Here is a 101,002-nt window from a genome sequence, read left to right as displayed (position 1 = left end):
CAGTGCGGACTATGCGCTCACGCGCGATCTGAAGTCAGCGCTGGCGCTGGTGGAGGTGCGGGTGCTCGATCACGTGATCACCAGTGATCTGGGGGCGCTTTCTATGGCGGAGCGGGGGGTGGTGTGAAAAGAGTCGAGGGGGAAGCAGCATCAACCTATTTCCCCTCGGTCAACTCTTCCAGCAGGAGCAGGACCTGTTTGCGCTGCTTGATGCCCAACTTATGAAAAAGCCGGATCAGATCGGCCTCGTCATCGCCAACAGCCCAGAAATACGCCAACGGAATGTCCAGGACTTTCGCCAGGTTCGTCGCAGTTAGCACGTCCGGCGTGTGCTTGCCACGCTCGTACTGATTGATGCGGGCGCTGGCGGAGAACTCGTCCACCCCGGCCTCAACCCCCAAATTCTCTTGCGAAATCCCACTGCGAAGCCGTGCGGCCTTGAGCCTGCGTGCAAACAAAGGCAGCGCCGGATCAATCGGGGAATCGGGTTTTGCACGGGGCATCCTCAGATAGTCTGAGGATTGATACACTCATACACTAAGGAATCCTTAGTATTGTAATGAAATCAATCACCACTCAGCGTTCAAATTCCGGCCGACTCGTCCCCAGGGAAGCCTCTTGCTTCGAAAGGGATCGTCGCCTTGTTCGGCCTGGCTTTTCTCGGGCGTCTATGTCGTCCCGCAAAAACAGCAGCAAATCAGTACTTCGATCTGTCCTGCCCAAGTTGGACTCAGTACAAGCCACCGGTCATCCCCTAGCCAGGGCGGCGGCGGCATACAGATCCAGTCATCTGGCCTCATCGTCACGGCCCCTCAACCGGTCTCCAGACGAGCCATATCAGAGCAGAGCGTCATCTCGATCGGCTTTGACTCGCCTTAACACCGAACTAGTCACCACCTCTTACTCATTCACCACCGAAGGAAAAAGAAAATGGCTTTCTGCCGTGGCTGCGCCAAGGAACTGCACGACTCCGCCCAGAGCTGTCCGCAGTGCGGCGCTGTTCAATATCCGGGAATGAGTTCCTCGCCGCATTGGTCGGCGATCGTGACGCTGATCCTCAGCGTCCTGCTCTTCCTGTCCGTTCTTTCCGTCGACCTATGGGACACCGACTCCAGAGTCGGCATCGTCCTGTTCTCGATGTTCCCGATCTCGTTCGGCATTTACTCCCTCACCGAGGAAAAGCTCAGGAACGAGAAGTGGATGAGCATCGTCGGCATCGTGCTGTCGGCGCTTTCCGTTCTCTGCGCATTTTGACCCCCCATCACTTTTCAAAGGAAACCTCATGAACAACACTGAGTCTGCCCAAGACAGGCCCACTCTCTCCGAGACCTGGAAAAAGCGCTTTGCCTTGATCGACAAGGCCGGAGGCCCCGATTGGGGACATGTCAGCACGCTTCCATTCCAGGAAAGAGTCACGGTCTGCTTCAACCTGTGGGCCTGCCTGTTCGGTCCGTTCTACTACCTGGCAAAGGGCCTGTGGAAGAAGGCGATTGCCTACGCCGGCCTTTGTTTCGTGCTCGGCCTGGCCAATGACTATGTTGAGGCCGAGTTTGGCGCCGGCAACTTCATCTTCGGCAATGGCGCGGTCCTGCTGTTTCCCATCTTCGCCAACATGGATTACTTCAAGAAGGTCCGCCTGGGCGACAACGGCTGGTGGTAGGGCTCCTGGCGGCATGCCCTGTGCCGGTGCCTGGCGCCGATCTCAGGGCCGGGTCTGTCGCCATGGCCACCTTTTATTCATCACCGCACCGCCTGGGCCGGGTTCACGGAGCCCGGGGGGTGCTTTCTCAATCACACATTCACGAGTTCGGAGGGTAAGCATGAAAGGATTTCTTCGTTCGGTCCTGGCCGCTGCGGTGGCCGTGGGGCTGGCAGGGTGTGGGGCGTCCGGCAAGCCATCGGAGTCCGATGCCAAGCAGCAGATCAAGCGGGGGTTTGAGAACTGCGATGTGATTTCTGTTGGCAGCTTCGAGAAGACCAATGGGGTGGCCCAGCGCGACGGCAGCTACACGCTGTATGTCAAGTTCACGCTGAAGGGGTCCCCCATCCGCAAGAACCAGAACCTCATCAAGGAGCTGGCGCAGCGCCACGAGGAGCTCAAGGCGTTCAAGGCGGACTACAACGCCCAGATCATGAAGATGAAGAACGAGTATGACGCGCTCAACAAGCAACGGGACGACAAGCAACGGGCAAGCACCGAGGAGGTCGATGTGGCGTACGAGTCGCGGCGCACCGTCGAGCTCGCCAGGGCCATGGAGGAGCTGTTCTACAAGAACCAGTCGACCATTTACGAGTACGAGCGGTACGCGAACTTCTTCGCCGCGGAGTCCAGGGGGAGTTTCCGGGACGAGTATGAGGCGAACGTGTGGGAGGTGTGCAAGCTGCCTCAGGTGCGCTCCATGTTCTTCATGAATCTCGCGAACAAGATGTTCGGGCAGACCGAGATGTTCACAAAGAAGGCCGAAGCCGAGTTCACGGCGACGCTCAACATGATCAGGACGGACAACGGCTGGGTGTTGCCGGAGTTCATCAAGCGATAGCCGGGGCGCCAGTTGGGGCCGGCCGTTGTCTGTGGGCCGCGCGTGCGGCAGGCTTTCTTGTACCTCAAGAGGCTCCGTGCGGCGTCGACTCCGGCAAGAAGCTTTGGCCGAGCCTATGGGATCAGGCCTGCGCTGGGTTCACGCGTTGCGCGGTGTCCACCCTCCCGTTCAAAGCCGCCTGGAAAGCCGGTTGATCGGAACTACCCCCCGGCGATTTCATTCATCGAGTTTCAACATTTCAAGAAAGAGCATATGGAAGAGCACATGCAAGAGCATATCGAAGACAACCAGGCCAGCCCGGAGGACACCTGGTTCTATGAAGAAAACGGCCAGAGAAAGGGGCCGGTCTCCGAGGCCGGGATCGTTCAGCTGATCAAGACCTCGGTCCTGTCCAAGGGCTCGTCGGTCTGGAAGCAGGGATCTCCCGACTGGTCCAGGGTCGAGGACACGGCGTTGCGGGTTCATTTCGATGACAGCACTCCGCCGCCGCTGTCGGGCGAGCATATTGACAACACGGTGGTCTGGGTGCTGGCGTTCGCGCCGCTGATCGGGGCGGTGCTGGAGTACGTGGTTGCGGGGATTGTGCACCGGGGCAATCAGTATGCCGCCCAGAGTGCCATGGACAGCAACAAGTACTGGTTCGTGACGGTGGGCTTGAATATCGCGCTGGCCTATTTCGATGAGAAGCGCCTGGTGGCGGCGGGGCACAACACGGACAAGTTCAAGGGCTGGACCTGGCTGGTGCCGGTGTATCTGTACCAGCGCTCGAAAGCCACCAAGCAGAATCTGGCGTATTTCATTGTCTGGATCGCCTGTTTCGTTCTCATGCTCCTGGGTTGACGGCAGTCATGATGAAGATCTTGATCATCCTGCTGGCCCTGACAGTGGGCGTGGTTCCCGAGTTCTGGCCCAAGTTGCAGGAGTGGCGTCTTCAGCGGCTTTTCCTGTCCGATGAGATCACCCAGGCCGCCCGGTGCGTGGTGGCGCTGGAGCATGTGTTCCCCGGCTCGGGCGCCGATGAGGGTTGGGGCCAGGAGGCGCGGCTGCTGCACCGGTCGGCCCTGGACCGGGCTTTCGAGCAGTATGGCGATGAGTTGCAGGGGGCCAGCGGCGATCTGAGCATTGCCCGCTATCTGCGGTTTTCTTCCAACAGGATCTGGTTGTACCAGATGCTGGCCATGAATCAGGCCCGGCAGGAGCTGGGGCTGGGTACGGGACGCCTCAACGGTGCGTTGGCCAAGTCCTGGCTGTTGTCGCCGACCTGCCAGGTGGCGCGGCGCAACGCTCTGAGCAAGGGCCGAGGGCCTGCGGCTGGCCTGGACGTGCGGCCGGAGTCAAAGGCGTCGGCGGGGGACGGACAGGCGGTGGGGGACGTTGTGGTGCCTGCGCCGCAGGGCTGTGACTATGAGTATGGCCAGAAGCTTCAGGCGGTGGGGCTGGTGCCGCGAAAGGTTTCTGTCCATGGGCCGGACGACGGGGATTTTGCGGGCTGGGGGTGCGCTTATCGCATTCAGCCGGCACCGGGAACGGCGGTGAAGCCGAACTCGGTGGTTACGTTCAGGAGTGCTTGGGAGACGGGTTAAGCCGATGTTGGCTCAGGCCAGTACAGGGCCCACATCAGCGCTTCGGGACGGTCACTAGGTAGTTGTACGCATCAGTACTCCTGCATGCGGGGCTTAGATTGTCCTTTGGGGTTCATCTCCCCCCGCGCTATCCTCCCTGGCGCGGCTGCTTTACGCAGTTGGCCTGGCTCCTTCGGGGGGCCGGGCCTTTCTTTTTTTCTGTGCAGCGCGCTGCTCTATGGCTAAGTCGAGGACTCTGGCGTTGTGGCTGATGGGTGAGAGATCGGGGAGCCGCGAAGGATGAACTGCGCGCTCAGTGGAGGGACTGCTCGGGGGCGCGACATCGGGCTGAGGGATTCTGGAGTCGTGCATTGCTTTCGGCACAATGAAGTCCCTAGGATGTCCGAAAGGTTTCAACGCTTGTTTGACTTAAACAAGCGTGCGAACGGAGGACGGCGTTGTGATCGGCGTCGTAAGTGATACTCAGCAACTCGGTCGGTGTTCTGAGCGGATCATGCGCGAGCCTCGGACTCTGCGTTAGGCCTGACGCCCAAGATCGCTGATATCTCGACGCACGCATTCCTGGGGAACTGGATCCCGCCGACTGCGGTCCTGGCGTGTATCCCTCTATCTCCGAAGAGTCGGATGAAAACCTGGGAGGCAGTGTCCGCAACTGCACTTGGCTCAGCAAACCCTTCCTCGCTGTTGACATAAACACACAGGTTCACGACGCGCTCGACACGAGACGAATTATGCGGAGGGGCCGTTGTCGTTGTCGATATCGACAACCGCCTTCCACTGTCCGTCAATCAACCGCCAGACCACCACATACTTGCCCACGAAGGTCACTGGCTGGCCATCCTTCTTCATGCTGATCTCGTAGTGACCGATGTCGAAAGCCATGTCGCCCGACTGGGACACTTGGATGGTAGGGGTGTAGTTCGCGACGAAACTATCGCGCTGCAGATATGCAGCCCAGTTCTGGCGTACAGCAGCCTTTCCGACGATGGGCTTGCGACCTGGTGGCATGTAGGTCGCGTCATCGGCGTACATGTCCATAACTGTGTCTAGGTCCTTGTTCCGAATGGCCTCCATCCAGGCCTTGTAGCGTGCTTTGATGACATCGGCAGCGTTCTGCTGGGTCATATATCCTCCTCCGGAGAGTGTTCAGAGTTGCACCGTACTGGGATCACTTGGCAGCGGCGACAGCCTTGATCTCGATAAGCAGGTTCGGCCGGGCCAGCGAGGCCATGCCCAGGATGGTCCACGCCGGAAAGTCGCGCGTGATGTAGCGCTCCTTGATTTCTCGGAACTGCGTCAACTGCTCATCGATGCGCACGTGGTAGGACACCAACTCGACCAGATCCTCGAAGCCCAGGCCTTCGTGTGCCAGGATCGCGCCCAAGCGCTTGAAGGCCAGATCGATCTGTTCCTCGGCGCTTTCCGGCACGGTGCCGTCGGGGCGGATGCCGACCTGGCCGGCAATGAAGACCAGGCCCCCGGCCTTCACGGCGGGCGAGTACTGGAACAGGTCGAAGACCTTGTTGCTGCCAAAGGTCGGATCGTTCTCGGGCAGGCGCAGACGTTGGATGTTGTTATTGGACATGTTGACTCTGATATGTGACAAGTAAAGATGGTCTGACTCTCGACTGGGAAAGCCGTTGACCTGGAGATGCCGGGAAGACCCCGCATCACGAAGCCCCTCCCGTCAAGTCATGCACGTCGATCAGCCGTGAGCTGCATCCATTGTGCCGCGCTTGACCTGGTCGGCTTCCTGGCTCTCGAACAATGCTTTGAAGTTACCGTCTCCAAAGCCGTCTTCACCACGGCGTTCGATGATCTCGAAGAACACCGGGCCGACCTGACGCCCCGTAAAACGCTGCAGCAGGATGCGGTCACCGCCCTTGCCATCGACCAGGATGCCGCGCTTTTTCATGGCAGCGATGTCCAGGCCATGCTCAGGCACACGGGAGCCGATGCCGTTGTAGTAGGCATCAGCCGGTGCATCCATGAATTCGATACCCCCCTGCTGCAGGAAGCTGATGGTCTGCTCGATGTTCGAGGACAGCAGCGCAATGTGCTGGATGCCCTCGCCCTTATAGTCGCGGATGAACTCGTCGTTCTGGTTCAGGACGCCGGGCGCGTCATGCGCAGCGGCGGCGATCGGAATCGACACCTTCCCACAGGGGCTGACCATAGAACGTGCCCGCATGCCGGTTTTCTTGCCCTTGACGTCCAGGTACTGCTTCTGCGTGAACGCGAACGTGTCCTTGTAGAAATCCGCCCACAGGTCGAGGTTCTCGGGGCGCACGATATTGGAGGTGTGGTCGATCGCGATGATTGCGGCGTCATGATTCGATAGCGTGGCGGCATAAGGCTTGGAGAACTCGGCGTAGACGTCGCCGTCCACGAAGTACACCAGGCTATCGCCGATACCAACAATGGCTGGACTCTGGACGACATAGGTGCCGAACTCTTCCGGGCTGGCCTCGCGGGCGCCACCACCGAGCGCCTGTGCCACCGCGTTCTTCGCACTATCAACATTGATGCCGATCGCGCGCACCGAGGCGCCATGCACATCGCGGAAAGGATTCGGCGCCGGATTAACGATCACCGTTGCTTCGCCCTGCCGCATCAGGACGGCGTTGGTTCGCTCGGATTGCCCAATCGGCTTGAAGCCGAGCCGCTCGAAAAGGGGAACAAGATCCTCAGGCTTTGCCGACACGAACTCGACGAACGAAAAGCCTGCGGTAATGACTTGTGTCATGGCAGCTCCTTAAAAGATACTTGATATAGCTCAATTCTGTTTATCAAAGGCCGGCACACTACCTTTATTTCCAAGGTGTGACCGAGCTCTAAATTTTTTCTTCTCGGCTTTGAAGCCGAAAAACTTGTTCATGGAGGAAGGACGTTTCCCCATGCCGAGCATCGTTGGCTCACCCCAGCGCAGCGGCCACACCACGCGCCACGCGATCGACATTGCCACTGTTGAGGCCGGACATGCAGATCCGGCCGCTGCGCACCAGGTAGATGCCAAACTCAGCTCGCAGGAAATCAACCTGCTCGCCCGTCAAACCTGTGTAGCTGAACATGCCGCGTTGATCGAGCAGGTAGTCGAAGTTGCGCTCCGGTAGAGCGCTCTTCAGCGCAGCGACTATCCGAGCTCGCATGTCGATGATGCGCTTGCGCATCACTTCCACCTCATCGACCCAGGACGCCTTGAGATCCGTATTCCCTAGAACGAGCGACACCAGCGCGGCACCGCTCGTCGGCGGATTGGAGTAGTTGCGCCGCACCGTGGCCTTGAGTTGGCCGAGTACACGGCTGGCGGCCTCAGGACTCTCGCACACGACAGACAGGCCACCCACGCGTTCGCCGTAGAGCGAGAAGATTTTGGAAAAGGAGTTGCTGACCAGGAAGGTCTGCCCGGCATTTGCCAACGCGCGAACGACGTAGGCATCCTGTTCCATGCCTGCCCCGAAGCCCTGGTAGGCAATGTCCAGGAAGGCGATCAGACCACGTTCGCGAACCACGACGACCACCTCGTCCCACTGGGCATCGGTGAGATCGGCTCCTGTGGGGTTGTGGCAGCACGGGTGCAGGAGCACGACGGCATCCTTGGGCAATTGCCGCAACGTCCCGAGCATGCCTGCGAAATCGACCCCCCGCGTTGCCGGATCGAAGTATGGATAGGTATGCGACTTGAAGCCGGCGCCCTCGAAGATCGCCGCGTGGTTGTCCCATGTGGGATTGCTGACCCAGACATCCGAGCTCGGAAAGTACCGGCGCAGGAAGTCGGCGCCGACCTTCAAGGCGCCTGAACCACCCAGTGTCTGGATGGTGGCGATCCGGCCTTCTTGCCTCGCGTCACCATCCGCTCCGAAAAGTAGTTCCTGGACAGCCGCACGATAGGACGGCATACCCTCCATCGGCAGATAGAGCTTGGCCGCGGAAGGTTGCTGGCTCAAACGCCGCTGGGCCTCTTGCAGCGCCGCCGTAAGGGCACCCTACCCTCGTCGTCATAGTACAGGCCGATGCTCAGGTTCACCTTGTCGGTGCGCGGGTCAGCCTGGAAGGCCTCCATCAGCGAAAGAATGGGATCGCCTGGATAGGTTTCGACGTGTTGGAACATGTATTGCTCGTAAACAGAAGGATGGATTCAGGAAGGCTCGGCCTGTCTGCTTCACACGACATTGCCTCACGGTCTCTCTTTGTTTTCATTTTTTATCTTCAATTATTCGATAAGAATTTTCACCAATCGCTTTAGAATCAAAAGCTCAGATGGCCTCATCGGAGTTTCTTTGTGACTCAGCCCAAGCGAAACTTTCTCGACTCGATTGACCGCAAGCTGGTCAAGCTGCTACTGAAGGATGGCCGGGCGTCGTTCAAAACCCTGGCGGCAGAGGTGGGCCTGACTGCGCCCGCCTGTGCCGAGCGCGTGCGGCGACTGCGCGAGGAAGGCGTGATCAAGGGGTACAGGGCCGACGTCGACTGGAACCTGCTGGGCCTGCCCATCAATGCGCTCATCCGGATCGGTGCAGCCGCGGAGCATGGCAAGGGCCTGCTCAAGGCCTTCCGCGATACACCCAACGTCATCGAAGTCCTGCGCGTCACAGGTTCCGACAGCTATGTGGTGCACATCCTGGCCCGATCCAGCGAAGAGCTGGAAACCGTGATCGACAAGATTGGAAGCTTTGGCGTCGTCAATACGTCGCTGGTGCTTTCCACGCCGCTTCCTGCCTCGGAACGAGTGGCGAACACCCTAGGTTCGACAGACTAGCAGGCCTTCACCGGGCCAACTCCCCGCAACCTCCAGAAAACTGCCCATAGCCGCCAGCCAAAACAGCGACGGCACGGCCGCAACCGCGGCCAGATGCCGCTGCAACGCGGCCCATCGAGGGCTCCGTTTTCTATCGAGCGACCTGCTCCGCGATATTGCCCTGCGTTCAAGTCAGTCAGACATGTCAATAAGTGAACAGTCAGCGGCAGTGGACTTTCGGACACTGCACGACGGTTCCTCTTTCCTCGTTGAAGAGATACCCCATGGCATTTCTTCCATCAGCTGGCCATGGTGACGTCTGCATGCAGGCCAAGTCGTCGGCTCTCTTGCAGTGGTGCAGCACTCAAGACAAGGAGAAGAGTGAATGTCGAGACAGTTTCGTATTCGCGTTCTGGGGCCGCTGGCGGCTCTTGCGGTGGGCATTTCGACCATGGTGGCTGCCTCGATGGTTCAGGCGAACGTGCTGGCTCCCGGCGCGATCACGCTGGTCGTTCCCTATACGCCGGGCGGGACCACCGACCTGTTGGCGCGCAGGATAGCCCAAGGCATGTCCGAGCAGTTGAAACGGCCCGTTGTGGTGGACAACCGGCCGGGCGGTGGCACGGCGATTGCGGCGAGCACTGTGGCCCGCGCAGCGCCAGACGGCCGAACGCTTCTGATCGCCAGCAATGCCACCCTTGCCGTCAACCAGCATCTTGGCATCAAGCTCGGCTACGCTCCCGATAGCTCGTTCGACTACATTTCCCTGCTGGCCACCGTTCCGAATGTTGTCGTCACCCGTCCCGACGCGCGCTGGCGCAGCCTGGCGGATGTCATGGCGTCATCGAAGACGGGCCAGCCGGCCAGCTATGGCTCGATGGGCACCGGAACTTCGACTCACATCGCGATGGAAGTGCTCAATCAGGCTTTGAGCGCGCAGCTCACGCACGTTCCCTACAAAGGGAGTGCTCCGGCCCTGGTCGATTTGATGGGCGGGCACGTCGATGTGGTGATCGACACCCTGGTGGCGACGCTGCCGCACTTGCGGGAGGGGAAGTTGCGTGCGCTTGCGGTGCTCAGTGCCCAACGCTCCAGCAGCGCGCCAGACATCCCGACGGCCAAGGAAGCATTGGGCCGCGACATCAATATCTACTCCTGGTTCGGCCTCGTGGCTCCCAAGGGGACTCCGCCCAATGTCATGGCAGCGTTGCATGATGCCGCCGTCTCGGTACTGAAGGCACCGGCTCTGCAGAAGGAACTTGGTCCTCAAGGCGTCGATCTGGTCGGCTCCGATCCTCGCGCGTTCGGAGAGTTCGTAAAGGACCAGCAACGCATGTACAGCGAGATCATTTCCACCAACAAACTCAAACTGAACTGATTCAACGGAGCCCATTCAATGTCCGATCTGATCCAATACCTCAATCCTCCCACGCTGGCGCGCCCAAATGGGTTCTCGCATCTGACGGAGGCTGCCGTCGACCGGCTCGTTTTCATCTCGGGACAAGTTTCCTACGACCCAGACGGGAATATCGTCGGTGCGGGTGATCTCGCAGCTCAGACTCGCCAGGTGTTCATCAATCTGGGCCTGGCCCTCGAAGCCGCGGGCACTGCTTTCGACCATGTGGTGAAGCTCAACTTCTTCGTGCGTAGCATCTCCGAGTCCGCGGTCGCAACGATCCGGCAGGTGCGCAAGGACTTCCTGATCGATACGGCGCTGCCCGCCAGCACCATGGTCGGCGTGGCAGGGCTTGCCAAGGAGGCTCTCCTGCTCGAAGTTGAGGCCTATGCCTTGAAGAAGCGCGCCGCCTGATTCGGTCGCGATCAGTACCTCGCTATGCTGATGGGTTGGAGGTATCGATCCTCCACGCATCACAAGGAGGCGCAATGGAAACCTCAGCCGACATCAACTGGAGCAGCGCACTCAGGGGTCTCAGTGAAAGTGAAATACGGCGTATCGAAGGGTGCCTCACCCGTCGGGAAGTGGCGGCGCGGTCGCCCATATTCCACCAGGGAGAGTCCGCCGATGCGCTGTACATCGTCCAGGCGGGGCGTGTGCGCTTGATCCGACGCACGGAGGGCGGCGAGGAATTCACCACGGGAATCTGGTCCGAGGGATATCTCATTGGCCTCATCAGTGCATTCCTCGGTGAGAAGCGCTTCCTGGCGGCCGAGACTGTCGAGTCCGCCACGTTGAGAGTTTTCCAAAGAAGTGCCCTGCATGGCTGCATGGAGGCCATTCCCCGCTTCGCCCTCAACATCGCCAACCTATTGGCTTTACTCGCTAGCGAAAGCATCCAGCGCGCCGCCCCATTAGCACTGGAATCGGTGGGGGCAAAGCTGGGGCGGGTCCTCGTGAAACTCGCCGTGCCGGACGACTCTGGAAGAGGCCATGTCGTGCGAGGGATCACGCAAGATGAGCTGGGCAGCATGGTGGGCGCCAGCCGCCCATGGGTGAATCGCGCCTTGGCTGCCTTTGAAAAGCGCGGGCTAATCCAGCGCCACAAGCAGTTGATTTCGATACTCGACATCGCTGCCTGTCGTCGATTGTGGATGGACTGAAGCTCGCAAGCAGCCGTTGCCGCGCGCTGGGTCAGCATGCTCTGGAGCGCGCTCGTCTTCGACCACTCATCCAGCCAGCGGCTCAAAGCTTCCAGGATTTCATCGGCCTTATGATTTGCAAGATGCCTTACTTGGCCTGAGCCACGGACTGCGCAAGGCGAATTGGCTGGCGATCCTCAAACCACGCGGCCAGCCGGAGCAGTTGATCTTCACGCGCGAACGGCGCCACCCATTGAATGCCGATCGGTAGCGAACCGCCCCTGGGAAGGAACGGGAATGACAGGGCTGGATTCTTTGTCGCGTTGAACGCAGGTGTGAACGGATTCCAGGACATCCAATCCTCGTCGGGCCACCCAGCGGGAGTATTGCGTCCTGCCTCGAATGCAAGCACCGGCATGGTGGGCAGCATCAGAACGTCGATGTCATCGAAGCAGCGACTCAGTTCGCCGGCATGAATCTCCCGCCGCTGCAGCATCTCGAGAATCTGAGAGGTGCTCGCATTGGCCACGGAGTGCGCGAATTCAATCATGCCCTGGTCGATGCGGCGAAGATCCGCCTCGGACAGCGCGCGTAAGCCCGACAGGCAGCCTTGTTTGTACAGGAATGCCCCGACGGCGGATGCCCCGCGAACGTCGAAATCAATCTCCTCGATCCGGAACCCGGCCTCTCGCAGGAGAGCCACGGCCTCCTGCATGCCCTCCACGACTGCCGGGGCGCTCTCGCTCCAGTGCTTGGCGGCCAGCAAACCGATCCGCAACCCGGTGGCCGGTTGGTCGGTCTGCCGATCGCTCAGCCCCATGGACGTCCAGTCATACACCGAGGGGCCGCTTACCACTCTCATCATGGACGACAGGTCGGACACGCTGGCCGCGATCGGGCCGACATGCGGCAGATGATGAAAAGCGGAAGGAAACGGGGTCAGCGGAATCCGCCCGAAGGTCGGCTTGAGCGCCAACGTCCCGGTGAAGGCAGCCGGAATCCGAACGGAGCCTCCGGCGTCGCTTCCCATGGATACCCTGACCACGCCCGCGGTCACAGCCGCAGCACAGCCTCCGCTGCTGCCACCAGGCGTCAGCGAGCGATCCCATGGATTGCGGGTCACGCCGTAGCCAGGGCTGTCGGTGACGCCTTTCCAGTTGAACTCAGGAGCACGCGTCTTGCCGATGAGAACGCCACCGGCATCTTCGATTCGCTGAACGAAAACAGCACTCTCCCCCAACGGCTCTTCGCTCGTCACCATCGACCCTCGCCGGCTCGGCCAGCCTCGCACCGCCGCAAACTCCTTGATGGAGACAGGCATGCCATCAATGTCGCTCAATGGCTTGCCGCAACGCCAGCGCGCTTCGGACTCGCGGGCTGCATGGATGGCGCGCTCTTGGTCCAGCAGCGCGAATATATTGAGATCGCCGTCAACCTGCCTGGCATGAGCCAGGGTCGACTCCGCAACGGCCACTGGAGACAGATCTCCAGTGCGAAATGCCTCGCGAAGCTGGGCGTATGTTTGCCGATGGGTCATCGTCACAGCCTCTGCTGGTGACCTCGCCCCTCGGCTGCAGCCCGAGCAGGGTGGAACCCACGCCAGCATTCTAGGTAAGCGCCGTCCAGTTCTGGCAGATCAAGCACCGCCTTGTTGAGCATGAGAGGCAACTTGGTCTCGAACATGAACGCCATGGTGCCGGACAGCTTGTTCGGGACCACGGGCTCCTCGACTCCCCGGACATAGGTGGCCTGATCCGGGCCATGGGGCGCCATCGAACTGTGAAGGCTGAAGCCGCCGGGACGGAATCCCTCCCGTTTTCCTTCGTACTCGCCGTAGATCAGCCCCATGAACTCCGTCATCACATTGCGGTGAAAGTAGGGAGGCCGGAAGGTTCCCTCCGCCACCTGCCATCGCGGCGGGAAGACGACGAAGTCTACGTAGGCGGTGCCTGGCTGCGGACTCGGTGAAGTGAGGACCGTTGAGATGGATGGGTCCGGGCTGTCGTAGCTCACGGATCCGAAAGCGTTGAAGCGTTCGAGGTCATATTTGAACGGAACCAGATTCCCATGCCAGGAGACAACATTGAAGGGGCTGCTCGCGAGACGCCGAACCCAGAACTGACCGCAGTACTTGTGGATGACGGCATAGCTTTTCCCGATGTTGTCGAAGGCCGCCACGGGGCAATGAAAGTCGCGGGGATTCGCCAGCCCATTGGCGCCGATCGGGCCGAGTTCGGGCAACCGCAGCGCCGGGCCATAGTTCTCCAGCACATAGCCACGGGCCAGCGCCCCCGTCAACTCAACGCGGAAACACAGCCCCCGGGGGATGACGACGATTTCACCAGGCCGAACCGCAAGCCAGCCGAGTTCAGTCTGCACTTCGATCCCGCCTTCCTGGGGCACGATAAGCAACTCCCCATCACAGTTGCACAGGGCTTCGTCAGTCATGGACCGCGAAGCGGCATACACGTGGATCGCGCAGCCAACCTGCTCCGCCGCGTTGCCATTGGCCCCGATGGTCAGTAGTCCAGCACGAAAATCCGTGTCCCCGTCGCACGAAAGCGGCCGCCAGCGCATCGGCCGAAAATCAAATGCCCCCTCCTGCATTGGCGCAGTGAGCCATCCTCCTGCCTGAGCCGGTTCATAGGGCGCATCACTCGCAGACGGCAGCATGCGATAGGTCCATGTCCTGCGCCCCTCGGCACGCACACTCGTGAATGCCGTTCCAGACAACTGTTCAGCGTAGAGCCCGTAGGGCACATGCTGCGGGCTGTTCATCGATACCGGCAACGCGCCGGCAATCGCCTCGCTCTCGAATTGATTGCCAAAGCCTCGTAGATATTGCCGGGCACTGCCGCCATCTTGAATGGTCTGGTTCATTGCAGTGCTCGGTACTCAGTACTCAAGGGAGATGTTCAGGTGCTTGACCACAGTGCTCCATCGTTGGCTGTCCGTCTTGGCCATGGAAAGAACCTCGGCCGGGGTGCCGAAGAACGGCTCGACGCCAAAATCCATCAGCCGCCGCTGCGTGTCAGGTTGCCCCAGCGCCGCCTTCAGCTCCTGCGTCAGCCGGGCAATCACCGGTGCCGGAGTGCCCTTCGGTGCAACCAATGCTGACCAGCTGTTGGTGTCGATGCCACTGACGCCAGCCTCCTCGAACGTGGGGACGTCCGGCAGCAGAGGTGACCGCCCGGGAGACGCAACGGCGATTGGCCTGAGCTTGCCCGCCTTGACCATCTGCAGGCAGGTCGCGATATCGCACATCATCAGCGGCACGGTGCCCGCCATCACGTCCTGCAGCGCAGGCGCGGCGCCCTTGTATGGCGTATGGACCATCTCGATGCGAGCTCGTTGTGCAAACATCTCCATGGTGAGGTGGTGTGTCGAGCCCACACCCGGGGATGCGTAGTCGAGCTTCCGGCCGGCACCTTTCGCCTGGGCGATGACCTCATTCAGGTTTTTCGCCGGAAATGCGGGGTTGCACACCAGGCAGAACTGATACCTCACGGTGAAGCCGATGAAGGCGAAGTCACCGATCGGGTCATAGGGCAGCTTTTTGTAGAGCAGCGGGTTGTAGACCAGCGTTCCCAGATCCGCGGAGAAGATCGTGTATCCGTCGGCGGGAGCCGCCTTGGCCGCGCTGGCCGCAACGATGGTGGCAGCCCCAGCCCTGTTGTCGATCACAAGAGGCTGCTTCAGGCTCTCGCCAAGAGGTACCGCCAATGAGCGAGCGACGAAGTCGCTGCCGCCGCCCGCCGGATAGCCTACGATCCATCGAATGGGCCTGTCGGGAAAGGCGCTCGTTTGTGCGCCCGCGAGGCGAGTTGCGGCCAGTACCCCCAGGGCAATCAAAGATCGGCGCTGCATGTTTGTCTCCTGTGTATTGCGGTCAAGTAAGCGAAAGCTAGGACTCCATCTATCGCGAGCAGGAAATCCGGGGACCGCAAAGTCCAGCCGACTCAGCACTCGCGATTGCAGTAGTCTGTCGAACGCGTTGAACGGCGACTGTTCACTTCTTTACATCTGTCCGGCTTTCACTTGCTTGGGAGGCGCAAACGCCCGGGGCAATGCCCGCACGCCCCTCACAGGCAAAGAGCAGCCAGGACAAGGAAAGCGAAGGCTGAAATCGCCAGCATCAAGAGCGTGCCCCGGCGAAAGCCCTCATCGAAGTTGTCGCCCAGGTCGGCTTCGATCACATAGCTTCCGTAGCAGGAGCAAGCTGCCAGTACCCGCATGTTCGCCTTCGCGCCGGCCTGAGCATTGCCGGACCCCAGCAGGTCAAGCGAGGGTTCCATGTCGACTCTCCTTCGTGACACGCGTTGCGCCGCCATACCTTGAAATACACCACAAACCGCTGGCCACCTCAGTCGTGCTGTTGGCCACCTGCAGGCACCGGACTAATCGGCATCGAAAGCAATGCGATAGTCACCCGGCCAGCAAAAGGCCTTGGTCAAGTTCAACCCCGAGCCCGGGCACATCCGTAAGCCGAATGGATCCGTCTGCCTGAAGAGTCGGAGGATCACGAAATATCGCCATTCCATGTCGATAGTCGGCTATGGGCGGCTCGTGGATGACTTCGATTCGATTGTGGTCGCACCACGCAGCATTGAGATGCCACGTGCAAAGGGAGCCAAGGCCTCCATGCCCCACGTGACCTACGCAGCGCAAGCCATGAAAACGCGCAATTGCCCCCACCTGCAGAAACAAGGAAGGGCCGATCAGGGTGACCTCAGGGTTGAGGACATCCAAACTTCCACTCTCAGCAAGGGTTCGAAACTCTTCAATACCTGAGTGATTCTCTCCCCCGGCGATAGGTAGCGCAGCCGTTCTCCGCAATTGAGCCATACCTGCGTAGTCGTGCCTCGGCAAAGGCTCCTCAAGCCAACCCACACCCAGATCGGCAAACGCCTTGGCGGTCTCCTTGGCCCGAGTCAAATCCCACGGATAACGCGGCTCGGCGGCGCCAGCCAATCCCGCCTGGTATGGACCAGCCTTGTTGCCATCCGCCAGAATCGTGACGTTGGGTCCCACGGCTTTGCGCACTGCTGAAACTACCTGAATATCTTCCTCAATCGTCGGGAAACTGGTCCGAAGCTTCAACGCACGCCAGCCATGCGCGACCAAGGCACTGGCAAGTTCGGCCCGTTCCAAGGGCGTACCTCGTGTCATTTGTGACGCATACGGACTCAAGACTGGACTGCCCCCCTCCCATAAGCGGTACAAAGGCAACCCAGCACGCTTTCCCAGCGCATCCCAGATTGCGATCTCAACGCCTCCAGTTTTATGTGGCGGGCGACGCAGATGCACAGCTAGCTCGTGCACGCAGGTAGGATCGCACCCCACCACAACCTCCCGCAGCAATGGGAGGATAGCCGGATCCACCAGGGGACCGTAACCGAGAAATCCCGAAGCCAACGTAATGCGCGATACGGCGCCCCCGCCGATTCGGTACGTTGGAGAAAAGGAACCGGTCATGTAATCGGCGCAGGACAGTGAGCCGACCTCCCTAACCAGGCGTAACGGTATGGAGTCCAACGCCGTGATCACATCTCCACGCAGAGCGGATAGGACACTACTCCCAGGAAGCGAAGAAAAATCCTCGGCAGCCCACGCCTCGTATGGAATATGCCCACTCGCCGCGCGGGTGCCAGTTCCTACTGCTGGGGTTGACATCTATGTGCTCCACTCTAGTGATATTAGGTCCGACGACCGGAATACCGACGCATACACGATTTCGGTCGGAGGTACGAGTCGGCAGCGACGAGGGCGCCGCTCTCTCGAAATTCGCCCATCTAAATCCGGGGAACCGCTACTCCGGCCTCAAAGCCGCTATCTGCGCCAAAGCCTTCCAGCGCGCCTCGTCTTCAAGGAAGAGCTTTCGGAACTGGGCAGGCGTCCCGCCAGTGGCTGCATAACCCTGCTTCGCATAGAGTGCGGCGACTGCCGGATCTTTCAGCACCTTCTGCATGTCGCTCGATATCTTTTGCGTCAATGCTGGAGGAACTGCAGCGGGCGCAAACGCACCGATCCATCCAATGACCTCGAGGCCAGGAACCCCCTGCTCCTTGAAGGTCGGAACGTCCGGCATGAACGGAAACCGATCTGTTCCTGTCACCGCTAGCAGCTTAAGCTTGCCGGCCTCAGCTTGCGCTTTCGCCGTCGCATGAGTCAAAAAGACAACCGAGAGATTTCCACCCAGCAAATCAGTGATTTCGGCAGCCTCCCCCCGATAAGGAACATGAACCAGATCAATCTTCGCATGGGCGCGTAGCCCTTCGCCAATGAGATGGCCGCCGCTTCCATTTCCCCAGGTGCCATAGGGAAGTCGAACTCCGGCGCGACGACCGTGCTCAATGAGTTCGGCGACCGAATTGAAAGGTGCGTTCTTCGCTGCAGCCAAAGCAACGGTACCAACCCCAATCACCGTGAGTGGCGCGAAGTCACGCCACACTTCGATTGGAACATCCTTCTGTACAAACTTCACCTGAATGAATGGCGTGCTGGTCGCAACCAACAGCGTGTACCCGTCAGGCTTTGCTTTCGCAACAGCACTGGCCGCGATCAGTTGGGAGGCCCCGGGCCTGTTATCAACGATAACCGCTTGCCGCCATTGAGCGGCTAGCGGATCGCTCATCAGCCGAACCAAGACGTCGACGCCGCCACCGGCAGAGGCGCCGGTAACGATTCGCACAGGACGTACGGGAAAGGCGGTCTCCTCGGCTTCGACAGGCCGCATCCCCGTCAGAGCGGCAGATAAACCCACAACAAACTGACGACGATTGGCTGGATGCACTGCATTTCTCCTTGAAGTCCTGTTGCTTCTGGTCAAGTATCCAATCATTTAATTGATTCGTCAACAATTATCATGGAAAAATCCTATCACTGAAAGCGTAGCAGCATTTAATCTCACTCACTTCCTCTCGGTCGAACATTTTGATTTTTGTTGACCAGTCAATCATATTGAAGTATCGTTCGCAAAATCTCTTCCCCATTCGTCGCGCGTACGTAGCGCTCACTCATGAAGTACAGGAATAGTTGAAATGAAGATTGTTCGTGTTGAAGATCTGCACGCAGACGGTGGCCTCAAGCCGTTCTCTTTCGTCAAGATAACGACCGACGAAGGCTTGATCGGATGGTCCGAGTTCAGCGAATTTCTCGGTTCGCAAGGTCTCTCGGCAGTGATTCGACGTTTGTCCGAGCACGTCATCGGGCTCGATCCTCTTCAGAGCAGTCGCCTTTCAACAATGCTGCGCGCACGAGTTCGAGTCGCGGATGGAGGGCTCAACGCGCAAGCGGTCGCTGCGATTGAGAATGCCTGCTTGGATATCGAGGCGAAAGCGCTTGGCGTGCCCGTGCATCGCCTCTTTGGGGGGGCAGTTCGCGACCGTCTCCGCGTCTATTGGTCGCATTGTGGATCGTATAGAGCTCGTGGCGCCAAGACGCTTGACCGACCGCCAGTGCGTAGCCTCGACGATCTTGTCGAACTCGGCCGGGAGGTCAAGGAGCGGGGTTTCAGCGCGCTGAAGACCAATTTACTGATGTTCGAGGGAGACAAACCTCACGCATTTCTGAGAGAGTCGCCTGGTTTTGGCTATGGAAAGGGACACCCTGAACTCAATCTCGAACCCGAGGTACTGGACGCAATGGTGGCGCAGATGCACGCTTTTCGGCAGGGCGCGGGTCCCAGCATCGGGATCGCTCTGGACGTCAATTTCAACTATCGGCCAGCTGGACTCAAGCGTCTAGCCAAGGCGCTGGAGCCGCTTGGGCTGGCCTGGCTCGAGATGGACGTGTACGACGCCCGCACCCTTGCAGATTTGCGTCGCTCGACGTCGACCCCCATCGGTTCCATGGAAGCCGTCTACGGGAGGCGACATGCCATCCCTTTCTTTGTTGAGCGTGCTGTGGACTACGCGATCATTGACGCGATGTGGAACGGCTTCTCCGAAGCGGTCAAGATGGCGACGCTCGCCGAGGGTTTTGAGGTAAACATCAATTCGCATGCGTTCAGCAGTCCGTTGGGGCTGTTGATTGGGGCGCAGCTGTGTGCCTTGTCTCCCAATTTCAACTATGTGGAGATGGACGTTGATCAGCCACCGGTATCCGCAGAGCTCTTTCACTCACAACTCAAAGTGGAGAATGGTGAGCTAATTCTCCCCGAGCGCCCTGGCTGGGGCCTCGAAGTGAATGAGGAGGCTCTTGCTCGGCATGCTCCGGATGCGCGCGCCGCGGAGCGATGGCTACGGAAAAGAAGCATCGATGATCCCTCCTAGACTCCGAGCTACCACTTTGCCGGAGCATCAACGATACGGAGTTCAGAATAGCTTCTTCGAGGGCTGAGATGGATTCAAGCAAACCACTAGAGGTTCAATCGATGACAGAGGTTCTCCTCGTTTCTGATGCGGTTGCCCATCAGCACAGGGACGCTATGCTGAAAATTGTCGGCGCGACCGGCAAGAAACTGCGCATTCTCGAAATGTCTAAGGTCTCCATCGACCGAACGGATTTGACCGATGTCACCTGTGCATGGTACTCAAGAGACATTTTCGCTGGCGGAACACCATCCCGCGACAGCGCTGCGACCCAGTTGTTCTTTTCGCTCGTTAACGAGTCCCCTCGTTTGCAATGGCTGCACGTCATTTCGGCGGCGGTTGACGTTCTGCATTACCAGCCCTCGCGCGCTCGAGGAGTTCGGCTGTCGACCTCATCGGGCATTGCGGCACTCCCTATCGCACAATGCGTCGTGGGTGCTGTACTCGCCCAGTCTCGTGGTTTTGGAGGTTGGTTTGCCTCTCAGCAGCGCCGCGAATGGGCCCCCATTCTTAGCGCCGACGCCCCCAGGGACTTGGCGGGTCAGCATGCTGTCATTGTCGGCCTAGGCCCCATCGGTCAGGAGATAGCGAGACTTCTATCTGCGGTTGGACTTCGAACGACCGGAGTCCGCAAGCGCGCTGTGCCATGCAGTGTCGTCGATTCGACTCTGACGTTCGACGAGATCGACGCGGCGCTTGCCGACTGCGACTGGCTCATTCTCTGCTGCCCGTTGACACTTCAAACGCGCGGTCTGATCAACAGGGAGAGGATCGATCGCTTGCCCCACGGTGCTCGAATCGCCAACGTCGGGCGTGGTGCACTCCTCGATGAAGTTGCCTTGATCGCTGCGCTCGAAACAGGCCGACTGGCAGGCGCTTACTTGGATGTATTTGAGCAGGAGCCATTGCCAGCAGAGTCACCGCTGTGGTCGGCTCCGGGCGCTTGGTTAAGCCCTCACAATTCTGCCCTCTCCAGCGGCAATGGTCAACGAGATGCGGAACTCTTCCTGTCTAATCTCAGGTGCTACATGCTGCGGACACCACTCAGGAATGAGGCCGACAGCGAATGATTGGTGGAGGAATAAGGAAAGGCCCGCCTAGTCCAGCCGCTCATCCTTTTCACCCAACGTTTGAACCATTGCCTCGAGCTTGAAGAGAGCGCTCCATAGCGCACGCCGTTCATCGTACGACAACGTCGCCAGCAGCGCTTCTTGGCGCTGTCTGGCGATGGGCATGAGATCCTCATGGATTTCAGTGCCTCGGCTTGTCAATCGCAAAAGAGAAGTTCGACGATCGTCTGCGTTGGTCCATGTACTGATAAGTCGCTTGTCTGCTAATTTCTTTATCGCGCGACTGATAAGTGCCTTGTCCATGGAGACCTCATCCATGATCTCGCGAGCCGTACAGCCCCCTCTCATCGCCACTATCGAAAGGATTCGGGACTCGGGTAGTGTTAGATCGAATTGCGCCAAATACAGGCGAGCCGCTGATCGACTAAGCGCCTTTGCCACATGGTTGATCCTAGCCGTGATGAAATTCTCCACTCGAAGCGGAGCATCGGATGAACCTGGACCGATCCATGGGCACTCCTCGGAGGAAATTTCCTGCACGGTCGACGACGGCGATGCCGCCCGTTTCCGTTGAACAATCTTTGGGGTGTTAGTACGACGGCGTTGCTCCATCTCCGCACTATAGCGGCTCACATTAGTGGTTGCCGGTCAGCCGCACCCAGCAAGCTAGATCGAAGCGATTGCATCGCCTCAACTCGCATATCAACCCCCTTACATGCGCATGCGATCCTGTGTTGACTCTCTGTTATGAACGTTCTCTCATCGCGCTTCCATCACCACTCTCAATACCTTCTTGAAGGTCTCAATGTCCTCGGGGCTGACGCCAGCGAACACTCCATCCTGCTGACGCTGGGCAATATCCCATAGCGCCTCCGTCTGCGCGCGGCCAGCTGAGGTTAATTCGTGGCCAGCGCCCGTCTCGCTGACCAGTCCCTTCTGCCGGAGATTGGTTAGAACCTCGGCGATCTCGTCAGTAGGCATTGCCGCCTCGCGCTGCAGGGCGGCGAGATCCGGCTGAGGGCGATCCTCCAGCATCATCAGCATACGCGCCTCGCTTGTGCGCAGGCCAGTGGACAGTTGCTTGGGCACATAGCTCGCCTGATAGGCATTGAACGCCTGGAACATCAGGTAGTACAGATTGTTGTTTGTCAGCCGACCACGTGCAGCAGCCGATGGCGTTGTCGCCAGATCGCCTCGGCGCGATGCGCGCGGGTGCGGCAGGACCATCGAGTAAGCGCCCTGGTGATAGAGCAATGGCGAACGCCCGAAATCATCAAAGGCAACCACCTTGCCGATCAAGATCCAGTGGTCGCCGCCATCTACCTGCTGGTAACGTTCGCACTGAAAGCGCGCGGCGCAGTCGGGCAGAAGTGGTGCGCCGCCGATGCCACGCTCACATGCAACGCTAGTAAATTTGTCTTCCTGCGGCCGACCAAAGTGATTCGACAGTTCGATCTGGTCCGATGCCAGGATGTTTACGGCGAAGTGGCTGGCGGACTCGAACACCGCATGGCTGTTGGAGCGTTTGTCGATGCTCCAGAGAATCAGCGGTGGCTCCAGCGACACGGAATTGAAGCTGTTGGCGGTGACGCCAACCTGTTCGCCGCTGGGACTGCGGGCGGTGACGATGGTGACGCCGGTGGCAAAGTTGCCCAATCCGCGACGAAACGCGCGAGGGTCAAAGCCGGTTTCGGGGCTTGTCATGGCAAATATCTCCATTCTTCGGGGCGTAGATACGGCCGACCGACGGCAGCCGCGGCCGTGTAGCAGGCGCACTGCAGGTCGCCAAAGCGCGATCGGCGAGAGCTGCATGACGGCCTTCGCCAGCAACGGTTCGAATAGAACTCTAGAGGCGCACCGGGGATTCACCGGTATCGCCCGATACACCGGTGCGAAGAATTTGAGAACACGGTGATGCTCGGACGAGTGGACGGCCCGAAAGCCACAATGGCCCAGAGGCCACGATGCGAACGCAGGGAACGCCTATGGGAGGTACCCGGGTCCCATGGCGAGCCGCCTCAGTCCGCGGTCATCTTTGCCTCACGGGCGACTTTCCCAAGTCGCTCGTATTCGCGCGCCGACAGACTCTCCAGTTCCGCCGACGTAGACGAGCGCGGTGAAAACCCTGCCGCCAACAGCTTGTCCTTGACCGCCGGATCGTTGAGCGCCCCCTGCAGCGCTGTCTGCAGGCGCTGCACCACCGGCGCAGGCAGGCCCGCTGGTCCATAGACGCCGAACCACGGTTCCACCGCATATCCGGGCAGGCCTGCTTCCGCAAGGGTCGGAACGTCGGGCAAGGAAGGCGATCGCTGAGAGCCCGCCACAGCCAGGGCGCGCAGCTTGCCGGCCTGAATATGCGGCAAGGAAGCCGGCAGATTATCGAATGCAGCAGGCACCTGGCCCGCGATCAGATCCGTGATCAGCGGCGCGCTCCCCTTGTACGGCACATGCACCCATTCGGTTTGGCTCAGTTGCGCGAACAGCACGCCAGCAAGATTCATCGAGGTGCCAGCGCCTGCGGTGGCATAGGGCACGCCCGGGTGCTTCTTCGCGTAGGCGAGCAACTCGGCGACGCTCTTGGCCTGCAGGGCCGGCCCCACCTCCAGCACGATGGTGGAATTGCCCAGCATGCCAATCGCGGTGAAGTCGTTGCGCGGGTCGAAGGGCATCTTCTTGTAGAGGTGCGGATTCAGCGCATTGGTCGAGATGGCGCCCATGCCGACCGTATAGCCGTCAGGCGCAGCCTTCGCCACAACATCCATGCCAATGTTGCCGCCCGCGCCGCCTCGGTTGTCGATCACGATAGGCTGGCCCAAGGTCTGGGCCATGTGGGCGCCCACTGTACGCGCCACGAGGTCCGTCGTGCCACCTGCCGCATAGGGAACGATGAACCGGATGGGTCGAGCGGGAAATGCCTGCTGCGCCATCAGGGGCGCCGCCCCTGCGGCTGCCCAGGCGGCAATCGCACCGATGGCGGCCCGTCGGGACCAAGTGGACGTGGCACGGTGGCTGCTCATGTTGTCTCCTGTGGTGATGATCTGCGTGCCCTATGCAGTGGCGTCGGGCTGGGCTTCGGGTTTTGCTCGATCGAAGGCCGGCAAGGCGGCGCATTGCTGCTCGATGCACCGAATTCGTGGGAAGACGTCCATCGACACGCCGAATCGGCGGGCATTGTAGACCTGGGGAACCAGGCACACGTCGGCTAGCGAAGGGGTGTCACCATGGCAGAACCCAGAATCGCCCACCAGTCCCTCGATAGTGTGAAATCCTTCTTCGATCCAACGGGCGATCCAGGACTGCACGGCCACCTCGTCCTGCCCTTGCGCACGTAGCACGCGCAGGGTGCGAACGTTGTTGAGCGGGTGGATGTCGCAGGCCACGATGGCGCAAAGCGCCCGCACGTGCGCCCGCTCTTCCAGGTTCGTGGGCAACAGCGGCGGCGCCGGGTAGCGCTCCTCCAGATACTCGAGGATGGCCGGCGACTGGAGCAGGATGCGCTGGTCGTCCAGCGCCAGCGCCGGCACCCGCCCCTGCGGATTGATGGCGAGGTACTCGGGTTTGAGGTTTTCACCGCCCTCCTTGACGAGGCTCACGCTCTGCACCTCGTAGGGCACGCCTTTGAGCTCCAGGGCGATGCGCACGCGGTAGGCGGTCGATGACCTCCAGTAGTTGAACAGCTTCATTCGCTGGCTCACACGCTTGGCAAAATGGTGCCCGCGCAGGGGCCAAAGCCGATGCGGCGTGCGCCGGGCCGTTCGCAGTAGCCGGAGAGCGACAGCGTGTCGCCGTCCTGCAGGAAGGTTCGCCGCTCGCCATTGGGCAACACGAGAGGCTCCTTGCCGCCAAGCGTCGCCTCCAGCAGCGAACCCGCCTGCTCCCGCGCGGGGCCGCTCAAGGTGCCCGAGCCCAAGAGGTCTCCCGGCTGCAGGTTGCAGCCGTTGACGGTGTGATGGGCGATCAGTTGCGCGGGGGTCCAGTAGGAGGCCTGCGCAGCGTTGCTGCGAGAGATCGTCACCGGCGCCAGGCCAGCTTCGCGCATAGCCGCGGTCTGCAGCAGAACCTCTAGCTGGATGTCCAGACTCCCTTGCTCCCGGTTTGCGGCTGCGTCGAGATAGGGCAAAGGCTGCGGGTCCGACGCCGGGTGCGCGAACGGCGCGCGGAACGGCGCCAGGGCTTCCATCGTCACGATCCAGGGTGAGATCGTGCTGCCGAAGTTCTTGGCAAGGAACGGACCGAGCGGCTGGTATTCCCAGGCCTGGATATCGCGAGCCGACCAGTCGTTGAACAGGGTCACGCCAAAGAGATGCTCCTCGGCCTCGGTGATCGCGACCGACGTGCCCAGTGCGTTGCCCTTCCCCACCAGAAAGCCCAGCTCCAGTTCGAGATCCAGCCGCTGGCTAGGGCCAAAGCCAGGTTGCTTCGCCCCGGCCGTCTGCCCCTTGGGCCTGCGGATCGACGTGCCGTGCGGCACGATCGAGGACGCGCGGCCGTGGTAGCCGATCGGCACCCACTTGTAGTTGGGCAGGAGCGGGTTGTCCGGGCGGAAGAGCTTGCCGACAGCGGTGGCGTGGTGGATGCCGACATAGAAGTCGGTGTAGTCGCCAATGCGGCACGGCACACCCAGTTCACATGCCGACTGCGGCACCAGAGCTTTCTCCCAGGCTGCTTGCTGACTGCTTCCGGCGCTCAGACCATCGGACAGTTTCCTGCGCAATGCGCGGCGCTCGACAGTCGGCGCAGCCATCAGCGCATTCATGTCGTCGGTGAAGATCAGCCCTGCCGTGCGCAGGTCCAGGATCTGGTCGCCGATGGCTACCCCGATCTGCAAGGCGTCCGCACTGCCCGCGGTGCGAAACCGTCCGAAAGGCAAGTTCTGGATCGGAAAGTCCGTATCGCTGGCATTGGCGGTCTCGACCCAGCTCGTGCGCTCGGGGTCGTGCGTGGTATCGATTGCATACATGGTTAGAAGCTCCTCAAGATACTTTGAATTGATCCTTCAGACCTGCCCAGCAGTTCGCGTAGTCATGATCCAGAGGCGCTTTGTTCAATGCGAAGGAGGTCGGGATGAAGCGGTATCGGCTCTCGAACATGAAGGCCAGGGTGTTGTCCAGCTTCTGGGGCTTGAGGTCGGCGTGGCTGGCCTTGTCGAAAGCTTCCTCGTCCGGTCCATGCGGCACCATGGCGTTGTGTAGGCTGGCACCGCCAGGCTTGAAGCCGCCGGGCTTGGCGTCGTATTCGCCGTACACCAGGCCCATGAACTCACTCATCAGGTTGCGGTGGTACCAGGGCGGGCGGAAGGTGTCTTCCATCACCAGCCAGCGCGGCGGGAAGATGACGAAGTCGCAGTTGGCGGTGCCGGGCGTGTCGCTGGGCGAGGTGAGCACGGTGAGGATGGACGGATCGGGGTGGTCGAAGCTGATCGAGCCGATGGTCATGAAGTGGGTCGTGTCGTACTTCATCGGCGACAGGTTGCCGTGCCAGGCGACCACGTTGAAGGGCGTGCCCTTGGTCGGCGCGCGCCAGAAGCGGCCACCGAATTTCTTCACTAGTTCGTAGGGCGCACTGTGGTCCTCGTAGGCAGCCACCGGCGCGAGGAAGTCGCGCGCATTGGCCAGGCCGTTGGAGCCGATAGGCCCCAGATCGGGCAGGCGGAACTGGGCGCCGTAGTTCTCGCAGACATAGCCGCGCGACGGGCCATCGGGCACGGCCACCTTGAAGACCAGGCCTCGCGGCAGCACGGCGATTTCGCCGGGTGCCACCTCCAGCACGCCCAACTCCGTGGTGATGAGCAGGCGGCCCTGCTGCGGCACCACCAGCAGTTCGCCATCCGCGTTGACGAAGGCGCGCTTGTCCATCGACTTGGTCGCGAGATAGACCAGCGATCCGACGCCGCACTGCGCGTCGGCATCACCGTTGGCAGCCAGGGTGCGCATGCCATCGACGAAGTCGGTTTCCGAATTGGGCTCGAAGGGAATGGGATGCCAGCGCATCGGCTCGGGGGCCAGCGCGGTCTCGCGGTCGCCACCGGTGGTCCACAAGGGATGGGTATAGCTCTCGTAGCGGCCGGCCACCACCGAAGGCCGGCGCCGGTACATCCAGGTGCGGCGGTTCTCATGCCGCGGCGCCGTGAAGGCGGTGCCGGAAATGAGTTCCGGGTAGAGGTCGAATGGCGCGCGCTGCGGGCTGTTGCGGCCCTGAGGCAACGCACCGGGCACGGCCTCGGTGGCGTATTCGTTGCCAAAGCCGGAAAGGTAGGTAAGGCTCATTTGAATCGTCTCCTGAATTTCACTTCGACTGTGCATGCTGCTTTCCCAGCCGATCCCCTTGCCGCGGTGCTCGCAGGAGACATCGGGGAAATCGACGCTCCTTGGGCCAATTCTTGAGGCCGTAAGTTTGGCCCTGGGGACAGCGACTGACTGTTCACTACTTAACTTCAGACCCCATGGCAAACCTCAAGGGGCGGAGAGCAGCCAGCGTGCGTACAACTGCGACAGAACACCGTGCATGCGTGATGCACGCGTGGCCAGATCCTGGTGGTACCCCGTGGGCTCAAAGGCTTCCGGTATCTCCGTGCGTCTGCCTGCGACAGCCATGCGGGCAATGATCTCTGGCGTGGCCTCCAGATGCGACTGGATCAAGAGGTGCCGTCCCGCGACGATGAAGGCTTGATTGCGGCAAAGGGGGCTGGATGCGAGAAGCTGCGATCCGCTTGGCGGCTCGAATGTGTCGTAGTGCCATTGGAAGGTTTCAATGGCCTCCAGCGCATACGGCCCCCACCACGCATCCGCGAGATGGCTAGCTACCGGCTCCAGGCGGCTCCACCCGATCTCTGGATGGGTGTGCGTACATACCCTGCCCCCCAGTGCCAACGCCACGAGCTGGCTGCCCAGGCAATGTCCCGCGACGGGAATGCCGCGCCGGTCGGCATTTCGAATCAGCGCCAGTTCGTCCGCGATCCAGGGCAGGGGATCATGCACATTCATCGAGCCGCCCAACGACACCAGCCCGCCATATGGAGCGACGTCCTTGGGTACCGGTTCTCCACGGTCCACACGAAAAACGCGCACTTCGCGCGCATGTTCGGCAAGGATGGGGCCGATGGCCCCGGGGGCACTGATCTCCGTGTGCTGGATGACCGCTATCGGCTTCATGACGCAACTGCAGCGACCAAGCACCTCTCAAGCAGTCCGCTACGGGCACCGGATGAATAAGCTCTGGTGCCCCACACGAATTAGCCCTCGAGCGTTTCCCACATTTGGCGATCGCGCTCCGCAGTCCAGATGCGCGGATCGCGGTGCTGCGTCGCTTCGTCGTAGCAGCGGGTCACGTCAAACGGCATGCAGTGGTCGAAGATAACCCAGTGCCCGTATTTGGGCTTGAGCGCCGCGTAGGTCTCGCGGTAGACGGTCTTGAGATCACGGCCGGCGTCGGCGCCTGCCTTCACCTGCGTCCAAACGTCACGGATGAAGTCACCCGTAACCTGCAGGCCCTGCTGCACCTGCGCATCGCCCTTGAGGGCCGGGCCACGGCCGGGCACCAGCGCCAGCGGCTTCAGCGCGGCGATGTTCTCCAGCGTCTGGGGCCAGTCCTTGAAGTAAGCATCGCCGGCGTAGGGAGTGGCGTCGAACTCCACCAGGTCGCCCGACAGCATCGTCTTCTCGCCCGGCAGCCAGATCACGGTGTCGCCCTTGGTGTGGCCGCGGCCGAGCTGCAGCAGTTGTACTTCCAGCTTGCCCAGCCACAGGGTCATCTTGCCGGTGAAGGTCATCGTCGGCCAGGTCATGCCGGCGGGCACGGTTTCGACGTTCTGGAACAGGCGCGGGAAGCGGCCGATCTCGCTGGCCTTGTCCTGCTCCCCGCGCTCCACGATCAGGTCGTAGGTGTCCTGGCTGGCCAGGATCTGTTGCGCACCGTAGGCGCTGGCGCCCAGCACGCGCACCGCGTGGTAGTGGGTGAGCACAACGTACTTGATCGGCTTGTCGGTGACTTCGCGGATGCGGCGGATCACGTCGGCTGCCATCGCGGGCGTGGCCTGGGTGTCGGCCACCAGCACAGCGTCGTCGCCAATGATGATGCCCGTGTTGGGGTCACCTTCGGCGGTGTACGCCCAGCCGTGTTCGGACAGCTGCTCAAAGCTGACCTTCTTGATTTCAGTGTCGGCGTGGCTGGCAAAGGCCTTGGTGTTCATGCGTGATTCCTTGTTTGCGATAGACAAATGCGTTTGCATTTTATCCATGCGTTTGCCAGATGCAAACGCTTTTGTCAAAATTGCAACATGAATCCAATAGAAGAAGAAAGCCTCAAGTCGCAGCGCGCCGTTCAGTCGGTGGAGGTAGGCGGCCGGTTGCTGCTGGCTCTGGCGGCCAGCCCCGAACCCATGCTGCTAAAGGAATTGGCGGCCAAAGCCGGCCTACCCTCGTCCCGGGCACACCCTTATCTGGTGAGTTTCGGCCGGCTCGGCTTTGTGCGGCAGGATGGTGATGGGAGCGGGCGGTATGCGTTGGGGTCTGCAGCACTCCAAATGGGCCTAACAGCGCTGCATCAGCTAGAACCCCTTCAGGTTGCTCGCCCCATTGCGGAAGTTCTGGCGGCCGAAACAGCCCAGGCGGTCGCAGTAGCTGTCTGGGGAAATCTTGGGCCTACGGTCATACGCATGATTGATGCCGTCCACCCCCTGCACGTGGCCATGCGCGCCGGAACCGTCATGTCTCCCTTTGGAACCGCAACGGGGCGGGCATTTGCAGGCGTCGTAGGCTCGGAGCAGATCGCAGATGCCATGGCCGGCATGGCCTTGGGCTTCGAGGATGCCCCCCGCACCTTCGACGTGCGGGCCTACGACGGGCAGATCCAAGAAGCACGTGACGAGTTGCGCCAGCACGGCTGCACGCGCGCTGTTGGCAAGCCTATCCCGGGCGTGAATGCCTTCTCCGCCCCAATATTCGACCACGAGCGCCGGCCAGTGTTGGTTCTGACACTGCTTGGACGCGAGGATCTTGTTTCCGCATCGTGGGAGTCTCCCATGGCCCAAGCCGTCAAAGACTCGGCGCAAGAAGCATCGAGGCAGTTGGGACACCGCCCCTGATCAGCGCTGCCGGCAATCGGCAATCCCTGCAGACAGTCGCCGCGGGCCGCCCCCCTGGCCCCAAAGGCCTGCCTCCTGCGAGCCGATCGTTACGCGACCTAGCCACCCCAATGGGGCTGGCTCCCACAACCATCGAGCAGCACCGATCAAGAACTGGCCTACGGTGTCTCGGTCACGGACGCCTGCCTCAGCTTTCCACAGACTGTTCCAGTCCTAAAGGAACTCGCCGCAGCAGTTCGTGCCCGCCGGTCGGGAAGCTAACTTGACGCCCGCTTCCGGCGACGTGTGCACGTCAGGGAAACCTAGGGTTCACTTGGAACGGATTTTGCGATACATATGTGTGATATTTGTTAATTACAAATGCATTTGCACAATTTCAGGGCAGCTTGGCGCTGCAACCGGGAATGCATCAAGGCATTTGCACTTCAAAGGTGCCACGCATGGAAACCCGCAATGAGCTCGTAACAGAAACTTGGTACATGGACGCCCAAGCCGCCGGTGTGTTCGTGGCAGCAGAACATCTGGGGTGTCGACGGGAGACCCCAGAGGGAACAACGCTATATCGCCAAGGCGATGCGGGATCAACTTTCTACTTCGTCGTCAGTGGACGCGTACAGGTCGAAATCTTCCAGTATGACGGCGCTGAGTTCATCCTGGAATTGATGGGCTCTGGTGCCTTGATCGGGGAAGGATCAGCCATGGCCGGGCAGCGACGCATGTCCACCGCGACGACCCTGGAGCCGTGCGTGCTCATCGAGTTCGACTACCCCGACGTGAAGAAGGCATTCCCGCAAAACATAGAGTTCGCCACTGCCCTCATGGAGGTCGTGGCGGTCAAGCAATGGGTGCTGGGTATGCGCATCCAGTTCCTGGCGACGCCTCGCCCGGATCTACGCATTGTGGAACTGTTGAGCCGGCTCGCAGAGCTTTACGGTGTCGAAGACAGCGATGGCATCCGGATCCGTACCCCCCTTACCCACGGACAAGTGGCCGCACTGACGGGCACAAGCCGCGTCACCGTCACTCGAACGATCACGAGGTTGAAATCTGAAGGCGTGCTGCTGAACGAGGGACGCCATTTCTGGATGTGCCACCAAGGCCGGCGCGCGCGGGAGCATCGGCACGCCGCCTGAGCGGCATCCCTGGTCGTGCAGCCCTTGCCGCTCGCACGCGAGCCTCACTTCCGAGGGTAGGAGCCCAGGATTCGAATGTCGCCGTGAGCCTGCAGGAACTGCAACAGCTTCCCCTGCTTGGCATGGCCAGCGACCTCGATCAGGTAGCGATGTGTATCGAGGGTTTTCTTGCTGGGACGTTCATAGACTGTCAGCACCTGCACACCAGCCTGGTTGAACGAACCAAGGACGGCACCGAAGTTGTCGTCCGACGCATTGACCAGCAGCGACGTCTTGTCATTGCCCGTCGGCGCAGGCATGTTGCGCCCCAGTACCCACCACCGCGTCACGTTGTGCGGGCCTTCCTCGATGCCATCGACCAGCGAGATCAGCTGGTATACCGACGCACCCACCTTGGGACCGAATGACGCTTTGTCGAGCGCTGGGCTATTCGCCACAGCCTGGGCTGCCGCGCCACCGCTTGCAGCATCCGTGCGGCGCACTCTTGGCATCTCGCGATTAAGCCATGGCTTGACCTCCTCGAATGCCACCGGGTGAGCCAGCACCTCCGTGACATCTTCGCGCTTGGTACCGGGCCGGGCCAGCAGGCTGTAGCCAAGCATCTTGGGATACTCCGCCACGATCATCGCGTCCGGAAGGTCAAGAACCGCATCCATGTACGGGGTAACGCCGACCACTGAGGTTGTCACGGGGATGCAGGCCCGCTCTACCTTGCCCTTCTGGTACTCGCTGAACAGCTCCTCACGCGAAAGCGGCACAAGATCCTTTTCACCGAAAAGATCGAGGCATGCCTGATGTGTCCACGAACCCGCAGGCCCGAGGTATGCGATAGAACCAGCTAAGGCGCTGCTCATGACCATTGTTCCAACAAAGATGCCAGAGGCCGCACGTCCAAGCACACGGTTCATTTGAGTGCCCTCATATCGGGACTAGGTAGGACTTTTGGGGACTGCTTGCACAGCGCGAACGGGAATCAACTCCGCGAGCCCAACGTGATCGGCCGCAGCTGCTCCAGCCAGGCAGTCATCGCCAGAACGATCTCGTCGTTCCCTCTGGCCCCCACGAGTTGCACGCCCATAGGCAGTGCAGCCCCTTGCGGCCAGATCGGGTACGACACCGCAGGCGCCTGGGTCAGGTTGAATGCCGGTGTGAACGGATTCCAGGTCATCCAGTCATCGCTGTGCCATTCACGGGGCGAATTTCGACCTGCCTCAAACGGCAGGATAGGCAGGGTCGGTAGCATTAGCACGTCGATGTGGTTGAAGAGCCCATGCAGCTCGCCTGCCAGCACATCCCGAGCTTGTTGCATCTTCAGGACATCGTCGACACATGCGTCCTTCAGCGGATCAACGAACCGCAGCAGCGCCTGATCAAGCTGGCTGCGCAGCGCGTCGGGAACAGCCTGCACAGCGGCGCAACAGCCTAGCGAATAGAAAAATGCCCCCACCTGCGACGCCCGCTGAACGTTGAAGTCCACGGTCTTGAGCGAAAAGCCCGCCGCCGCAATCAGGGCCGCTACTTCCTCCATGCCTTGCAAGACTACCGGGTCACTGCCTTCCCACCGGGCCTCCGAGAGCAGCCCAATGCGCAGTCCGGCCGCGCGAGGAATTGCATTGAACGCGACCTCACGCAGGCCGATCGAAGACCAGTCCCCGGCGTGAGGGCCGCTCACGACCTGCATCACGTCCGCGAGATCCGCAACGCTGGCCCCAATCGGCCCCGTATGGACCACGCTGAAGAAGGCGCTTGGCGGCGGCGTCAAGGGAATGCGACCAAAGGTCGGCTTTAATGCCACCGTCCCGGTGAACGCGGCCGGGATGCGAACCGAGCCGCCCGCGTCACTGCCAAGCGATACGCGAACCACACCAGCGCCCACCGCGGCCGAGCATCCGCCACTGCTGCCTCCGGGGGTCAAATTCGGATTCAACGGATTGCGCGTGATGCCATAACCGGGGCTGTCCGTGACACCTTTCCAGTTGAACTCGGGGGCGCGCGTCTTGCCCAGAAGTACTGCGCCCGAGCTCAACAACCGTTCCACAAACACAGCGCTCAGGGCCACCGGATCAGCTGACGTGACCAGCGAGCCGCGACGCGTGGCCCAGCCTTTTACCGCCGCAAACTCCTTCACTGTAATCGGCATGCCATCCAGGGGGCTCAGAGGACTTCCGCTCATCCATCGCCGCTCCGAAGCCGATGCTAAAGACAGCGCGCGCTCATGGTCGATCAACGCGAAGGCGTTCAAACGCTCCTGTACCTGCTCGGCATGCGCCAATGCAGACACGGCCACACCCACGGGTGACAGCGAGCCTGCTCTATAAGCTGCTCGCAACTCGCTATACGGCTGTCTATGCATTTGCGGCCTCCTTTTTCCGGCTGCCCGACCCAAGGTAGATCTCCGACAGCTGCTGGTCGTTGGCAAGCTCGTTGCCGGTGCCCTCCTTGATGACCTTGCCGATCTCGATCAGGTAAGCACGATCGGCTGCGCGAAGTGCCAGCCGCGCGTTCTGCTCGACCAACACGACCGTCAAGCCCTCCTGGCGCTTGTGCTCCACGATGACATCCATGATCTGCTGCACCACCAGGGGCGCGAGGCCGATTGACGGCTCGTCGAGCAGCAGAACCTTGGGCCGTGCGATCAGTGCACGACCAATCGCCACCATCTGCTGCTGGCCGCCCGACAATGTTCCGGCCAGCTGCGCCTTACGCTCGTCCAGAATGGGGAAGAGCTTGTAGATGCGCTTGAGTTCTTCGGCGAAGTGGAGCCCCTTGCGATTGGCATAAGTCCCCAGCTCCAGGTTGTCCTGAACAGTCATCGAGTTGAAAAGAGAGCGCTTTTCCGGCACCAGGTACATGCCGCGACGCACCCGCTCCTCCACGGGTGCACGGCCCAGCGCAACACCCGCCAAGGACACGTCCCCAGAGTCAGCCACCAACGCGCCCATCACCGCTTTGAGCAGCGTCGTCTTGCCTGCACCGTTCGCACCGATGAGCGAGACCAGATCGCCTTCTTTCACGCTGAAAGAAATTCCATTGACCGCACATACCTGTCCATATGAAACAGACAGAGCATCCACTTTCAGCATCGTCATACCTCAGTCCCCAGATAGGCGTTGATCACGTCGGGATTGCACTGAACTTCCGTGGGACTGCCCTGCGCCAGCAACGTGCCGAAGTTCAGGACAAAGAGATAGTCCGCGCAGCCCATGACCAACTCCATATCGTGCTCAACGATGAGCACTGTCATGCCATCTTCGTCGCGCAGCGACTGCAGCAGTCGGCTCAAGCGTTCTTTCTCCGGAGCACGTAGGCCTGCCGCCGGCTCGTCGAGCAGTAGCAATGAAGGCCGAGCCATAAGCGCGCGAGCCACCTCAACTAGACGCTGACTCCCCAACGGAAGCTCCGACACCTTGGTGTGTGCAACATCAAGCAGGCCAACCCGTTTCAGTGCGATCAGCGCTTCACGCGTCAACGTTGCTTCCTCCGCTTTGTCGAGTCCGAAAGCCGCAGAGAACAGTCCCGACTTGCCGTTGATATACCCACCGATCAGCACGTTTTGCAGCACGTCCAGTTCCTGCACTAGCTGCACGTGCTGGAAGGTACGCGCGATACCTTGGCGAACTACCTCCTGGCTGGTCAGCGGCAATGGCTTGCCATTGAGGGTGACGGATCCGCTGGTGGCCGGGAAGACATGGGTCAGCACATTGAAAAGTGTCGACTTCCCCGCGCCGTTGGGGCCGATCAAGCCCGTGATGGCACCGCTCGGGATGGCAGCGCTCACCTCGGAGAGGGCAGTGAGACCGCCAAATTTCTTGGTGACGTTGTCGGCCTCCAAAGAAGCCGCCGGCCGCTTCTGATGGCTCGCGCTGGCCGCATGACCGGGGTCAGCCTCCAGGGGGGGGCGTTCACCGATGCGCGCCCACGACAACAAGCCATTGGGCCACTTCAGCAGCATGATGATAAGTATGGCGCCGAACAGCATGGTCTCGACTTGACCGGGAAGTTCCAAGACATTCGCGATCACATACTGCGCGCTCAGTTCGATGACCGTGAAGAAGGCAGCGCCCAAAATGGCCCCCAATGGCCCCGCGACCCCACCGAGTACCGCCATGATCAGAACATTGATGGAGGCGTTGAGCGAGAACGTCGATGGGCTCAGGAATTGCATGTAGCAAGCGTAGAGAGTTCCGGCCAGGCCAGCCAGCGCGGCGGACAACACAAATATCCGGGTTCTCGTGGCCGGCACGTCGACCCCGAAGGCGCTGACCATGACACGGTTGCTCTTGAGTGCCCGGGCCGCGCGCCCAACGCGGCCGCGATAGACGCGCGTATAGCCGATCACCAGCAACGCCACGACGATCCAGATCAGCACGGCCGTAGTTCGGGTATCGAACGCAAAGCCGAAGATGGACAAGGGTTTTACGCCAGTCAATCCAGAGGCGCCTCCAGTGAGGTCGATTGCGCCAACGAAGCAGACCGAAATGGCCATGCCATAGGCGAGCGTCGCCAGCGGCAGGTAGTGGCCCTTCAGTTGGAGCGTCAGTTTGGCGAGTACGTATCCCACCGATGCGCACAAGAGGGTCGCCATGGGGATGGCCAGCACGACTGGAATACCCAAGCGAATGGTCAGCAGTGCCGAGCTATAGGCACCAAGCCCGACGAAGGCAGCATGGCCAAGGGACATCTGACCCGTGGCCATCAGGAATGCGAGGCCGATCACAACGATGGCATTGACCCCCACCACGGCAACCAGGCCAACGTAGTAGGTGGACGCGGTCGAGAGGAGCAGGACCGCCAGTGCGCTGATTGCAACAAGGATGACTCGCTCCCGATTCATTCGACTTGGTGCCGCAAGGCGAGTGGCGGCGTTGTCAGTGTTCATCGAGGTCGTCTCCGTGGCTGGCGTTTCGCCAGAGAAGAATCGGAATGACCAGCGCAAAGACCCATGCGTCACGGAATGCACTGCTGAAGAAAGCGGAGAAGGATTCGAATACGCCCACCACGAAAACACCGGCAAGGGAAAGCGGGTACGTCACCAGCCCTCCCAGCACTGCCCCGACGAATCCCTTGAGACCAACGGCGAAGCCCATCTCGTAGTTGGCAGTAACCAGCGGCGCGAGCAGCATGCCGCTCAGGGCGGACATGCCGGCCGCGATGAAATAGCTGAGGCGGCCGACAGTACCAACGGGTACGCCGCAGTACAGCGCGCCGTCTCGATTGATAGACGCTGCTCGCAACGCCTTCCCGTGCAGCGAATAGCGAAAAAAGGCGAACAGCGCGACGGTCATGACGAGCGCGGCTCCTACGATGAGAACGGATTGCATGGCCAAATCGACCCCACCCAAGCTGAGCCGTAGATCGCTGATGGGGTTGACCGTCCTCGAATCAGACCCCCACAGAAGAAGCCCCAGGGGATGGAGAATCAGAGTGACCCCGACGCTGCAGGTCAACAACACAATCGGTGGATTACCCGGGTTCGGCTCAACGGTCAACTGGTAAATGACCGGCCCCATGGATGACACCAGAAGCAGAGCTGCTACCATTTGCAAGAACATGGACTGGGAACGGCTGGCCAACAGTGTCAGACCAACAAGCACAATGCCGGCGACCAGATACTTGGCCAACGGCGCCAGAGGATTGCGCTTGTAGGTAATCGCTCGCCGCATGTCGATGGCCATCGCCACGACACCCGCTCCGAGCACCAGATAGACAAGGGGCGTGAGCGACCCAGCTGCAAGGCTGGCAAACGACAAGGCTCCAAACGTGAGGTAGTCACCCTGCGCGACGTTAACCACGCGCGTGGTTGTGTACACCAGCACGAGAGACAGCGCCACCAGAGCGTAGACCGCTCCGTTCGTGACGCCGTCCACCCCCAAAAAGACGGCGGTTGAACTATCCATTCCCAGCCTCCATTCAGTCTTTGATCATGCGGAACTGGCCATCCTTGACTTGCACTAGGAACAGGGTTCGCTTGTCGAGGCCGACGTGATCGGTCGGCGTGTAGTTGAAGATGCCGACGCTGCCGGCGTACTCATGGGTTTTCTCCAACTCGTCACGCAGGTCCTTGCGCATTTGCGCCAGATCGCCCTTCTTGCCCGAAGTCACGTAGCGCTTGACGGTGTCAACCGCCAAGCCAACGGCGTCGTAACCTTGCGTCGCGAAGATCTCGGCCTTGCCTGCCCCATACTTGCCGTCGAATGCTTTGACGAACTCACCGATCGACTTGCTCAGGGGATTGTCTGCACGGAGATCCTTGTAGACCGTGATCGGCGTCGCGCCCACGATCGCACCTTCCACGGCCGATTTGCCGATAGTGATGAAGGCGGCTGTCGGGGCTCCTGCGCCGTGGTAGATGGGGCCACGGTAGCCAACGCGCTTGAGCGCCTCGTGCACCAGGGATGCGGACGGCGGGATAGCGTGGATATAGACTGCATCGGCTTTCGCCTGAACCGTCTTCAGTGCTTGGGGCGTGAAGTTGGTGTCTTGCCGCGCGAATCGTTCGGACGACACGATCTTGATACCCTTCTTTTCCGCCAACGCCTTGAGTTCGATCCAGCCGCCTTCACCGTACGCGTCTTCGAGGCCCAGGAAGGACAGCGTCTTCACCCCCTGCTTGACCATGTAGTCGAGCGTATGGTTGATCATGAGACGCTCCGTGATGGGCGTCTTGAACATGTACCGCTTTTCCGACGCCGGCTCGACAACGGCGGCAGATGCGGCCATGGCGATAGTGGCTGTCTGCGCGTCCTCCGCCACCTTGGCGACCGCCAGTGATGACGGCGTGGTGGTGCAGCAGACGACCATTGCGGCGCCATCCTCCTGGATCAGCTTGCGAACGAGGTTGACGGACTTGGTCGGGTCCGAAGCGTCGTCGTACTGGATGAACTCCACCTTGAACGGAAGGTTCTTCAGCGCAGCGAGCTGCTCGCGGTACAGCTCGATCGCCTGATTGGCGGGCGCTGCAATTGTCGCGGCCGCTCCAGTGGCGGCAGTCACGACACCAATCTTGAATACAGGAAGACTTTGGGCCTGGCTGGCGGCGGCCCCCGCCAACAAAAACGCCCCGGAAATCAGCTTTGAGATTCTCATACATGCTCCGCTAAAGATTAGAAAACGGCTATACGCGGCAGCGCCCAACCCAGGCCTGCAGAGAAAATTCTGAGGGAGACACCCTCTGGCGCTCCGTATCTGGTGATACATGCGGACCGAAACGCGCCGGTCTGTTGCACTCGTGGGGCCTGCGCGCTTGTGGTTTTTCACACACCACTGCTGACGGTGTCGGTGGCAGCAGCTCCCGCACATGTCGCGCGTCCGCGACAGGCGAGCGTCGTCCCTTCGTGCGGCCTCGAGAGCTTCAAGGGACGTTCCGCGGCTGGTGAGTGCAGATTCTTCCTCTTTGTGTATCCACTGATACACGGCCTTTCGGCCCCAGCCTCCTAAAGTTTCGACACGCCCGACAGCTGTAGGAGTTCCCCATGCTCAAGATCGCCGATCCTCACAGATTCCGCTCCCTCATGGGTCGCTTTGTGACAGGCGTGTCGGTCATTGCTGTTTCCCACGCTGCGCAGCCGGGGCAGGTCGTAGCCATGACAGCCAATTCCCTCACCTCCGTCAGTCTGGATCCATTGCTCCTGCTCTTCTGCGTTCGCAACGAGAGCCGGCTGCTGCCCCATCTTCAGGCGTCGAGAGCGTTCTCAGTCAACGTGCTCGCATCGCACCAAGACTCGATCTCGCGCTACTACGCCGGCCAGCCCTCACAGGGCTCCGAGGGTATCTGGGAGTTCACCACTAGCGCGGCACCTGCGCTGGTCGATGCCAACGCCAGTTTTTTCTGCAGTACCCAAGCGTGGCACGCGCACGGCGACCACCAGGTGGTTATTGGCGAAGTTACCGACATGGTGTCCTCTGATCCGCCGGCGCCCGCACTGATCTATGCCAGCGGCAAATACATGGGCGTGAACCTTCATCACGCCTAAACCTCAATCACCAAAAACCCAAGGAGTTAATCCATGCAGCAAAAGTCGCATTCCTTATTTCCCACGACCGAAGACCTGGTGCAGCGTGCCCAGGCGATGATTCCCCGACTCCGGGAAGTTGGCCCTGGCCACGACAGCAGCAAGCGCATCTCGGAAGATGTGGCGGCCAGCCTCCGCGAGGCAGGCTTCTTTCGAATCTGCCAGTCCGTGGAAAACGGAGGCTACGGCATGCGCCCGTCAACGCTGTGGCGCGTATCGCGCGAGGTTGCGCGCGGCGACAGCGCCACGGCATGGATTCTTTCGCTCGCGGGTTTGCATCCGTGGATGGCGGGCATGTTCTCGGTGCAGGCTCAAGATGAGGTCTTTGCCGGCGGGAAAGACGCTGTTGTGATTGCGCTCACCGGCAATGTCGGCCGAGGCGTCGACGCGAAGCTGGTGGATGGTTACTACGTTCTCAGCGGCAAGTGGACTTATGCGTCGGGCATCGACAACGCCGATTGGGCTGCGGTGCTGGTGGAAGTACCGACCGGGGACGGGGGTAAGGAACTACGCCTGATGCTCGTTCCACAGGCTAGCTTCCGCATCGACCACGAGAGTTGGAATGTGTTCGGCATGAAGGGAACCGGCAGCAAGGACGTGTACTTGACCGAGGAGCGAGTCCCGCTCTACCGGACGATCAAGTGGACTGATGTGCAAAGCAATCAGGTTCCCGGCTTGGAACGCAATAAGGGCTCGATGTACAAGATTCCTCACACCAGCCTGTTTGTGATGTCTGTAGCGGCAGCAGCCACCGCGGTCGCCACCGGAATCCTCGACATCTACATCGAAACAATCCGCAAGCGGACCCCCGTGGGCCTCAACGCGCCGCAGACTGAAGATCGCTTCTCCTTGGCTGAGTTGGGAAAAGCGGGTGCAAAGATCGAGGGTGCATTCAACCTGCTGATGCACGATGTGGATGAAATGTGGGACCAGGCCGCTGCCGGCACACCGTTTACGGTTGCACAGCGAACCCGCTACAGGACGGACGGCGCCGTCATTTGCGACATGGCCCTGGATGCGGCGGATGCCCTCGTTCGCAACCTCGGCGGTAGTCTCGTACCGATCGGCCCGCTGGAGCGCTATTTCCGCGATCTGCACGCCATGGCGTCGCACTTTCTCATGCAGGTAACGCCTTCCGCGGAACTTCATGGCCGCGCCCTGCTGGGTATTCCGCTCCCCGCGAACGCCCGTATCTGAAAGCGGGGAATACACGCGAAGCTGTGTCCTGGCCGCTGTGGTGGCGCCTACTCTGGTTCTTTTTGCTCCTGGCTGCATTGGCCGTGTGGCGCTGGGGTGCCGGCGGAAGCGATTCCCCCTCAGCAAGTCATGCCATCAAGCGGGCAGTCGGGCATTAGTGGTTTCCTCGCCGAATGGTTCATCGAAGAGGAGATGGAGGCTGGAGCGCTGCTTCCTGTGCTGGCGCCATGGTGCCCGTCGTTTGGCGGCCTGAGACTACATTACTCAGGCCGCCGTTTCGTTCCGACGCGGCCACGTGCGCCGGTTGATCTGGTTCATGAATTGAATTTGGCTCAAGCGCCGCTGCGAGGCGTTTGAGTTCTGGATTTCCAGAACTCGCGCGCAATTCACACATACCTACAAATGATCTGTGCCAGCCGTTGGCACGCTACTTCCTGCTGGGTTTCCACAGCGGATGCGACTCCGAGAAGCAGGCCGGACCGCTGCGTACCAGTTGCACCGTACCAGATCGACAGCGGCGCTGGAGCAAGGCCATAGGCGTAGGCTTCGCGCGCAATGGCCTTGTCGTCGCAGCCGCCCGGGAACTGGACCACCACGGCCAGACCGGCGGGATATCCATGGAGGCCCTGGGCATCCAGGTTGGCGAGCAGCGCATTGCTGCGTGCGGCATAGACACGCTTCATGCGCCGCAGGTGCCGGAGATAGTGGCCGTCCCGCATGAACTCCAGCGTCGCGGTCTGGACGGCTGGGCCAGGTGCAGGTGCTAGGCAAGCCATGGCCTCGTCGAATGCGGGCACCAGTGCAGGCGGTGCAACGACAAACCCCAGGCGCAGCGCGGGACTGATGGTCTTGGCGAAGGAGCCTATATGGATGACTCGGCCAGACCGGTCTTGGGCCGCCAGTGCTGGTGCAGCACGTCGCCTGAGTTGCAGTTCCCCTAGGTAGTCGTCCTCGATGATCCAGGCTTGGGAACGTTCCGCCCAAGCAAGCAGTTGAAGTCTGCGCTCCAGCGACAAGGTGGGCCCCAATGGCGCTTGTTGCCCCGGTGTGACCAGCGCGACAGCCGCATCCGGCGCATGTCTTTCTCCGAAAGCAATATTCATTCCGTCGGCATCCACCGGAACATGGATGGTGGAGAGACCGGCGATTTCCAGGGCGCGGCGGCTCAGAAGAAATCCGGGATTTTCAACCCATGCAGTCTTGCCCGCAGCCTGGATGACCTGGAGGGTGGCACCCAGACCACCCGAGAATCCCGCCGTGATGAAAACCTGTGAAGACAGGCATTCGATGCCTCGAGACAGTGCCAGATGGGCTGCAATCTCGCGTCGGAATTCGAACTCTCCGCGGGGATCGTGATAGCAGGCGATGGCCTCTGCCTCGTCCCGCGCGGTACGTGCTCGAATGCGCGCGAGCAGCGTGGAGGGGAAGCAGTCGGAAGCAGGAACTCCCATCTGAAACACGGCAGGCCCGGGCAGGAAATGCTGGTACATGGCGGATTGAAGGTCCGTCCGGGCGGCATGCCGCTCGACTGCGGCGCGTTCGCTCCGAGTCCCTGTGACCCTCGTGCCGCTGGAACGTGAAGCGACCTCTACCAGTTGGGCATCCGCCAGCCGTTCGTATGCCGCCTTGACTGTTCCACGCGCTACGCCCAGCTGCGCTGCGAGATCGACCCAGGACGGCAGCCTTGCCCCAGATTCGAGCACACCGCTCTCGATCGCACTGGTAATTCCGGCGCATATCTGTTCGGCAAAGGAAGTCTTGGCCGATCGATCCAGGGGGATGTGCAATGGACTGCTCATCGATCCATAGTACAGCCACATTTCATATTTTCAGGTCTTTTGGATAAACCATCCCAGAAGCATCATTGCGGCTATCAGGAGATGGATATGAAACTTCAACACGTTCTTTTCCCGTTGACCTTCGCGGTGGGATTGAGTTTTATCGGGGTCGCATCGGCGCATGGCGCAGGTGACTCGGTGAAGCCGAATTTTTCTCAACCAATCACGAATATTCCTGGCAAGTCGCTGATTGCTGTGGAGGTGCTCTATCCACCAGGCGGGGCCTCGCTGCCACACACGCATGCGAAGTCTTCGTTCATCTACGCCTATGTCGTCTCGGGCCGCATTGCCAGCAAGGTCAACGATGGCCCCGAGCGGATCTACAAGGCCGGGGAGAGCTTCTACGAAGAGCCCGGCTCACGGCATCCCGTCAGCCGCAATGCGAGCAAGACCCAGCCTGCCAAGCTGCTCGCCGTGTTTGTCGTGGACAGCAACGACACCCCACTGACCACCAACGAATGAGGAGTTGAAGATGAGATTGGATTACACAAAGGCCGCTCCCGGCGGCGTCAAGGCCTTCGGAGGCGTGTATGGCTATATCCTGCAATCGGGCCTTGAAGACGTGCTGGTCGAACTGGTCTATCTGCGCGTCAGCCAGATCAATGGCTGTGCCTACTGCCTGGACATGCATACTCGTGACTTGACGAAGAAAGGCGTGTCCGTGCAGAAGCTGGCCCTGGTGCAAGCCTGGAGCGAGGCGGGCAGTATCTTCAGCGCACGGGAGCAAGCCGCGCTGGCATGGGCTGAAACGGTGACCCTGGTGGCGCAGACGCATGTACCGGATGCTGCCTTCGAGGCAGCCGCGGCCGTGTTCAGTGAAAAGGAACTGGCCGACCTGACCATGGCCATCAGCTTGATGAACGCCTACAACCGCCTGGCCATCAGCTTTCGCCGCGAGCCGGATGGCCTCCAAGCCGACAAAAGCTGAGCGCAAGCTGCTCCCCTTCAAAGAAAGAATGGATCATGAAGATCTTTATTGCAGGCGCCACCGGCGTCATTGGGCTACCGCTGGTGCGCGTGCTGTGCGCGCTTGGCCATCAAGTCACTGGCATGACTCGCGCCGGAGCGGGCGTGGATCGTCTTCGCGAACTGGGGGCGTCGGCGTCGGTCGCCGATGCCTTTGACCCCAAGGCCGTGCATGCCGCCATCGATGTGGCATCCCCGGACGTCGTGATCGACCAGTTGACCTGGCTGCCAGCGACGCCGGCGGACATCATCAAATCCATGCCGAACGATACACGCCTGCACCGCGAGGGCGGCGGCAACCTGCTGGCCGCAGCACAGTCGCTGGGTGTGAAGCGCTACATCATGCAGTCCCGAGGTTTTTATCTCGATGCACCAGTTGGGCAACTGGCGGATGAGACTGCAAAGCTACGCTACGCAGCCCCGGGAGAGATTGGTGAAAGCACCCGTGCCATCGGTGAATACGAAGACAAGGTGTGCACATCGACTTTGCTGGAGGGGGTGTCCCTGCGCTACGGCTTCTTCTATGGGCCGGGCACCTGGTATCGGCCCGATGGCGTCATTGCCCAGGATGCCAGGGATGGCAAAGCCGTGATTCTGGGTGCTGGCAATGCTGTCTGGTCTTTCGTCCACATCGATGATGCGGTGGCCGCTACGGTCGCTGCTCTGACTGCCCCGGCTGGCATATACAACGTTGTTGACGACGATCCCTTGCCGGTCGCCGAATGGATGCCCGCCTTTGCCAACTGGGTGGAGGCTCCCGCTCCGACACGCGCAAGCGGCCAGGAAGCGTTGAAATTGGCTGGCGAGGAGGCCGTCTACTACCACTTGTCCTTGACCGGTGCTTCCAACAGGAAGGCCAAGGGGCAACTGGGGTTCAGGCCTCGTCCGCTACTCTGGAAAAAGTGAGTTCGAATGACAAACGCGAATATTGAGCGTTTACGCTTATCTGAAAACGACCCTGTCTTCGGCGGCAACCAAGTTTCGAGGCGTTTCAATATTCGCCTGCGGTGAAGGCGGCCGGCCTAGTCTTTATTGTTGGTCAAATCGGCATTCGTCCGGACGGATCGGTACCGGCCACGATGAGGTGCTACGCGAGATCGGCCGGAGTCCCCAGACCGGTGCGGCGCCACCGGCAGCTTGGCGAGGAGACCAGAATGCGTTCAACGACACGCAGTCGCCGCTCGGGGGCGCCTGAATCCGGCAGCGTGCCGAAGTGAAAGGCCTGATCCGCACCTGCGCCCATCAAAGCGATCGAGGCCGATATTGAACTGCGCGTGAGGCCACACTCAGTCTCTTCTGAGCGATGTGTCACGGGTCGCCAAATCCTTCTCAGGCGTAGTCGTTTTTCTATGGAAAGGTCCCGAACAATCAGCATTGGTGCGAGTACACAATGAAGCCGGAATTCATGGCCACCTTGTCATACAGCGCTCGCCCAGCTTCATTCGCTGCCTGCGTCTGCCAATAGACTCTGCGTGCGCCTGCATTGCGCGCATACTCGTACACGCCATGGATGAGAGACTTTCCTATCCCCCTTCCGCGGAACGCCGACAGAGTGAAGATATCATTCAGATAGCACACGGGTTCGAGTCTTGTTGTGCTGCGATGGAACAAGAAGTGCGCGAATCCGACAACAACCTCCTCTGTTTCGGCCACCACCGCGAATACTGGCTCTATCGGGTTGAAAAAACGCCACCACGTCACAGCGGTAATCTCGGGATCGAGCGCCGTATCCCCACTTCTGCCATAGAACGCGTTGTACCCCTCCCACAATGGAATCCATTGCTCGTAGTCCTCGCGACGAATAAGGCGAATCGAAATAGATGTCGGAAGAGAAGATGCAGAGCTCATGGCTTTGCTAACGTCAATTTTATCGATCTAAGGTGCCGCGCTTGGTGGGAAAAACGAAGGCGTGCTTGGGATATGCTCGCCGATAGTGGTTCTCCCGTATCACCACTGGCCAAAAGCCCACCCGTCTCAGCCCAGCAACAGCGCGTCGTCAGCGATCGCCTCGCCGCGTGTGTGCTCGAACATTCGAAGCAGATCTGGAACGTCCATGCCGGCGCGCTCCTCTCCGCTCACGTCCAGTACGACTCGCCCCTCGTGCAGCATCACGGTACGCGACCCATGGGTCAGAGCCTGCTTCATACTGTGAGTGACCATCATCGTGGTCAGCTTCCCCTCTTCCACGATCTTGCGCGTAAGCTCAAGAACGAACGCAGCAGTCTTTGGGTCAAGTGCAGCCGTATGTTCATCGAGCAAAAGAATACGCGATGGCCGTAGGGACGCCATGAGCAGGCTGACCGCCTGACGCTGTCCTCCGGACAGCAGCCCCATGCGATCTTTCAGCCGATTCTCCAACCCCAGACCCAAGATGCTGAGCTTGTCGCGAAAAATCTCCTGAACCTCCCGATGCAAGGCAGATCGCAATCCGCGGCGCTCGCCGCGTCGCCATGCCAACGCCAGGTTTTCCTCGATCGTCAGTGCCTCGCAAGTTCCGGCCATCGGGTCCTGAAAGACACGTGACACCAGGTCACTGCGTTGCCATGCATGCTTGCGCGTGACATCCACGTCGTCAATGACGATGCTGCCGCTGTCTACCAGTAGATCACCACTGAGCGCATTGAGCATGGTGGATTTTCCGGCCCCGTTGGAGCCGATGACGGTGACGAACTGGCCGCTCGGAATAGTGAGGTCGAGTCCACGCAACGCGCGATTCTCGATCGGGGTCCCTGCATTGAATGTTACCCGAAGGTCGGTCGCCTTCAGCATGACGACACCTCCTTCTTGGCAGCACCCGCGGCACTACGACGACGCGCCAGGTACCGCTTCGACACAGGCATAACCAGCGCGATCGTCACCAGAATGGCCGTAACGAGGTTGAGATCCTGCGCCTTCAGCCCGATGAAATCACTGTTGAGGCCCACGGCGATGAGCATACGGTAGAGCACCGCACCAACGATGCACCCGAGGGTGGCGATGGCAATGCTGCGCCCCGGAAGAATTGTCTCTCCGATGATGACCGCCGCCAAGCCAATCACGATGGTGCCGATACCCATGGAGACATCCGCTCCGCCTTGGGACTGCGCAAAAAGGGCACCAGCCAGTGCAACGATGCCGTTGGAGAGAGCCAGTGCCACCAAGGAAAGACGGTCGGTGGATACCCCCACCGATCTAGCCATGCGTGCGTTTCCACCGGTGGCTCGCATGGCCAGGCCCACCTCGGACGCGAAGTACCAGTCCAACGCGAACTTGACCATAAGTGTGATGGCAAGAAGGACCAGCGGAGTTACCCAAGAGGCAGACACCGATGCACTAGAGAACGCGCTGAAGATGGTGGGCGTGTCCAATAGTGGCTCGTTGGGCTTGCCCATCACACGCAGGTTGATCGAGTACAGCGCAATCATCACCAGAATACCCGCGAGCAACTGCATGATCTTCAACTTCACATGCAGCCAGCCCGTCGTCAGACCTGCGAGCGCCCCCGCTGCGAAAGCGGCGATGGTGGCGATGAGCGGATGCCAGCCACCAACCAGCATCGCCGCAGCGACGGCGCCCCCCAGCGGGAAGCTACCGTCCACGGTGAGATCAGGGAAGTTGACGATCCTGAACGAGATAAAGACGCCGAGGGCGACGAGAGCAAATACGAGCCCAATCTCAAGCGAGCCCAGGAAGGCGATAAGAGTCATGAGATCCCCGCCTCGCCATTAGTCAACGACCTTGGTTGCTGACTTGAGGAAGTCTTCTGACAGCATCAGGCCTTGCCGCTGTGCCGCGCTTTTGCTCACATGCATCTCCAGCTTCGTGCTCACCTGGGACGCGATCTTTCCTGGAGCCTCTCCCTTCAGGATGCGCACCACCAACTTGCCAGTCTGGCGGCCGAGGTCATAGTAGTTGGTGCCGACGCCGATCGCAGCGCCGCGCGTCGCGACCGAAGGGTCTGCCGAGATCAGCGGCACTTTGCCTTGGTCTGCGACCTTTGCCAGCGCCTCAAAGGCAGAGGTCACGTTGTTGTCGGTCGGTTCATAGAACACGTCCACTTTTCCGATCAAACTCTGGGCGGCGCTGGCTACGTCTACCGTGCGGGGTGCTGCCGCTTCAACGACCGTGATGCCAGCAGGCGCCGCCAGCTTCTTGAGTTCAGCGATCGCAGCCACGGAGTTTGCTTCACCCGGGCTGTAGATCACGCCGATTCGCTTGGACGCAGGCATTGCCTGCCGCACTACCGCCAGATGCTTCTCCAGGGACGGAAGGTCGGACACGCCGGTCACATTGCCGCCCGTAGCGTCCCAGGACTTCACCAGCTTGGCGGCCACGGGATCGGTGACTGCACTGAACACGATCGGAATATCGCGAGTGGCGGCAAGCGCCGTCTGCGCCGAGGGGGTGGACACGGCCACAATGACGTTCGGCTTGTCGCCGGCGAACTTGCGGGCGATCTGTGCAGCGGTCGCCGTGTTGCCCTGAGCACTTTGGTATTCCAGCTTCAGGTTCTTGCCATTCACGAAGCCAGCGTCCGCTAGTTCGTCCGTCACGCCCTTGCGAGCAGCGTCGAGCGCTGGATGATCAACGATTGCCGTGACGCTGACGCGAACATCGGCGGCCAGAACGGGGGGTGCAAGAGTGCCAGCAAGGGCGAGGCTGAGCAGCGAATCTCGGAGGAACCGGTTCATTATGAAATGTCTCCTTTGGGTGGTGCGCGGAACCCAATTGACAGGCGCATCACATGCACCTCTCGTCTCGTCCAGCACAGCAAAATTGTCCCTTTGATCACGAAGGTGAAAGGCTCGCTTTCGAAGATTTCTCTGGGTTCCAACCTTTTTCTTTGTGGCTAAACTGCCACTTTTTCTTTTTCTTCTGAATGCAACTTGCTAAAGATCAACTCAGCGCGCAATGGCACTTGCGTGCCACCACGATTTCGGCAGAGGGGGCCGAGAGACAAAGCAAGGAACGAGGATGGAGCGATCCACCCTCTAGGGAACCTCTGAACAAGTCCACGAACATGCCGCGAGACGTTGAACCTGCAAAGGAGTCGCAGCAATGAGCCAAATCAGTTTTGCTGACGCGGAGTACGCGGGCTAGAGGAGGAAGACAAGGCGCGAGGTCTTCCTTGAGGAGATGGAGCGGGTGGTGCCGTGAAAGGCACTGCTGTAGGTCATCGAGCCGCACTACCCGGTGGCCGGCCGCGGGCGCAGGCCGTATCCGTTGGAAGCGATGCTGCGGGTATCGGAGGGACTCCTCTCGGTGACTGCGAGGAGCGCCCGCTTTGCTTGGTGGCCGGTCGCCGCAGCCAACGTCATTGATTGCTTAAGCTAACGAACTGCAAACAGGCCCCGGGAGGGACCCTCCCCTATGACCTTGGTCACATGGACATGAGCACCCCGGAAGGCATGGCCGAGAGCCTCAATCTGGCCAACATCGTGCCCCAGCCCGGAAGCTCTACCAGCAGGCCTGGAACCAGATCGAGCGGACCATGCGCAAGTACGTGACACACGGTCCCGCATCTGCGGCTTCAGGCCGAGTCCAGCTTCGCGCGTCTCACGGCGGTGGTGAACTTTGCGACCTCGGCCGCGTAGAACGCTGCGAGCTGCTCGAGGTTCAGCAGGGGCGCGAGCGGCCCGCCAGCGGCGGCTTCCAGTTGCTTGCGGACGTCGATGTCAGACAGAACCGTCGTGGCCGCAGTGTGTACGGCGCGCACGAGGCGATCGGGCGTGGCGGCCGGCAATGCTACGCTTCCCCAGGCATCCACGGTGCTGAAAGTCGCGAGCGAGCGTGATTCCGCGAAGGTTGGCACATCGGGAAAGGCCGGCACGCGGGCCGCACCGGTGACGCCGATAGCCCGCATCCTGCCGCCGGCCACCATCTTCGCGAGATTGCCGTCGGCAGGAAACAAAGCCAAATCCACCAATCCACCCTGCAGATCCTGCAACATCGGCATGCCGCCGCGATACGGCACGTGTGTCAACTGCAGGCCAGCCGCCTCCCGCAAGCCCTCGGTCGCGAGGTGATAGATCGAGCCTATTCCGACGCTGCCATAGGTGAGTGACCGGGTCTTGGCGAAAGCAACGAACTCGTCGATGCTGCGCGCGGGTAGGTCGCCCCGCACATACAGAGCCAGTGGCGTGCGGCTGATCAGCGCGACCACCCGGAAGTCGGACGGCTTGTACTTAATGGCCGCCAGGGTCGCGGGCGCCAGGATCAGCTCGGTGGGCGATGCCAGGAACAGGGTGTCGCCCTGATCTGCCCGCTTGAGCACCTTGTTGGCTGCTAGGCTGCCGCTGGCGCCGGTAACGTTCTCCACGATGGTTGTCTTGCCGAGTTGCCGCCCCAGCCTCGGGGCGAGGATGCGCGCAAAAACGTCCGACACACCGCCGGCCGGAAACGGCACGACGATGCTCAGCGTGTCGGCGCCTTGCGCCGCCGCGGCAAGCGGCAGCAGCGCGGCGCTGCTGCCCAGGAAGGTTCTTCGTTTCATGGGGTGGCTCCTCAGAGTTGGAGGGCGGCCGCGCGCATCATGCCGGCTCGGTGCCCAGGTAGCGGCGCGCCAGGCGCGCCCAGAAAGCGGCGCCGATCGGCAAGCACGCATCGTTGAAGTCGTAGGCCGGGCTGTGCAGCGGCTGCGCGCCCGCGCCGCCTTCGCCAGCGCCGTTGCCGATCACGAAGTAGCAGCCCGGCCGGGCCGCCAGCATGTACGCAAAGTCTTCGGCCCCGGTTTGCAACGGCAGGTCGGCGATCAACCCTTCAGGGCCCAACCAGTCCAGCGCAACGCGCCGTGCGAACTCGGTCTCGCGCTCGTGGTTGATCAGCACCGGATATACGGGCGTGTGCACGACCTCGGCCCGTGCGCCGAACGATTCGGCCTGCGCGTGCGCAATCTCGTGCACGCGGCGCAGCACGCGCTCGCGCAACGCGGCGTCGTGCGTGCGCACGGTCAATTGCAGCGAAGCCGTGGCCGGAATCACGTTGGCGGCCTGTCCCGCCTGGAACGCGCCGACCGTCACTACCGCCGAATCGGTGGAGGCCACGTTGCGCGAGACCACCGTTTGCAGGGCCATTACGATGGCGCTGCCGACCACGACCGGGTCCACGGTCTCGGCCGGCATCGCCGCATGGCCCCCGCGCCCATGCACCGTGATGACCACGGTATCAGCCGAGGCCGTGAATGGCCCGGCGCGAAAGCCGAACCGCCCCGCCGGCAAGCCCGGCACGTTGTGCATGGCGAACACCGCATCACACGGAAACAGGTCGAACAGGCCGTCTTCGATCATGCGGCGCCCTCCTCCCAGACCTTCCTCGGCCGGCTGGAAGATCAGGTGCAGGGTACCGTCGAAATCGCGGGTGGCGGCCAGGTGACAGGCAGCCGCCAGCAGCATCGTCGTGTGTCCATCGTGTCCGCAAGCGTGCATGCAACCGACGTGCAAGCTACGGTAGGGCCGATCGCCGGCTTCCTGGATCGGCAGTGCGTCCATATCAGCGCGTAGACCCAGGCGGCGCTCTGAGCTGCCACAAGTCAGCGTTCCGACGACGCCCGTGCCTCCCAGGCCGCGGTGCACCTCATAACCCCAGAACCGCAGGCGCTCGGCGACAAGATTGCTGGTGCGCGACTCCTTGAAACCCAGTTCGGGGTGGGCATGGAGGTCCTGGCGCAGGGCGCGCATCTCTGACTCCCGTGCCAGAATGGCTTCAGGAATCGCGGTCTCGGTCATGTGAAGTAAGCTGTTCATGTTGCGACGAGAGTCTAGGCGGGCACATGCGTGGCGGCGAATCACTTGATCAGCGACCCATAAGGAGACGTGATGGCTGGCACGCTGCCCTCGGCCCCTGTGCTAATGGAACGTATGGTGGCGCGGCTGCGCCTGCGGCACCTGCGCTTGCTTGCGGCACTGGAGCGCTGCGCGACCCTCGGCGAGGCAGCGCGGGAGGTCGGCGTCACGCAACCGGCCGCCAGCCAGATGCTGCGCGAGCTGGAAAGCACGCTCGAAGTGCAGCTGTTCGAGCGTCATTCCCGCGGACTGCGTGCAACAGACGCGGGCCACCTGCTGGCCCAGCAATCGCGACAGGTGCTGGGCAGCATGCGCTATGGCGCTGACGCGCTGGCCGCACTGGCGTCGCAACAGCAACGGCCGCTGCAGATCGCGGCGATTCCGTCCGCGGTGGTGGGCCTCGTGCGTCCTCGGCTGGCGCAGCTGCGCAGCCGGCTTCGCGGCCTGAAGGTCCTGGTTGACGAGGACCTGCCGGAAAGCGTCATGGTCAAGCTGATGGGAGGGCAGGCTCAGCTGGCGCTGGTGCGCCGACCGGATCGGTCAACGTCGCCGGGCCTCGTGTTCGAGGAGTTGCTGGCAGACGATCTGGTCGTGGTGGCGACCCCTCGCCACCCCATGGCGCGCCGAAAGTCGGTGGACCTCGCGGACCTGGCGACCGCAGAATGGTCCATGCCGCAGGGCCAGATCAGCACCGCTGCCGCTTTTGCGCGGGCCTGCGAGACGGCAGGTTTCACGCCGCGCCGCGCGGACGTCCAGTGCATGTCGCCAGACCTACTGCCCAGCCTCACGAGCGATGGCCGCACGCTGGCGGCGATGCCGCGATCGGTGGCCGGTGCCTTGCTCGAGCGCGGCGAGGTGGTGGAACTGCGGCTGCGCGAGCGAATTGAACTACCTCCCATCGGAGCGCTCTTCCATGCCCACGAGTCGGCGGTGGACGTCGCTACGGTGCTTGCCGTGCTGCGTGACGAAGGAACGGATTCACGCGAGAGGCTACTTCAGCACGGCCGCGATTGAACTTCCGACGACATCGACGTTCTGTTGGTTGAGTCCGGCCACGCAGAGCCGGCCGCTGCGAAGCAGTCAGGTCGACGCCGGTCGGGTTGTGGCAGAAGACGTGCAGCAAACGATGCTGCGCGGCGGCATGTCGCGCAGCGCTCGCAGCATGTCCTCGAAGCACAGGCCGCCCGTCGCGCCGTCGTAGTAGGGATAGGTGTTCACCTTGAATCCCGAGCCCTCGAAGACCACGCGATGGTTCTCCCAGGACGGATCGCTGATCCAGACCTCAGAATCGGGGAACAGGCGCTTGAGGATATCGCTGCCCACCTTGAGCGCGCCGCTGCCGCCCAGCGTCTGGATGGTGGCGACCCGGCCCTCGCGCAGGGCGCCGCTATCGCCCCCGAAGACGATCTCCTGCACTGCCGCGCGGTACGCGGGAATGCCCGCCATCGGCAGATAGGGGCGCGGGCCTTCGCCCTGCTCTGCGCCTAGACGTCGTTCGGCCTCCTGCACGGCGCGAAGGACCGGAAGCCGCCCGCGTCATCGAAATAGATGCCTATGCTCAGGTTGACCTTGCCGATGCGCTGGTCACGATGGAAATCCTCGTTCAGGCTGAGGATGGAGTCGCCGGGATAGGCAGGTGTGTGTTCGAACACGAGTGAGGTCATTCGGGGTACGCCTCGAGGTTGATTTGCAGCTTGACTTCGTCGGCGATGGCGGGCACACCGAACCTCATGCCGAAGTCCGTGCGTTTGACCGTGGCCTCCGCATCGGCACCGCACATGGCTTTCTTGCTGAACGGATTCGGGCCGCACTTGAAGTGCGTGACCTGCATGCGCACCGGCTTGGAAACACCCAGCAGCGTCAGCGTGCCGTCCACACTTTCGAGCCTGTCACCGTTGAAGTTCAACTTGCTGGACTTGTAGTGCATCTCGGGGAATTCCGCAGCGTTGAAGAAGTCGGCCGAGCGCAGATGGTCGTCACGGCTGCGACTGCCGTCGGAGCGCGCGCCATCGCCGGTGGTAACCGAGGCGGTGGCGATCTTCACGTCGATGGCGCCCGTCCTGGCCGCGGCGTCGTACACCACCTTGCCGCTCATCTTGTCGAAGCGGCCGTGGATCGTGGACATGTCGAGATGACTGATCGAGAAGTGGGGGAACGAGTGCTGCGGGTCGAGCACGTAGGTCTGCGAGGCGGCCCAGGCGGTATTGGCGCCAAGAAAGGCGATGGTGAAGAGGGAACGTGCGAACGTCATGGAAGGTCTCCGTTGGTAAGTTGGGGGATGAATTTCAGGACGAGCCGGCCCGTCAGCGGCACCGCCAGCAAAGGCAGCAGCGCGTACCAGGGCACGCCACCGGACAGACAGGACAGCAAGGCGACCAGCGCCGCGGTGACCGACGCCGGCAACGCGTCCCAGGGCCGCAAGTCGCGTCGGCGCAGCAACAGTTGCAGGCCGAACACAGCGGCGCTGGCCGACCCGGCCGAGAGGCTGAAGAGGGAAAGCACCGCGGATGCGCCCAGCAGTGCCAAGGCTCCCGCGGCCCATGCCAGCACGGCGGCACTGGCTTGCGCGATCCGCGCGTCGGGTAAGCCGTTCGAGAGATACACGAGCGCAGCTACGAACACCGCAGCGCCGGCAATCGCGAGCAGCATGTTCGGTACTTCCATCTGCTTCATCAGATTCCAGCCGACCCAGCACGCAGCCGTCGCGGCTAGAGCAGGCAGGACGACACCGAGCAGACGGCCGCGTCGTGCTGGCAGAAAGCCCAACACCAGCGACACGGCGCCGGCCGCGACGACAACGAGCTCCAGCTTGCGTGCGGATGAGAGCGGCTCCAGGTCCCAGCCGACGGTGAACGCCACGCAGGCTGCAAAGCCGCCTGTCACGGCCAGTGCCGCGAAGCGGCCGCGCCAAAAGGAAGCGACGACAAGTGCCACGACAAAAGGCACGACCGCGGCCTGCATTGCGGGGTGAGACAGCAACTCGTTCATGTCATGTTCTCCGAAAGGCCTTGATGTCGATCTCCTCGACATAGTCGGCGTCCACCAGCCTCTTCAGGAGCCGCTCGCCATCCGCCTGCGTCAATCCCGACCCAGTCACGAACCGTTGCGCGGACATGGGCCCCAGGGTCATGCGCGTGAGCGTGCGCAGCACGCCGGCCGTTCTCGCGCTGCCGTTCAGCGGCGGCCAACTGCGCAGGCGATAAGCCATGTCGGGTGGCGTCGAAAGTGGCGGAGCGATCGCACAGAGCCGCCGCTTCATCAGGAAATCGAACATGTCCAAGCCTGTTGCTGTGTGCACTGCTCAGAATCGCAGCTGCCCTTGGCGATCCATCACACCGATGTTGACGAAGCTCGATCCCGCATGGCGACCGCGGCTGAACGTCAGGAAGTAACCACCCAGATCGAGGCGACTGGAGTTCTCCAGCGCCTGCCGCAACGCGGGGCCACTGCCGTCGCGCGTGCGACGGGCTGCTTCGATCACTGTCAGCGCCTGGATGCAGCCTTCAAGGGCGTAGGGGTTCAGCAAGGCGGTATCAGGGCTGGCGCCTACGATGCGGGTGAACTCCCGCGCGAGCGGCAGCCTGGGATGCACCAGATCCGGAAACACCTGGGCGATGGAAATGCCGCGCGCCGCATCGGTCCCTACCGTCTTCACCAACTGACTGGGCTCGAGGTTGGAGATCGCGAGCAGGCGGGCGGTGAGCTGGGCTGTGCGAGCGCTCTGGATAAAGCGCGCGATGTCCGGCCCCGGCCCGACGATCAGCACAGCCTGCGCCGCCGCGCCGGCCACCTGCCGTGCAACAGTGTCGAAGTCCTTGGTGCCGCGCGCGAAACCGACAGCTGGCGGTGCCGGCAGGCCCAGGCGGGCCATCGTGGCACGTGCAGCGGCCAACCCGTCCTGGCCCAACGCGTCATCTTGGTAGATCACCGCGAAGGACTTGATGCCGGTGATCGCGTGCGCGGCGATGAGCCGGTCGACTTCGACCGCCGTGGCGGCCCGCACATGGAACAGGTTGGGGTCTTCGCTTTCCTGCAAGCTGCGCGCGCCGCTGCCTGTGGGCAGGATCGGTAATTCGGCTTTCAGTTCGGCAGCCCGTTTGCTCACGGCCAGGGAACTGGCGGTGCCGAATACCAGCAGCGCGGAAGGACGGTCGGGACGCTCCAGCAGGGACTCGAGTGCGGCCACCGATCGCGCCGGGTCATAGCCGTCGTCCACCTTCACGTACTTCACCGGCTTGCCAGCTACGCCGCCTTTGCGGTTGGTATCCTCGATGCAGGCCGCTGCTCCGGCCGAGAAGGTCATGCCAGGACCCGCCAGCGGGCCACTTAAGGGCACGATCTGCGCGATGGTCACGCCGGCTTGCGCGACCGGCAGGCCGAGCAGGCAGGCGGCCATCAGCGACAGTGTGCGCCAGGCGCGGTGCCGCAAGGGCGCGGGCGAGGTAGTGCATTGCATCGGGTAAGACATGGTTCGCTCTCCAACAAGGGCACCGGCTTCTAGTACGCCACGTGGAAGCGCTGACGCCGGTGAGCCGGCGCCTCCAGTTCATCGACCATGGCGATCGCGTAGTCGGGAAAGCTGACCTGGCTGACGCCCTGCGCATCGATCAGCAGGTTGTCCAGGCCGAGCCGGAACTTTGCGGTCCGCTGCTGGCCGTCGAAGAGCGCCGCGGGCGACAGGAAGGTCCAGTCCAGCGAGCGCTCGGCCTGCAACGCTTCGAGGAATGCGATGCCGGCACCGGCTTCAGCCCGATAGGCCTCGGGAAAAGTGGGCGAGTCGAACAGCCGCATGCCATCTGCGGTGCGCAGGCTGGCGGCGCCACCGACGACGAGCACGCGCGCAACGGCGGCTCGCTGCACCGCGGCGATGACCGCTACGGCCGACAGATCGCTGAAGCGCGCTGCGCTGATAACAGCATCATGTCCTTCGATCGCGCGCGCCAGCGCATCCGAATCGCGCGCATCGATGGCGCACGGTGTGAGCCCGGGGCGTGCCTCCAACGAGGCCGCGCCGCGAGCAATCGCCGTAACGCTGTGGCCTCTCGCAAGCAGTTCTTCGATGATGCGGCCGCCCGCGCGCCCGGTCGCGCCGATGACGGCGACGCGGCTCTTGAGGTTTGTTCCAATCTTTGCCATGGTGGCAAGTATTGCGACCACGCCTCAAGGCATCCATTGAGAACATCGGCGGCTGAGATAACCAGTTTGTGATATCGGGCCGCTCAGGCACGGACTCACCCCCCCGCCACGAGTTCCTGCGCCGCCTGCTCTAGGCATTCGACGAATTGCGGGTTACCGGGCTTGTGTCCGCGCAGCCAAAGCAGGCCGACGGGCCGCACGAGTCGCGGCATCTCCACCGCCAGCATGGCCAACGCGCCCAGGACGGAATACTTGCGCGCGAGCGTGGCCGGCAACGTGGCGACGGCGTCGCTGCCCTGCAGGTAGTTCACCGTGACGTTGAGCGAGAGCGTTTCGATGAAATCTATTGGCGGCTCGACACCATGGGCCGCAAAGGCCTGCAGTAGCGGCTGGCGCAGCAACGAATCGTGCGGCGGCAGCACCCAGGGATAGCGCACCAGCTCGCGCCAGAGGGGCTTCGACGCGCTGCGCACCAGCGGGTGGTGAGTGCGGGCCACCAGCGCCGTGGCGTCGTCGAACAGGGGCTGCTCCTCCAGATCCAGCCCCATATGGCGCGAAGGCAAGGTGCCGACGATCAAGTCTAGGTTGCCCAGCCGCAGCTCGTGCAGCAACGCATCCATCGTGCCTTCGCGCACCGCGATCGACGCCGTGGGTGAGCCGTTCTTGAACAGGCGCAGCGCTCGCGGCAGCAGCCAGGACGCGGAAGCCGGCAGTGCGCCCACACGCAGCTTGCGGGAGGTGCCCGTCGCCAGCGCGTGCAACTCCTCGCCGGCATCCGATAAGTCCTGCAGGATGCGGCGGGCGTGGCGAATCAAGCACTCGCCATAGGGCGTGGGGCGCAGCCCCCGGCCGGTACGCTCGAACAGTTGCTGCCCCATGCCCGCTTGCAGCTCCGCCATCGTTCGGGACAGCGCAGATTGCGTCACATTCATGAAGGCGGCCACCTTGCCTTGGTTGCCGAAATCACCCAATGCGACCAGCAACTGCAGGTGGCGTAGCTTGAGTCCAGCGCGGATGTACCAGTCCAGCCTGGCCATAGAAATACTCCCGATATGTGAACTTGGTTGAAATCTAGCAGTTAACGGCCACTGTTTTCCAGAGGGAAATCCAGGGTATTACCTGACACGACTTGTCAATTTCTTCATATCAAGGCTTCAACTTTTCAATTGTCTTTGGCACTCGCCTTCCTATCATTCACAACCATGGGTGAGCAACCTGCACCCCGGAGATTGAAAAGAATGGAAGCAATCATTGTTGGCGGCGGAATCGGTGGCATGGCGGCAGCGCTGAGCCTACAGGCAGCCGGCATCCGAGCGCACGTTTTCGAAGCAGCGCCGCAGATCGCGGCGCTGGGTTTGGGCATCCACCTTCAGCCTAATGCCGTGCGCGAACTGACCGAGCTGGGTCTTGCGGACGAACTGGAGCGGCAGGCCGTGCGTATCGAAGAGCTCGCCTTCTACAGCAAGAGGGGCCAGCGCATCTGGAGCGAGCCGCGCGGGCAAAAAGCCGGCTACCGGTGGCCTCAGTACGCGATCAACCGCGGCACGCTGCAGATCATCTTGCTGACTGCCGCCAAGGCCCGGCTGGGCACTGACCGCATCCACACCGGGCATCGGCTGGTGGGATTCGATCAGGACGACCAAGGCGTCACAGCGCATTTCATCGACAGCACGACCGGCGCGCCGCTCCCGCCTGTGCGCGGAGACATCCTGGTGGGGGCCGATGGCATCCATTCGGTGGTGCGCAAGCATTTCTATCCGGACCAGCCGTTGCGCTTTGGCGGTCAGTTGATGTGGCGCAGCGCTGTGCCTGCAGCGTCCTTCCTCAGTGGCCGCACGATGATCATCGCCGGCCACCGCAACCAGAAGCTTGTGTGCTATCCGATGCTCGCGCTGCCAGACGGTCGCATGATGATGAACTGGATCACTGAGCTAGGTGAAAGCGGAAATGGCCCGCCCCGTGAAGAGTGGAATCAGAAGGTTGACAAGGCCCGCTTCGCCGATGCTTTCGAGTCCTGGCGTTTCGACTGGTTGGATGTGCCCGCCCTGATTGCCGCCGGTGCCGAGGTGTTCGAATTTCCCAAGGTGGACCGCGACCCCGTGCCGCGTTGGACCTTTGGCCGAGTAACTCTGGTGGGCGACGCTGCCCATCCCATGCACCCGGTGGGCTCGCAGGCAGGCTCGCAGGCCGTGGTGGATGCGCGCGTGCTGGCGTGGCATCTCGCGACCTGCCGTCTCGACCCTCAGGAGGGTCTACGTCGATACGAAGCTGAGCGCCTTCCTCCGATGCGAGACATCGCACTCGAGAATCGGACGCTCGGGCCGGAAGTTGTCATGGAGCTCGTCGAGGAGCGCGCGCCGCAGGGCTTCAAGGACATCCATGACGTGCTGAGTGCGCAGGAACTTCAGGAACGCGCGGACGCGTTCAAGAAGCTCGCCGGATTCGCCATCCAGGGTCTCAACGATCGGAAGTCCTACGACACGCACGGATCCTACCCGGAGTTTCTCCAGGCGGCATACACCCCGCCTCGCTTCTGAATCACATAAGGAAAACCACCATGCCCCACTCACTTCGATCAGTCTGCTCGCTCCTTAGCGGACTGGTCCTCGCGACCACAGCCGGCGCCCTTTACGCACAGGAGACCGGTTCCGTTGAATCACGCCTGAAGTCCGAATTGACGGTGCTGGGCTTCGCCAACGGCGAGCTTCCGGTTCTGAAACCAGCCTTCGGGAACTATGTCGACGCGGTGCAAGTGGACAACCTGCTCATTCTCTCGAGTGCCGCGCCGCAGCGGCCCGATGGTCAGTTCGTCAAGGGGCGCGTACCGGACCAGGTAAGTGTCAATGACGCAATGGTCGCCGCCAAACTGGCATGTGTCCGCCAGATCGCCCGCATGAAGCTGGCACTGGGGGATTTGAACCGCGTCCAGCGTATCGCGTATGTGAAGGGAAAGATTTGGTCGACGCCTGAATTCACCGACCAAACCAAAATCACCGATGCCTGCTCGTCGCTCTTCGTTGCTGTATTTGGTGACGCCGGCAAACACGCGCGCACGACAGAAGGCATCGCGTCTGGCCCCTTCGGCGCTACCTTCGAGGTTGAGACCTTCGTCGAGGTCAAGCCTAGCGTCACCTCAATGGAGAAGAAATGATGACGACGAATTGCAGGCATTTTCTTGGCATTGCCATCGCGCTGTGCGCATCAGCCATCGCTCCCGCAGCGTTCGCTCAGGGGACGACCAAGATCGGATTTCATGCTGGACTCACCGGCCCGGCGGCAGCCGACGGCAACTCCGGCCTGGCCGCGGCGAAGCTCGCCGTGGAGCAAATCAATGGATCCGGCGGCGTGAACGGCAAGAAGCTCGAGCTGGTCGTATTCGACGACCAGGGCAAGCCCGAGCAAGCGGTTCCCGTCGCCAACAAGATGGTCGGTGACGGCGTGCGCGCGGTTGTGTCGACCGGGTTCTCCGGGCCAAGTCGCGCAGCGGCGCCGGTCTTCCAGAAGGCGAGGATTCCCTATATCGCCGCGATCGCCTTTGCGCCCGAGATCACCCGTACTGGCAACTACATGTTCCGCGCGACAAGTATGGGGGAAGTTCAGGGGCGCGCCGCGGCCAAGCTGATTGGTGGCACACTGCACAAGAAGCGGGCCGTGCTACTGACCATCAAGACCGACTTCGGAAAGACCTTGGCGTCTGGCTTCAAGGAAGCATCGGCCAAGTACGGTATCGAGCTACTCAAGGAATACGAGTACAGCCCCGGTGACCGACAATTCGGCCCGCTGATTGCTAGCCTGAAGGCCGACAACCCTGACGTGATCTACGCAACCGGCTTCTATTTCACGGTCGGCCCGCTGGTGGCACAACTGCGCAGCGCAGGTGTCTCCGCGGACGTTGTGGGTGCCGAGTCGCTGAGTTCGCAGCAGTACATCGACATTGCTGGGCAGGCCGCCGAAGGGACCGTTATCACCAACGTGATCGATTGGGGCTCGCAGTTGCCTGAGATCGCCGGCTTCCTGAGTGCCTACGAGAAGGCAACGGGAACCAAGGCTGAAGCAGCCAGCGCGTCGACGCACGCGGCGATCACGGTGCTGGCAGCCGCCATGCGCAAAGCCAAGTCCGACGATCCCGGGAAAATCCGCGACGCGCTAGAAACCGTTGAGGTGACGACTGCCATTGGCCGCGTGAGTTTCAACAAGCTCCACGAGGTGAAGAAGTCGTTCCCGCTGAGCATCGTGCGCGGTGGCAAGTGGCAGCGTTTCGGCGTGATCGACGATCCTGTGCTCCTGGCCCCGCCAGAGCAATGAGAACCTCTCCTTCGATTTCCGGCAAATGAATCTCATCCTGAATCTGGCCTCGCAGGGGGTGATCAATGGCGCGATCTACGCTTTGATCGCCATCGGCTTGGCTATGGTCTTCGGCCTGCTGCGGATCCTGCACATCGCTCACGCCGGGTTGTTCGCCCTCGGTGGCTACATCGGCCTCGTCGTCACTAACGCGACCGGTGTTTTCGCCTTCGGCCTTCTGGCTTCGATGGCGATAGTATCTATCTGCGGCGTGCTCATGTATCGCCTCTGCTACGAACCGATTCTGGATCGCCCGCCCTATGTTCCCCTAATCGCTTCGGTTGGAATCTTTCTCGCGATTGAAGAGCTATTACGCCTCGTATTCGGGGATCATGGCTTGTCCTACAAGGTGCCGCCGATGGCTGGCGCTTTCGAGGTGCTGGACATGCGCATCAAGTATTCCGAGGCGGCCGTGGTGTTGATGGCGTGCGTACTGCTGACCGCGCTTGCCGTGTTCGCAACACGCACACGTATTGGAATGGCATGGCGCGCAACGGTCAGCGAACCGCGGATGGCGGCCTCGTGCGGCGTGAGCTTGCGGCAAGTCCGATATCTCAATTTCGCGATTGGCTCGGCATTCGCCGCCGCGGCGGGAGTCCTAGTTGGCGTTCTGAACAACCTGGTCGAACCGTCCATGGGAGCGATCCCAAGCTACAAAGCGTTGGCCATCATCGTGCTGGGCGGGCTTGGCAACATGGGCGGCACGCTGGTCGCGGCCATGCTCCTCGGCTTGATCGAGGCCTTCGGTGCCACCTACCTGTCCAACTACCTCGACCGCGACAGTATCGCCTTTGCCGCGATGCTGGTGGTGCTGCTTCTCAAGCCTGAAGGCTTGTTCGGCACCGTCAGCAAGGGCGAGGGCCTGTTCTCCAAACTGCAACTGAAGGGAGCTGCCGCATGGGCGCTTATGAAACGTCCCTCCTGACGCTCATCGCGATCAATATCATCCTGGCCCTGAGCCTGAATCTGATTTCCGGCCTGTGCGGCCAGGTCAGTCTGGGCCATGCAGCCTTCTTTGGGACGGGGGCCTATGCCACCGCGTTGATGGCAAAAGCCGGATGCAGCTTAGTACTCACGCTGCCAGCGTCAATCGTCATCGCCGGGGTGTTCGGCCTCGTGGTCGGGTTTAGCAGTTTGCGAGTGCGCGATGACTTTCTTGCAGTCGCGACGATGGCTGCGGGCTTTCTCTTCTTGGGCGCAGTTCGTACCAGCGATACGTTGGGTGGCGAACTCGGCATCTCGCAGATCCCGGATGCCGGCCTCGGGAGCTTCTACCCGTACTTTGTGGTGCTCTGCGCAATTATTGGGGCGCTGCTGTGCGGTTGGGTCAAGAAGAGCTGGCTGGGATACGCCTTCGAAGCAGTGAGCAGCGACGAAGTGGCTGCCAGCAGCCTCGGCATCGACACGCCTCGGTTCAAGCTGGCGGCATTCGCTCTCGGCACAGCCATGGCGGGTGCAGCGGGTTGCTTTTACGCGTACTACCTCGGCACCGTCGGCGCCGAAGCCTTCGGCTTTCCCGTGTCGGTGATGATCCTTGCCATGGTCGTCATCGGTGGCATGGGTTCGATCTGGGGATGCATCGTTGCGGCAACGCTGCTGACGCTCGCACCTGAGTGGTTCCGCTTCGTCAACGATTACAAGCTGCTGGTGTTCGGTCTTCTATTGTTCGTCATGATGCGGTTCGTACCGGGTGGTCTACTGCCATTGCTTCTGCGGCAATGGGAACGTCTCCGGGGAGGCCTGACATGAACAGCGGTTGCCTGTTGCAAACCCGCGGGGTGGGTGTCCGGTTCGGCGGCATCTCGGCCGTGCAGGATTTCTCATTCCAGGTGAATGAAGGCGAGCTGGTCGGCCTGCTGGGGCCGAACGGCGCCGGAAAAACGACGCTGCTGCGGCTCATTTCGGGTGTGGTTCCGCCCTCAGAGGGAGAGATCATCTTTCGCGATGAGCGCATCAATAGGCTGAAGTCGCCCGCACGCGCACAGCGCGGTATCGCGCTGTCTCACCAGATTGTGCGTCCATTCAGGAGCATGACGCTGATCGAGAATGTCGTCCTTGCCGCCGGCGCCCCCATCACACGCACCCCCTGGCGGGCGCTCGGCACCATGGATCGGCATCACTTGCGTTCGGAAGCGATGCAGTACCTAGAGAAGGTCGGCATCGCGCAGATTGCAGATCGATTGCCCTCGGCTCAGCCGCTGGGCGTGCTGAAACGCCTGGAAGTCGCTCGCGCACTCGCCACCAAGCCACGCCTGCTGCTGCTCGACGAACCATTGGCCGGCCTCGGCCACGCCGAGGCAATCCGGCTGGCAGATCTGATTCTGGAACTCAACGCCGCCGGGACGACCATTGTTCTCATCGAACACAATTTGGCCGAGGTCATACGGATCTGCCCCCGGATCGTCGTGCTGAACAATGGGCAGAAGATGGCAGATGGTCCTGCAGCTGATGTCATGCGAAATCCCGCCGTGATCGACGCCTATCTCGGGGAAGGAGCCGCTCATGTTGCGCATTGAAGGACTTTCCTGCGGCTACGGCGCTGCGACCGTCCTGCATGAGCTCTCGATGCAGGTAGAGCGCGGTGAAGTAGTGGCGTTGATTGGCCCGAATGGGGCGGGGAAGACCACCACGTTGCAATGCATCGCAGGTCACGTGCCAGCTAAGCGAGGCAAAACGACATTTGCCGACGAGGACCTGACGGCGAGGGCACCCCAGGAGAGGGTGCGCATGGGGATCGCCATCTCGCCTGAAGGACGGAAGCTGTTCGGCGACATGACCGTCCGCGAGAACCTGATTGTCGGCGGTTATAGCCGACCTTCGGGCGCGACGGCGGCGAATCTGCGCCGCGTACTGGACCTGTTTCCGCGGCTGGAAGAGCGTTTCGGGTCGCTCGGGCGCACCCTTTCCGGAGGCGAGCAACAGATGGTGGCGATCGGACGGGCACTGATGGCAGAACCACGCCTCCTGTTGATCGATGAGTTGTCTCTGGGCCTCATGCCCAAGAACGTGGATATCTGCTATCAAGCATTGCGTAAGCTTCGTGGTGCGGGGATCGCCATCCTGTTGGTCGAACAGAACCTGACCAAAGCCCTTGAGTTCTCCGACCGCGTCTACGTGATGGACACTGGCCGACTCGTGTGGAGCGGCACGTCGGGGGAAGCACGCTCGCGCCACGACCTGGCCGATCTGATACTCGGACACGCTTCGGAGATAACCGCATGAGCCGCGCAATCGATCCACTCTACGTGCGTTACCAAGTGACCAATCTTGTGCGCCTGGAAGGCTTTCTGCGCGACTTCGGCATGGAACGAGCGGGCGGGAGCGAGCAGCGGCTGTACATGCGAGGCACCGGTACCGCCCCTTACGTCTATGAGGCGGTGCGTGGCAGCGAGAACCGATTTCTGGGCGCTGGACTTCGGGTCTCGTGCATGCAAGACCTGGAAGCTCTCGCCAAACTCAAGGGCTCCAGTCCGATTGAAGCCACAACCGGCGCTCCCGGGGGTGGCTGGCGAGTCCGCATGCGAATGCCCGATGGGTTCGAGATTGATGCAGTGCACTTCGTCGAGAATGCGAACGGCTCCGCGCCAGCCGATGGACTGCCTTTCAACACGGCTGCCAGCAAGCCACGTGTCAATACCGCCGTGCGCGTCCGCCGCGAGGCTTCACCCGTGCGGCGCCTCGGGCACTTCGTGCTGCACGTGACGGACCACGATGCGTCCGTGGCTTGGCTTCGCGAGCGGTTCGGCCTGCTGCCGTCAGATTTTCTAGCAGCGCCGGGCCAGCCAGACAACATCGTCGGAAGCTTTCTGCGTGTGGACCGAGGTGACGAACAGGTCGACCACCACTGCATGCTGGTACTGAGAACTGATTCTCCAGGGGTGCACCACTGCTCTTTTGAAGTCGAAAACTTGGATGCCGTCATGGCAGCCCACGACTACCTGCTCGCGCGCGGATACACGCTCGATTGCGGTGTGGGCCGGCACCTGCTGGGAAGCCAAATCTTTGACTACTGGCGAGACCCCTTCGGTTTCCGGATCGAGCACTACACCGACGGCGATATCGTGGATCGATCCCATCAACCCTCGGTCTTCGCCGGCACGGCGGACGAAACAACGCAATGGGGCGCCAAGCCTCCCAAGGACTTCTTTGAGTAATCATGACCATTCAACAAATCATTAGCCCCGAAGTGACCGAACCTGCACCAGGCATGTGGTCCAACTGCCTGAAAGTGGGGGACACCATCTATATCGCGGGCCTCACCGCTCGTGATAAGCAACTCAACGCCATCGGGAATGGCGAATACGAGCAAGCTCGCGTGATCTTCCAACGCATCGAATATCTTGTTCGCGCCGCGGGCGGGAGCATGGCCGATATCGTGAAGATCAACATCTACGTGACAGACATCGCGCACCGTGAACAGGTGTGGAAGGCCCGACGGGAGTTCTTCGAAGGAGCATTTCCGGTGGCGACGCTGGTCGAGGTCAGCGCGTTGGCTCCCGGAATTCTGGTCGAGATTGAGGCGACTGCCATGCTGGGCCAGGGAGGTCGGCCATGAGCGAGTACGTCGTTCCCCCCCCACCTCTAACGGCAGTCCCAATTGCGGGAGCCAAGGGCCTGTTCCCAGTCCGGCGCGTCTACTGCGTCGGCCGCAACTACGCGGATCATGCCATCGAAATGGGGGTGGATCCACGTCAAGAACCTCCGTTCTTCTTCTGCAAACCCGCCGACACGGTTGTATGGGCTGCAGCCGGTCCGGTGGATCTACCCTATCCGGATGCGACAAAGAATCTCCATCACGAGGTGGAACTGGTCGTAGCCATAGGTAAAGCAGGCCGCAACATCGAGGTCGACACAGCGGTTTCCCACATATGGGGCTACGCGATCGGCATCGACATGACGCGGCGTGACCTGCAGCAGGCGATGCGGCAGGGAGGGAAGCCGTGGGAGATCGGCAAGACTTTTGAGCGCTGTGCGCCGATCGGCCCCATTTTCCCTATCAGCGAAACGAGGGAGTTGACGCGGGGCCAAATTGCACTATCGGTCAATGGCCAACGGCGCCAGGCAAGTGATCTCTCCATGCTGATCTGGAGCACGCGGGAGATTATCGCGACCCTCTCACGCTACTTCACACTGGAGCCTGGTGACTTGATCTTTACCGGGACGCCCGAAGGCGTAGGTCCCGTCCAAGCCGGCGACGCGCTGTCCGCCACCGTTGAAGGGCTGGGAACGCTGGATATACGAATCTTGCCGGCGCTGAAGGAGGTGGTTGAATGACATTCGAGCTATCTCCGGCCACGCGCGCCAAGCTAGCGAAGGTCGGTAGCGCCAATGTGGCTAATGCGCTCCTGAGGCGAGGTTTTCGCAACGTCTACCTACTGGGAGTGCAGCCACTATCGATGGACCAGGGTCCCATGGTCGGGCCAGCCTACACGCTGCGCTTCATGCCCGCGCGGGAGGACATCGACACCATGGCGAACTATGGGCGCGAGGACAACCTGCATCGACGTGCGATTGAGGAATGCCCGACTGGCCATGTCCTGGTAATCGATACGGGGAACTGCTCAAGGGCAGCGGCGGCAGGCGACCTCATGGTGGCTCGCCTACGCCAGCGCGGCGTTGCTGGCGTGGTGACTGATGGTGGCTATCGCGACACACCGTCTATCCGGCACATCGGCTTGCCGGCTTATCAGCGCCAGTCGGCGCCGCCTGCCACACCCATCGCGCTGCATCCAGTTGAATTGAATGGCCCGATTGGTTGCGCCGGAGTCGCCGTCTACCCCGACGACGTAGTCCTTGGTGATGGTGAAGGCGTAGTCGTCATTCCCTGGGCGCTCGTCGAACCTATCGCCGACGAAGCTGTGGACGCGGTGGAGTACGAGGCCTTCGCAGAACTGCAGATTGCGCAAGGTCGATCGATCTTCGGACTATTTCCGGCGACTCCGGAAAGTCGCAAGGAATACGACGGCTGGGTCGCAGCCGGTCGGCCGATACACATGGAGAACGTCAAATGAACTCACCCACCGAAGCCAGCATGAAGACACTGGAACTGCTGATTCGCCAGCAGGACCTAGATCCGGAGAAATGGATCGATTTTCCCGATTACGGGTTTCGTCAGTACTTCCTGTGGAAGAACGCCGACACCGGGGCAAGCATCGCCATCCTCGAATACGAGAAAGGCGGCCGCATTCCGGTGAAGCACTCGCATGCGTCGAACCAGTTCATGTACTGCCTCGAGGGCAGGTACGAGTACACCGACAGTCAATTGACGCTGACACCCGGGACGTTCTACATGAATCCCAAGGACCATCCTCACGGTCCCACGCTGGCACACGAGCGCAGTGTACTCATCGAAATCTACGACGGCCCTCACTACCACGAAAAGCCGGTGTTCCATACCGACGAGAGCATCGGCGGCTTTCTTTCCAAACCGCAAACATCCATTGGGCAGTAATCATGTTCGATCAAAAAAAGGTCCTCGAGGAATTCGGCATCCAAGCCGTGAACGCCGGTGCCTGTACTGGCCCGGGCGGCTGGAGTCCGGTACAAGGACGTTCGACGTTTGACGCGGTCAATCCTTCCGACGAAACAGTGACGGCCAAGATCACCGGCGCCGTGGCGCAAGACTTCGAGGAGGTAATGTCGGTCGCGGTCGCCACACAGCGGCGCTGGCGCATGACGCCCGCTCCTCGCCGCGGAGAGCTGGTCGCCCGGATCGGCGCATTAGTGGAACGACACCTCGACAGTCTGGCCGCCATCGTGTCATTGGACACTGGTAAGTCGTTGATGGAAGCGAAGGGGGAAGTGCGCGAGGTTGTCGATATGGCTACCCTGGCGGCCGGCCAATCTCGCATGCTCTACGGCTTCACCCAGCAATCGCAGCGCTACAAGCACCGCATGTACGACCAATGGCTTCCACTGGGTGTGGCGGCCATCATCTCTGCTTACAACTTTCCAGCGGCAGTGTGGGCCCAGAACGGCTTCCTGGCAGCCATCGGCGGCAACACCGTTGTCTGGAAACCTAGCCCGAAGGTGCCTCTGACCGCACTGGCGATCCAGTACCTGTGCAACATTGCGATGAAGGAGATGAAGTGCGAAGGCGTGTTCACACTTCTCATCCCTGACGACAACCAGGTGGCCGAGAAGCTGCTGGCCGATGCCCGCGTGGCCCTTGTTTCGTTCACCGGCTCCAGCGCGGTGGGTCGCAAGGTCGCCAACATCGTCGGTAGCCAGTTGGGCCGGCGCTACATGCTCGAATGTTCCGGCAACAATGGATGCATCGTCGATGAGACGGCCGATCTCAAACTGGCTGCCCGCAGCATCACTTTCGGCGCCGTCGGAACGACTGGCCAGCGTTGCACGAGCACCCGACGCGTCATCGTTCACCGCTCGGTGGTGGACCAGCTTTTGGATCTGCTGAAGAGGTCGTTCGCTCAGATCAAGGTGGGCGACCCGCGCGAGCCTGACGCCGTCGTCGGTCCTCTGGTCGACCGAGCTGCTGTTGGTCACTTCGAGCAAGCGATGCTGGACGTTGTCAGCCAAGGCGGCAAGATCGCCTATGGCGGCAAGCGGATGGATCGGCCGGGCTACTACGTCGAGCCCACGCTGGTGACCGACGTGAAACCGGAATGGCGCTGCGTTCAGCACGAGACGTTCGCACCGATCGTGTACGTCATGCCCTATGACACGCTGGAGGAAGCCATCGCTATCCACAACGGTGTGCCGCAGGGCCTGGCATCGGGGATCCACAGCACGAATCTGGGCAACATCGAACTCTTCCTGTCGGCCCAGGGCAGCGATTGCGGCATTGCCAAGGTGAACATGGGCACTACCGGCGCGGACATCGGAGCGGCATTCGGGGGCGAGAAAGAAACCGGTGGAGGTCGCACCGCGGGCTCGGATGCCTGGAAGGGCTACATGCGTCGCCAAAGTGTATGCGTGAACTGGGGCGGGGAATCGCCCTGGGATTCGCGCGTCGAACTGTAGTCAAAAGCGAGAAAGAGGACTTTGGTGTGACCCTTACAGTTCGTCGCGCCATTGCGATCCCAATGGGCCTGTAGCCTCCAGAGGATGACCGTGCTGATACAGCTGAGCCACCACTGAGTCCATGAACCGCAGTATGAGCAATAGATTCACACGAACGTGCTCAGCGCATCGATCCGGAAGGAGCGACGATGGTGCCCACCCAAGGTTTGATCAAAAGGGGACCCTGATCAATGCTCGGTAAGCGTCCGGCGGACCACGCAGCGATGAACCGGCCGCGCCGCTCCTGACAGCGCCGTAGCCGACTCATCGCGGAGACTGTGCTGAGTACCGGCCCCGCGCTCCTTGGGCGTCTGACCAGCGTGCATCAACGGCTACCCTAAAGGGTTCTCCTGCATCGAGCGCTCAAGGGCCTTCGCGCTCGTTTCCCATCCTTCCCGGATGGCGTATTGCAAGGGCGTTTCTCCATCGTCGCTGAGAGCGTGGGGATTCGCGCCGGCTTCGATTAGCGCGGCGATGTTGTCCGCCGAATACTCGACGCAGACGGCACGGTGCAGGACCGTGAGACCACCACAGCGGCGATCCATCTGCTCGGGAAACTCGCGGATGAACGCGCGGAGGATAGACGGCGAGCGCGATCGAACGGCATTCTCAAAGGCGGCACTCACATCCGGTGCACCAGGTTTCCACGGCAAGGCGATCAGGCTCCGCAAGGTCCCGTGAGCCGAATTGGGGAATACCGGGGCCGCACCGTCAGCCTCGTCAGCGGCCCGTGAAGAATGCTACGACTGAGCGCCACCAGCTAGGCGCCACCTCATCGGCCAGGACGGATGTCTCCACTTGTGGCTTCACGGGTGCGGGCGGCGTGCGGATATCGAAGCGCGGCTCCCCGGCCTCGTGGGCCAGGTAGTGGCTGCAAGGTCGGTTGGCGATCGCCGCCAGGCGCATGCTGGGCGACACCGTGTGCTTGTTGCCGTCATACTCCAGGTAAGCAGCCGCCATCGGCTTGTCGTGCCAGGGGCACACCAACTGGGTGAACAGGCCCACGGCGGTGGAGGCCAGCACGCCGTTCGGCCAGACGACCTGAGGCTTGCCGCCGGCCGCGCCATAGCGACGGGCCTCGGTCGCTAGCGCGGCCTCGGTGACCACGCCCATGCAGCGCAGGCACGGCCCACCCGGCAGGGTCAGCACCACCTGGCCCGCGATCAGGAAGCGGTCGCCAAGCTTGTGCACGTCCATTCCCATGTCGATGTAGGGGATCAGGAAGCGCTTGCCGAAGCGATCGGCCTCGTCCTTCGCGATCACGGAGTCCAGGCCGCCGATGAGCACGTCGCAGTGCTTCAGCTCGCCGGCGACCTCCTGCCAGGGCTTTGCATGCGCGGAGATGCGGGCGTTCGGCAGCACGCGGCGGATGGCGCGCTCGGCGATCCGGATCTTGAGTTCCTTCGCGTCGATGTCAGCGCGCGTGCCGCCGACCAGGCGGTTCAGGTTGGTCTCGTCGATGATGTCGAGATCGGCGATGACGTAGCCGCCCACGCCCAGGTGCGCCAACTGCTGCACGACGTGCGAGCCGCCGCCGCCCAGGCCCAGGATGCCCACGGTGACGCTCGCAAGGTCCTGCTCGCTAGTAGGCCCGAGAAAACTCTGCCGGTCATGCTGGCTCATGTGCTGCTCCAAACTTGATCAGGGGTGCGCCGACTTGCTGGAACCCGTCCACATGGCGGGGTCGGTCCTTGGGCCCGGTCCACAGCAGACAGCGTGCCGAGTCGTTGCTCAGGACCACGATGCCGTGCGGCATCTGCGGCAGGGCATTGAAGAAGCCCGGCACGAAGTCCCGGGCGCTGTTCAGGTCGACCGCGGAAAACTCCGGCCGGCCCCGCCCGCCATGGGTGTGGATGTGCAGGATCGCGGACTTGTGCTGGTAGGCCGCCTGGAGGACTTTGCGCATGGCATTCGATCCGATCCGGGCGCCCACGCTGCTGCTGCGCTCGTAGTCTTCGTCGACGACGGGCTGGTAGTCCCGACACAGCAACACGAGGTCGCCGTCACCGGTCCAGCGTGCGCCGGCGGTCAGGAAACCGACCCGCTCGAAAGCGAATGGGTGCCTGCGGTGCAGGTCGGCACGGATGGCGCTCAAGAGCGGGCCTGCGATCTTGATGTGCGTCTTCATAGAAATGCCCGCAGGTGGTTGGCCAGGATCTGCACCCAGGGCAGGTGGGCCTTAACGCCCTGCCACGAGCATGCCCACCAGGTTTCCCCGCAGACAGTGTGAACGGCCCAGTTCAAGCCCTTGGGCTCGGCGATCTTGCGATCGACAAACAAGCGCGTGTCGTAGTTGTCCTTGGCGTGGGGATGCAGAAGTAGGTTCACTTGCACCGGCCCGCCTGCGGCCTGGAGCGTGACGCCGGGGATGAAGGCCACCTCGCGGCCGCCCTCCGACCAGCATTCGGCCGCGGGGTAGATCGCCTTCAAGGCGTTGAACTGCGCGCTGCTCATGACGACTGCCCGCAGGGCGCGTAGCTCACGAACTTCATGCCGTTTTTCAGGCGCAGCTTCTGGCCCGGCTTCAGTTCGTCGAAAGAGCCGTCCGCGGCGATCAAGGCCAGCACGTAACCCTCTTCCACCTTGAACTCATTGCGCAGTTGTTCGGTGGCGTAGACCCCCTTGGGCAACTTGTGCTCGACCTCCCCGTAGTAAACGGTCACCAGCTTCGCACCATGCTTCGTCTTGAAGCGCTCGGTCCCGCCGCCCGTGAGATCGATCACGTCGTCGTCATCCAGCGTCCGGTCAGGCGCGCTCTCCAGCTCCTGCACAACGTCGAAGCTGTCGTCCTTGCCGACCAGCCTGCGCAGGGTGTCGGCAGTGACGCTGGGTCGCACCCACTCGAACTTCAGACCATCCAGGATGAAGCGGTAGGTGGCGTCACCCACCATCACGAAGAAGCGCTCTGCACCGGCCGGCGCCAGGTTGACCAGTTCTTCCGGCCGGATCTCCTCCAGTGCGCCACTCGCCAGCTGTTGCAGGACGATGACCTCGTCTGTGGAGTTGTACCCCGCGGCTTCAGCGATCTGCCTGCCGGTGACCTTGATGTCGTCGATGGTCGCCTCACGGCTCTGAAAGTTCTCGTCGAGCAGGACGATGCGACCGCGCGCGCCACGCTCGTCGTCGTGGTCGGACTTCTTGTCATTCACTACTGCGTTCATTTTCCAAATCCATTTCACATCATGGGATACAGGGTGTAGCTACCTGCTGAGCCGTGATTATTTTCTAAGTTGAAACTAATCAGTGACTGCATATTAAATGAGTATAAAATGAATGTCAAATGGCCAGATACAGGTTATTTTCAGTGGGCTGAATGTTGACAAAATATGGATTTCCTAACATAATGGGTGCCCCGCAACCAGGAGCACCACATGACCACATCCGCGAAGAAAACCCTCACGCTCGTCCTATCCGACGCCGAGATGGAAGTCCTCGATGCGCTATCGACGGAGCGGTCTTTGTCAAAAACAGCCGTGCTGCGCCAGGCGCTGCGGCTTTATCAGACCGTGGATGTGCGCCAACAACGTGGCGAAAAACTGTTTTTTGAGAACGGCAAAGAAAAGGCGGAGCTCATGCTCCTGTGAACCTATGACCCAGCTTTGGAACCGGCAATCTCAGCTTTTTGAGCCTGCAGAACTTTCCGACCGCATCCAAGCGGCGGACGTGAAGTGCTTTCAGGATCATTGGCTTCCGCCCATGCAGGCGAAGCTCAATGAACTGAAACTCGCCGGCCAGTACAACAGGCAAACTGTGAGCCAGTGGAACCTCGAAGACGCCCACTGGGAATGGCCAGCCAAGTTCCAAAGCCGCGCCGGCCAGCTGCAATGGGCTTCATATGCCCTGAGATGCAGTGGCATGACTCAAGGTTTGATGTTCATCAACCTGGTCTATCGCTGCCGACTTCCGAGTCAATTCAACCAGCACATGCTGTATGTCGACCTTGTGTCCACTGCACCATGGAACCGTCCCAGGTTCACGCCCAACCCCTTGTATGGTGGCGTGGGCATCGTTCTAGTTACCGAAGCCATCATCCGCAGCGAGGACGAAGGCTTCGACGGTCGCGTGGGCCTGCATTCACTGCCCGGCGCGGAAACCCTCTACCGTGACAAGTTGGGCATGGACTGCCTCGGTCCGGACCCTGCTTACAGCGGGCTACTCTATTTCGAACTGACACCTCAGCGCGCAGCGGAACTGCTGGCGCTTCGGACTTCCAAGACTGGAGGTACTCTATGACCACAAGAAATCGCCCGGACCGGCAGTGGTACGCGCGAATGATTCGGGAAACGCTGGATGATGATTTCGTCATTGGACCAGCCCCTTTCTCTGCCTCGAAGACTGAGGCCACCGAACCACCATTGACCGTGGCCTTTGGCATGCTCGTACGACTGGCGCGTCGCTCCAAGAAGCTGACCGTCGAACAACTTGCGGAGAAACTGTCCGTTGATGCTGCCGAAATTCAGCAGATAGAGCACGATCCTGCCTATCACGCTCGGCCTAGAACGATCTCCAACATCGCGCGCTTTTTTGATCTGCCGCTGACTGAGCTGATGAAGTTGGCTGGCGCAGCTGTGTCCAACGATGACGTGTTTCGGACCAAGGCACTGAAGTTTGCCGCGCACTCTGACGACATGTCCATCCTCACAGACGAAGAGCAGAACATGTTGCGCAGCTTTATTCGCTTTTTGCGAGAAAAACCTTAGGAGATCACTTGCGGGAACTCGTTGGTCAGCGTGAACAAAAGGAAATCGACCAGTTGGTCGACAAAATCTTGCGTGACCTCGGACGGCCCGAGCCGCCCCTGGACCTGCGAATGGTCCGGGAGCTGCTTCGCCTCGATCGCAAATACTATTCGTCTGCGGACATTGGTCCATTGGCGGAATTTGCCCACCGAATCAAGGTCGCCGGCAAGCGACTGGCGGAGGATCCGCTGCTGATCCTGGACGTGGTGAAGAAGGCCAAGCTAAGCGGCCTCTGGTTGCCGGACGACCGAAAGATTTTCATCGACAGCGAGGTTCCCCCGTTGAAGCACCGGTGGATCGAGGCGCACGAAGTTGCCCACAGCTTCGTGCCCTGGCATTCCGAGTTTCTGCTGGGCGACAACGAAGTCACTCTGAATCCGACATGCCATGAGACCATCGAGGCAGAAGCCAATTTCGGCGCAGGACGACTGCTCTTTTTTGGTCCGCAGTTCAGCACAGAGTCAAAGGATTTTTCCCAATCGTTCAAGAGTGTTGAGACTCTCAAAGCCCGCTTCGGCAACACGCTCACCTCGACTTTCTGGCGGTTTGTGGAGGATCGCGACCCAGCTCAGGCGACCTTCGGCCTGATTAGTGCACATCCCCATCATGCCGACATCGGCCCGACCGCGGATGGCACTGGCATTCACCACTTCATCACGTCACTTGGCTTCAGGCAGATGTTTCCCGGCGTCACCGCAAGCCAGGCCTATTCATTGATTCAGCGGAACACGTCCTGGAAGCGCAGAGGACCTGTGGTGGGCGGCAACGACTCGTTGATCGACCTACGCGGCGAGAAACGGGTCATCGCGCTTGACGGCTTCTGTAACACGCACCAAGTCCTCACGATGGGCTGGCTTGCAAGCTGATCTCACGGCGCCGGCGGTTGGTCCTCGGGAATGACTTCCGCTGACGGGGGCGGGGTGAACCCACCATCCCCCACGTCTTGGTAGAAGGTGTCCGCAAGCCGAGCAAGCACTGCCAAATCCTTGTCGCGCTCGGCGCGCGAGACTACCGGCCTAATGCTCCCAAAATACTTTCTGGTAGCTCCCTCCCGGACATAGCTCACCTGGTTCTGGATCGCGAAGAACTTTGCTTGGCAGATGCAACTGCCCACAACCAGTTCAACAGGCGTGTTGCCATGATTGAAAAGCTCAAGAGGTACGCACCCCCTCCATCCTGGCTGCAGCGAAGTGCTCACGCCAATCCCGAGGCGGGCGTAACTGCTCCGCACCGAAATGTCGGTGTAAATGTTCGACGGCAGCGACAGGTATTCAACTGTCGTGGCGAGCACCAGCTGGTGGGGGTAGAGAACGAACCGCTCGCCCAGCGTTCGGCGGGTCTCTTGAAAATAGGTCTGGATACCCCGAAACTTCGATTCAGGTGTCGGTCGCAGCTCGACCGCCGGACTTCGAGTCAGAACCGACACCAGGAAGTCGTACCCCAGACGCAGGTCCACTGTGACTTGGCCCACCTGGTCTGGGCGCAACAGCGGATCAAGGTGGATGCTTTCGGCGTCGGTGCTGGACAAAGACGCCACGAGCTCTTCATGAGTCAACAGCCGCATTCCACGCCTCCCGTATCATTCGATTGCGAATCGCCTTCTCTATCAAGTCGTTCGCAACGTCGACGCGATCATCCGGCGCGATATGCGCCCAGTGACTCGACCCGCTCTGCCACTGCGTCATCAGGAAGTCCCAGCCGGATTCGAAAAGGCCGAACAACTGCCGATCCGACTCAACCTGAAAGGGTCGCACGTCGCCCGTCGACGGTTCCAGGTCTACCGTGTCGAACATCTTTTCAAGCTTGGGCAGCCCGCGCGCAGCAAGCGTCTTCTGGAACATGTCGATGATGGGGTTCGACCGCCCCTCATAGAAATCATCCAGCAGCGCAAACCGAGCGCTTGAACTGGGGTGTGTGTGGGCCACTTCCGCGTCAGGGCAGAACTGCTCCAGGAATCCCTTAGTTGCCTTGCCTACATAGGCCGCAGAAAACAAGTCCGCGAAGTACTCCTGCCGGTGTCGCTTGACGACTCCATCCCAGATTCGCTTTTCGCCCGCACTGAGCGAGGAAACATCGGCCGGCGGCGTGAGTCCCGGCAGTGCGGGCCCAGACTCCGGTGGGAACTGCAGAAGCGATGCCACGACAATGTCGCGAGCGCTGTCCACGAAGTGCCCCAGTTCGTGGAACAGCGGTATGCAAAAGAGCGGTTTGTGTCTGTAGATATAGGGCAACGCGATTTGAACCGGACGACCCTTGATGACGATGCCAAGCTCAGCTTCCATCGCTCGAAAGAACGATTCCTGGCCACCCTGAAAGAAGAAGCTCGACTCCTGCACGATGGCAGTGGTCACCAGCAAGGGGCTGGACGTCCAGCCGCGGGCCGCCCTCTCGATCGCGTACACGACCTCGTACGGCACCTGCTTCGTCGTGCTGCCGGTCAAGAATTGGGTCAGCTCCCATATGTTCTCGAGGGCCAGCCTGGCAACCTCTTCGTTCAGGGTTGCCGGTGTCGCGCTGATCCGACTGATCAGCTCACGGGTGACCCTCCGCAAGTCACTGATGTAGTTGTCGAGCTCGAGAGAAAAGTACGGCGTCTCCGCAAGCCTGTCCAGCTGCAGAAGCAAGAGGCGAAAGTTTGATCTAAGCAGCAATTGGAGCGAACGCGTTCAGCAGTTGACGAGCGACGGCCGGAGGTATGGAATCCAAGCTTCGGAGTTCCTCTAGCCGTTGCCTCAACAGTGCGTTGCCCCGAAGACATAGTGCAAGTTCAATTGCTTCGGGAGGTGCGTGTGCACCGATGGTCGACGGGTCCGCCGCGATCTCACATGCGGCGCGCAGCACCGTCAGCGTATGCTGACGAAGAGGCTCGCCCACTTCGGGCGCTGCTTCAAGAGCTCTCAGCACCGCCTGAAACAGCCCAATCGGACTGTCGCGCCTGGAAGTTGCCGCAAGCATGTTTCGTCCCTTGCCCTTTCTCGACCATCGAGGGTCGCTCGTTACGCGACTTTGCGCGCTCGTCCGACGCCAGCCTTCTGCGACTTCAAAATACCGTCGGCCACTTCATTGCGAATCGGCGCGAGTTCAACGACAAATGCGAACGCGAACTGGCCGTCCATCGCACGCTCCAGCGTCTCGCCCTTGCGCCTGATGTACAGGTCCCGCCCATCGGTGACGACGTGGCTGCCGGGCAGCGAAGTCAGTGTGATCTCGGGATGGAGCTTACGCAAGCGTTGCATTGCCTTCTTCAAACGCAGCACCGACACGCCCGCCGCGGACAGCTTGGCCACCAAGCGTAGCGCGACGACATCGCCGAATGAGTATGCCCGCGGCGAGCCGTGCCCCCGCGAGGGCAAAATGCTTGGAACGACGACTTTCTCCCGGCAGAGGTAATTCAGCATCGCGCGCGAAATGCCGGCAAGGGCAGCGGCCCGCGTAGCCGAAAAGGAATCTGCAATCGTGTCGTCGCGCGAGCTCATAAATATAGTTTAACGCTAAACTATATTTATGAGCAAAAATGTGATAAACGGCTTCTTAGCGTTCATGGGTGCTGAGCACGCGCCGGAACCCCAGGCCAATTTGCTCAGTCCCGCGAACACATCGATCAAGGAAGGACACGACTTCGCGGCCGCCAGGCATGACGACAAGGTAGAACGCCCTTCCGTCTTGCGCTCCGGTGCCTGGAGCCCCGTCGATCCGTAGCGGGGCAAGCATCGGAATCGACCCGCCGTCCTCGCCCCTCAGCGTCATCTGCAAGCCGGCCTCAGCAGTAGATGCAAAAGAGACACTCCCAACCGCGCGCCGCAGTTGCAACGCCTCCACGTCGTAAACGAGTGCCCCTAGAGGTGCAAGCCATCTGTCACTGTCCAGCACACCTAGGAGTTGCACCATCTCGGTCGCGATCTCTGGAAGAGTGCTTGACAAATCAGGTAACGAATCCTCCAAGATCGACCGATGGTCTTGATTCGAATCATTGCGAGGTAGAGAGAAGCGGGAGCCTGAGGCCGCCTGCGACAATCCGCAACGAAGCGCGGTCTCGCCGACCAAAGCATCCAGGGCGCCGCCAAGCTGGACGAACGCGGTTTGAACAAGGGACCTCAGAGCGTCGGGCGCCGCCCCAGTGTGTAGGCTCTCTTCGTAACCCGGATCATGCGAAGCCAGGCGCTGGATGGTACGCCTTCCGTTCTCCACCAACGCTTCAAAACGATCGGTCGACGTCACAGGGATTCCTCCATGGTTGGTCCAAAAAATTCCGACGACTCGCTGTTCGAGCTCGGACTACGCAAGCCTACACGCTCAAAGGGGACGCGGTCATTTGAGAAGCCGCTGTGGAGGTCTTTCGCGACTCTCATAGTGACGTCTCCGAAGGGCAAGGGCGTCTCTCGTCTAGCGAATGATCGCACCTCTATGAGCTCATGTCCGGATAAGCCAACAGCCAAGTGGCCGTCGGCGCTAGCGGGAGCGTAGTAGCGTTCTGAGCACTCGCAAATCGGCCCGGCCGTCGGGCATCACGCGTAATCGGATTCGAGGGTCTCCGAGAAAGAGGAGCATCGGCCACGGCGGCCACGGGTCGAGATCAAACCAGATTGGCCAACCTCGCATCCACGACCGCCAAGACGAAGAGCCTGGCGTTGCGGGTTTCGACGCCCAGCCAAGATGAACTGCGTCATCTCCAACTCGCGCCGTCACCTTCCGAAGGGGCACCGGGCCACCATCCCCTGAGATCGGCCAGCCTGATGCCTCAAGCGCGAAGGACAGCAAGCGCGTGGCGATCGACGAAGCGTTCTCGACGGTGTCGACCGAGCCCTCTGTCCACCATGTTTCCGACATGAGGTGGAATTCGACAAAGTCGCCAAAACCTCGAACCGAAATCGAGTCCGCATCCCGGTCGTTCCGCCGAAGACGTGCGGACATCATGAACGACGCGGCGGGTTCTTGATCTTGGAGCATCGACCGCGTGATGTCATCCGCGCTTGTCTCCCGACTCGCCGGCTCCGCGAGGAGCGCAGGGGTCCACTCGAAGCCCGACTCCAGGTGATTCAAGTTCCCGAATTGCCCCGGGACCTCAACCTCGAAGCCTCGGCTCCTCATAGCATCCCGAAGGTAGGAGCCCCAGAAGCCACGCAGCACGTCTGCCTCGAGAATGTCGGTCCCGTCGAGCCATGCCGCCAGCGTTTCGACGAGGATGCCAACTGACGCCCGCACAGCCAGCAGATCATGCGCGGCGAGTGCCTGCGACCATCGCCGGTAGGCACGAAGCCATCGCATCGAGCCATCGGAGGCGGCGCCACCCAGCGAGAGCATGCCGGGAGCGTTTGGCATCGTTACCAGGGCGAAATGGCAGGATTTCGGCAAACACGACCAACAATCCCGGTTCGCCTGGCGGCACGCTGGCGGCGTCTTGTACTTCGGGTCGCTACGCAACTCGTTCATTCGACCGTCTACGGCAACGACGGCGGCCGCCACTCCTTTCCCCACCGGAAACGGCACGACAGTTCCGCCCTTCACCACAAGTGAGTGCTGCTGCGGCGTGAGTATTCCACCGACGAACGCAAGCTGCTGCAGTGCTTGCTCTCGGCGCCCTCGCACGGAAGAACACGGCTGCAGCCACGTCCAATGCTTCGTCGCATCCCGGAGGTGGACGAAGTCGAATGCTTCGGTCGACTTCACTTCAAGAGCAGCCAACCCGCTCGCGTCCTTGATGATGAAGTCGGGTTGCGGAAAGAGCGTTCCTTTGACTGCTTGTCCTGTCCCTGCACGCCACGACACAACGCGCACGACCTCCCGACCGGCCACGCTGTTCACGAGGAACGTGAGGACCTCGCCAAGATCGCCGAGCCGTGAACCGCCCATCCCTCGGGCTTTGGCTCTGTATCTTCCGCCGACGTATCGCTCGGCGTCCGCCGCAAGGCCCTCTGCATCGAGTTCGAGATCGTTGGCGATCAAGTTCAATGCGGCAGCGTCCACTTCGATCGCGATGGTCGTGGTCGCCGCGGCGAAGGCTTCGAGCCATGCCGATTGGTCCGACGCTTCTACAACTCCAAACAGCGGAACTTCAACCTGCTTAATTTCAAATATAGGCACGGACTCCTCAGCAGAATGGACGGATACGACTCCGTTGAACCAGCATTCTGAGCCATCGGCCGCCCGAGTCGCACTCAACAGATTGGCTCACTTTAGCCGTATCTGCGATCAAGGCCATTGAGCGTCCCGGCGTCTCGCCGGCGGGCTCTCGGGCTGCACCCCGCGCTTCGTGCCGAATCGCGGCCCATCCGGCTTTGATCCCTGACGCCTGCGGCCCCTTCGGGTCCTGCGCGCTACGCTTGCCCTCCGGGGGAAGGGCTGGTGAGCCCCTCCCCGCCGCTCTTCGTTTGGCACCCCTGCAAGTCCGCCGACCAGGCTGCACCTGATCGGCCTTCGCGCCTGGCGGAGCTGCGCGCTGCGCTTGCGTGGTGTCTGCGCCAACCACAGCCATTGCCCGTCAAGCCGTCTTTCCCGAATTCATCGCCTTTCTCGCGACTGTAGCCCGCGGCCGTGTGCCGTCAAGGCGCGCCGGGCCGTGTCCTCGCTGCGCTGCGGGCCGCCCCACCCCGGCGCTTATCTCCTTGACGGCCCCCGTCCACGGTCTTCTTTCGTCGCGGGCGATGAACTCAGGAAAGACGGTGGCAACGAGGCCGGCCCAGGTCTTTGCGCCGACCCCACAGGAAGTCCGAAGAGGGCTCTGAATCTAGGAATCCGGTGGGGTTTCTTCAACAGCCAACTTCACTAGGAGAAATGACATGCAACTCGCTTCCCGCTTCGCAGCAAACACAAACGGGCGGACCTGCCAGTGGCCGGGAAGATCTTGTGATCGCCCCCGACTACATAGCCCACGGCATGCGGCTGCGCGCAAGCGATATCGCCACCAAATGGCTGGGGCCACGCACCGAGGCGGAGTTCCGTCAGAGCCTGCTGCGGGAGGTCGACCAGCAGCGGCTCACCGGCTTGGATCGGGCGCTGATCCGGCAAGCCGATCTCGATGGCATCGACCTGACGGGCAACCCGCAAGACCGACAGCGTCAGAACGCGCTGCGGGCGCGGCTGCAGCGGCTCGAAGGCATGGGCCTAGCCGAGAGGACGAACACGAACCGCTGGAAGTTCCAGCCTGGGATGGCGGCCACACTCGACGCCATCGGCCAGCGCTTGGATGCGCTGGAAACCGTGCGCCGTGCGCTCAAGGGCCAGCGGCGGGAATGCGTGGTCGATGAGCGGCCGACCTCCCCCGTCATCTGTCGGATTGCGGGCAAGGGCCTGGCCGACGAGCTACACGACCGTGGCTACCTGGTGGTCGATGGCATCGACGGACGGGCGCACTACCTCAAGCTCCCCGTCGGCGCCGACCTCGCAGAGCTGCCCATACACGGCATCATTGAGGCGAGGCCCTCAGGCCAGGAAAGGCCGGTTGACCGTCACATCGCTGCCATCGCGCAAGACGGCCTCTACAAGACCGTGGACCATCTGGCGCAACTAAAGCACGCCAACGACCGCGACCCACAGTCCGCTGTCGATGCGCACGTGCGCCGGCTCGAAGCGCTGCGCCGCGCCGGCATCGTGGAGCGCATCGCGGATGGAATCTGGAAGGTGCCGCCGGACTTGATGCAGAAAGCCCGAACGAATGACATGCAGAAGAATTTTGGATTGGTGGCGTACGTCGATCCCGGCGGCAAGCTTGCCGGCTTCAATTCGCGCCTTGGTGCGTGCTTCAGCCAGCGACACCGTCGGATAGGCGCCGAGGCTGAGCTTTACCTCGTCAGTGCTGCTCCGATAGCGGAAGGCCCATGCCTTGCCGGTGGGTCGCACGCGAAGGTAGAGGCCCTCCCCATCAGCCAGTAAATATTCCTTGTCGCGCGGCTTCGCGGACTTGATCTTCAGGTCGTTGAGACGTCCCATGGTGGTACCCAGAAAATGACTGTTGATGAAACACAGTCTGGGGTACCAGCGTGGGTACACGCAAATGCAGGACTTTGTGGGATTTGGCGAGACCATCTGAGCCGCCTTTTCAGGCTAAGTCCTTGATTTGCAAGGACCTTGGGCTTCAGTGGAATCGCTTGAGACGGGAATTTGGTGGCCTGGGGCGGAATCGAACCACCGACACGCGGATTTTCAATCCGCTGCTCTACCAACTGAGCTACCGGGCCAGAGCCATTGATTATAGCAGGCTCTGAGGGTCTGTTGAATCAGCCCGTCAGGCCATGCTGCGTTTGCCGCGCGACAGGTCCACGCCCAACTGCTTGAGCTTGCGGTAGAGATGGGTGCGCTCCAGGCCCGTTTTCTCGGCCACACGGGTCATGGAGCCGCCTTCCTTGGCCAAGTGGAATTCGAAATAGGCTTTCTCGAACTCGTCGCGCGCGTCGCGCAACGGCTTGTCGAGCTCGAACGACTGGTGCGGCTGCGGGCCCATGTCCATCACGGGCGGCAGGCTCTGGCCCGCGGTCATCGCGGCCTCCACCGTCAACTCGGCCATGGCCACCGGCACCAGCGCCTGCGGCTTGCGCGTGCCGTTGCGCGTCAGGCCCTGCTCCACAGCCTTGAGCAGCTTCTGCAACGTGATGGGTTTTTCCAGGAACGACTGCGCGCCGATCTTGGTGGCCTCCACGGCGGTGTCGATGGTGGCGTGGCCGCTCATCATGATCACGGGCATGGTCAGAAAGCCGGTGGTGGACCATTCCTTGAGCAAGGTCACGCCATCGGTGTCGGGCATCCAGATGTCGAGCAGCACGAGGTCGGGCCGGGCCCGGTTGCGCGCGGCGCGCGCCTGGCTGGCATTCTCGGCCAGCTCGACGTTGTGGCCTTCGTCATTCAGGATTTCCGACAGCAGGTCACGGATGCCCAGCTCATCGTCGACCACCAAGATGTTTGCCATGATTGACCGCTTTTCCCTTGCCCGATTGCTCGATGTTGTTAAGTTGCAACTGCGAATGATAGCGACACTTGCGCGCCGTGTACGACACCCTCTGTTACACGATTGGCAAGGTCGATACGGGCGCCATGCTCGTCGGCGATTTTCTTGACCACGGCCAGCCCGAGGCCGGTGCCCTTGGCCTTGGTGGTGACATAGGGCTCGAAGGCGCGCTTGAGGATGTGCTCGGGGAAACCGGTGCCGTTGTCGAGCACGGTCAGGCGCACCCGCTGGGTCGATTCGCTCCAGTGCGTGCGCAGGGTCACGCGGGCCTGCTCGCCCCGCTTGCCGGCGCTCTCGCTCGCGTCCTGCGCGTTCTGCAGCAGGTTGTGCACCACCTGCCGCAGCTGCTGGCTGTCGCCCAGGATGCGCGGGCAGCGCGCGTCGAGCTCCAGGTGCACGGGCTGCAGCGGCGGCGTCTCGCCCTCATGGTGGCCGTACAGGTGCAGCACGTCATGGATCAGCGCATTCAGGTCCACCGCCTTGAGTTCGGCCGCGGGCAGGCGCGCGTAGTCGCGAAACTCATTGACCAGCCGCTTCATGGCATCCACCTGGTCGACGATGGTCTTGACCGACTTGGTCAGCACGGCCTGCTCGGGTTCGCCCACCTTGCCGCTGAGTTTCATTTCCAGCCGCTCGGCCGAGAGCTGGATCGGGGTCAGCGGGTTCTTGATTTCATGCGCGAGGCGGCGCGCCACTTCGCCCCAGGCCTGCGCGCGCTGGGCCGAGACGATTTCGGAGATGTCGTCAAACACCAGCAGCCGCGCCGCGCCCGGCAGCTCGGCCCCGCGCGCCACCAGCGTGATGGCGTTCTGCGGCAGGTGGGGCTGCGCCGCATTGAGCTCGAACGATTGCTGCCAGTGGTCCAGCCCATGCTGGGCGCGCTCGCTGAGGAAGGCGTCGAACTGGGCCTGCACGCTGTGCGCGAAGTTCTCCAGCCCCGCCATGTCGGCCAGGGGCCGGCCCTCCCAGGCGGCCAGCGGCGCGCGCAGGATGCGCGTGGCGCCGGGGTTGGAGGACTGGATCACGCCCTGCGCGTCGAGCACGATCACGCCGGCCGTGAGGTTGTCCAGGATGGTCTGCAGGTTGGACCGCGCCGCATTGACCTGCTCCATGCTTTGCTCCACCTCGGCGCGGGCGTCGGCCAGTTGCTGCGTCATGTCGGCAAACGAGCGCGTGAGGCCGCCGAGCTCGTCCTTGCCCTGCAGCACGGCCTTCGGCGACAGGTTGCCGGCCGCCACCTCGCGCACGCCCTCGGCCAGCACCAGCAGCGGCCGCGCCAGCTGGTTGCCCAGCAGCACGGCCAGCAGCACGGCGCCGAACACCGCGAGGAACAGGCTGAGCGTGAGCGTGCCGATGTACATGCGGCGCAGGCCTTCGCGCGCCAGCGCGCGTTCCTGGTACTCGCGGTTGGCCTCCTGCACCGCGATGGCGTTGGCCACCAAGGTGGGCGGCAGGGCCTGCGTCACCTGCAGGAAGCGCGGTTCGGACAACAAGCCCAGGCGGCCGGTCGGCGCCAGCGCCAGCGCCTTGATGCGCGCGTTGCTGATGGCCCCAAGGCCGGAATCCTCCAGCCCCTCCACCTGCGCCACGGCGCGCTGGCTGCGCACGTTGCGCAGCTGCTGCACGGTCGGCCGCTCGGGATTGAGCTGGAAGCGCGACTCGCCGGCGCTGGCGATCAGCTGGCCCGACGGGCTCCAGAGGATCACGTCGTTGGCGTTCAATTGGTCGCGGATCCGCTCCAGCACCACGCCGGCGGAGGCGTCGGGCGCATCGGCCAGCTGGTTGGTGGCGGCCCGGGTCTTGTTGGCCAAGTCGTTGGCCAGCGTGTCGAGCGTGGCGCGGCCCAGGCTCAGGCCGGCATCGAGCGCGCCCTCGACCTTGACGTCGAACCAGCTTTCGATGGAACGCGAGACGAACTGGTAGGACACCACATAGATCAGCACGCCGGGCACCAGCCCGACCAGCGCAAAGATGGCCGCCAGCTTGACCAGCAGCCGGCTGCCGAACTTGCCGCGGCGCAGGCGCAGCGCCAGCCGCAGCGCGATCCAGCCGATCACCAGCAGCAGCAGCGCGGCCACCACCACGTTGACCACGAACAGGCGCGTGTAGTTGCGCTCGTACAGCTCGCGGTTGTTGGTGGCCTGGGTCAGCAGGAACAGGAGCACCAGGCCGATGGCGACCATGGAGGCTGCCCCGATGCCGACAGCCCAGCGCAAGGCGCGCGAACGCTGCAGCGAGAAGCGCTCGGCCCCCTCGGGCCGGGCCGGCAGCGGATTCACTTGGCGCTCTCCGCGGTCAGGCGCTGGTTGCGGCTGGCGGAGATGCTCCAGTCGGACTGGCCGACCGCGCCGATCTGGAAGGGGCGCGGCAGCTGGGAGACATCGAGCTTGAAGCGAAAATCTGCGTTGTAGCGCGCATCGGCGTCGACTTCGGAGGCATCTGCAATCTTCCAGCGAGAGATCCGCTGAATCGCAGCCAGGGCATCGGCCAGCGAATCGAAGTTCTGGTTGAAGGTGACGCCCAGGCCCGCATTGCCGATCGGGCCGGGCGACACGTTCAGGCGCCAGCGCCGGGTCAGCGGCTGGTAGGCCAGGCGCATGTGGCGCGATGCGAGCGTCACCTTTTTGTCATACCAGTACCAGCGATCGCGGAACAACTCGGCCTCGGCCACGAAGTACATGGGAATGCCCTTGAGCAGCGCATCCTCGACGATGGCGGACAGCTCGAACCGGATCGCGGCCGACAGGAACACACCTTCCTCGGTGCGCTCCAATTGCAGCTGCGAGACCTCGGCCGCCCCGGCCTCGGCGCGCGCGGCGGCCGGCAGCAGCAGCGCGGTGCAGACGCACCACAGCAGCAGCAGCCGCTCAAGCCCGGTCTTGATCCTGGCGCCGCGGTGCATGTTTTTCCAGCAGGGCGTAAAAAAAACCGTCGTGATCACCTTGGGGATTGTCCGGGACAGCACCGCCGTTTGCCCCCGTCTGGGGCATTAAATGGCCCGGCGAAGGCCGCAAAACGGCGTCGGTGTTGTGCGCAACAAACGTTTGGATCTGGTCGTCCCCTTCGGCCTTGAACACCGAACAGGTGCAGTACAGCAGACGTCCGCCGGCCTTCAGCAAGGGCCAGAGGGTCGCCAGCAGGGCAGCCTGGATCGCGGCCAACTGCGCGATGTCGCTCTCGCGGCGCAGCCAGCGCACGTCCGGATGGCGGCGCACGATGCCCGACGCCGTGCACGGCGCATCGAGCAGGATGGCGTCGAATGGCTGGCCGTCCCACCAGGCCTGCGGCCGGCCCGCATCGGCCGCCACCACGTTCGCCGACAGGCCCAGGCGCTGCAGGTTCTGGTGGATGCGCTCGCAGCGCACGGGGTCGATGTCCAGCGCCGTCACCTGCGCATCGGCCAGCTCCAGCAGGTGCGCCGTCTTGCCGCCCGGCGCGGCGCAGGCATCGAGAATGCGCAGCGGCCCGGCCCCCGCCAACCCTTGCAGCAGCAGGGGCGCGGCCTGTTGCGCGGCACCGTCCTGCACCGACACCACGCCCTCGCCGAACCCCGGGATGTCATGCACCGGCCGCGCCTGGACCAATGTCACGCCCCAGTCGCCGGCTGGCGTTGCTACGATATTCATAGCATCCAATGACCGCAGGTACTGGACTACGCCGGATTTTCTTGCATTCACCCGCAAACTCATGGGTGCCTGCGAGTTGTTGGCCCGCAAAATGTCCTGCCAATGCGCCGGATGGTCCCGCCGCAGCCGCTCGATCCACCACCGGGGGTGGTTCCAGACGGCCACCGGGTCGCGGTCGGTGGCCGCCACCAGCGCCTCGCGCTCGCGCAGGAAGCGGCGCAGGCAGGCGTTGAGAAAGCTGGCCTGGGCCCGCGTGGCCGGGCTGCGCTTGGCGGCTTCCACGGCCTGGTCCACCAGCGTGAAGGCTTCGTAGGGCGCCTCCGCCTCCCGCCAGCCCAGCGCCAGCGCCGTGCACAGCAAGGCATCTACCTGGGGCGGGGGGGCGCGCCTGGCCAACTGCCGGCGCAAGGCTTCGGCCCGGCCCAGCTGACGCAGCACATGGAATACCAAGGCCTGGGCGCCCGGGCGCAGGCCCGGGTCCACGTCGTTCAAGGCGGCGGTACCGGAAGCGCCGGCGCGGATGGCGGCCAGCACGGAGGCGGCCGCCTGGAGCTGGCGCCACAGCGGAATCAAGGAAGACGAGGCACCCGCTTCACGAACAGGGCGGACGGCGGGTTCGGTCATGCCGCCATTGTGGCATCCAACCCCCGGCCGCCCGAGCCGCTCACGTCAGCGTGTCGGCCCAGATGTTCTGCGCCCAGTTGAGGGCATAGACCCCTTCGAGCTCGGTCGGGCCGGGGCTCAGGCCACCCGAGCCGGCCACGGTCTTGAAGGTCTTCTCGGCCGCCACGTACTCGTGCACGCTGGCCACGTGGACCACGCTGCGGTTGTCCACGAAGCTGTAGCAGGTGTTGGCCAGCATGGGCGCGGGATTGACTTCCCAGCCGCTGAGCTGCGCCACGATGGCCGCCGCCGCCACCTTGCCGTGGTTGTTGGCCATGTGGCCGCTCTTGGGCATGCCGGGGGCGATCTGGATCGAGTCGCCGAGCACGTGCACGTCCCGGGCGGCGGTGGACTCGAAAGTCAGGTAGTTCACGCCGCACCAGCTCTTGTTGGCCTGGTTGTTGAGGCCCGCCTGCACCGCGATGGCCCCGGCGCGCATCGACGGCAGCGCGTTGATGACATTGGCCTTCAGGTCGTCCTGGATGTCGAACTTGATCAGCCCGGCCTTGGCGTCCACCGCCACGGCCTTGTGCTGGGCCCGGTACTCGATGATGCCCGCGTACTGCTCAGCCCAGACCTTCTTGAACAGCGGCCCTTTGGAGGTGACGTCCTGATTGGCATCGAGAATGATCACCTTGCTGCGCGGCTTGGCGTTCTTGAAGTACCAGGCCACCTGGCAAGCCCGCTCGTAGGGGCCGGGCGGGCAGCGGTACGGCGCTTCGGGAATGGTGATGGCGTAGACGCCGCCGTCGGGCATGGCCTGGAGCTGCTTGCGCAGCGCCTCGGTTTCCGGCCCGGCCTTCCAGGCCTGCAGGATCTGGCCCGAGGCGTTGGCCGCCTGCAGGCCCTCGATGCTGCCGAACAGCAGCTCGACGCCGGGCGAGACCACGAGCTTGTCGTAGCCGATGACCGGGCCGCCGGCCAGGGTGACGGTCTTCTTCGCGGTGTCGATCGCACTGGCGCGGTCCCTCACGACCGTGATGCCATGGTTCTTCGACAGTCCGCTGTAGGGCGTGGTGATGTCGGCCATCTGCTTGCTGCCGCCCAGCACCAGGTTGGACAGCGGGCAGGACACGAAGGCCTCGTCGGGCTCGATCAGCACCACGTCGATCTTGTGGTCCGACAGCAGGCGCACGTACTTGGCGGCGGTGGCGCCGCCGTAGCCCCCGCCGATCACGACGACCTTGGCGCGCGAGGGAATGGAGGTAGTGGCGCAGCCCACGAGGCCCAGCAGGCTCAGGGCGGCGGAAGACTGGAGGAATGAGCGTCGTTGCATGATGGAAGCCCCTCTCACTTGGCCTGCGCCGCGAAATAGCCGGCGATCTGGTCGATCTGCGCATCGCTGTAGCCCTTGCTGAGCTGATGCATGATGGTGGCGGGGCGCGCGCCGCTCTTGAAGGCCTTGAGCTGGGCCACGAGGTAGCTCTTCTGCAGGCCCGCCAGCGACACCACGCTCGACCCCTCCACTGCGCGGCCATTGGTGCCATGGCAGTTGGCGCAGGTGGCCGCCAGGCTCTTGAGGTACAGCGCTTCCTTGTCCTGCGCCATCGCCGGCAGGCCGGCAGCCAGCATCAGCGCGCCGGCGATCCATTTGGGTGACATGTCGATCTCCTGTGGGTCTGGGGGTTCAGCGGACCGCCGTTTCTGGATGTGTTGTCGTGGCGGGCGACACGTAGTATCCACGAGCCCCGCCGGCTGGCAACCAATTTCTGGCCATGTGCTTATGCGGCCCCGAGCCCGCGCGCCGCCTGGAAGCCAAACAGCCAGGCCAGCAGCACGGCGGGAAACTGCCTGATCGCTTCGTTGTAGCGGGCGACCGTCTGATCGAAGCCACCGGCCGCGGCGCGGGTGTGCGTGCCCAGCTGCTGCCACTCGGCCTGCAGGGTATCGGGCACGGCCGCGCCGGCCAGGTCGTGGGCCTCGTTGCGCAGCCGCTGCCAGGCCATGGCCAGCACATCCTGCGCGGCAGCCAGCGCCGCCACGGCCTGCGCATCCAGCGGCTTGGCACGCACGGCCGCCAGCGATGCGTCGAACTGCGCGGCCGCCCCTTGCAGGCCGGCCCTCAGGGCGGTCGCGGCATCGACCGGCTCGCCGGGCTGGGCCGGCCCGGCCGCCTCCGCGGTGGGCAGGCAGGCCTGCGCCAGCGCCACCTGCTGGCGCAGCTGGGCATCGAGTGCGGTGAAGGCCTGCAGGGCTTCACCGCGCAGCCGCACCAGGCGGTTGTAGGCTCCGACCGACCAGAACAGCAGCACGGCCAGTGCGCCCCACAGCGTCAGGGTCCAGGACATCAGCCGCCGCTCCCGCGGCGAAATGGAATGCATGCCATGCCGCGATTATGGCCATTCGCCCGCGCGGGCGTCCCGCCGGCGGTTGGTGCCAGAAATCACGGTGTTTGCCCATAAAAAACGCCCCAGGTCCGCGTCACGCGGACCTGGGGCGCTATGGCTTTGATAGCAACCGGTTATTCGGTTGCCGCGCCCTCGCTGGCCTCGGTCGAGGCACCGGCCAGTTCGGCGGCTTCGGCCTCGGCGATGGCGCGGCGCTCGGCCTCGTCCATCTGGTCCTTGGCCTTGCGGGCCTGGTGGTAGGCCATGCCGGTGCCCGCGGGAATCAGGCGGCCGACGATGACGTTTTCCTTCAGGCCGCGCAGCTCGTCGCGCTTGCCCATGATGGCGGCTTCGGTCAGCACGCGCGTCGTTTCCTGGAAGGATGCCGCGGAGATGAACGAGTCGGTCGACAGCGAAGCCTTGGTGATGCCCAGCAGCAGGTTGCTGTAGGTCGCCGGCAGCTTGTTGTCGGCGCGCAGGGCGTCGTTGGTGTCCAGCATCTCGGAGCGCTCGATCTGCTCGCCCGCGATGTAGCTGGACTCGCCCGGGTTCTCGACCACGACGCGGCGCAGCATCTGGCGAACGATCACCTCGATGTGCTTGTCGTTGATCTTCACGCCCTGGAGGCGGTAGACGTCCTGCACTTCATCGACGATGTAGCGCGAGAGTTCCTCGATGCCCAGCAGGCGCAGGATGTCCTGCGGATCGGCCGGGCCGTCCACCACGGACTCGCCCTTGTTGACCACCTGGCCTTCGTGCACCAGGATGTTCTTTTCCTTGGGCACGAGCTCTTCCCAGACCTTGCCTTCCGGGTCGGTGATCTGCAGGCGGATCTTGCCCTTGGTCTCCTTGCCGAACGACACCGTGCCGGTCATCTCGGCCAGCACGCCCTTGTCCTTGGGCGAACGGGCTTCGAACAGCTCGGCCACGCGCGGCAGACCGCCCGTGATGTCGCGCGTCTTCTGGCCTTCGACCGGGATGCGGGCCAGCACTTCGCCGGGGCCCACGTCCTGGCCGTCGCGCACCTGGATCAGCGCGCCGACCTGGAAGCCGATCGTCACCGAGTGGTCGGTGCCGGGGATCTTCACTTCGTTGCCGGACGCATCGATCAGCTTGACCTGCGGACGCACCACCTTGGCCGAGCCGCGGCGCTTCGGGTCGATCACCACCAGCGTGGACAGGCCGGTCACTTCGTCGACCTGCTTGGCCACCGTGAGGCCCTCTTCCACGTTCTCGAACTTCACCTGGCCGGCGAATTCCGTGATGATGGGTCGCGTCAGCGGGTCCCAGTTGGCGAGGATGGTGCCGGCCTTGATGGTCTGGTCGGCCTTCACAGTCAGCGTGGCGCCATACGGCACCTTGTGGCGCTCGCGCTCGCGGCCGTGCTCGTCATGGATGACGATTTCGCCGGAACGCGCGATCACCACGAGCTCGCCCTTGCTGTTGGTCACGTAGCGCATCGTGGCGTTGAAGCCGATGATGCCGTTGGACTTGGCTTCCACGCTGGAGGCGATGGCAGCGCGCGAGGCGGCGCCGCCGATGTGGAAGGTCCGCATCGTGAGCTGCGTGCCGGGTTCGCCGATCGACTGCGCGGCGATCACGCCGACCGCCTCGCCGCCGTTGACCAGGCCGCCGCGGCCGAGGTCGCGGCCATAGCACTTGGCGCAGATGCCGAAGCGGGTTTCGCAGGTCAGCGCGGTGCGGACCTTGACTTCGTCGACGCCGGCGGTTTCCAGCTCCTCGATGATGTCTTCGTCCAGCATCTCGCCGGCCTTGAGCAGCACCGAACGGTTCTCGGGATGCAGCACGTCGTCGGCCGCGGTACGGCCCAGGATGCGGTCGCGCAGCGATTCGATGACTTCACCGCCCTCGACGATGGCGCGCATCAGCGAGCCTTCGTGCGTGCCGCAATCGGTCTCGGTCACGACCAGGTCCTGCGTCACATCGACCAGGCGGCGCGTCAGGTAACCTGAGTTGGCCGTCTTCAGCGCCGTGTCCGCCAAGCCCTTACGAGCACCGTGGGTGGAGATGAAGTACTGCAGCACGTTCAGGCCTTCACGGAAGTTGGCCGTGATGGGCGTCTCGATGATGGAGCCGTCAGGCTTGGCCATCAGGCCCCGCATGCCGGCCAGCTGGCGGATCTGCGCGGCGGAACCGCGGGCGCCCGAGTCGGCCATCATGTAGATGGAGTTGAAGGACTCCTGGTCCACTTCCTTGCCGTGGCGGTCGGTGGTCTTCTGCTTGGCCAGCTGGGCCATCATGACCTTGGAGACTTCGTCGCCGGCCTTGCCCCAGATGTCCACCACCTTGTTGTAGCGCTCGCCGGAGGTCACGAGACCGGACACGTACTGCTGTTCGATCTCCTTCACTTCCTTCTCGGCGCGCTCGATGATGCCGTGCTTTTCCTTGGGCACCAGCATGTCGTCGATGGCAATCGAGATGCCGGCCTTGGTGGCCAGGCGGAAGCCGTTCTGCAGCAGCTTGTCGGCGAACACCACCGTCTCTTTCAGGCCGCACTTGCGGAACGAGACGTTGATGAGCTTGGAGATTTCCTTCTTCTTCAGCGCCTTGTTGATGTTGGCAAAAGGCAGGCCCTTGGGCAGGATCTCGGACAGCAGCGCGCGGCCGGCCGTGGTTTCCCACAGCTTGGTCGACGGCACGAACTCGCCCGTGTCCTTGTCCTTGGTCCACTCGGTCAGGCGCACGTTGATCTTGGCGGTGAGCTCCACTTCGCCCGCGTCGAACGCGCGCTGCACTTCACCGGTGTCGGAGAAGATCAGGCCCTCGCCCTTGCCGTTGATGCGCTCGCGGGTCGTGTAGTACAAGCCCAGCACCACGTCCTGCGACGGCACGATGGACGGTTCGCCCGAGGCCGGGAACAGCACGTTGTTGGAGGCCAGCATCAAGGTGCGGGCTTCCATCTGCGCTTCCACCGACAGCGGCACGTGCACAGCCATCTGGTCACCGTCGAAGTCGGCGTTGAAGGCCGCGCAGACCAGCGGATGCAGCTGGATCGCCTTGCCTTCGATCAGGATCGGCTCGAAGGCCTGGATGCCCAGGCGGTGCAGCGTCGGCGCCCGGTTCAGCATCACCGGGTGTTCCTTGATTACTTCCTCAAGGATGTCCCACACCACCGGCGTGCCGGATTCGACTTCCTTCTTGGCAGCCTTGATCGTCGTCGCGATGCCCATGGCTTCGAGGCGCGAGAAGATGAAGGGCTTGAACAGCTCCAGCGCCATCAGCTTCGGCAGGCCGCACTGGTGCAGCTTGAGCGTCGGGCCCACGGTAATGACCGAACGGCCCGAGTAGTCGACGCGCTTGCCCAGCAAGTTCTGGCGGAAGCGGCCGCTCTTGCCCTTGATCATGTCGGCCAGCGACTTGAGCGCGCGCTTGTTGGCGCCCGTCATGGCCTTGCCACGGCGGCCGTTGTCCAGCAAGCTGTCCACGGCTTCCTGCAGCATCCGCTTCTCGTTGCGCGCGATGATTTCCGGCGCCTTGAGCTCCAGCAGACGCCGCAGACGGCTGTTGCGGTTGATGACGCGGCGGTACAGGTCGTTCAGGTCGGAGGTCGCGAAGCGGCCGCCGTCCAGCGGCACCAGCGGACGCAGGTCCGGCGGCAGCACGGGCAGCACGTCCAGCACCATCCACTGGGGCTTGATGCCGGACTTCTTGAAGGCTTCCAGCACCTTCAGGCGCTTGGCATTCTTCTTGACCTTGACTTCGGAGCCGGTCAGGTCGCCGCGCAGGCGCTCGATCGACAGGTCGATGTCGATGGATTCGAGCAGGTCCTTGATGCCTTCGGCGCCCATCTTGGCGGTGAACTCGTCGCCGTATTCCTTGCGCTTGGCGTCATAGTCGTCCTCGGACATGATGCCGAACTTCTTCAGCGGGGTCATGCCGGGATCGGTGACCACATAGGCTTCGAAGTACAGCACGCGCTCGATGTCGCGCAGCGTCATGTCGAGCACCAGGCCCAGGCGCGACGGCAGCGACTTCAGGAACCAGATGTGGGCGCAGGGCGCGGCCAGGTCGATGTGGCCCATGCGCTCGCGGCGCACCTTGGTCTGCGTGACTTCAACGCCGCACTTCTCGCAGATCACGCCGCGGTGCTTGAGGCGCTTGTACTTGCCGCACAGGCATTCGTAGTCCTTGATGGGACCGAAGATCTTCGCGCAGAACAGGCCGTCACGCTCGGGCTTGAAGGTGCGGTAGTTGATGGTTTCCGGCTTCTTGACTTCGCCGAAAGACCACGAACGGATCTTCTCGGGCGACGCCATGCCGATGCGGATGGCATCGAAATGCTCATCCGGCGTGAATTGCTTGAACAGGTCGAGTAAAGACTTCATAAGACTCTTTCCCTTTCAATTAAGAACGTTCGAGTTCGATGTCCAGGCCCAAGGAACGGATTTCCTTGACCAGCACATTGAACGATTCCGGCATGCCGGCGTCGATGGCGTGTTCGCCCTTGACGATGGACTCGTACACCTTGGTACGACCCTGCACGTCGTCGGACTTCACGGTGAGCATTTCCTGTAGCGTGTAGGCGGCGCCGTAGGCTTCCAGCGCCCACACTTCCATCTCGCCGAAACGCTGGCCGCCGAACTGCGCCTTGCCGCCCAGCGGCTGCTGCGTGACCAGCGAGTACGGGCCGGTCGAGCGCGCGTGCATCTTGTCGTCCACCAGGTGGTGCAGCTTGAGCACGTGCATGTAGCCAACCGTCGTGGGACGCTCGAACGCATCGCCCGTGCGGCCGTCATACAGATGGGCCTGGGTGCGCGTGGCGGTCAGGCCCTTGGCCTTGGCGATCTCGTCCGGGAAGGCCAGCTTGAGCATGCCGCGGATTTCCTCTTCCGAGGCACCGTCGAACACCGGGGTGGCGAACGGCACGCCGGTGGACAGGTTGCCCGCCATTTCCAGCACCTGGTCGTCGGACAGCTGCGACAGCTCTTCCTTGCGGCCCGAGCCGTTGTAGATCTGCTCCATGAACTTGCGCAGCTCGGCCACCTTGGCCTCCTGCTGCAGCATGTCGCCGATGCGCTGGCCGATGCCCTTGGCGGCCCAGCCCAGGTGCACTTCGAGCACCTGGCCCACGTTCATGCGCGAAGGCACGCCCAGCGGGTTGAGCACGATGTCGCACGGCGTGCCGTCGGCCATGTAGGGCATGTCTTCGACCGGAACGATCTTGGACACCACGCCCTTGTTGCCGTGGCGGCCGGCCATCTTGTCTCCAGGCTGCAGGCGGCGCTTGACGGCCAGGTAGACCTTGACCATCTTGAGCACGCCCGCGGGCAGCTCGTCGCCTTGCGTGAGCTTCTTGCGCTTTTCCTCAAAAGCCAGGTCGAAGCTGTGGCGCGTCTGCTCCAGCGAGTTCTTGATGGATTCGAGCTGCGAAGCCACTTCCTCATCGGCCGGACGGATGTCGAACCAGTGGAACTTCTCCACCGACGACAGGTAGACCTTGTCGAGCTTGGTGCCTTTGGCCAGCTTGTTCGGGCCGCCGTTGGCAACCTTGCCGGTCAGCAGCTTCTCGATCCGGTCGAACGCGTCGGCTTCGACGATGCGAAGCTGGTCGTTCAGGTCGAGGCGGAAGCGCTTGAGCTCGTCGTCGATGATCTGCTGGGCGCGCTTGTCGCGCTGGATGCCTTCACGCGTGAACACCTGCACGTCGATCACGGTGCCTTGCGAGCCCTGGTCCACGCGCAGCGAGGTGTCCTTCACGTCGGACGCCTTCTCGCCGAAGATCGCCCGCAGCAGCTTCTCTTCGGGGGTGAGCGTGGTCTCGCCCTTGGGCGTGACCTTGCCGACCAGCGTATCGCCAGGCTGCACTTCAGCGCCGACGTAGATGATGCCGGACTCGTCCAGGCGGTTGAGCTGCTGCTCGCTCAGGTTCGGGATATCGCGCGTGATTTCCTCGGCACCGAGCTTGGTGTCGCGCGCCATCACCACCAGTTCCTCGATGTGGATCGAGGTGTAGCGGTCGTCGGCCACGACGCGTTCGCTGATCAGGATCGAATCCTCGAAGTTGTAGCCATTCCAGGGCATGAACGCCACCAGCATGTTCTGGCCCAGGGCCAGCTCGCCGATGTCGGTCGAGGCGCCGTCGGCCACCACGTCGCCCTTGGCGATCTTGTCGCCGCGCTTGACGATGGGGCGCTGGTGGATGTTGGTGTTCTGGTTCGAACGCTGATACTTGATCAGGTTGTAGATGTCGACGCCGACTTCGCCCGCCTGGGCTTCGTCGTCGTTCACACGCACCACGATGCGGGTGGCGTCCACGTAGTCCACCACGCCGCCGCGCATGGCGGTGACCACGGTGCCGGAGTCGACCGCGGACACGCGCTCGATGCCGGTGCCGACGAAGGCCTTCTCGGGGCGCAGCACCGGCACGGCCTGGCGCTGCATGTTGGCGCCCATCAGTGCGCGGTTCGCGTCATCGTGCTCGAGGAACGGCACGAGCGAGGCGGCCACGGAGACGATCTGCGCGGGCGACACGTCCATGTACTGGATGCGGTCGGCGCCGACCAGGATCGATTCGCCCTTTTCACGCGCGGAGACCAGTTCGCCGGTCAGCTTGCCGTCCTTGTCGAGCACGGCGTTGGCCTGCGCGATCACGTACTTGCCTTCCTCGATGGCCGACAGGTAGTCGATGTCCATCGTGACCTTGCCATCGACCACGCGGCGGTACGGCGTCTCGATGAAACCGTATTCGTTCAGGCGGGCGTACAGGGCCAGCGAGTTGATCAGGCCGATGTTCGGGCCTTCCGGCGTTTCGATCGGGCAGACGCGGCCGTAGTGGGTGACGTGCACGTCGCGCACTTCGAAGCCGGCACGCTCGCGCGTCAGGCCGCCCGGGCCCAGGGCCGAGACGCGGCGCTTGTGCGTGATCTCGGACAGCGGGTTGGTCTGGTCCATGAACTGCGACAGCTGCGAGGCGCCGAAGAACTCCTTGAGCGCCGCGGAAATCGGCTTGGAGTTGATCAGGTCGTGCGGCATCAGCGGCTCTTGCTCGGCCTGGCCCAGACGTTCCTTCACGGCCTTCTCGATGCGAGCGAGGCCGGCGCGGTACTGGTTCTCGGCCAGTTCGCCGACGCAGCGCACGCGGCGGTTGCCCAGGTGGTCGATATCGTCGACTTCGCCGTTGCCGTTGCGCAGGTCCACCAGGATCTTGACCACGGCCAGGATGTCCTCGTTGGTCAGCACCATCGGGCCGGTGGATTCGTCGCGGCCGACCTTGGCGTTGAACTTCATGCGGCCGACGCGCGACAGGTCGTAGGTGTCGGGGTTGTAGAACAGGCGCTGGAACAGGGCCTGCACGGCGTCTTCGGTCGGCGGCTCGCCGGGGCGCATCATGCGGTAGATGGCCACGCGCGCGGCGAACTCGTCCACCGTCTCGTCGATGCGCAGGGTCTGCGACATGTACGCGCCCTGGTCGAGTTCGTTGGTGTAGATGACCTGCAGGTCCTGGATGCCGGCGGCGCGCAGCTTCTTGAGCAGCGCTTCGGTCAGCTCGTCATTGGCCTTGGCGATGATCTCGCCGGTGTCGCCGTCAACGATGTTGCGCGCGACCACGCGGCCGACCAGGAAGTCTTCCGGCACGCTGATGTGCGTGGTGTTGGAGGTTTCCAGCTCGCGCGTGTGGCGCGCGGTGATGCGCTTGTCCTTGGCGACGACGACCTTGCCCGACTTGTCGGTGATGTCAAAGCGTGCGACTTCGCCGCGCAGGCGCTCGGAGACGAACTCCATCTGCGCGCCGCTGTCCATCAGGCGGAAATTGTCGTTGACGAAGAAGTTCGCCAGGATCGATTCCGGGTTCAGGCCGATGGCCTTCAGCAGGATCGTGACCGGCATCTTGCGGCGGCGGTCGACGCGGAAGTACAGGATGTCCTTGGGATCGAACTCGAAGTCGAGCCAGGAACCGCGGTAGGGAATGATGCGCGCAGAGAACAACAGCTTGCCCGAGCTGTGGGTCTTGCCCTTGTCGTGCTCGAAGAACACGCCCGGCGAACGGTGCAGCTGCGACACGATCACGCGCTCGGTGCCGTTGATGATGAAGGAACCCTTGTCGGTCATCAGGGGCACTTCGCCCATGTAGACCTCCTGCTCCTTCACTTCCTTGACCACCTTGGACTGCGAGGTCGAGGATTCGCGGTCATAGATGATGAGCTGCACCTTGGCACGCACGGCCGAGGCGAAGGTCAGGCCGCGGGTCTGGCATTCGCGCACGTCGAAGGCCGGCTTGGCCAGGTTGTACTCGACGAACTTCATCTCGACGAAACCGTTGTGCGAGACGATGGGGAAAGCCGCGTCAAAAGCGGCTTGCAGACCTTCAATGGTGCGTTTTTGCGGGGCTGCATCGGCTTGCAGGAACGCGGTGTAGGCGTCCTTTTGCATCTGCAGCAGGTAGGGAACATCCAGCACGCTGTCGCGGCTGCCGAAACTTTTGCGGATCCGCTTGCGTTCGGTATAAGAGTAGGCCATGAGATCTCCGGGCTTGAGGTCTTTGGCGACTGTCGCGTTGAGCACCTACATCAGTCTCAGCGCACTTGGCGGGTTGGCCACTACCAACCATGGCGGACGGCCGTGCATTGCACACGGCCCGAACCAAGGCATCTTCTGCAGTCGGGGTCAGAAGACACTAAAAAACAGCGTTGGCAACGTTGCTTTTTGGTGCGCTCTGTAAGCACCAAAGGCTGGAGGCCCTTTCGAGCACTCCAGCCTTGGACAAGAGTCGACTTACTTGAGTTCGACCTTGGCGCCGGCGTCTTCCAGCTTTTTCTTGGCGGCTTCGGCGTCAGCCTTGGCGATGGCTTCCTTGACAGGCTTCGGAGCGCCGTCCACCAGGTCCTTGGCTTCCTTGAGGCCCAGGCCGGTGATTTCGCGCACGGCCTTGATGACCGACACCTTGTTGGCGCCGGCTTCGAGCAGCACCACGTTGAATTCGGTCTTCTCTTCAGCGGCCGGAGCAGCGGCGCCGCCGCCGGCTGCGGGGGCTGCCATGGCGGCTGCGCTCACGCCAAACTTCTCTTCGATGGCTTTCACCAGGTCGTTGAGTTCCAGGACCGTCATGCTGTCGAGCGCGGTCAGAAATGCGTCTTTATCGAATGCCATTTTGATTTCCTAACAATATTGGTTGAACTGCCGCGCCCTCAGGCGGCGGCTGCCTCGGCTGCCGGTTCGGCAGCGCCTTCGCCTCGTTTCGCCGCCAGCGCGCCCAGCACCACGGCCGTACGCGAAATGGGCGACATCAGCAAGCCACACAGCTGGGCCAGCAACACTTCCTTGGAAGGAATGTTGGCCAGTTGCTTCACGCCATTGACGTCCAGGGCCTTGCCGCCGAATGCACCGCCGCGAATCACCAGCTTGTCGTTGGTTTTCGCGAAATCGGCCACCACTTTGGCAGCGGCCACGGCATCGACGGAGAAGCCATAGATCAGCGGGCCGGTCATCTGGTCGGCGACGATGTCAAACGCGCTTCCGGCGACAGCACGGCGAGCCAGGCTGTTTTTCAACACGCTCAGGTTCACGCCCTTGCTGCGCGCTTCGGAACGCAGTTTGGTCATGTCAGCGACCGTGATGCCGCGGTATTCCGCCATCACCAGCGTTTGAGCTTGAGCGGCGAGGCCCGTCACTTCTTCAATGACGGCTTGTTTCTCACTGCGATTCAGACTCAAGGTCTACTCCTTCAAAATGTGCCGTCGGGTTTGCACCTTCCGGCACGCCTCATTGCAGCGACCAACTGTTCAGAAACTTCTCAATTCCATCTGCAGCGGGATCGCCATCTGCGTTGGCTTTCACTGATTAAGTGCAAGCAGCTTGCACGCCAACGGTCTTGGATGGCTCACGTCGATCTGGCGATCGGCCGTGACCCACCACACAGGCCGCCCTTTTGGACGGCCTGGATTCCTGCGATCACGCCGAGATGGTTTGCGTGTCCACGCGGACACCCACGCCCATGGTCGACGAAACCGCCACCTTCCTCAGGTACACACCCTTGCTCGAAGCCGGCTTGGCCTTGTTCAGCGCCTCGATCAGCGCCGCCAGGTTGCCCTGCAGCTTGTCGTTGTCGAACGAGCGGCGGCCGATCGTGCCATGCACGATGCCGGCCTTGTCGACGCGGAACTGCACCTGGCCGGCCTTGGCGTTCTTCACGGCCGTGGCGACGTCGGGCGTCACGGTGCCGACCTTGGGGTTGGGCATCAGGCCGCGCGGGCCCAGGATCTGGCCCAGCGTACCGACCACGCGCATGGCGTCGGGCGCGGCGATCACCACGTCGAACGGCATGTCGCCGGCCTTGACCTGGGCAGCCAGGTCGTCCATGCCGACGATGTCGGCGCCGGCGGCCTTGGCTTCTTCAGCCTTGGCGCCCTGGGCGAACACGGCCACGCGCTTGGTCTTGCCGATGCCGTTGGGCATCACCACGGCGCCGCGAACCACCTGGTCCGACTTCTTGGCATCGATGCCGAGCTGCACAGCCACGTCGATGGATTCATCGAACTTGGCCGTGGCCGCTTCCTTGACGATGCTCAGGGCATCGGCCAGGGGATACAGCTTGTTGCTGTCGACCTTGCCTTGCAGGGCCTTTTGTTTCTTGGTGAGCTGGGTCATTTACACACCCTCCACATTCACGCCCATGGAACGGGCAGAGCCGGCGATGGTACGGACGGCGGCGTTCAGGTCGGCGGCCGTCATGTCCTTCATCTTGGTCTTGGCGATTTCCTCGAGCTGGGCGCGCGTGATCTTGCCAACCTTGTCGCTGTGCGGCTTGGCCGAACCCTTGTCCAGCTTGATGGCCTTCTTGATCAGGACCGTCGCGGGCGGCGTCTTGATCACGAAGGTGAAGCTCTTGTCCGCGAACGCCGTGATCACCACGGGCAGCGGCAGACCGGGCTCGACGCCCTGGGTCTGGGCGTTGAACGCCTTGCAGAACTCCATGATGTTCAGGCCACGCTGACCCAGCGCCGGACCGATCGGGGGGGACGGATTGGCCTTGCCTGCTGGCACTTGCAGCTTGACAAAACCGACGATTTTCTTCGCCATGCTTGACTCCTTGCGGGTACGAACGCTTCAGACCTTGCCGAAGCTCCCCGGGGTTAACGACTCTTGAACAACGTTCGCGCCGAGTCGAAAAAGCGCGAACCCAGATTCGGCAGACTCAGGTCTTCTCGACCTGGCTGAACTCCAGCTCCACGGGCGTGGCTCGACCAAAGATCGTGACCGACACGCGGACCTTGCTTTTTTCGTAGTTGACTTCTTCGACCGTGCCGTTGAAGTCGGTGAACGGGCCTTCCTTGACGCGCACGAACTCGCCCACCACGAACTCTACCTTGTGGCGCGGCTTGTCGGTGCCTTCCTGCATCTGGCTGACGATCTTCTGCACGTCCTCTTCCGAGATCGGCGCCGGGCGGTTCTTGGCCCCGCCCACGAAGCCCGTCACCTTGTTGGTGTGCTTCACCAGGTGCCAGGTCTCGTCGTCCATCACCATTTCCACCAGCACATAGCCGGGGAAGAAGCGGCGCTCGGTGGTCTTGCGCTGGCCGTTCTTCATCTCGACCACTTCTTCGGTGGGCACCATGATGCGGCCGAACTTGTGCTGCATGCCCGCGCGGTTGATGCGCTCGATGATGTTGCGCTCGACCGCCTTCTCCATGCCCGAATAGGCATGCACCACGTACCAGCGCAGGTCCGGATTGGCGGGCGTGCCGGGAACGGAATCCACCGCGGAGGTCTCGACTTCGCTCATTATTTCTTCCATCCCAGAATCACGTCGTAGAACAGCCATTCCAGCGTCTTGTCGGTGAGCCAGAGGAACAGCGCCATGACCACCACGAAGGCGAACACATAGGCCGTCATCTGGATGGCTTCCTTGCGGGTCGGCCAGACCACCTTCTTGACTTCGCGCCAGGCATCGCGGCCGAAGGCCACGAATTCCTTGCCCGGCTCGGCCGTCACGAACACGACGACCGCCGCGCCCAGGCCCACCAGCAGGGCGCCCCACTGCGCGACCGGACCCTGCTTGCCCAGCAGGTAAAACGCCACCAGCGCCGCGATCACCAGGACCACGGCCACAGCCAGCTTCGCCTTGTCGGCGCCGGTACTGACGGTTTCTACTTGTGAAGTGGCCATAACTACCAAATTTCCTGTAACTTCTTCGCGCCTTCTCTAGACGCATAAGCCCGCCAGGAGCCTGGCGGGCTTTTGGGCAACCGATCCCCCTGGATCAGGTGGCAGGGGCAGTAGGAATCGAACCTACAACCTTCGGTTTTGGAGACCGACGCTCTGCCAATTGAGCTATACCCCTTCAGCTCTCAATCACTCCATGATCTTGGCGACGACGCCGGCGCCCACGGTCTTGCCACCTTCGCGGATGGCAAAGCGCAGGCCTTCTTCCATGGCGATGGGGGCGATCAGCTTGACGGTGATCGTCACGTTGTCGCCAGG

General features: G+C 62.1%; 101 protein-coding genes, 2 tRNA genes and 5 pseudogenes. 40 read left to right on the top strand and 68 right to left on the bottom strand.

Annotated features, from left to right (window positions below; translation table 11 throughout):
- Positions 1 to 127, top strand: a 127-nt coding sequence (locus MMF98_RS23570; RefSeq protein WP_279343762.1) for a JAB domain-containing protein, incomplete at its 5' end; no start/stop codon positions are given.
- A gap of 28 nt (positions 128 to 155) precedes the next feature.
- Here the strand turns inward: MMF98_RS23570 and MMF98_RS23565 are convergent.
- Complete coding sequence (locus tag MMF98_RS23565) at positions 156 to 503, bottom strand: helix-turn-helix domain-containing protein (RefSeq protein WP_243309794.1); 348 nt, start codon at positions 501 to 503, stop codon at positions 156 to 158.
- Positions 504 to 930: 427 nt separating this feature from the next.
- Between MMF98_RS23565 and MMF98_RS23560 the strand changes: the two genes are divergently transcribed.
- The 5 genes from MMF98_RS23560 (at position 931) to MMF98_RS23540 (ending at position 4,123) form a co-directional block, all read left to right on the top strand.
- Entirely contained in the window at positions 931 to 1,254 is a 324-nt protein-coding gene (locus MMF98_RS23560; RefSeq protein ID WP_243309793.1) for a hypothetical protein, read from the top strand.
- Positions 1,255 to 1,282: 28 nt separating this feature from the next.
- On the top strand, positions 1,283 to 1,660 hold the full coding sequence (locus MMF98_RS23555; RefSeq protein ID WP_243309792.1) for a DUF2628 domain-containing protein: 378 nt from the start codon (positions 1,283 to 1,285) through the stop codon (positions 1,658 to 1,660).
- Between the two features lie 160 nt (positions 1,661 to 1,820).
- A complete protein-coding gene (locus MMF98_RS23550; protein ID WP_243309791.1) occupies positions 1,821 to 2,540 on the top strand; it encodes a hypothetical protein in 720 nt (239 codons plus the stop codon).
- Positions 2,541 to 2,792: 252 nt separating this feature from the next.
- Positions 2,793 to 3,380: a DUF4339 domain-containing protein gene (locus MMF98_RS23545; RefSeq protein ID WP_243309790.1), complete on the top strand. Its 588-nt coding sequence runs from the start codon at positions 2,793 to 2,795 to the stop codon at positions 3,378 to 3,380.
- A gap of 8 nt (positions 3,381 to 3,388) precedes the next feature.
- Entirely contained in the window at positions 3,389 to 4,123 is a 735-nt protein-coding gene (locus tag MMF98_RS23540; protein ID WP_243309789.1) for a hypothetical protein, read from the top strand.
- A gap of 729 nt (positions 4,124 to 4,852) precedes the next feature.
- Here the strand turns inward: MMF98_RS23540 and MMF98_RS23535 are convergent.
- From MMF98_RS23535 to MMF98_RS23520, 4 genes and pseudogenes are all read right to left on the bottom strand, one after another.
- Positions 4,853 to 5,248 (bottom strand): YybH family protein, encoded by a 396-nt coding sequence (locus tag MMF98_RS23535; protein ID WP_243309788.1) that lies wholly within the window; start codon positions 5,246 to 5,248, stop codon positions 4,853 to 4,855.
- Between the two features lie 43 nt (positions 5,249 to 5,291).
- Positions 5,292 to 5,708: a RidA family protein gene (locus MMF98_RS23530; protein WP_243309787.1), complete on the bottom strand. Its 417-nt coding sequence runs from the start codon at positions 5,706 to 5,708 to the stop codon at positions 5,292 to 5,294.
- A gap of 120 nt (positions 5,709 to 5,828) precedes the next feature.
- Entirely contained in the window at positions 5,829 to 6,869 is a 1,041-nt protein-coding gene (locus MMF98_RS23525) for a 4-hydroxyphenylpyruvate dioxygenase family protein (RefSeq protein ID WP_243309786.1), read from the bottom strand.
- A gap of 169 nt (positions 6,870 to 7,038) precedes the next feature.
- Positions 7,039 to 8,234 (bottom strand): annotated as a pseudogene (locus MMF98_RS23520) (amino acid aminotransferase).
- 171 nt (positions 8,235 to 8,405) lie between these two features.
- Between MMF98_RS23520 and MMF98_RS23765 the strand changes: the two are divergent.
- The 4 genes from MMF98_RS23765 (at position 8,406) to MMF98_RS23500 (ending at position 11,420) form a co-directional block, all read left to right on the top strand.
- The gene (locus MMF98_RS23765) at positions 8,406 to 8,882 is read left to right on the top strand and encodes an Lrp/AsnC family transcriptional regulator (protein ID WP_243309785.1); all 477 of its coding nucleotides are present in this window, start codon (positions 8,406 to 8,408) and stop codon (positions 8,880 to 8,882) included.
- 364 nt (positions 8,883 to 9,246) lie between these two features.
- Positions 9,247 to 10,239 (top strand): Bug family tripartite tricarboxylate transporter substrate binding protein, encoded by a 993-nt coding sequence (locus MMF98_RS23510; RefSeq protein WP_243309784.1) that lies wholly within the window; start codon positions 9,247 to 9,249, stop codon positions 10,237 to 10,239.
- Positions 10,240 to 10,257: 18 nt separating this feature from the next.
- On the top strand, positions 10,258 to 10,671 hold the full coding sequence (locus tag MMF98_RS23505) for a RidA family protein (protein ID WP_243309783.1): 414 nt from the start codon (positions 10,258 to 10,260) through the stop codon (positions 10,669 to 10,671).
- A 74-nt stretch (positions 10,672 to 10,745) separates the two neighbouring features.
- Entirely contained in the window at positions 10,746 to 11,420 is a 675-nt protein-coding gene (locus MMF98_RS23500; protein ID WP_243309782.1) for a Crp/Fnr family transcriptional regulator, read from the top strand.
- 127 nt (positions 11,421 to 11,547) lie between these two features.
- Here the strand turns inward: MMF98_RS23500 and MMF98_RS23495 are convergent, their stop codons facing one another.
- The 6 genes from MMF98_RS23495 to MMF98_RS23470 form a co-directional block, all read right to left on the bottom strand.
- Positions 11,548 to 12,936 carry an amidase family protein gene (locus MMF98_RS23495; protein ID WP_243309801.1) on the bottom strand — a complete coding sequence of 463 codons (1,389 nt, stop codon included), beginning with the start codon at positions 12,934 to 12,936 and terminating at the stop codon, positions 11,548 to 11,550.
- 2 nt (positions 12,937 to 12,938) lie between these two features.
- Positions 12,939 to 14,279: a homogentisate 1,2-dioxygenase gene (gene hmgA, locus MMF98_RS23490; RefSeq protein WP_243309781.1), complete on the bottom strand. Its 1,341-nt coding sequence runs from the start codon at positions 14,277 to 14,279 to the stop codon at positions 12,939 to 12,941.
- Positions 14,280 to 14,294: 15 nt separating this feature from the next.
- Complete coding sequence (locus MMF98_RS23485; RefSeq protein WP_243309780.1) at positions 14,295 to 15,266, bottom strand: Bug family tripartite tricarboxylate transporter substrate binding protein; 972 nt, start codon at positions 15,264 to 15,266, stop codon at positions 14,295 to 14,297.
- A 215-nt stretch (positions 15,267 to 15,481) separates the two neighbouring features.
- Complete coding sequence (locus MMF98_RS23480) at positions 15,482 to 15,694, bottom strand: hypothetical protein (protein ID WP_243309779.1); 213 nt, start codon at positions 15,692 to 15,694, stop codon at positions 15,482 to 15,484.
- Positions 15,695 to 15,824: 130 nt separating this feature from the next.
- The gene (locus MMF98_RS23475; RefSeq protein WP_243309778.1) at positions 15,825 to 16,550 is read right to left on the bottom strand and encodes an enolase C-terminal domain-like protein; all 726 of its coding nucleotides are present in this window, start codon (positions 16,548 to 16,550) and stop codon (positions 15,825 to 15,827) included.
- A 658-nt stretch (positions 16,551 to 17,208) separates the two neighbouring features.
- Positions 17,209 to 18,192, bottom strand: a complete 984-nt coding sequence (locus tag MMF98_RS23470) for a Bug family tripartite tricarboxylate transporter substrate binding protein (protein WP_243309777.1) — start codon at positions 18,190 to 18,192, stop codon at positions 17,209 to 17,211.
- Positions 18,193 to 18,439: 247 nt separating this feature from the next.
- Here MMF98_RS23470 and MMF98_RS23465 point away from each other — a divergent pair, with 247 nt between their 5' ends.
- Together MMF98_RS23465 and MMF98_RS23460 are read left to right on the top strand one after the other, a co-directional pair.
- Positions 18,440 to 19,672, top strand: coding sequence for a mandelate racemase/muconate lactonizing enzyme family protein (locus MMF98_RS23465; protein WP_243309776.1), 1,233 nt, complete (start codon positions 18,440 to 18,442; stop codon positions 19,670 to 19,672).
- A gap of 155 nt (positions 19,673 to 19,827) precedes the next feature.
- Positions 19,828 to 20,781 (top strand): D-2-hydroxyacid dehydrogenase, encoded by a 954-nt coding sequence (locus MMF98_RS23460; protein ID WP_243309775.1) that lies wholly within the window; start codon positions 19,828 to 19,830, stop codon positions 20,779 to 20,781.
- A 27-nt stretch (positions 20,782 to 20,808) separates the two neighbouring features.
- On the opposite strand, the gene MMF98_RS23700 is transcribed toward MMF98_RS23460, so the two are convergent.
- The 8 genes from MMF98_RS23700 to MMF98_RS23420 all read right to left on the bottom strand — a co-directional run bounded on the left by MMF98_RS23700 (position 20,809) and on the right by MMF98_RS23420 (position 28,969).
- The gene (locus MMF98_RS23700; RefSeq protein WP_279343807.1) at positions 20,809 to 21,393 is read right to left on the bottom strand and encodes a MarR family winged helix-turn-helix transcriptional regulator; all 585 of its coding nucleotides are present in this window, start codon (positions 21,391 to 21,393) and stop codon (positions 20,809 to 20,811) included.
- Positions 21,394 to 21,540: 147 nt separating this feature from the next.
- Positions 21,541 to 22,485, bottom strand: coding sequence for a p-hydroxyphenylacetate 3-hydroxylase reductase component (locus tag MMF98_RS23450; RefSeq protein ID WP_243309774.1), 945 nt, complete (start codon positions 22,483 to 22,485; stop codon positions 21,541 to 21,543).
- A 314-nt stretch (positions 22,486 to 22,799) separates the two neighbouring features.
- Complete coding sequence (locus tag MMF98_RS23445; RefSeq protein WP_423837681.1) at positions 22,800 to 23,798, bottom strand: Bug family tripartite tricarboxylate transporter substrate binding protein; 999 nt, start codon at positions 23,796 to 23,798, stop codon at positions 22,800 to 22,802.
- A gap of 30 nt (positions 23,799 to 23,828) precedes the next feature.
- The gene (gene maiA / locus MMF98_RS23440; protein ID WP_243309798.1) at positions 23,829 to 24,464 is read right to left on the bottom strand and encodes a maleylacetoacetate isomerase; all 636 of its coding nucleotides are present in this window, start codon (positions 24,462 to 24,464) and stop codon (positions 23,829 to 23,831) included.
- An 8-nt stretch (positions 24,465 to 24,472) separates the two neighbouring features.
- A complete protein-coding gene (gene fahA, locus MMF98_RS23435) occupies positions 24,473 to 25,741 on the bottom strand; it encodes a fumarylacetoacetase (protein WP_243309773.1) in 1,269 nt (422 codons plus the stop codon).
- A gap of 13 nt (positions 25,742 to 25,754) precedes the next feature.
- Complete coding sequence (hmgA, locus tag MMF98_RS23430) at positions 25,755 to 27,047, bottom strand: homogentisate 1,2-dioxygenase (RefSeq protein WP_243309772.1); 1,293 nt, start codon at positions 27,045 to 27,047, stop codon at positions 25,755 to 25,757.
- A 186-nt stretch (positions 27,048 to 27,233) separates the two neighbouring features.
- Positions 27,234 to 27,932, bottom strand: a complete 699-nt coding sequence (locus MMF98_RS23425) for a type 1 glutamine amidotransferase (RefSeq protein WP_243309771.1) — start codon at positions 27,930 to 27,932, stop codon at positions 27,234 to 27,236.
- A gap of 80 nt (positions 27,933 to 28,012) precedes the next feature.
- The gene (locus tag MMF98_RS23420; protein WP_243309770.1) at positions 28,013 to 28,969 is read right to left on the bottom strand and encodes an MBL fold metallo-hydrolase; all 957 of its coding nucleotides are present in this window, start codon (positions 28,967 to 28,969) and stop codon (positions 28,013 to 28,015) included.
- Between the two features lie 87 nt (positions 28,970 to 29,056).
- Here MMF98_RS23420 and MMF98_RS23415 point away from each other — a divergent pair, with 87 nt between their 5' ends.
- The 3 genes and pseudogenes from MMF98_RS23415 (at position 29,057) to MMF98_RS23405 (ending at position 30,996) form a co-directional block, all read left to right on the top strand.
- Positions 29,057 to 29,863 (top strand): IclR family transcriptional regulator, encoded by an 807-nt coding sequence (locus MMF98_RS23415; protein ID WP_243309769.1) that lies wholly within the window; start codon positions 29,057 to 29,059, stop codon positions 29,861 to 29,863.
- 147 nt (positions 29,864 to 30,010) lie between these two features.
- A pseudogene (locus tag MMF98_RS23410) lies at positions 30,011 to 30,124 on the top strand (3-deoxy-7-phosphoheptulonate synthase); the annotation flags it as partial.
- 179 nt (positions 30,125 to 30,303) lie between these two features.
- A complete protein-coding gene (locus tag MMF98_RS23405) occupies positions 30,304 to 30,996 on the top strand; it encodes a Crp/Fnr family transcriptional regulator (RefSeq protein ID WP_243309768.1) in 693 nt (230 codons plus the stop codon).
- A 44-nt stretch (positions 30,997 to 31,040) separates the two neighbouring features.
- Here the strand turns inward: MMF98_RS23405 and MMF98_RS23400 are convergent, their stop codons facing one another.
- From MMF98_RS23400 to MMF98_RS23375, 6 genes are all read right to left on the bottom strand, one after another.
- On the bottom strand, positions 31,041 to 31,850 hold the full coding sequence (locus MMF98_RS23400; protein ID WP_423837680.1) for a prephenate dehydratase: 810 nt from the start codon (positions 31,848 to 31,850) through the stop codon (positions 31,041 to 31,043).
- 119 nt (positions 31,851 to 31,969) lie between these two features.
- A complete protein-coding gene (locus MMF98_RS23395; RefSeq protein ID WP_243309767.1) occupies positions 31,970 to 33,349 on the bottom strand; it encodes an amidase family protein in 1,380 nt (459 codons plus the stop codon).
- Positions 33,342 to 34,085, bottom strand: coding sequence for an ABC transporter ATP-binding protein (locus tag MMF98_RS23390; protein WP_243309766.1), 744 nt, complete (start codon positions 34,083 to 34,085; stop codon positions 33,342 to 33,344). Before MMF98_RS23390 ends, MMF98_RS23395 begins: the two co-directional genes overlap by 8 nt.
- Positions 34,082 to 35,875 (bottom strand): branched-chain amino acid ABC transporter ATP-binding protein/permease, encoded by a 1,794-nt coding sequence (locus tag MMF98_RS23385; RefSeq protein WP_243309765.1) that lies wholly within the window; start codon positions 35,873 to 35,875, stop codon positions 34,082 to 34,084. The genes MMF98_RS23390 and MMF98_RS23385 overlap by 4 nt, the downstream gene beginning before the upstream one ends.
- On the bottom strand, positions 35,865 to 36,893 hold the full coding sequence (locus MMF98_RS23380; RefSeq protein ID WP_243309764.1) for a branched-chain amino acid ABC transporter permease: 1,029 nt from the start codon (positions 36,891 to 36,893) through the stop codon (positions 35,865 to 35,867). The genes MMF98_RS23385 and MMF98_RS23380 overlap by 11 nt, the downstream gene beginning before the upstream one ends.
- A gap of 13 nt (positions 36,894 to 36,906) precedes the next feature.
- Positions 36,907 to 38,082 (bottom strand): ABC transporter substrate-binding protein, encoded by a 1,176-nt coding sequence (locus tag MMF98_RS23375; RefSeq protein ID WP_243309763.1) that lies wholly within the window; start codon positions 38,080 to 38,082, stop codon positions 36,907 to 36,909.
- A 386-nt stretch (positions 38,083 to 38,468) separates the two neighbouring features.
- On the opposite strand from MMF98_RS23375, the gene MMF98_RS23370 reads away from it, so the two are divergent.
- Both MMF98_RS23370 and MMF98_RS23365 read left to right on the top strand, forming a co-directional pair.
- Positions 38,469 to 38,969 (top strand): flavin reductase family protein, encoded by a 501-nt coding sequence (locus MMF98_RS23370; RefSeq protein WP_243309762.1) that lies wholly within the window; start codon positions 38,469 to 38,471, stop codon positions 38,967 to 38,969.
- A 33-nt stretch (positions 38,970 to 39,002) separates the two neighbouring features.
- Complete coding sequence (locus tag MMF98_RS23365; protein ID WP_243309761.1) at positions 39,003 to 40,205, top strand: acyl-CoA dehydrogenase family protein; 1,203 nt, start codon at positions 39,003 to 39,005, stop codon at positions 40,203 to 40,205.
- A gap of 386 nt (positions 40,206 to 40,591) precedes the next feature.
- Here the strand turns inward: MMF98_RS23365 and pdxR are convergent, their stop codons facing one another.
- Positions 40,592 to 42,025: a MocR-like pyridoxine biosynthesis transcription factor PdxR gene (gene pdxR / locus MMF98_RS23360; RefSeq protein ID WP_341481341.1), complete on the bottom strand. Its 1,434-nt coding sequence runs from the start codon at positions 42,023 to 42,025 to the stop codon at positions 40,592 to 40,594.
- 66 nt (positions 42,026 to 42,091) lie between these two features.
- On the opposite strand from pdxR, the gene MMF98_RS23355 reads away from it, so the two are divergent.
- The 3 genes from MMF98_RS23355 to MMF98_RS23345 are packed head-to-tail and all read left to right on the top strand — an operon-like array spanning position 42,092 to position 43,915.
- The gene (locus tag MMF98_RS23355; RefSeq protein ID WP_243309760.1) at positions 42,092 to 42,505 is read left to right on the top strand and encodes a cupin domain-containing protein; all 414 of its coding nucleotides are present in this window, start codon (positions 42,092 to 42,094) and stop codon (positions 42,503 to 42,505) included.
- Positions 42,506 to 42,509: 4 nt separating this feature from the next.
- A complete protein-coding gene (locus tag MMF98_RS23350; RefSeq protein WP_243309759.1) occupies positions 42,510 to 42,971 on the top strand; it encodes a carboxymuconolactone decarboxylase family protein in 462 nt (153 codons plus the stop codon).
- Positions 42,972 to 43,006: 35 nt separating this feature from the next.
- Positions 43,007 to 43,915, top strand: a complete 909-nt coding sequence (locus MMF98_RS23345; RefSeq protein WP_243309758.1) for an NAD-dependent epimerase/dehydratase family protein — start codon at positions 43,007 to 43,009, stop codon at positions 43,913 to 43,915.
- 462 nt (positions 43,916 to 44,377) lie between these two features.
- Here the strand turns inward: MMF98_RS23345 and MMF98_RS23340 are convergent, their stop codons facing one another.
- The 4 genes from MMF98_RS23340 to MMF98_RS23325 form a co-directional block, all read right to left on the bottom strand.
- Complete coding sequence (locus MMF98_RS23340) at positions 44,378 to 44,857, bottom strand: GNAT family N-acetyltransferase (RefSeq protein ID WP_243309757.1); 480 nt, start codon at positions 44,855 to 44,857, stop codon at positions 44,378 to 44,380.
- A 126-nt stretch (positions 44,858 to 44,983) separates the two neighbouring features.
- Entirely contained in the window at positions 44,984 to 45,778 is a 795-nt protein-coding gene (locus tag MMF98_RS23335) for an ABC transporter ATP-binding protein (RefSeq protein ID WP_243309756.1), read from the bottom strand.
- Entirely contained in the window at positions 45,772 to 46,695 is a 924-nt protein-coding gene (locus MMF98_RS23330) for an ABC transporter permease (protein ID WP_243309755.1), read from the bottom strand. The genes MMF98_RS23335 and MMF98_RS23330 overlap by 7 nt, the downstream gene beginning before the upstream one ends.
- 18 nt (positions 46,696 to 46,713) lie before the next feature.
- The gene (locus MMF98_RS23325) at positions 46,714 to 47,679 is read right to left on the bottom strand and encodes an ABC transporter substrate-binding protein (RefSeq protein WP_243309754.1); all 966 of its coding nucleotides are present in this window, start codon (positions 47,677 to 47,679) and stop codon (positions 46,714 to 46,716) included.
- Between the two features lie 367 nt (positions 47,680 to 48,046).
- Between MMF98_RS23325 and MMF98_RS23320 the strand changes: the two are divergent.
- Positions 48,047 to 48,232: pseudogene (locus MMF98_RS23320) on the top strand (transposase); the annotation flags it as partial.
- A 286-nt stretch (positions 48,233 to 48,518) separates the two neighbouring features.
- Here MMF98_RS23320 and MMF98_RS23315 read toward each other — a convergent pair.
- The gene (locus MMF98_RS23315) at positions 48,519 to 49,481 is read right to left on the bottom strand and encodes a tripartite tricarboxylate transporter substrate binding protein (protein WP_243309753.1); all 963 of its coding nucleotides are present in this window, start codon (positions 49,479 to 49,481) and stop codon (positions 48,519 to 48,521) included.
- Between the two features lie 37 nt (positions 49,482 to 49,518).
- Positions 49,519 to 50,712, bottom strand: coding sequence for a M20 aminoacylase family protein (locus MMF98_RS23310; RefSeq protein ID WP_243309752.1), 1,194 nt, complete (start codon positions 50,710 to 50,712; stop codon positions 49,519 to 49,521).
- Positions 50,713 to 50,802: 90 nt separating this feature from the next.
- On the opposite strand from MMF98_RS23310, the gene MMF98_RS23305 reads away from it, so the two are divergent.
- Positions 50,803 to 51,783 (top strand): LysR family transcriptional regulator, encoded by a 981-nt coding sequence (locus tag MMF98_RS23305; protein WP_243309751.1) that lies wholly within the window; start codon positions 50,803 to 50,805, stop codon positions 51,781 to 51,783.
- 55 nt (positions 51,784 to 51,838) lie between these two features.
- Here the strand turns inward: MMF98_RS23305 and MMF98_RS23300 are convergent.
- From MMF98_RS23300 to MMF98_RS23270, 7 genes and pseudogenes are all read right to left on the bottom strand, one after another.
- Positions 51,839 to 52,421, bottom strand: a pseudogene (locus MMF98_RS23300) (aminotransferase class I/II-fold pyridoxal phosphate-dependent enzyme); the annotation flags it as partial.
- An 8-nt stretch (positions 52,422 to 52,429) separates the two neighbouring features.
- Positions 52,430 to 53,020, bottom strand: a complete 591-nt coding sequence (locus tag MMF98_RS23295; RefSeq protein WP_243309750.1) for a YceI family protein — start codon at positions 53,018 to 53,020, stop codon at positions 52,430 to 52,432.
- Positions 53,017 to 53,757 (bottom strand): hypothetical protein, encoded by a 741-nt coding sequence (locus MMF98_RS23290; protein WP_243309749.1) that lies wholly within the window; start codon positions 53,755 to 53,757, stop codon positions 53,017 to 53,019. Before MMF98_RS23290 ends, MMF98_RS23295 begins: the two co-directional genes overlap by 4 nt.
- 1 nt (position 53,758) lies before the next feature.
- The gene (locus MMF98_RS23285; RefSeq protein WP_243309748.1) at positions 53,759 to 54,043 is read right to left on the bottom strand and encodes a hypothetical protein; all 285 of its coding nucleotides are present in this window, start codon (positions 54,041 to 54,043) and stop codon (positions 53,759 to 53,761) included.
- 27 nt (positions 54,044 to 54,070) lie between these two features.
- Entirely contained in the window at positions 54,071 to 55,237 is a 1,167-nt protein-coding gene (locus MMF98_RS23280; protein ID WP_243309747.1) for an ABC transporter substrate-binding protein, read from the bottom strand.
- 29 nt (positions 55,238 to 55,266) lie between these two features.
- Positions 55,267 to 55,905, bottom strand: coding sequence for an NAD(P)-dependent oxidoreductase (locus tag MMF98_RS23275; RefSeq protein WP_243309746.1), 639 nt, complete (start codon positions 55,903 to 55,905; stop codon positions 55,267 to 55,269).
- A 95-nt stretch (positions 55,906 to 56,000) separates the two neighbouring features.
- The gene (locus tag MMF98_RS23270; RefSeq protein WP_243309745.1) at positions 56,001 to 56,942 is read right to left on the bottom strand and encodes a LysR substrate-binding domain-containing protein; all 942 of its coding nucleotides are present in this window, start codon (positions 56,940 to 56,942) and stop codon (positions 56,001 to 56,003) included.
- A gap of 201 nt (positions 56,943 to 57,143) precedes the next feature.
- Here MMF98_RS23270 and MMF98_RS23265 point away from each other — a divergent pair, with 201 nt between their 5' ends.
- The 13 genes from MMF98_RS23265 to MMF98_RS23205 are packed head-to-tail and all read left to right on the top strand — an operon-like array spanning position 57,144 to position 68,232.
- Positions 57,144 to 58,442, top strand: a complete 1,299-nt coding sequence (locus MMF98_RS23265) for a flavin-dependent oxidoreductase (protein ID WP_243309744.1) — start codon at positions 57,144 to 57,146, stop codon at positions 58,440 to 58,442.
- Positions 58,443 to 58,462: 20 nt separating this feature from the next.
- Positions 58,463 to 59,056, top strand: a complete 594-nt coding sequence (locus tag MMF98_RS23260; RefSeq protein ID WP_243309743.1) for a RidA family protein — start codon at positions 58,463 to 58,465, stop codon at positions 59,054 to 59,056.
- Positions 59,053 to 60,210, top strand: a complete 1,158-nt coding sequence (locus tag MMF98_RS23255) for an ABC transporter substrate-binding protein (protein WP_243309742.1) — start codon at positions 59,053 to 59,055, stop codon at positions 60,208 to 60,210. Before MMF98_RS23260 ends, MMF98_RS23255 begins: the two co-directional genes overlap by 4 nt.
- Positions 60,211 to 60,235: 25 nt before the next feature.
- The gene (locus tag MMF98_RS23250) at positions 60,236 to 61,174 is read left to right on the top strand and encodes a branched-chain amino acid ABC transporter permease (protein ID WP_243309741.1); all 939 of its coding nucleotides are present in this window, start codon (positions 60,236 to 60,238) and stop codon (positions 61,172 to 61,174) included.
- Positions 61,147 to 61,998, top strand: a complete 852-nt coding sequence (locus tag MMF98_RS23245; RefSeq protein WP_243309740.1) for a branched-chain amino acid ABC transporter permease — start codon at positions 61,147 to 61,149, stop codon at positions 61,996 to 61,998. Before MMF98_RS23250 ends, MMF98_RS23245 begins: the two co-directional genes overlap by 28 nt.
- Positions 61,995 to 62,765: an ABC transporter ATP-binding protein gene (locus tag MMF98_RS23240; protein WP_243309739.1), complete on the top strand. Its 771-nt coding sequence runs from the start codon at positions 61,995 to 61,997 to the stop codon at positions 62,763 to 62,765. The genes MMF98_RS23245 and MMF98_RS23240 overlap by 4 nt, the downstream gene beginning before the upstream one ends.
- On the top strand, positions 62,752 to 63,471 hold the full coding sequence (locus MMF98_RS23235) for an ABC transporter ATP-binding protein (protein ID WP_243309738.1): 720 nt from the start codon (positions 62,752 to 62,754) through the stop codon (positions 63,469 to 63,471). The genes MMF98_RS23240 and MMF98_RS23235 overlap by 14 nt, the downstream gene beginning before the upstream one ends.
- Positions 63,468 to 64,403, top strand: a complete 936-nt coding sequence (locus MMF98_RS23230) for a VOC family protein (protein WP_243309737.1) — start codon at positions 63,468 to 63,470, stop codon at positions 64,401 to 64,403. The genes MMF98_RS23235 and MMF98_RS23230 overlap by 4 nt, the downstream gene beginning before the upstream one ends.
- Before the next feature lie 2 nt (positions 64,404 to 64,405).
- Positions 64,406 to 64,804 (top strand): RidA family protein, encoded by a 399-nt coding sequence (locus MMF98_RS23225; RefSeq protein ID WP_243309736.1) that lies wholly within the window; start codon positions 64,406 to 64,408, stop codon positions 64,802 to 64,804.
- Complete coding sequence (locus MMF98_RS23220; protein WP_243309735.1) at positions 64,801 to 65,523, top strand: fumarylacetoacetate hydrolase family protein; 723 nt, start codon at positions 64,801 to 64,803, stop codon at positions 65,521 to 65,523. Before MMF98_RS23225 ends, MMF98_RS23220 begins: the two co-directional genes overlap by 4 nt.
- Positions 65,520 to 66,260 carry an RraA family protein gene (locus MMF98_RS23215; RefSeq protein WP_243309734.1) on the top strand — a complete coding sequence of 247 codons (741 nt, stop codon included), beginning with the start codon at positions 65,520 to 65,522 and terminating at the stop codon, positions 66,258 to 66,260. Before MMF98_RS23220 ends, MMF98_RS23215 begins: the two co-directional genes overlap by 4 nt.
- Complete coding sequence (locus MMF98_RS23210; protein ID WP_243309733.1) at positions 66,257 to 66,700, top strand: cupin domain-containing protein; 444 nt, start codon at positions 66,257 to 66,259, stop codon at positions 66,698 to 66,700. The genes MMF98_RS23215 and MMF98_RS23210 overlap by 4 nt, the downstream gene beginning before the upstream one ends.
- A 2-nt stretch (positions 66,701 to 66,702) precedes the next feature.
- Entirely contained in the window at positions 66,703 to 68,232 is a 1,530-nt protein-coding gene (locus MMF98_RS23205; RefSeq protein ID WP_243309732.1) for an aldehyde dehydrogenase family protein, read from the top strand.
- A gap of 371 nt (positions 68,233 to 68,603) precedes the next feature.
- Here MMF98_RS23205 and MMF98_RS23200 read toward each other — a convergent pair whose 3' ends face one another.
- The 5 genes from MMF98_RS23200 to MMF98_RS23180 are packed head-to-tail and all read right to left on the bottom strand — an operon-like array spanning position 68,604 to position 71,432.
- Entirely contained in the window at positions 68,604 to 68,942 is a 339-nt protein-coding gene (locus MMF98_RS23200) for an ankyrin repeat domain-containing protein (RefSeq protein ID WP_243309731.1), read from the bottom strand.
- A 49-nt stretch (positions 68,943 to 68,991) separates the two neighbouring features.
- Positions 68,992 to 69,894, bottom strand: a complete 903-nt coding sequence (locus tag MMF98_RS23195; protein WP_243309730.1) for a HesA/MoeB/ThiF family protein — start codon at positions 69,892 to 69,894, stop codon at positions 68,992 to 68,994.
- Complete coding sequence (locus MMF98_RS23190; RefSeq protein WP_243309729.1) at positions 69,881 to 70,399, bottom strand: hypothetical protein; 519 nt, start codon at positions 70,397 to 70,399, stop codon at positions 69,881 to 69,883. Before MMF98_RS23190 ends, MMF98_RS23195 begins: the two co-directional genes overlap by 14 nt.
- Positions 70,396 to 70,725 carry a hypothetical protein gene (locus MMF98_RS23185; RefSeq protein ID WP_243309728.1) on the bottom strand — a complete coding sequence of 110 codons (330 nt, stop codon included), beginning with the start codon at positions 70,723 to 70,725 and terminating at the stop codon, positions 70,396 to 70,398. The genes MMF98_RS23190 and MMF98_RS23185 overlap by 4 nt, the downstream gene beginning before the upstream one ends.
- Positions 70,722 to 71,432: a multiubiquitin domain-containing protein gene (locus tag MMF98_RS23180; RefSeq protein WP_243309727.1), complete on the bottom strand. Its 711-nt coding sequence runs from the start codon at positions 71,430 to 71,432 to the stop codon at positions 70,722 to 70,724. Before MMF98_RS23180 ends, MMF98_RS23185 begins: the two co-directional genes overlap by 4 nt.
- A gap of 210 nt (positions 71,433 to 71,642) precedes the next feature.
- On the opposite strand from MMF98_RS23180, the gene MMF98_RS23175 reads away from it, so the two are divergent.
- The 4 genes from MMF98_RS23175 to MMF98_RS23160 are packed head-to-tail and all read left to right on the top strand — an operon-like array spanning position 71,643 to position 73,876.
- Entirely contained in the window at positions 71,643 to 71,855 is a 213-nt protein-coding gene (locus MMF98_RS23175; RefSeq protein WP_243309726.1) for a ribbon-helix-helix protein, CopG family, read from the top strand.
- Positions 71,856 to 71,859: 4 nt separating this feature from the next.
- Positions 71,860 to 72,504: a hypothetical protein gene (locus tag MMF98_RS23170; RefSeq protein WP_243309725.1), complete on the top strand. Its 645-nt coding sequence runs from the start codon at positions 71,860 to 71,862 to the stop codon at positions 72,502 to 72,504.
- On the top strand, positions 72,501 to 72,971 hold the full coding sequence (locus MMF98_RS23165; RefSeq protein ID WP_243309724.1) for a helix-turn-helix domain-containing protein: 471 nt from the start codon (positions 72,501 to 72,503) through the stop codon (positions 72,969 to 72,971). Before MMF98_RS23170 ends, MMF98_RS23165 begins: the two co-directional genes overlap by 4 nt.
- A gap of 8 nt (positions 72,972 to 72,979) precedes the next feature.
- Positions 72,980 to 73,876, top strand: a complete 897-nt coding sequence (locus tag MMF98_RS23160; RefSeq protein ID WP_243309723.1) for an ImmA/IrrE family metallo-endopeptidase — start codon at positions 72,980 to 72,982, stop codon at positions 73,874 to 73,876.
- A gap of 2 nt (positions 73,877 to 73,878) precedes the next feature.
- Here MMF98_RS23160 and dcd read toward each other — a convergent pair whose 3' ends face one another.
- The 5 genes from dcd to MMF98_RS23135 all read right to left on the bottom strand — a co-directional run bounded on the left by dcd (position 73,879) and on the right by MMF98_RS23135 (position 79,091).
- Positions 73,879 to 74,574, bottom strand: a complete 696-nt coding sequence (gene dcd / locus MMF98_RS23155; RefSeq protein WP_243309722.1) for a dCTP deaminase — start codon at positions 74,572 to 74,574, stop codon at positions 73,879 to 73,881.
- The gene (locus MMF98_RS23150; protein WP_243309721.1) at positions 74,555 to 75,634 is read right to left on the bottom strand and encodes a hypothetical protein; all 1,080 of its coding nucleotides are present in this window, start codon (positions 75,632 to 75,634) and stop codon (positions 74,555 to 74,557) included. The genes dcd and MMF98_RS23150 overlap by 20 nt, the downstream gene beginning before the upstream one ends.
- Before the next feature lie 372 nt (positions 75,635 to 76,006).
- A complete protein-coding gene (locus tag MMF98_RS23145; protein ID WP_243309720.1) occupies positions 76,007 to 76,486 on the bottom strand; it encodes a MerR family transcriptional regulator in 480 nt (159 codons plus the stop codon).
- Between the two features lie 55 nt (positions 76,487 to 76,541).
- A complete protein-coding gene (locus MMF98_RS23140; RefSeq protein WP_243309719.1) occupies positions 76,542 to 77,228 on the bottom strand; it encodes a hypothetical protein in 687 nt (228 codons plus the stop codon).
- 231 nt (positions 77,229 to 77,459) lie between these two features.
- Positions 77,460 to 79,091, bottom strand: coding sequence for a hypothetical protein (locus tag MMF98_RS23135; protein ID WP_243309718.1), 1,632 nt, complete (start codon positions 79,089 to 79,091; stop codon positions 77,460 to 77,462).
- A gap of 690 nt (positions 79,092 to 79,781) precedes the next feature.
- On the opposite strand from MMF98_RS23135, the pseudogene MMF98_RS23130 reads away from it, so the two are divergent.
- Positions 79,782 to 80,618, top strand: a pseudogene (locus MMF98_RS23130) (DUF3363 domain-containing protein); the annotation flags it as partial.
- On the opposite strand, the gene MMF98_RS23825 reads toward MMF98_RS23130, so the two are convergent.
- The 19 genes from MMF98_RS23825 to MMF98_RS23035 form a co-directional block, all read right to left on the bottom strand.
- Positions 80,514 to 80,936, bottom strand: coding sequence for an Arm DNA-binding domain-containing protein (locus tag MMF98_RS23825; protein ID WP_243309795.1), 423 nt, complete (start codon positions 80,934 to 80,936; stop codon positions 80,514 to 80,516). The pseudogene MMF98_RS23130 and the gene MMF98_RS23825 sit on opposite strands and share 105 nt — an antisense overlap.
- A gap of 172 nt (positions 80,937 to 81,108) precedes the next feature.
- Positions 81,109 to 81,184 (bottom strand) — tRNA-Phe (locus MMF98_RS23120).
- Between the two features lie 47 nt (positions 81,185 to 81,231).
- Entirely contained in the window at positions 81,232 to 81,909 is a 678-nt protein-coding gene (locus tag MMF98_RS23115; protein ID WP_243309717.1) for a response regulator, read from the bottom strand.
- Positions 81,910 to 81,947: 38 nt separating this feature from the next.
- The gene (locus MMF98_RS23110) at positions 81,948 to 84,227 is read right to left on the bottom strand and encodes a sensor histidine kinase (RefSeq protein WP_243309716.1); all 2,280 of its coding nucleotides are present in this window, start codon (positions 84,225 to 84,227) and stop codon (positions 81,948 to 81,950) included.
- A complete protein-coding gene (locus MMF98_RS23105) occupies positions 84,224 to 84,850 on the bottom strand; it encodes a DUF4390 domain-containing protein (RefSeq protein WP_243309715.1) in 627 nt (208 codons plus the stop codon). Before MMF98_RS23105 ends, MMF98_RS23110 begins: the two co-directional genes overlap by 4 nt.
- Complete coding sequence (rsmB, locus tag MMF98_RS23100; protein WP_243309714.1) at positions 84,816 to 86,198, bottom strand: 16S rRNA (cytosine(967)-C(5))-methyltransferase RsmB; 1,383 nt, start codon at positions 86,196 to 86,198, stop codon at positions 84,816 to 84,818. Before rsmB ends, MMF98_RS23105 begins: the two co-directional genes overlap by 35 nt.
- Positions 86,199 to 86,238: 40 nt before the next feature.
- A complete protein-coding gene (locus MMF98_RS23095; protein WP_243309713.1) occupies positions 86,239 to 87,513 on the bottom strand; it encodes an NAD(P)/FAD-dependent oxidoreductase in 1,275 nt (424 codons plus the stop codon).
- A gap of 14 nt (positions 87,514 to 87,527) precedes the next feature.
- Positions 87,528 to 87,839 (bottom strand): c-type cytochrome, encoded by a 312-nt coding sequence (locus MMF98_RS23090; RefSeq protein ID WP_243309712.1) that lies wholly within the window; start codon positions 87,837 to 87,839, stop codon positions 87,528 to 87,530.
- A 119-nt stretch (positions 87,840 to 87,958) separates the two neighbouring features.
- A complete protein-coding gene (locus MMF98_RS23085) occupies positions 87,959 to 88,525 on the bottom strand; it encodes a LemA family protein (RefSeq protein WP_243309711.1) in 567 nt (188 codons plus the stop codon).
- A gap of 173 nt (positions 88,526 to 88,698) precedes the next feature.
- On the bottom strand, positions 88,699 to 92,910 hold the full coding sequence (gene rpoC / locus MMF98_RS23080; protein WP_243309710.1) for a DNA-directed RNA polymerase subunit beta': 4,212 nt from the start codon (positions 92,908 to 92,910) through the stop codon (positions 88,699 to 88,701).
- 19 nt (positions 92,911 to 92,929) lie between these two features.
- Positions 92,930 to 97,042 carry a DNA-directed RNA polymerase subunit beta gene (rpoB, locus tag MMF98_RS23075; protein WP_243309709.1) on the bottom strand — a complete coding sequence of 1,371 codons (4,113 nt, stop codon included), beginning with the start codon at positions 97,040 to 97,042 and terminating at the stop codon, positions 92,930 to 92,932.
- A gap of 255 nt (positions 97,043 to 97,297) precedes the next feature.
- Positions 97,298 to 97,672, bottom strand: coding sequence for a 50S ribosomal protein L7/L12 (gene rplL, locus MMF98_RS23070; protein WP_243309708.1), 375 nt, complete (start codon positions 97,670 to 97,672; stop codon positions 97,298 to 97,300).
- 38 nt (positions 97,673 to 97,710) lie between these two features.
- The gene (gene rplJ, locus MMF98_RS23065; RefSeq protein WP_243309707.1) at positions 97,711 to 98,235 is read right to left on the bottom strand and encodes a 50S ribosomal protein L10; all 525 of its coding nucleotides are present in this window, start codon (positions 98,233 to 98,235) and stop codon (positions 97,711 to 97,713) included.
- A gap of 238 nt (positions 98,236 to 98,473) precedes the next feature.
- Positions 98,474 to 99,169, bottom strand: a complete 696-nt coding sequence (rplA, locus tag MMF98_RS23060; RefSeq protein ID WP_243309706.1) for a 50S ribosomal protein L1 — start codon at positions 99,167 to 99,169, stop codon at positions 98,474 to 98,476.
- Positions 99,170 to 99,601 (bottom strand): 50S ribosomal protein L11, encoded by a 432-nt coding sequence (gene rplK, locus MMF98_RS23055; RefSeq protein ID WP_243309705.1) that lies wholly within the window; start codon positions 99,599 to 99,601, stop codon positions 99,170 to 99,172.
- 115 nt (positions 99,602 to 99,716) lie between these two features.
- Positions 99,717 to 100,304 carry a transcription termination/antitermination protein NusG gene (gene nusG, locus MMF98_RS23050; protein ID WP_243309704.1) on the bottom strand — a complete coding sequence of 196 codons (588 nt, stop codon included), beginning with the start codon at positions 100,302 to 100,304 and terminating at the stop codon, positions 99,717 to 99,719.
- Positions 100,304 to 100,687: a preprotein translocase subunit SecE gene (secE, locus tag MMF98_RS23045; protein ID WP_243309703.1), complete on the bottom strand. Its 384-nt coding sequence runs from the start codon at positions 100,685 to 100,687 to the stop codon at positions 100,304 to 100,306. The genes nusG and secE overlap by 1 nt, the downstream gene beginning before the upstream one ends.
- A gap of 99 nt (positions 100,688 to 100,786) precedes the next feature.
- A tRNA-Trp gene (locus MMF98_RS23040) sits at positions 100,787 to 100,862 on the bottom strand.
- 11 nt (positions 100,863 to 100,873) lie between these two features.
- A partial coding sequence (locus MMF98_RS23035; RefSeq protein ID WP_481000464.1) for an EF-Tu C-terminal domain-related protein occupies positions 100,874 to 101,002 on the bottom strand: 129 nt, incomplete at its 5' end.

It is taken from the genome of Variovorax terrae, assembly GCF_022809125.1.
Lineage (GTDB): Bacteria > Pseudomonadota > Gammaproteobacteria > Burkholderiales > Burkholderiaceae_C > Variovorax_A > Variovorax_A terrae.
This window is presented reverse-complemented; position numbering and strand designations above follow the sequence as displayed.

Coding starts and splice junctions, on each gene's coding strand:
- MMF98_RS23340 (WP_243309757.1), bottom strand. CDS start 44,857: ATGAGCTCTGCATCTTCTCTTCCGACATCTATTTCGATTCGCCTTATT.
- MMF98_RS23115 (WP_243309717.1), bottom strand. CDS start 81,909: ATGGCAAACATCTTGGTGGTCGACGATGAGCTGGGCATCCGTGACCTG.
- pdxR (WP_341481341.1), bottom strand. CDS start 42,025: ATGTGGCTGTACTATGGATCGATGAGCAGTCCATTGCACATCCCCCTG.
- MMF98_RS23450 (WP_243309774.1), bottom strand. CDS start 22,485: ATGACAAGCCCCGAAACCGGCTTTGACCCTCGCGCGTTTCGTCGCGGA.
- MMF98_RS23085 (WP_243309711.1), bottom strand. CDS start 88,525: ATGTCCTGGACCCTGACGCTGTGGGGCGCACTGGCCGTGCTGCTGTTC.
- MMF98_RS23215 (WP_243309734.1), top strand. CDS start 65,520: ATGACATTCGAGCTATCTCCGGCCACGCGCGCCAAGCTAGCGAAGGTC.
- MMF98_RS23370 (WP_243309762.1), top strand. CDS start 38,469: ATGCTCAAGATCGCCGATCCTCACAGATTCCGCTCCCTCATGGGTCGC.
- MMF98_RS23265 (WP_243309744.1), top strand. CDS start 57,144: ATGGAAGCAATCATTGTTGGCGGCGGAATCGGTGGCATGGCGGCAGCG.
- MMF98_RS23540 (WP_243309789.1), top strand. CDS start 3,389: ATGATGAAGATCTTGATCATCCTGCTGGCCCTGACAGTGGGCGTGGTT.
- MMF98_RS23235 (WP_243309738.1), top strand. CDS start 62,752: ATGTTGCGCATTGAAGGACTTTCCTGCGGCTACGGCGCTGCGACCGTC.
- MMF98_RS23295 (WP_243309750.1), bottom strand. CDS start 53,020: ATGACGTTCGCACGTTCCCTCTTCACCATCGCCTTTCTTGGCGCCAAT.
- MMF98_RS23270 (WP_243309745.1), bottom strand. CDS start 56,942: ATGGCCAGGCTGGACTGGTACATCCGCGCTGGACTCAAGCTACGCCAC.
- MMF98_RS23330 (WP_243309755.1), bottom strand. CDS start 46,695: ATGACTCTTATCGCCTTCCTGGGCTCGCTTGAGATTGGGCTCGTATTT.
- MMF98_RS23175 (WP_243309726.1), top strand. CDS start 71,643: ATGACCACATCCGCGAAGAAAACCCTCACGCTCGTCCTATCCGACGCC.
- rpoC (WP_243309710.1), bottom strand. CDS start 92,910: ATGAAGTCTTTACTCGACCTGTTCAAGCAATTCACGCCGGATGAGCAT.
- MMF98_RS23505 (WP_243309783.1), top strand. CDS start 10,258: ATGTCCGATCTGATCCAATACCTCAATCCTCCCACGCTGGCGCGCCCA.
- MMF98_RS23465 (WP_243309776.1), top strand. CDS start 18,440: ATGAAGATTGTTCGTGTTGAAGATCTGCACGCAGACGGTGGCCTCAAG.
- hmgA (WP_243309772.1), bottom strand. CDS start 27,047: ATGAGCCTTACCTACCTTTCCGGCTTTGGCAACGAATACGCCACCGAG.
- MMF98_RS23345 (WP_243309758.1), top strand. CDS start 43,007: ATGAAGATCTTTATTGCAGGCGCCACCGGCGTCATTGGGCTACCGCTG.
- MMF98_RS23565 (WP_243309794.1), bottom strand. CDS start 503: ATGCCCCGTGCAAAACCCGATTCCCCGATTGATCCGGCGCTGCCTTTG.
- MMF98_RS23425 (WP_243309771.1), bottom strand. CDS start 27,932: ATGAAGCCGATAGCGGTCATCCAGCACACGGAGATCAGTGCCCCCGGG.
- MMF98_RS23220 (WP_243309735.1), top strand. CDS start 64,801: ATGAGCGAGTACGTCGTTCCCCCCCCACCTCTAACGGCAGTCCCAATT.
- MMF98_RS23405 (WP_243309768.1), top strand. CDS start 30,304: ATGGAAACCCGCAATGAGCTCGTAACAGAAACTTGGTACATGGACGCC.
- MMF98_RS23285 (WP_243309748.1), bottom strand. CDS start 54,043: ATGTTCGATTTCCTGATGAAGCGGCGGCTCTGTGCGATCGCTCCGCCA.
- rsmB (WP_243309714.1), bottom strand. CDS start 86,198: ATGACCGAACCCGCCGTCCGCCCTGTTCGTGAAGCGGGTGCCTCGTCT.
- MMF98_RS23260 (WP_243309743.1), top strand. CDS start 58,463: ATGCCCCACTCACTTCGATCAGTCTGCTCGCTCCTTAGCGGACTGGTC.
- MMF98_RS23305 (WP_243309751.1), top strand. CDS start 50,803: ATGGCTGGCACGCTGCCCTCGGCCCCTGTGCTAATGGAACGTATGGTG.
- maiA (WP_243309798.1), bottom strand. CDS start 24,464: ATGAAGCTGTTCAACTACTGGAGGTCATCGACCGCCTACCGCGTGCGC.
- MMF98_RS23225 (WP_243309736.1), top strand. CDS start 64,406: ATGACCATTCAACAAATCATTAGCCCCGAAGTGACCGAACCTGCACCA.
- MMF98_RS23530 (WP_243309787.1), bottom strand. CDS start 5,708: ATGTCCAATAACAACATCCAACGTCTGCGCCTGCCCGAGAACGATCCG.
- MMF98_RS23525 (WP_243309786.1), bottom strand. CDS start 6,869: ATGACACAAGTCATTACCGCAGGCTTTTCGTTCGTCGAGTTCGTGTCG.
- MMF98_RS23290 (WP_243309749.1), bottom strand. CDS start 53,757: ATGAACGAGTTGCTGTCTCACCCCGCAATGCAGGCCGCGGTCGTGCCT.
- MMF98_RS23545 (WP_243309790.1), top strand. CDS start 2,793: ATGGAAGAGCACATGCAAGAGCATATCGAAGACAACCAGGCCAGCCCG.
- MMF98_RS23335 (WP_243309756.1), bottom strand. CDS start 45,778: ATGCTGAAGGCGACCGACCTTCGGGTAACATTCAATGCAGGGACCCCG.
- MMF98_RS23385 (WP_243309765.1), bottom strand. CDS start 35,875: ATGAACACTGACAACGCCGCCACTCGCCTTGCGGCACCAAGTCGAATG.
- MMF98_RS23170 (WP_243309725.1), top strand. CDS start 71,860: ATGACCCAGCTTTGGAACCGGCAATCTCAGCTTTTTGAGCCTGCAGAA.
- MMF98_RS23210 (WP_243309733.1), top strand. CDS start 66,257: ATGAACTCACCCACCGAAGCCAGCATGAAGACACTGGAACTGCTGATT.
- MMF98_RS23250 (WP_243309741.1), top strand. CDS start 60,236: ATGAATCTCATCCTGAATCTGGCCTCGCAGGGGGTGATCAATGGCGCG.
- MMF98_RS23145 (WP_243309720.1), bottom strand. CDS start 76,486: ATGAGCTCGCGCGACGACACGATTGCAGATTCCTTTTCGGCTACGCGG.
- MMF98_RS23480 (WP_243309779.1), bottom strand. CDS start 15,694: ATGGAACCCTCGCTTGACCTGCTGGGGTCCGGCAATGCTCAGGCCGGC.
- MMF98_RS23105 (WP_243309715.1), bottom strand. CDS start 84,850: ATGCACCGCGGCGCCAGGATCAAGACCGGGCTTGAGCGGCTGCTGCTG.
- MMF98_RS23555 (WP_243309792.1), top strand. CDS start 1,283: ATGAACAACACTGAGTCTGCCCAAGACAGGCCCACTCTCTCCGAGACC.
- MMF98_RS23500 (WP_243309782.1), top strand. CDS start 10,746: ATGGAAACCTCAGCCGACATCAACTGGAGCAGCGCACTCAGGGGTCTC.
- MMF98_RS23380 (WP_243309764.1), bottom strand. CDS start 36,893: ATGGATAGTTCAACCGCCGTCTTTTTGGGGGTGGACGGCGTCACGAAC.
- fahA (WP_243309773.1), bottom strand. CDS start 25,741: ATGTATGCAATCGATACCACGCACGACCCCGAGCGCACGAGCTGGGTC.
- MMF98_RS23510 (WP_243309784.1), top strand. CDS start 9,247: ATGTCGAGACAGTTTCGTATTCGCGTTCTGGGGCCGCTGGCGGCTCTT.
- MMF98_RS23315 (WP_243309753.1), bottom strand. CDS start 49,481: ATGAAACGAAGAACCTTCCTGGGCAGCAGCGCCGCGCTGCTGCCGCTT.
- hmgA (WP_243309781.1), bottom strand. CDS start 14,279: ATGAACCAGACCATTCAAGATGGCGGCAGTGCCCGGCAATATCTACGA.
- MMF98_RS23390 (WP_243309766.1), bottom strand. CDS start 34,085: ATGACGATGCTGAAAGTGGATGCTCTGTCTGTTTCATATGGACAGGTA.
- rpoB (WP_243309709.1), bottom strand. CDS start 97,042: ATGGCCTACTCTTATACCGAACGCAAGCGGATCCGCAAAAGTTTCGGC.
- MMF98_RS23355 (WP_243309760.1), top strand. CDS start 42,092: ATGAAACTTCAACACGTTCTTTTCCCGTTGACCTTCGCGGTGGGATTG.
- MMF98_RS23090 (WP_243309712.1), bottom strand. CDS start 87,839: ATGTCACCCAAATGGATCGCCGGCGCGCTGATGCTGGCTGCCGGCCTG.
- MMF98_RS23375 (WP_243309763.1), bottom strand. CDS start 38,082: ATGAGAATCTCAAAGCTGATTTCCGGGGCGTTTTTGTTGGCGGGGGCC.
- MMF98_RS23550 (WP_243309791.1), top strand. CDS start 1,821: ATGAAAGGATTTCTTCGTTCGGTCCTGGCCGCTGCGGTGGCCGTGGGG.
- MMF98_RS23400 (WP_423837680.1), bottom strand. CDS start 31,850: ATGAGCAGCGCCTTAGCTGGTTCTATCGCATACCTCGGGCCTGCGGGT.
- MMF98_RS23180 (WP_243309727.1), bottom strand. CDS start 71,432: ATGAACGCAGTAGTGAATGACAAGAAGTCCGACCACGACGACGAGCGT.
- MMF98_RS23280 (WP_243309747.1), bottom strand. CDS start 55,237: ATGTCTTACCCGATGCAATGCACTACCTCGCCCGCGCCCTTGCGGCAC.
- rplL (WP_243309708.1), bottom strand. CDS start 97,672: ATGGCATTCGATAAAGACGCATTTCTGACCGCGCTCGACAGCATGACG.
- MMF98_RS23245 (WP_243309740.1), top strand. CDS start 61,147: ATGGGCGCTTATGAAACGTCCCTCCTGACGCTCATCGCGATCAATATC.
- MMF98_RS23445 (WP_423837681.1), bottom strand. CDS start 23,798: ATGAGCAGCCACCGTGCCACGTCCACTTGGTCCCGACGGGCCGCCATC.
- MMF98_RS23310 (WP_243309752.1), bottom strand. CDS start 50,712: ATGACCGAGACCGCGATTCCTGAAGCCATTCTGGCACGGGAGTCAGAG.
- MMF98_RS23415 (WP_243309769.1), top strand. CDS start 29,057: ATGAATCCAATAGAAGAAGAAAGCCTCAAGTCGCAGCGCGCCGTTCAG.
- MMF98_RS23495 (WP_243309801.1), bottom strand. CDS start 12,936: ATGACCCATCGGCAAACATACGCCCAGCTTCGCGAGGCATTTCGCACT.
- MMF98_RS23205 (WP_243309732.1), top strand. CDS start 66,703: ATGTTCGATCAAAAAAAGGTCCTCGAGGAATTCGGCATCCAAGCCGTG.
- MMF98_RS23255 (WP_243309742.1), top strand. CDS start 59,053: ATGATGACGACGAATTGCAGGCATTTTCTTGGCATTGCCATCGCGCTG.
- nusG (WP_243309704.1), bottom strand. CDS start 100,304: ATGAGCGAAGTCGAGACCTCCGCGGTGGATTCCGTTCCCGGCACGCCC.
- secE (WP_243309703.1), bottom strand. CDS start 100,687: ATGGCCACTTCACAAGTAGAAACCGTCAGTACCGGCGCCGACAAGGCG.
- dcd (WP_243309722.1), bottom strand. CDS start 74,574: ATGCGGCTGTTGACTCATGAAGAGCTCGTGGCGTCTTTGTCCAGCACC.
- MMF98_RS23825 (WP_243309795.1), bottom strand. CDS start 80,936: ATGGGACGTCTCAACGACCTGAAGATCAAGTCCGCGAAGCCGCGCGAC.
- MMF98_RS23230 (WP_243309737.1), top strand. CDS start 63,468: ATGAGCCGCGCAATCGATCCACTCTACGTGCGTTACCAAGTGACCAAT.
- MMF98_RS23165 (WP_243309724.1), top strand. CDS start 72,501: ATGACCACAAGAAATCGCCCGGACCGGCAGTGGTACGCGCGAATGATT.
- MMF98_RS23485 (WP_243309780.1), bottom strand. CDS start 15,266: ATGCAGCGCCGATCTTTGATTGCCCTGGGGGTACTGGCCGCAACTCGC.
- MMF98_RS23700 (WP_279343807.1), bottom strand. CDS start 21,393: ATGGAGCAACGCCGTCGTACTAACACCCCAAAGATTGTTCAACGGAAA.
- MMF98_RS23195 (WP_243309730.1), bottom strand. CDS start 69,894: ATGAGCCAGCATGACCGGCAGAGTTTTCTCGGGCCTACTAGCGAGCAG.
- rplA (WP_243309706.1), bottom strand. CDS start 99,169: ATGACCCAGCTCACCAAGAAACAAAAGGCCCTGCAAGGCAAGGTCGAC.
- MMF98_RS23185 (WP_243309728.1), bottom strand. CDS start 70,725: ATGAGCAGCGCGCAGTTCAACGCCTTGAAGGCGATCTACCCCGCGGCC.
- MMF98_RS23275 (WP_243309746.1), bottom strand. CDS start 55,905: ATGGCAAAGATTGGAACAAACCTCAAGAGCCGCGTCGCCGTCATCGGC.
- MMF98_RS23240 (WP_243309739.1), top strand. CDS start 61,995: ATGAACAGCGGTTGCCTGTTGCAAACCCGCGGGGTGGGTGTCCGGTTC.
- MMF98_RS23395 (WP_243309767.1), bottom strand. CDS start 33,349: ATGCATAGACAGCCGTATAGCGAGTTGCGAGCAGCTTATAGAGCAGGC.
- MMF98_RS23325 (WP_243309754.1), bottom strand. CDS start 47,679: ATGAACCGGTTCCTCCGAGATTCGCTGCTCAGCCTCGCCCTTGCTGGC.
- MMF98_RS23190 (WP_243309729.1), bottom strand. CDS start 70,399: ATGAAGACGCACATCAAGATCGCAGGCCCGCTCTTGAGCGCCATCCGT.
- rplK (WP_243309705.1), bottom strand. CDS start 99,601: ATGGCGAAGAAAATCGTCGGTTTTGTCAAGCTGCAAGTGCCAGCAGGC.
- MMF98_RS23560 (WP_243309793.1), top strand. CDS start 931: ATGGCTTTCTGCCGTGGCTGCGCCAAGGAACTGCACGACTCCGCCCAG.
- MMF98_RS23535 (WP_243309788.1), bottom strand. CDS start 5,248: ATGACCCAGCAGAACGCTGCCGATGTCATCAAAGCACGCTACAAGGCC.
- MMF98_RS23460 (WP_243309775.1), top strand. CDS start 19,828: ATGCTGAAAATTGTCGGCGCGACCGGCAAGAAACTGCGCATTCTCGAA.
- MMF98_RS23095 (WP_243309713.1), bottom strand. CDS start 87,513: ATGCAACGACGCTCATTCCTCCAGTCTTCCGCCGCCCTGAGCCTGCTG.
- MMF98_RS23420 (WP_243309770.1), bottom strand. CDS start 28,969: ATGAACACCAAGGCCTTTGCCAGCCACGCCGACACTGAAATCAAGAAG.
- MMF98_RS23365 (WP_243309761.1), top strand. CDS start 39,003: ATGCAGCAAAAGTCGCATTCCTTATTTCCCACGACCGAAGACCTGGTG.